The sequence below is a fragment of the uncultured Nocardioides sp. genome (genome assembly GCF_947489365.1).
GTDB lineage: Bacteria > Actinomycetota > Actinomycetes > Propionibacteriales > Nocardioidaceae > Nocardioides.
Window position 1 is genome coordinate 230,687 of sequence record NZ_CANLDB010000005.1, and the last position, 115,343, is coordinate 346,029.

Sequence of the window (115,343 nt, forward strand, 5' to 3'; positions counted from 1 at the left end):
AGGGGCATCGGGATCGTCACCCGGGAGCCGTCCATCCGCAGCTCGTGGAACCGGGTCACCCGGTGGCGGGTGACCAGCGCGACGCCGTACGCCGCCCCGTCGGCGCCGAGGTCCGCGGACGTGGCGGGCGCGAACGTGTCGCGGGAGCCCGGCGTCCCGAGGACGGCGGCGGCGAAGCGGTGGGTCCAGGTCTCGCCCGGTCGTTGGCAGGCGCCGGCGAGCACCGCCGCCTGGTCCTCGACCCCGCTGCGGGGCAGCCGGTGGTCGACCTCCTGGACGGCGTAGACGTCGGCGTCCAGCGCGGCGGCGTGGCGCGCCCAGGCGGCGAAGTCGTGCCGGCCGCGGTCACGACCCGAGGCGGCGTTGGCACTCACGAGACGGACCACGCCCCCTGTGTACCCGCTCCTCACCCCACCGACCGCGACACGCCGCGACACCCGCGGGGCCCGGGCTGGGCGCGTGTGGTTCCTTGGCCCCGTGAGCGACTCCCCCGCCGGCCCCCCGGTGTACCCCAGCTGGCCCAACCCCGGCCGCCGCAACCTGCCGATCCGGATCAGCACGCCGACGAACGACGCCGGTGCGCGGGCGGCCGCGCACCTGTCCGGGTTCCCGGGGTCGAAGGCGTCGCAGCATGACCCGATCCAGCCGGTCCGACCCCCCGAGGGTGCGCCGAACGTGGTGGTGGTGCTCGTCGACGACATGGGCTTCGGTGCCTCCACCCCGTACGGCGGCCCGTGCGAGATGCCGACCGCGGAACGGCTCGCGGACGGCGGCCTGCGCTACAGCCGCTTCCACGTCACGGCCCTCTGCTCGCCGACCCGCCAGGCCCTGATGACCGGCCGCAACCACCACTCGGTCGGCATGGGCGTGACGTCGGAGATGTCGACGCTGGAGCCCGGCTACACCGGCTTCCGGCCGCCGTCGGCGGCGACGATGGCGCAGATCCTGTCCGGCAACGGCTACGCCACGGCCGCCTTCGGCAAGTGGCACCAGACCCCGCCGGTGGAGGTCAACCCGACCGGGCCGTTCAACCGCTGGCCCACCGGGGAGGGGTTCGGCACCTTCTACGGCTTCATGGGCGCGGAGATGAACCACTGGTACCCCCAGCTCTACTCGGGGACCACCCCGGTCGAGCCCGATCGCCTGCCCGAGGACGGCTACCACCTCACCGAGGACCTCGTCGACCACACCATCGACTGGATCCGCGACCAGCACGCCATCACCCCCGACCAGCCGTTCTTCGCCTACCTGGCGCTGGGGGCGACCCACGGACCGTTCCACGTGCAGAAGGAGTGGCGCGAGAAGTACGCCGGCCGCTTCGACGAGGGCTGGGACGAGATGCGCAAGCAGACCCTCGCCCGCCAGAAGGAGCTCGGCCTCGTTCCCCAGGACACGGTGCTGGCGCCGTGGCCCGACGGCCTGCCCCAGTGGTGGGAGCTCTCCGAGATGGAGCGTGAGGTCGCGGCCCGCTTCATGGAGACCTACGCCGGGTTCGCCGAGCACGCCGACGTCCAGGTCGGGCGGATCACCGACGAGCTCGAGCGGCTCGGGCTCCTCGACGACACGATCTTCGTCTACATGCTCGGCGACAACGGCGCCTCCGGCGAGGGAGGGCCCGAGGGCACGCTGCGCGAGCACCTCGTCGGCCACGGCATCGCAGACGACACCGCCGACATGCACGCGCGGCTCGACTCCTTCGGCGACCCCACGACGTACGCGATCTACCCGGCGGGCTGGGCCTCGGCGATGAACACGCCGTACGCCTGGACCAAGCAGATCGCCTCCCACCTCGGCGGCACCCGCGACGGCCTGATCGTGCACTGGCCGAACGGCATCGCCGCCCGCGGCGAGATCCGCCACCAGTGGCACCACGTCATCGACGTCCTGCCGACGATCCTCGAGGTGGCAGGGCTGCCGCACCCGACGACCGTGTACGGCGTCACGCAGCAGGTCATCGAGGGCGTCTCGATGGCGTACTCGTTCGCCGACGCCGACGCCGCGGACCGGCGGGTGACGCAGTACTTCGAGATGGTCGGCAACCGCGGGATCTACCACAACGGGTGGATGGCGGTCACCCGTCACGGCACGCCGTGGCTGATGGTCGACGGCGGTGACCGGCCGTTCGAGGAGGACGTCTGGGAGCTGTACCACACCGACAACGACTGGTCACAGGCCTTCGACCTGGCGAACGAGGGCCCCGACCAGCTGCGCGCGCTGCGCGACATCTTCCTCATCGAGGCCAGTCGCCATCAGGTCTTCCCGCTCGACGACCGGGTCACCGAGCGCGAGAACCCCGCCATCGCCGGCCGGCTCGACCTGCACCACGGGCGGGACTCGATCGAGCTCGGACCCCGCACCGGCCGCCTCACCGAGGAGGCGGCGCCGAATGTCAAGAACCGCTCCCACGTCATCACGGTCCCGCTCACCGCGGGCAGCGACGCCGACTCCGGGGTGCTGGTCGCGCAGGGCGGGCGCTTCGGCGGCTGGTCGCTGTACGTCGTCGACGGCCGCCCGACGTACGCCTACAACTGCTACGGCCGCGAGCTCACCACGGTGCGGTCGGAGGAGGCCCTCCCGGCCGGGGACCACGAGGTGACGATGCGGTTCACGTACGCCGGCGGCCCGCCCGGCGACGCCGCCGACGTCGCCCTGGAGATCGACGGGCGCGAGGTCGCGACCGGTCGCGTCCCGCAGACGACGGCGTACTACTTCGCGTTCGACGAGACCCTCAACGTCGGCGTCGACCGCGGCGCCCCGGTGACCGACGACTACGCCCCGGTCCACAACCGCTTCACCGGGACGGTCCACGGCGTCCGCTTCGACCTGGACACCCAGATCGAGCTCGGCGAGCAGGTGAAGCGGCAGCTCACGCGCCTCGCGAACGACTGAGCCGTACGAGGTCTCGACGACGCGGACTCGCTGCGCTCGTCGGCTGCTCGACCACCTGGACCGGACGCGGACTCGCTGCGCTCGTCGGCTGCTCGACCACCTGGGTGGAGGTCTCAGGCCTCCTCGAGGTCCGCGCCGCCGACCTGCGGGGCGACGGTCGGGACGTCGGGGACGGCGGCGGGGAGGTCGAAGGCGAAGACGGTGCCGCCGCCGGGGGCGGGCCGGCACTCGATGTGGCCGCCGTGCCGGACGACGACGGTCTTGCAGATCGCGAGACCGAGACCGGTGCCGTCGTAGCGGGCGTCCGTGGCGTGCGCGCGGTGGAGGCGCTCGAAGACGAGGCTGCGCTCGTCCTCGGGGATGCCGATGCCGTTGTCGCGGACCTCGACGGCAACGCGGTCGCCGACCCGGCGGGCGCTGACGACCACCTCGGGTCGGACCCCGGGCTCGACGTACTTCACGGCGTTGCCGAGCAGGTTGGTGAGGAGCTGACGGAGCATCTCGGGGTGCACGGAGACCACGGGCAACTCGTCGGCGTGGGTGACGACCGCGACGTCCGTCAGGTACTGGACGACGTCGTCGACCGCGAGGTCGAGCGGGACGGCCTCCAGGTCGGCGGCGCTCAGCAGGCCGCCCTCGGCCGACGCCTGGTGGAGCAGGTCGGTGATGAGCTCCTGCATCCGCAGGGCGGCCACCCGGGCGCGGTCGAGACCCGCCAGGGCGACCGGGTCGTCGGTCTCGGCGGCCATCTCGATCCAGCCCCGCAGCGCGGTCAGCGGGTTGCGCAGGTCGTGCGCGGCGGTGGCGGCGAACTCGGCGAGCTGGTCGGCCTGGCGGCGCTCGTCGGTGACGTCGCGGTAGACGACGACCGAGCCCGCCGCGGCGCCGTCCTCGGTGGCCAGCCGGTCGGCGGTCACGGACAGGGTGCGGCGGGTGCCGTCCTCGAGCTGCAGCACGATGTCCTCGGGACCGACCCGTCCCTCGGAGATGGCCCGAACCGACGGGTGCTCGGAGGGGTCCAGCACCCGGCCGTCGGGGGCGGTGACCACGTAGTCGGCGGCCTGCACGCCGTCGCGCGTGCCGGCGGGCGTGAGGTCGAGGATCTCGCGGGCGGCGGAGTTCGTGCGGACCACGCGGGCGTCGGCGTCGAGGACGACCATGCCCTCGGCCATCACGTCGTTCACGGTCTCCAGGAACTGCGCGCGTCGTCCCTCCTCGCGACGGGCGGTCTCGAGCTCGGCCAGGACGGCGTCCCGCTGGTCGCGGCTGCTGCCGATCGCGAGGGAGATCGTGAGGAGGGTGACGAGGAACGCCTGCATCGTCAGGGCGTCGAGGTCGCTCGGGGGACCGTCGAGCGGTCCGCGGCCGAGGGCGACCAGCCCGAAGGCCAGCACCCCGGTGAGCAGCACCTGGGCTGCGGCCACCACGGTCGGGAACCGCAGCGCACACCAGACGCTGGTGCCGATGAGCAGGAACGCGAGGGGCTGACCGCCGTCGAGGTCGATCATCCCGAAGGCCGCCACCGCGGCGAGGACGACGAGGCCCAGCTCGGGGAGGCGCCGCCGCGGCGGCAGCACCCGCCTCCCGGTCAGCACCGCGTGGAGCAGGAGGTGCCCGGCCGTGGCCACCAGCAGCATCCCCGCGAGGTTGCGGCCCCACCAGACGGCCACGAACACCGCCGTCGGCGTCTCCCCGGCGACGGTCAGGGCCGCCGCCGCGGCCAGCGCCCCCGCGAGGGTGGAGCCCGCCACCACGACGACGACGCGGGCGAGCACGGCCGGGTCGGCGATGGTCCGGTCGCCACCGGCGCCGAGCAGCGACGGGCACCAGCGACGCAGGGCCGCCACCGCGACGACGGGCTGGGCGAGGGCGGCCGTCGTCCCCGCCGCGGCCATCCCGGGCGAGGCACCCGTCAGCAGGTGCAGCACCGCGCTGCTCAGCCCGATCCCCGCCATCGCCGCCGTTGCCCACCCCGCGCCCGGCCGAACCAGCAGCCACAGGGCCCCGACGCCCGCCGCCGGCCACACCAGGGCCGGGCCGCGGTCGGCCACCGCGGTGGATCGACCCACGACGACCAGGACGACGTACGCCGCCGCGAAGCACCAGAAGGTCCAGGCGGGGACCACCGGCGCTGAGGGCCGCAGCGCTCGCTCGTCGTGCACCTGCACCTCCGGTCCAGACCACGCACCAGGGCCCGAGAGGTGCGACACCGTCAGAGTAAAGCCAGCCGGGGCGACCACGTCAGCGTTTTCGGGGCCACCGGTGCCGGCGCCTCCGGGAGGTCCTCAGCCCTCCGCGCGCATGAGGGCGAGCCGGTCGAGGAGCGTCTCGAGGGTCTCCTCGAACTCGGCGGCCATGTGGTCCTCGCTCAACGGGTCGGCGAGGGCGGCCACGGTCGGGAACTCGGCGAGGCTGCCCGCCGGGACGGAGCCGTCGTCCACGACGTCGAGCGGGCCGACGTCGGCCCCGCGGCCGGCGACCTCCAGCAGCAGGGTGCCGAGCAGGAAGCCGGTGAACGCCCGGTACGCCTGGACGGCGGCCGGTCGCGTGAAGCCCTCGGCGATCAGCGACGACAGGAAGATCTCGACCCACCGCAGGTCGCGCAGCGGCGGGCGCAGCCAGGGAGCCTCCGGAGGCCGGGACGCGACGAGCGGGAAGCACATGGGGAACTGCAGGGCCACCCGTCGTACGCCGTGGGCGAGGCGCTGCAGGAAGTCCTGCCACCCGTCCTCCGGGGAGGACCGGACCTCGGGGTCGACGGCCATCGTCCCCATGATCTTCTCGACCACGGAGTCGAGGACGTCCTCCTTGCCGGGCACGTAGCGGTACAGCGACATCGCCTCCACGCCGAGCTCGCGACCGAGCCGCCGCATGGACAGCCCGGCCAGGCCGTTCGCCTCGATGAACGTGACGGCGGCCTCGATGATGCGGTCCCGGTCCAGCGGCACCCGCGCGGACGGCAGACCCGCGCCCGCGAGGAGCGAGACGTCCGGGTCGGGGGTGCTGTCGGCACCGGACTCGCGCTCGGAACCCATGACGACCCCCTCTCGACCTGTCCACCGTATCGGGAGCCCGGGGCGGGTGGGCAAGGATGGAGCGATGACCGAGTCCCCCGACGAGCGTGCGTGGCGACGGGACCGGCGGGCCGCCGTACGCCGCCACCACCCGGACGTGGGGGGCGACCCGGTGGCCCTGCAAGCCGCCCTGGCCGACGTCGACCGGCGGCACGGGCGCGGGCCCGCGACACCGACGGCACCGCGCCGGGTCATCGTCGTACGACGCTCGCCGCTGCGGCGGCTCGTGACCGGGGTGCGCCGGCGGATCCCCACCGGCTGGCCCGGGCACAGGACCGGCCGCGACCTCGACTGAGATCGCGGCCAGCCTGCCTGGCGCCGTGGGGGTCAGAGCGGGGGTCCGGTCACGGCGTCGGGTTCTCCTGGTTCGGCGGGAACCGCAGCGGCGGCAGCCCGGACAGCCCGGGCAGCACCGGCAGGTTGCCCACCTCGGGCGGGATCGGCAGACCCTCGGGCGGGCCCTCCCGCAGCGGCGCGAGCAGGTCGGGACGGGTCCCGTCGTCGGGCTCGCCGGCCGGCTCCTGGGTGGCCGGCAGGTTGCGGGTCTCGTCGCAGCCGAGCAGCGTCACCTCGAGCGGGGTGTCCGTGCGGGCCGTGACGTCCACGTCGCAGGTCACCCCGGCGCGCTCGACGTCCACGGTGATCGCGCGGATGTTCGCCGCGGTGATCTCCAGCTCGTCGCGCACCGGCGTCGGGACGGTGGTGGTGTCCCGCTGCTCCAGCAGGTAGGGGTTCACCGGGGAGAAGGTCCCGGACTGCACGTCCGCCGAGGCGGCCGCCGGGGCGGTCGGGGCGTCGTCCACCCCGAGCCCGCGGCTCTCCACGTCGACCTGGCCCAGCGCCCGCTGGTCGGTCTCGATGTCGGAGACCCAGTAGGCGCGGTCACCGACGAGCCCGGCCTCCGGGTCGTCCATCATCGGGTTGCGGACGTACGACACGTGGTGCGGGTCCACCGCGCGGGGCTCGTCGTCGAGGAACTCGGTCGCGAGGTCCCACATGCCGTTCTTGCACATCACCAGGTGCTCGGCGGCGGCGCCGACCCAGCTGACGAAGCGGTAGTCGTAGTGGCCCTGCGCGTAGAGGTCGGCGCGCTTGCGGGTGATGTTGTAGGGGATGAAGTCGTCGTTGACCCCGGCCCACTCCATCACCGGCTGGTTGCGCCGGCTCGGCAGCAGCGCGCTGATCTGCGAGCCCGGTTCGTGCTTGGTCAGCGTGTCGGCGGGCAGGCCGTCGGCGACGCCGTTGGCGCCGGGGAACGACGCCGCCAGGTCGAGGCCGTCGCAGATGAAGGCCTTGCTGAACACGTCGGGGAACTGCAGCGACAGCTTGTTGGCGCCGTACGCGCCGGAGGAGAAGCCACCGGCCGCGGTGCGCTCGACGTCCAGGTCGTAGTGACGCCGGGCGTCGGCCAGCGCCTCGAAGACGGTGGAGCCCGACTCGCCGTAGAACCACTGGTCGTTCCCGCGGGCGTCGACGTCGATGACCATCGTCGGGTCGCCGGCCTCGTCGGCGAAGGAGCGGTACAGGTCGCGCGGTCCGGCGACGTCGTCCTCGGGCCGCAGGGCGTAGCCGTTGGTCCACACCAGCGACGGGTAGCCGGTCGCAGGCGCCTCCTGCTCGGGGACGTAGACCATGTAGCGCTGCATCCGGCCCGGCAGGTCCGGGACGCAGTCGTCGCGGCAGACCCAGCCGAACTGGAGGCTGGCGCCCTCGCTGCCCTCGCCGGTGCCGGTCTGCAGGCCGCCCTGCTGGGTGCCGGACCCGGCCGGCGGGCCGCCGGGGTCGCTGGGGAGTCGCCGGCCCTGGGCCTTCTCGGACTTCGTGGCGAAGACCCGGGTCATGTAGCCCGAGGTGGGGACGCCGCTCTCGTCGTCCTCGCCGGCGGCGAGCTTCGCGAAGTCGACCTCGGCGACGAAGTCGGTGAGGTCGCCACGGTTGATCGCGCGGCGCTGCAGGCCGTTGCGGTACGGCGCCTCGAAGGGCTCGTCGAAGCGGAAGGCCGAGTCGAAGAACACCGAGGGCGTGTCGTCGCCGACCTCGGCACCGCCGGGCTGGGTCTCGGTCGCGGTGGTGGTGGGCTCCAGGTAGCGGTCGGCCTCGGCGTCCCACAACCCGGCGGCGAGCCGGACGGGGACGTCGGTGCGCTCGCCCGGGTCGAAGGCGGAGTCGGGGACGACGATCTGGACCTGGCGGCGCTCGAGGTCCACGGTCACGTCGGCGGAGCCGAGGTCCTCGCGGGTCGCGGCGTCCGTGATGACCGAGCTCTCACCGTTGACCGTCACGTACGTCTCGGCGGGCATGACCGTGTTCGAGCCGAACGGCGCCTCGGAGCGCTCCTCGGCGTCGCCGAGCGCGAGGGTGAGGCCGGTGAGGTCGGGGTCGACCATCGTGTTCATCGTGACGCGGACGGCGGTGCCGCCGTCGACGGGCTGGATCCGGGCCTCGAGGATGTCCGCGGCGTTGCGCCGGTAGTCGGCGGCCTCGGGGTAGGTGTACCCGCGCAGCAGCGTGTCGTTGGGCCAGCGGTACTGCGGCCCGCCGCCCTCGTCGTCGTACACGCAGCCCTGGTGGACGTACTCGCCCGCCCGGTAGGCGCTGGTCATGCAGATCCCGATCGGGTCCGCGTCCCAGATGCCCGTGTTCTGCAGCTGGGGCGCGTCGACGGGCCCGGCGCGGAGGACGTCGGGCCCCGCGGGGCCGACCTCCTCGGGGGTGGGGGCGTCCTGGGCGAGAGCGCCGACGGGGGCGGCGGTGGCCGGCCCACCCGGGGCGGTCCCGAGGAGCCCGGCGGCCAGCACGGCGGCCAGCGCTCCGGTTCCGGGGCGACGGTGTCTCATGAGGTCCTCCGCGCACGACGGCTCCGGTCGCCCGCGCCCCGATGCGCGGGTCCTGAGAGGCCGGAGCCCCGTCGTGACGGATGCCACGCTAGATCCGACATGACACTTTGACAATCGTGCACCGAAAAGTTGTTACACGTCGGGACTTTCGATCGACCGGCCGACGACGGCCGCGACGTGCTCGCGGGCGGGCGGGCCCAGGCGCCGGTGGACGTCGGCGAACAGGCGGTGCGCCTCCTCACCGGGCCAGCCGTCCGGGCGGACCTGCTCCGGCAGGCGGGGATCCAGGAACGGGAAGTGTCGGAAGGTCGCGATGAGGTCGGTGCGGGCGACGAGGGCGTCGGCCCCGGTCAGGTCACCGGCGCGCCCCTCGAGGTCACGGTGCTGGGCCACGAAGGCGTCGTACTGGGTGGCGAGGTCGTCGAGGTCCCAGCACCGGCGGGCGAGGTCGCGGTCGTGCTCGAGCCCCCGCGAGCGGCAGCGCAGGACGTCGACCCGGTCGGTCCGCCGTACGGCGTCGAGGGCGTCGACCTCGGCGGTCCGCTCGCCCGGCGCGAGCCAGGTGGACGTGCTGAGGCTGCCGAACCCCAGCCACGCCAGGCGTTTGCGGAGCTCGTCGCGCTCGGCCCGCTCCGCCTCGGAGAGCTGGTAGATCACCATCGTCCACCCGCCGTCCCACGCGACGGCGGGTGGCGCGAAGATCCGCCGGCGGCCCTCGTCGAGGACGCCGAGCATCTCGTCGCTGAGCGTGTAGACGGTCTCCCGGCCCTCCCGGCGCGACGTGAACCACCCCTCGCGCCGCAGCCGCGACAGCGTCACCCGCACCGTCGCCGGCGCCACCCCGAAGTCACCGAGCAGGCTCGTGAGGTGCCCCAGGCGCACCTCGGCGTCGGTGTAGCGCAGGTAGTCCCCGAACAGGTCCAGGATCAGCGAGCGGGGCGTGGCCATCCCCCCATCCAAGCCGAGTCGGCCCGAACTCACGCCGCACAGCCGCCGAGTCGGCCCGAACGCACGCCGTACCAGCGCCGAGTCGGCCCGAACGCACGCCGCACGAGCGCCGAGTCGGCCCGAACGCACGCAGTACGAGCACCGGCAACCGGTGGTCGAGCAGCCGACGAGCGCCGGCGAGTCCGCGTCGTCGAGACCCGTTCGGGCCGACTCGGCACCCCCAGGGCACACGTTCGGGCCGACTCGGCACCCCCAGGACACACGTTCGGGCCGACTCGGCGTCCCTGAGAGGTGCGTTCGGGCCGACTCGGCCTCCTACAGCCAGCGGGGGGCGGGGTCCTCGCCGGGGAGGGTGCCGCGGCCGGTGGCCCAGGCGACGGCGTCGGGCAGGGACGCCTTCACCACGCGCTGGGCGGACGACGGGTCGCCGACCTGGACGTCGTCCGCGACGACGGCGACCTCGATCGCGTCGCGGCGCGACCACATCCCGACGACGTCGCGGAGCAGCCGCTCGAGGACCGGCGCGGGAACGTCGCGCACGCGGGCGCCGGAGTCGAGGTCCACGGCGTGGAGCCACACCTCCCGCATCCGCATCCACACCGTCTCCGAGGCGGGGACCTCCCGGCCCTGGGCGGTGCGGACGGTCCACGACCACCGTTCGTCCGGCAGGTCCCGCCACCGGACGTCGAGGTCGATCGCGGCGTGCTCGGCGAGGTTGCGCAGGGCGATCGGGCGCAGCGAGGCGCCGTAGGCGATCTCCTCGTTTCGCACCTCGGGCGAGGCGTACATCGGGTTCTCGACCCCGGTCGCCGCCCACTCCACCAGGCGGGCGAGTGCCCGGGCGTTGTAGCCGACGTGCGCGACCAGCGCCGCCCGGCTCCAGCCGTCCAGCAGGCTGGGGCCGGCGAGGTCGTCGTCCGCTACGTGGAGCAGCGCCCGCCGGAAGTACGCCGTACCCAGACGCACCGCCGCGAGGTCCGCGAGGACCCCGGGGTCGGTGGCCAGGTCGGAGCGCGCCGGCATCAGGCGGTGGTGTCGGCCGGGTCGGCGACGCAGCGGTTCCGCAGCTCGCCGAGCCCCTCGATCGCCGTCGTGACCTCGTTGCCGGGCACGAGGTAGCGCTGCGGGTCCCGCGCGTGCCCGACGCCGCCGGGGGTGCCGGTGAGGATCAGGTCCCCGGGGCGCAGCGTGATGATCGTCGAGGCGTACGCGACGAGCGCCTCGGGCCCGAAGACCAGGTCCGAGGTGGCGTGCTTCTGCATCGTCTCGCCGTCGACGGCGCAGGAGACGTCGGGTCCGGGCGACCAGGAGTCGGCGGTGACCAGGGCGGGCCCGACGGGCGTGGAGCGGTCCCACATCTTGCCCTGCAGCCACTCCTTGGTCCGGAACTGCCACGACCGCATGGAGACGTCGTTCGCGACCGTGTAGCCGGCGATCACGTCGGCGGCGTCGGCCTCCGACACGCGACGGCACGTCTTCCCGATGACCACGACGAGCTCGGCCTCCCAGTCCAGGGCCTCCTCGTCGCCGACCGGCAGCGGCAGGTCGTCGTACGGGCCGGCCAGCGTGTCGGCGTACTTCGCGAAGAGCGTGGGGTGCTCGGGCAGGTCCCGGCCCATCTCGGTGATGTGGGAGGCGTAGTTCAGCCCCACGCACAGCACCTTGCTCGGGTTGGTGACGACCGGCGCGAGGTCGAGGGACCCCGCGTCGTGACGGGGCCCGTCGGCGGCCTCGGCGCGCTCGCGCCACTCCGGCACCGCCAGCAGGGCGCCGACGTCCGGGACGTCGAGGATCTCGCGGGCCGAGCCGTCGTCGTCCTGGCGGGCGGCGACGGTGCCGGCACCGGTACGGAGCGTGACGAGCCGCATCAGACCTCCTCGACGTGGGTGCGGTCGAGCGACAGCCGCTCGACGATGGGGCCGTCGCCGAACCCGAACAGGTCGACGCCGTCCTCGCTGGTCATGCCGAACGGCACCCAGGACGGCACGCAGAACATGTCGCCCCGCTCGACGTGCTGGCGCTCATCCCCGAGGAGCACCTCGGCGGCGCCGTCGAAGACCTGGAACACCTGCGACCCCGACGTACGACGGGTGCGCGTCGTGGTGCCCGCGCGCAGGCGGTGGAACTCGGCGCGGATCGTCGGCATGACGTCACCGCCGGTGGTCGGGTTCACGTACCGGATCGCGGCGTGGCCCTGCTCGACGGTGGCCGGGAAGCCGGCCTCCTCGAGCTCGAGCTGCTCGGCGAGCGCAGCGTCCGTGTGCTCCCACCGGTAGGCGCCGATCGGCGAGGCGGCGGTGTCCTCGAGCTGCGACAGCGGCCGCAGGCCGGGGTGGCCCCACAGCTTCTCCGAGCGGGAGCGGTCCGGGGTGGACTCGTCGGTGACCCGGTCGGAGCCGAACTCGAAGAACCCGGTGTCGGTGTAGTGCACGAACGGGATGTCGAGACCGTCGATCCACGCCATCGGCTGGTCGGTCTCGTTGTGGTGGCCGTGGAAGTACCAGCCCGGGGTGAGCAGGAAGTCGCCGCGGCGCATCGCGACCGGGTCGCCGTTCACGACCGTCCACACGCCCTCGCCCTCGACCACGAACCGGAAGGCGTTCTGGGTGTGCCGGTGCTCGGGCGCGACCTCGTGACCGCCGAGGTACTGGATCGCCGCCCACAGCGTCGGCGTGATGTACGGGCGACCACCGAGGCCGGGGTTGGCCAGCGCGATCGCGCGGCGCTCGCCGCCGCGACCGACGGGGATGAGGTCCCCGGCGCGCTCGGCGAGCGGCAGCAGGGTGTCCCAGCGCCACACGTGCGGCACGGCCCGCGGCTCGGGGCTCATCGGCATCAGGCCCTCGCGCTCGGTCCAGAGCGGGACGAGGTTCTCCGCGTCGAAGTCCTTGTAGAGGACCTCGATCTGCGCGGCCTCCTCCTCGGTGGGCGGCGGGGCGGTCATGTTGTTGCCGGTCATCTCAGCTCCCTGCGGTGGTGAGGGTCAGGCGCTCGCGGAGCGCCTTCTTGTCGATCTTGCCGACCTTGGTCATGGGCAGTGCGGTGACGAGCTCGAGCCGCTCGGGCCACTTGTACGCCGCGACGCCCGAGGCGCCGAAGTGGTCGCGGATCGCCTCCAGGGTGACCTCGCGGCCCGCCTTCGGGACGACGTACACGCACAGTCGCTCGCCGAGCCGCTCGTCGGGCATCGAGACGGCGGCGACCATGTCGGCGGCCTCCATCGTGTAGACGAGCGTCTCGACCTCCTCGGCGGAGATCTTCTCCCCGCCGCGGTTGATCATGTCCTTGTCGCGGCCCTGGACGACGAGGTTGCCGTCGGGGCGGCGGACGACGACGTCGCCGGAGGCGTACCAGCCGTCGTCGACGAACGCCCGCGCGTTGTGGTCCGGGGCGCGGTAGTAACCACGCGGTGTGTACGGCCCGCGGGTGACGATCGAGCCGGGCTGCCCGTCCGGGAGGTCGTTGCCGAGCGGGTCGAGGATCCGGACCTCGTCGGCCTCGTGGACCGGCCGGCCCTGCGTCGAGCAGATGGCCTCGTCGGGATCTTCGAGGCGGGTGGTGTTGATCAGGCCCTCGGCCATGCCGAACACCTGCTGCAGCGTGCAGCCGAGCACGGGCCCGATCCGCGCGGCGTACGCGTCGGGCAGGCGGGAGCCCCCGACCTGGAGCACCCGCAGCGTCGACAGGTCGTGGACGCCGGGGTTCGCCTGGCGGTGCTCGACCCACGCCTGGGCGACGGCGGGGACGGCGGCCGACACGGTGACGCCCTCGGCCTCGATCGTGGCGAGGCTGCGCTCGGGCGCCGGGCTGGGCAGCATGACGACCCGCCCACCGACCAGCAGCGCGCCCAGCACGCCGGGGCAGGCCAGCGGGAAGTTGTGGGACGCCGGCAGCGTGCCGAGGTAGACGTCGTCCGACCCGAGGTCGCAGGTCGCGGCGGTGGCGCGGACGTTGCACGCGTAGTCGTCGTGCGTGCGGGTGATCAGCTTCGGCAGGCCGGTGGTGCCGCCGGAGATGAGGAAGCACGCCGGGGAACCGGGGTCGGGGTCGAGGGCGTCGACCGCCTCCCGCGTCGTACGGCGGTCCGCGTCGTCGGCGGGTGCCTCGAGCAGGGCCGCCAGGTCGACCGCGCCGCCGGTCGGCTCGCCGAGCACGAGGACGTGCTCCAGGTCGGGCAGGTCGGCGGCGAGCTCGTGGGCCAGGGCCTGGTGGTCGAAGTCGCGCAGGACCCCGGGGACGGCGACCGCCCGCGCCTCCGACAGCGCGGCGAGGTGCTCGAGCTCGTGGCGGCGGTGGGCGGGCAGCGCCATCACCGGGATCACCCCGGAGCGGAAGCAGGCGAGGGTGAGGACGACGAACTCCCAGCCGTTCGGCAGCTGCACGAGCAGCCGGTCGTCGGGCTCGAGACCGAGGTCGAGCAGCCGCAGCGCCGCCGCGTCGGCCCGGGCGACCATCTCGCCGTAGGTCATCCGGGTCGCGGGCTCGACGGCGGAGTCCACGAGGGCGACCTCGTCGGCGCGGGCGTCGGCGACCTCCCAGAGCAGGTCGCCGAGGGTGCGACCGAGCCAGTAGCCGGCCTCGCGGTAGCCGGCGGCCACCTCGGTCGGCCACGGCACGACGCCGTCGCGGGTGTGGTGCGGCACGTCTACTCCTTCACACTGTCGGGGTCTCGTGGCTCGTCGCTGGCGCTCCTCGCACCTCGACCTCCGACGGGCGGGCGGCGTGGGGTGGGGCGGGGACGACGAGCGCGTCGAGCGCGACCCAGCCGTCAGGGCCGACGCCGGGGGTGACCCGCAGGGGGTTGATCTCGACCTCGTCGAGGTCGGGGTGGTCGAGCAGCAGCCGGCCGAGGTCGGCCAGCAGGTCGGCGAGCGCGCCGGGGTCGACGACGGGTCCACCACGGTGGCCCTCGAGCAGCGCCCGCGCGCGCAACCGGCCGGGCAGCGCCTCGAGCTGGGCGCGGGTGGCGGGGACGGCGGCGAGCGCGACGTCGGCGTACACCTCGGTGGCGACGCCACCGACCCCGACGAGCACGACGGGGCCGAAGACGGGGTCGCGGCGGGCGCCGACGACGAGGTCGAGCCCGGAGCCCGCCATCTCCTCCAGGACCAGCCGCGGCGCGCCGAGTCCGCGGACCTGCGCCAGGGCGGCGTCGAGGGTGTCGTCGGTGACACCGACCACGACGCCCCCGACCTCGGTCTTGTGGGCGACGGCGGGGTCGCAGACCTTGAGGACGACGGGCCCGTCGAGCTCGGCCAGCGCGGCGCGGGCGCCGTCCTCGGTGACGACACGGCGGGCGGGCGTGGGGACGCCGAGGGCGTCGAGGAGGTCCTTGGCGCGGGCCTCGTCCCAGGGTCCGTCCACCGCGCCGGACCACGACCGGCCGGGGACGGCGTCCCCGGTGGCGCGGTGGCGGGTGCGGGCGTCGGCGACGAGGCCGACCAGTCCGGACACGAGCCCCCGCGCCCCGACCTGGCAGGCCAGCCCGCGCTTGGCGGCGTCGCGGCGACCGAGGGCGACCTCGTCGGCGGAGCCGTCGAGGCCGACGACGACGGAGGCGTCGCCCAGGTCGGCGGCGGCGACGGAGGCGGGGAGGTCGACGACCGGCTCCGCGAGGGCGTAGACGGCGACGAGGTCGACGCCGGGGTCGTCCGCGACGGCGGTGAGGACCTCGCCGTGGCGCGGGCCGGGGCGGCCGGTGTCGACGGGGTTGCCGAGGTGGGTCATCGGCGGCAGCAGGTCGGCGAGCCGCTCGCGCGCGGGGGCCCCGAGCTCCGGCAGCCGCACGCCGGCACCGAGCAGCGCGTCGGTGACGAGCAGGCCGGGCCCGGCCTGGGCGGTGACGAGGCCGACGCCCGGGTCGGCGTGCGGCGCGAGCCGCGTGGCGGCGAGCGTCGAGGCGACGGCGACCAGCTGCTCCTCGTCGTCCACGACCACGGCACCGGCCTGCTCCAGCAGGGCGCGGGTGGTGCGCCAGGAGGTGGCGAGGGCGCCGGTGTGGGACGTCGCGAAGTCCCCCAGGTCGTGCTCGCCGACGACGAGCGCGGCGACCGGGGTGGTCCGGGTCGTGGTGCGGACGGCGTCCAGCAGCGCCTCGCCGTCCGGCACGGTCTCGAGGTGCAGCGCGACGGCCCGGGTGCGGGGGTCGGCGGCGGCGTGGCGCAGCAGGTCGACGGCCCCGACCGACGTGCCGGCGCCGAGTCCGACGGCGAGGCTGACGCCCTGCCCGGCGCGCTCGAGGGCGAACATCAGCGCGTGGTTCAGCCCGCCGCTGGCGGCGACGACGGCCACGGACCCGGCCTCGACGCGGGCGACCCCGGGCACGAAGCTCGCCCGGAGGTCGGCCGCGGGGACCACGAAGCCGGAGGTGTTGGGTCCGAGGACGGCCAGCCGGTGGCGGGCGGCGACGTCGGCGAGCCGCTCCTGCAGGGCGACACCCTCGCCGCCCACCTCGGCGAACCCGCCCGCGCAGACCAGGGCGGCGCGGACGCCGACGCGCGCGCACTCCTCGAGCACGTCGGGGCACACGGCCGCGGGCACGCACAGGATCGCGAGGTCCGGGACGACGCCCAGGCTGGCGGCCGCGGCGGCGACATCGGTGTGCATCCCGTCGCCGCCGCGGGAGTTCACGAGCGCGACCGGCCGGTCGAACGACGCCAGCGAGGAGGCCATCGCCCCGCCGAGCTTGTCGTGGTCCGTCGAGGCGCCGACGAGCAGGATCGCGGCGGGGTCGAGCAGCGGCTGCAGGGTGCTCGTCGTGTCGGTCATCGGCTCGGTCATCGGGTCGCCACCGCGTCGGTCCGGGCGGAGAGGAGCAGCGTCTCGAGCGCCGCCTCGTCGGGCGCCTCGTCGTCGGGGGTCACGAGCACCGCGCCGAGGCCGCGCCACAGCCGCGCCTCCTCGGCGAGCACGCCGCGCGTGTACGACGTCCCGCCGGTGACGGCCACGACGCCGGAGCCCGGCAGCCCGTCGACGGCGCCGCCGAGGTCGGCCGCGTCGTCGGGGGCGACGACCTCGGTGACCGGCACGCGGCGGCCGGTGGCCGGGTCCTCGATCGCGCCGTCGGCGAGCACGAGCCGGCGTCCGAGGTCGACGCCGTCGACCGTCCACGGCGTGGCCGGGGCGGGGGTGCCGTGCTCGGCGAGCCAGGCCTCGCGGACGTCGCGGGCCAGGTCCGGGTCGCGCTGGGCGATCTTGTCGATCCCGATGCTGCGGGAGAAGAAGTGGAAGGCGAAGGTCAGCGGGTCGAGCGCGTCGCGGTAGCGGCCGAACCGCTCCCACCAGCCGAGGCTCGGCACGGAGGCGTCCTGGATCCGTCCGACCGAGCGCTGCCGCCGCTCGCCGTACGCCGTGAGCGCGGCCGGGAGGTCGGCGAGGCCGTCGTCCGCGAGGACCTCGCTCAGGACGACGGCGTCCTCCATCGCCATCTTCGTGCCGGAGCCGACGGAGAAGTGCGCGGTGTGGACGGCGTCGCCGAGCAGGACGACGTTGGCCCCGGCGGAGGCGGAGTGCCACGTCCGCGTGCGGCGGGTGCGGAAGCGGCCCCACCGCGAGTTGTTGGCGACCAGGCCGTGCCCGTCGATGTCGTCGGCGAAGAGCTTCTCGAGGTAGTGCTGCGTCTCGAGGTCCGAGGGGCCGGGCGGCTGGGTGACGTCGAACCGGTCCATCCCGGCGCGCTCCCAGGTGTCCGGGTCGGTCTCGACGATGAAGGTGCCGAGCTCGTCGCTGATCGGGTAGCCGTGGACGGCGAAGTGGCCGTGCTCGGAGGCCCGGTGCAGGAAGGTCAGTCCGTCGAAGCGGTACGTCGTCCCGAACCAGATGAAGTGGGCGGTCGCCTCCTCCACGGTGTGGCCGAGGTCGACGTGGTCCGCGAGCCAGCCCCGGACGGCCGAGTTCGCCCCGTCGGCGCCGACCACGAGGTTGTGCGTCGCGGCGAGGACGTCGACCTCGGGGGCCTCGGTGTCGAAGCGCAGCTCGGCGCCGGCCCGCTCGGCGTTGTCCTGGAGCAGTCGCAGCAGGGTGCGGCGGTGGATGGCGGCCATGCCGTTGCCGGAGAAGCCGTGGGTCGCCACCCCGGCCTCGGAGGCGAGACGGACCTCGATGCGGTCCCAGTGCTCGCCGTGGTCGCGCAGCCCGTCGCGCAGCACCGGGTCGGCCTCGTCGATCGCCCGCAGCGTGGCGTCGGAGAAGACGACGCCGAAGCCGAACGCGTCGTCGCGTCCGTTGCGCTCGAAGACGGTCACCTCGAGGTCGGGACGGCGGGTGCGGAGGAGAGCGGCGAGGAACAGGCCCCCGGGTCCTCCCCCGACGATCGCGATGCGGCTGGCCATGTCCTCACCGTAGGCCAGATCCGACCCATGTGCAACAGACAGACGGTGGACGTGCGAAATGTGTTGCGTTATGGTCTGCGCCACACCGACCCCGTCCCCCGGGAGCACCGCATGACCTCCAGCCCCGCCCTCTCCGACGCGACCGACGCGACGCCCGCGACCGACGGCGGGCGTCGACGCAGCCCCGGCGTCGTCATCGCCCTCTGCTTCGTCGCGATCGTCTTCGACGGCTACGACCTCGTCGTGTACGGCGCGATCGTCCCCGACCTGCTCGCCTACACCGAGTGGGGCATGACGCCCGTCGACACCGGCCGCGTGGGCAGCCTCGCGCTGCTCGGCATGCTGTTCGGGGCCCTCTCGATCGGCTACCTCACCGACGTCGTCGGACGCCGGAAGGTCATGCTCGCCTCGGTCGCCGTCTTCTCGGTCCTGATGCTGGCCAGCGCGCTCGCGCCGTCCCCCTTCTGGTTCGGCACCTTCCGCTTCCTCGCCGGCCTCGGCCTCGGCGGCGTCATCCCCACCGCGATCGCCCTGACGGTCGAGTACTCCCGCCCCGAGCGCCGCAACACCAACAACGCCCTGATGTTCTCCGGGTACGCCGTCGGCGGCATCGCCTCCGCGCTCGCCGCGCTCGCGCTGCTCGACACGGTCGGCTTCCGCGGGATGCTCGCGCTCGGCGCCCTGCCGCTGGTGACCGTCGTCCCGCTGCTGTTCTGGCTGCTGCCGGAGTCGCCTTCGTACCTCGCGGCGCAGGGGCGCCACGCGGAGGCCGCGGAGCTGCGGCGCACCTACGGGCTGCCGGACCCCGCGGTCGCGAAGGACGGTCCCGCCCCCGCCGGCGACCGGCTCGCCACGCTCGTGCGGGGCCGCTGGCTCGTCGCGACCGTCCTGTTCTGCCTCGCCGGGATCGCGGGCCAGACCCTCATCTACGGCCTGTCGACCTGGCTGCCGCAGCTGATGGTCGTCGCGGGCTACTCGGTCGACTCCTCGCTCGCGTTCCTGCTCACCGTCAACGTCGGCGCGGTCGTCGGCGTGGTCGTGTCGTCGTACGCCGCGGACCGATTCGGGCCCCGCCCGGTCACGGTCGTCTCGTTCACCGCGGCCGGCGTCGCGCTCGTCCTCATGGGCACCGGCCTGGCGAGCCTGCCGGTGATGTTCGCCCTCGTCGCCGTGGTCGGGTTCGGCTCCATCGGGGCGCAGATCCTCGTCAACGGCTTCGTCGCCACCTACTACCCGGACACCTCCCGCGCGAGCGCGCTCGGGATCACGCTCGGTCTCGGTCGTCTCGGGGCGATCCTGGCCATCTACGGCGGCGGCGTGCTCGTCGCCGCCGAGCTCGGCGACCTCGTCAACTTCGCCGTGTGGGCCCTCGCGGCCGCGCTCGGCGTGGCGGCGCTGCTCGCCGTGCCCCGTCGCTCCACCCTGTCCTGACCCGGCCCCACCCCCACCCGAGAAGAGAGACCCGCATGTCGCACACCTTCGTCCTGATGCACGGCGCCTGGCACGGCGGCTGGGGCTGGAACCCCATCGCCGCGCACCTCCGCGCCGCCGGCCACACGGTCGCGCTGCAGCCCACCGCCCCGGGCCTCGGGGACGACGACCCGCGCGGCGTCGGGCTGTCCGACGTCGTCGACCACCTGGTCGGGGTCGTCGAGCGCGCCGACCTGCGCGACGTCGTCCTCGTCGGTCACTCCTGGGGCGGCATGGTGCTCACCGAGGCGGCCCCGCGGCTGCGCGACCGCCTGGCCCGGCTCGTCTACTTCTCGGCGTTCGTGCCCGAGGCCGGCGAGTCGCTCTACGACCTCGTGCCCGGCGACTACCAGGGCCTCTTCGGCCAGCTCTCCGCCGCCTCCGACGACAACACGGTCTCCATGCCGCTCGAGGTGTGGCAGGGCGCGTTCATGCAGGACGCCTCCGCCGAGGAGCAGGTCCTCGCCCACTCCCTGATGAAGCCGCACCCCTACGCGACGTTCACCGACGCCGTCACCACCGGTCCCGGCGACCTCGGCGTGCCCACGTCGTACGTCATCTCACCGGACGACGTCGCCCTCCCGCCGGGCGAGTTCGCGTGGGCCCCGCGGTTCCCGAACCGCCTCCCCGACACCCGCCTGGTGGAGACGGTCGGCAGCCACGAGTCCCTCTTCACCGCCCCCGCCGCCATCGCGGAGGCGCTGGTCAGGGCCGCCGACTGAGCCCACGCTGGTCGAGGTGCGAGCGTCGCGCAGCGACCGAGCCTCGAGACCCCGCGAGACGCACGACCACACCTCACCGGGTTTCGAGGCTCGTCGCCGGCGCTCCTCGCACCTCAACCAGCGGTGGTCGAGGTGCGAGCGAAGCGAGCCTCGAAACCCCGTCAGCGTGACGGCTCAGACGTGGTCGGCGGCGAGGTTCTGCAGGCGGACGCTGCCGCGGGAGACCACGCGGTCGCCCTGGCTCGTCGTGACGTCCCAGACCTGCTGCAGCCGGCCGCGGTGGACGGGCGTGGCGACCGAGGTCAGGGGGCCGTCCTTCGTGGCGCGCAGGAAGTCGGTGGTGTTGGACACGCCGACGACCTGGCCGTCCTCGCCGAGCCACAGCGCGGCGCCGATGCTCGCGAGCGTCTCCACGACGCTGCAGTGCACGCCGCCGTGGACGATCCCGTACGGCTGGTGGAGCGCCTCGCGGGCCTCCCAGGTGGCGACGACGCGGTCGGCGCCGGCCTCCGTCAGGTCGAGGCCCAGCCACTCCGCGAAGGGGCCCAGCATGCCGTTCAGCTCGCTCATGTGACCCATCCTCACCGACCCGCGGCCCCGGCGGTCCGACAGGTCACGACACGACCGTTATCTGTGACAGATCACTTGACGAACGCACAACTTGTGTAGAACCTTTCGGCCACCAGCCCCGCATGACCCACGTCACACTTCGCAGACCTCGACGCCCCAGGAGCCACCCGTGCCCGCACTGCCCTCCCGCCGTCTCGCCCCGGCCGCCGTCCTGTCCACCGCCGCCCTCGTCCTCGCCGGCTGCGGCGGGGGCTCGCTGTCCGAGGACTCCGGGGACGGCGGCGACGACACCGTGACCGTCGGCCTCGTGCTCCCGGCGTCCGGCGTCTACGAGCCGCTCGGCGTCGACATGACCCGCGGGTGGGAGCTCTACCTCGAGCAGAACGACGGCATGCTCGGCGACCGCGAGATCGAGGTCGTCACGGCCGACGAGGGCGAGGGCCCGGACGTCGGCGTCCCCGCCACCACCCGCGTCATCACGCAGGACCAGGCCGACGTCGTCGTGGGCATCGTCAACTCCGCAACGGCGCTCGGCGTCAAGGAGGGGCTGGCCTCCTCCGAGGTCCCGCTGATCGTCGCCAACGCCGGCGCGGACGACCTCGCCGACGGCTCCGAGTGGGTGTGGCGGACGTCGTTCACCAACGGCGGCATCGCCGCCTCCCTGGGCGAGCAGGTCGCCGAGGACGTCGGCGACGAGCCGGTCTACCTGATGGCCGCCGACTACGCCGCGGGCGAGGAGTCCATGGCCGGGTTCCGCGAGGCGTTCGAGGCCGCGGGCGGCACGGTGGCCGGGGAGTCGCTGACGCCGTTCGGGACGACGTCGGACTACCAGCCGTTCCTGACCCGCGCGCAGAACTCCGACGCGGGCGCGATCTACGCCTTCTACGCCGGCGCGGAGGCCGTCAGCTTCGTGACCCAGTACCGCGAGTTCGGCGCCGCCGAGGACCTCCCCCTCTACGGCCCCGGCTTCCTCACCGAGGGCGGCGTCCTCGAGGCGCAGGGCGACGCCGCGGTCGGCGTCCAGACCGCGATGCACTACTCGAACCTCCTGGACACCCCGGAGAACACCGAGTTCGTCGACGCCTACGTCGAGGCGTACGACGCCCAGCCCACGACGTACGCCGTCCAGGCCTACGACGCGGCCGCGGCGCTCGACGCGGCGCTGGCCACCTCCGACGGCACCAGCGGCGCGGACATCGCGGCCGCGCTCGGCGAGGTCGGCGAGTTCTCCGACAGCCCCCGCGGCCCGTGGAGCTTCGACGACGACCACAACCCGGAGCAGACCTACTTCCTGCGCGAGGTCGAGGACGTCGACGGCGCCCCCGGCAACGTCGTGCAGGGCGAGCTGAACTGACCGCTCGCCCCCGGCGGGTCGAGACCCCGAGCAGAGAAGAGACCCACCCATGGGCTGGCTCGACGCCAACCTGATCAGCGTCCTCAACGGGTTCGCCCTGGCGGCACTGCTGTTCCTCATCGCCGTGGGGCTGTCGCTGGTGTTCGGCACGATGGACGTGCTGAACCTGGCCCACGGCAGCCTCTCCCTGATCGGGGCCTACCTCGGGGTCGCGCTGGTCGGGGACGGAGCCTCGATCGGGGCCTTCGTGCTCGCGGCGCTGCTGGCCGCCGTGGTCGGCGCGCTGCTCGGGGCCGCGCTGGCCGCGATGACCAGCGCGATCACCGACCACCTGCGGCAGGCGCTGCTCACCCTGGGGGTGGCCCTGATCGCGGCGGACGTCCTGCGGGAGCTGTTCGGCTCCGACCCCGAGCGGGTCTCGGCCCCGGCGGCGCTGGCGGGCTCGGTCGACGTCCTCGGGCGGCCCTACCCCGTCTACCGCCTGTCGGTCGTCGCCGTCGCGGTGGTGATCGGGCTCGCGCTCTACTACGTGCTCGAGCGCACCCAGGCGGGTGCGATCGTCCGCGCCACGGTCGCCGACCGCGGCATGGTCGAGGCGATCGGCATCCGCTCCCAGGTCGTGCTGCTCGGCGTGTTCGGCGTCGGCGCGGCCCTGGCCACGCTCGGTGGCCTGCTCGCCGGGCCCGTCCTCGGCGCCCGGCCCGGCCTGGACTCGACGGTGCTGCTGCTCGCGCTCGTCGTCGTCGTGGTCGGCGGCCTCGGCTCGGTCCGCGGGGCGCTGCTCGGCGCGCTGCTCGTCGGGCAGGTCCAGACCCTCGGGGTCAGCCTCCTGCCCGGGCAGGCGTCGTTCCTGCTCTTCGGGGCGATGGCCCTGGTGCTGCTGCTGCGTCCCCGGGGCCTGCTGCCCTCGCCGTACGCCCACGCCGGGGGCCACGCATGAGGCGCGCGCTCGTCCCGGGCGTCGTCGTCGCGGTGGTGCTGGTGCTCGTCGCGCTGCCGCTGTTCCTGACGCCGTACCCCATCTCGCTGGTCACGCGGATCCTCGCCTTCGGGCTGCTCGTCGTGTCCGTCGACCTGCTGACCGGCGTCACCGGGCTGCCGTCGCTGGGCCAGATCGCGTACTTCGGGGTCGGCGCCTACACCGCCGGGATGGTCGGGGTGCACGTCACCGACAACCTCCCCGTCCAGCTCCTCGCCGGGGTCGCGCTGGCCGCCGTGGCCGCCCTGGTCACCGGCGCCTTCGTGGTCCGGACCTCGGGGATCGTCTTCCTCATGGTCACCCTCGCCGTCGGCGAGCTGACCCACCGCCTCGCGGACGGCCTCGACGCCGTCGGCGGCAGCAACGGCCTGGCGGGCATCCCCCCGGGCACGGTGCTGCCGGGCGGGGAGCCGCTGCTGATCGCCGGGTTCGTCTACTGGTGGGTGCTCGCCGTCTTCCTGCTCGGGATGGCCGTCGCCCTCGTCGTCTCGCGCTCGCCGCTGGGCCGGGCGATGCGCGGCGTCCGGGAGGCCGAGGGCCGCCTGCCCGCCCTGGGCCAGCGGACCTACGCGATCAAGCTCGCCGCGTTCGTCGTCGCGGGCGCCGTCGCCGGTGCGGCCGGCACGGCGTGGACGGCGCAGAACCGGTTCGTCTCCCCCGGCGACCTCGCGTTCTCGGTCTCGGCGATCGCTCTCCTGAGCGTCGTCCTCGGCGGCGCCGGCACCCTGTGGGGCCCGCTGCTGGGCGCCGCGGTCGTCATCGTCGTCCGCGACGAGCTGGCGGCGTACGTCGCCGGGTACGGCGAGCTGCTGCTCGGCGTCCTGTTCGTCGTGGCCGTCTACGCCCTGCCCCGCGGCATCGCGGGCTCGAGACTGAGGCGGGTCCCGTCGGTGAAGCCCGCATGACCGCCCTGCTCGAGGTCCAGGGCCTCACGCTCCGGTACGGCGCGGTCACCGCCGTCGACGACGTCACCCTCACCGTCGCCGAGGGGTCGCGACACGCCCTGATCGGCCCGAACGGCGCCGGCAAGTCGAGTCTCTTCTCGGTGCTCGGCGGGGCCACGCGGGCCACCTCCGGCACGGTGCGCTTCGGCGGCACCGACATCACCTCGGCCGACGAGGTCGCCCGCGCCCGCGCCGGGCTGGTGCGGACCTACCAGCACTCCAGCCTGTTCCTGCGGCTGTCGGTGCTCGACAACGTCAAGCTCGCGGTCGAGCGGCAGAGCGGTCGGCCCCTGCGGCCCTGGCCCTCCCCGCGCGCCGACCGTCGCGTCGCCGCGGCGGCGCTGGAGCGGCTCGAGCAGGTGGGCCTCGCCGAGCGACGCCGCGAGCCGGTGTCGTCGCTGTCCCACGGCGAGCGCCGCCAGCTCGAGGTCGCCCTCGTGCTCGCCTGCGAGCCACGGCTCGTGCTGTTCGACGAGCCCACCGCGGGCATGTCCGCGGCGGAGACCACCCGCTTCCTCGAGCTCGTCGAGGGCCTGCCGCGCGAGATCACCACCGTCGTCGTCGAGCACGACCTCGACGTCGTGTTCCGCCTCGCCGACCGCATCAGCGTCCTCGCCGCCGGGAGGCTGATCGCCGACGGCACCCCCGAGGAGGTCCGCTCCGACGCGGGGGTCAACGCGGCCTACCTCGGCGCCGCCGACGGCCGCGAGGCGCTCTTCACCGACGCCCCCGACCCCACCACCGAAGGGGGCCGCGCATGACCACGCCTGTTCCTGCCGCGCCCGTCATGACCGTGCGCGGTCTCGTCTCCGGGTACGACGGCAGCCGGGTCGTCGACGAGGTCGACCTCACCGTGGCCGCCGGCGAGACCGTCGCCCTGCTCGGTCGCAACGGCGTCGGCAAGACCACCCTCGTCGAGACGGTGATGGGCCTGGTCCGGCCGGTCGCCGGGCAGGTGCTCGTCGGCGCCGACCAGGTCGACGTCGCCGGCCGCAAGCCCCACGTCGTCGCCCGCGCCGGCGTCGCGATCGTCCCCCAGGGACGCCGGGTCTTCGCCCCGCTGACGGTGGAGGAGAACCTGCGGGTGGCTGCCCGCAAGCGGAAGGGCCGGACCGGCCAGACCTGGACCGTCGACGGCGTCTACGCCCTCATGCCCCGCCTGGCCGAGCGTCGTACCAACCTGGGCTCGCAGCTCTCGGGCGGCGAGCAGCAGATGCTCGCCATCGGCCGCGCCCTGCTCGGCTCGCCGGACCTGCTCCTGCTCGACGAGCCCTCCGACGGCCTCGCCCCCGCGGTCGTCGAGACCGTCGGGGAGGTTCTCCGCGACCTCGCCGGCTCCGGCATGGCGCTGCTGGTCGTCGAGCAGGACCTGCGGCTCGCGTTCTCGGTGGCCGACCGGGTCGTGGTCATGAACAAGGGCCGGATCGTCCACGAGTCCACGACCGCGGAGTTCCGCTCCGACGGCGCCCGCGCCCGCTCGCTGCTCGGGATCGGCTGAGTCGGCGCGGCCTCGGAGATCGAGGTGCGAGCGTCGCGCAGCGACCGAGCCACGAGATCCGGTGAGGTGCCCTGGGTCTGTCGCGGGGTCTCGTGGCTCGGCCGTGACCGGCCTCGCACCTCGACCTCCGATGGTCCCCCGGAGATCGAGGTGCGAGCGTCGCGCAGCGACTGAGCCACGAGATCCGGTGAGGTGACCTGGGTTCGTCGCGGGGTCTCGTGGCTCGGCCGTGGCCGGCCTCGCACCTCGACCTCCGATGGCTCAGCGGCCGGTGATGCCGGCCTTGCGGTTGAGCTTGTCCGCCATGTCGGCGGGGCTCAGGCGGCCGTCGGCGAGCTGCTGGGTCGGCCAGGCGGAGACGTCGATCCCGGACAGCTCGACGAAGCGCGGCAGGTCGGGCGCGAGCTCCTCGACGAGGACCTCGATGTCGGCGGCGACCAGCGGCTCGGCCTCGACCGAGGTGCTGGAGACGTTGCGGGGGGCGTCGAGCTCCTGCGGCTCGTACGGCGCCAGCCCAAGGTGGTCGACGATGCGGTTGCAGGTGCCGGCGAGGTCGGCCACGGTCTCGCGGAACTCCAGCAGCAGCCACTGCTCGCGGGGGAAGGACTCGAAGGCCTTCTCGAGCTGCAGCCCGTACAGCCCGCGGACGACGGTGCTGCGGCGGCGCAGGGCGGGGAACCTCCAGTCCTCCCAGGGCGGCAGCTTCTCGCGGCGTCCCATCCGGACGGCCTGGCCGAACTGCTTCATGCCCTGGCGGCGGACGTAGTCCATGTTCCAGTGCGAGAACGCCCGCTCCACCGGGTCACGGAAGCACGCGACGAGCGGCATCGCCGGGTCGTACCGGCTCATCCGGGGCAGCGCCTGAGGCCAGAAGAGGTACGACGGGGTGGCGTCGCAGGCGAGGTGCTCGCCCTCGGCGCGGGGTCGGACCCGGTAGGAGGAGTAGTCCTCGTTCTCCCAGTCGCGCCGGTTGTCGTCGAAGAAGTGGCGCTCCTTCTTGGGCGCCGCGACGATCTCCGGGTGCTGGATGAGCAGGTCGTAGAGCGTGCTCGTCGCGGCCTTCTGCACGCCGACGATCGAGAAGCCGAAACCGACGGGCTCCTGGGCCACCGGACACCCTCCTTGCGCGAGCGGACGAGACCGCCGCGGGGGACGACGGTGGGTCCCGAGCGTACGGCGTGACGCGGCCCGGGCCTCAGTCGGCCGTGATGCCCAGGGCGCGCAGCTTCGCGTACAGCGTCGTCCGCGAGATCCCCAGCGCCCGCGCGGCGCGCAGCTTGTTGCCGCCGTGCTCGCGCAGCGCCGCCGCGATGGCGTCGCGCTCCGCCCGGGCCAGCGGCGTGAGCGGCCGGGACGGTCCCCTGGCCCGGTAGGCCTCGGGGAGGTCGTCCACCGTCGCGCCGCCCGCGTGACGGCGGTCGGCGACGTGGGCCACGACCGCCCGCAGCTCGGCCAGGTTGCCCGGCCACGGGTGCGCCGCCAGCACCCGCAGGGCGCTCGGGACGAGGTGCAGGGAGGGGTCCGCGCCGAGGTCGCGCAGCATGGCGGCGACGATCGTGCCGAGCTCACCGGCGCGCTGCGCCAGCGGGAGGACGACGACCGGGTCGAGGCAGGTCGCGGCCAGCGCGGCCGCCCGGCCGGTGAGCTCGTCGCGGGGCGCCGACACGAGCACGACGTACGGCGGCCGCCGCGACGCGGCGTGCGCGCCCACGAGCGCCAGCAGGGGGTCGTCGAGCTGCTCCAGGCCGTCGACCACGACCGCCCCGGCCCCCGCGCGGACGAGGGACTCGTGGTGGCGCGCCCACGCCGCCGCCCCGTCGAGCAGCGCGCTCGTCGCGGTCAGCACGGTGACCGCCTCGCCGGGGCCGCACCGCTCCGCGGCGAGTCGCAGGGCCTCCGTGGTCCGTCCCGAGCCGGGGGGTCCGCAGACCAGCTGCGGGACGACCGGCGCGGCCGTGGTGCGCGGGGCGGCCGGGCGCGGACCGGTGACCCGGCGCGTGGAGGCGGCGGGCTCGACGTCCAGCAGCGCACTGTCGGAGTCGACGGGGGTGGCGCGGACGTGGACCCGCAGCCCCGAGGTCAGCTCGACCTCGTGGCAGCCGCCGGCGCAGTGGGTGGAGCCGGGGTCGCGGGCCACCGCCTGCAGCAGCGCGAGGTCGGCGGACTCGAGCAGGTCCAGCGCCGCCTGGTTCGACATGGTCACGTCACGCCCCACGGCGACGACGGCCCCCCGCCGTACGGACGCACCGCGGAACGCCGCGAGCAGCCGCGCCTGGGAGGCGCTGCCGGCGGCCAGCAGCCGCTCCTCGATGTCGGCGACGGCCCGCTCGACGAGCGGGGGCAGCAGCGGGTTGGCCTCGTCGACGCGGGCGGTGAGGTCGAGCGCGCCGAGGATCCGTCGCGTCGTGGGGTGGAAGATCGGGTGGGCGTAGCAGGAGTAGCCGCGCAGCTGCCGCGCGAAGTGCTCGTCGCCGCGGACGACGATGCTGCTGCGGGTCTCCACGACGGTCCCCGGCGCGTTGGTGCCGACCCGCTCCTCCTGCAGCGACGCCCCGATGCCGATGCCGAGGTCGTCGAGGGCCTTCAGGACCGCCCGCTGCCCGCTGGCGCGGTGCACCACCCGCCCGTCCCGGTCGACGAGGACGGTGGCGTACCCGGTGTGCGCCAGCCGCTCGGTGAGGTCGTCCAGCACCGGCGTCGCCGCCGACAGCAGCGACCCGGTCAGCTCGACGTCGTCGTAGTCGATGCCCTCCAGGGCCGAGTCGGGCTCGAGGCCGGCGATCTGCGCGCGGTGCCAGGACGCCGCGATCGGCGGCCGCAGCTCGGGCGTCGTCGTCACGCCTCCCCCTCCCGCCGGCGGACCGGTGTGTCCTCGGTCACGCTACTCGCGCACGCCGCCGCTCCGGGAGGGTCGATCGCACGATGTGGACCACCCGCGGTGGTCGAGCAGCACGCGGGCGCAGCGTCGTCGAGACCCGTCCGGGCGACGTCCGCGGTGATCTGGCCACTCCAGTCGGCACCGGCGGGCTCCGCCTCACCGGGTCTCGACAGGCTCGACCACCGGTGGTCGAGATGTCGCGAACCCTGGCGAGCGGCCACGAGACCCCGCGAGGGTCTCGACACGCTCGACCACCGGTGGTCGAGCAGCACGCGAGCGCAGCGAGCGCGCGTCGTCGAGACCCCGTCCTCGCGACCTCCGCGGTGATCTCGCCACTCCAGTCGGCACCAGCGGGCTCCCGAGCGCCGTAGGACCGCGCTAGATCCGCGTGACCGCAGTAGATCCGTCGACCGGGCGGCCCCCGCCTCCCCGGGTCACGACAAGCTCGACCACCGGTGGTGACGGACCGACGTCTCCCTCACCGGGTCTCGTGGCTCCTCGCTGGCGCTCGTCGCACCTCGACCACCGGAGGTCGAGGTGTCGCGAGCCCTGGCGAGCGGCCACGAGACCCCGCGAGGGTCTCGACAAGCTCGACCACCGCTGGTGACGGACCGACGTCTCCCTCACCGGGTCTCGTGGCTCCTCGCTGGCGCTCGTCGCACCTCGACCACCGGAGGCCCTGGCGCTCGTCGCACCTCGACCACCGGGAGAGGGCGGCTCAGTGCGCGAGCAGACCCTCCAGGACGCCGGGGAGGCCGTCGATGGTGTCGAGGGAGGCGACGCGGGCGCCGGCGGCGCGGGCGAAGGCGATCGCCTCCTCGTCGTCCGAGGCGGGGGCGACGACGAGGAGCTCGGTGTGCGCGCGGGCGGCCGGGAGGGGGTCGACGTCGTCGGTGACCCGGCAGTCCGAGAGCAGCAGCGTGATCCGGCGGTTCGCCCGGGCGCCGGCCAGCTGGGCCTCGGCAGCGCGCAGGGCGGCGTCGAGCGACGTCGTCCCGAAGCCCCGCAGGCCGAGCACCCGGTCGACCACGACGTCCGCGCGGCAGGGTGCGGCGAGGTCGAGCAGCACCTGGGTGCGGGAGTCGAAGGCGATCACCGACAGCTCGGTGCGGGAGTGCTCGGCGCGCAGCGCGCAGGACGCCGCCGCCATCGCCGCCGTCGCGAGCCGGGTGCCCTCCATCGACCCGGAGCGGTCGATGAGCAGGCAGATCGCCGTCCGCGGCTTCTGCCAGTCGTACGCCGTCAGCTCGTCCACCGCCGGCGGGCGGCGGAAGGCGCGGGCGTCCGCGATGGCCTCCAGGGAGGAGTCGATGTCGAGGTCCCCACCGCGGTCGGCCCGCACGCGGCGCAGCTGGGAGGCGCCGATGCGGTGGCGGGCGCCGTACCGGGCCCGGTCGATGATCAGGCGCGGCACCAGACCCGCCACGCGGCGCCGCAGCTCCTCGTCGGTCGCCCGGCTCATCGCCATGAGCAGGGTGAGGGTCTCGTCGAGGTCCTCGGCGGCCGCGTCGCGCACGGCGTCCTCGTCGAGCTCCCCCACCTCCGGGGAGAGCTCGACGAAGCGGGGGTTCTGCGCGAGCTCGGACCGCGGGGCGGTCCGGTCACGCCGACCCCGTCGTCCGGGCTTCTGGTCGCCCGCCCCCGGTGGGGGCGGGCTCAGGCTTCCCCCGGGCCTCCCGGCTGGGGCGGGGCGCCGCCGTCACTCGGGTCCTGCTCGTCACGATCGGCGTCGTCGTCGCTGGGCTCGGGCCCGAAGGCCGTGACGTACAGCTCCTCGACGACCTCCTCGGCGGTGCGCGGCGACGACTCCTCGACCCGCACCCGGCCCGACAGCGCCACGCGGGCGGCGTCGCGACCGGCGTACCAGTCCTCCGCCTTCACCCCGCGCCGCGCCGTGAGCTGGTGGAGGATCCCGGCCAGGTCGATGGCACCCCGCACCGAGGCGCCGACCCGCAGGTCGGGGTGGTCCCGGCTGGCGCGGATCATCGACACCGCACGGCGGGTCCAGTCCGGCGACGGCACCGGGGCGCGGGAGGCCGTGATGGCCTCCTCCGCCTCGGCGGTCTGGTAGCCCATGACGATGCGGCAGGTCCGGTCGTAGATCGCCCCGGAGACCCGCGCGGTGCCGACGGCGTCGTACGGGTTCATCGCGGCCACGACCGAGAAGCCCGGCGCCGCGGAGACGACCCCGAGCCGCGGCACGCGGATCTCCCGCTCGCTCATCACCGCGAGCAGCGTGTTGAGGGTCTCCTCGGGGACGCGGTTGAGCTCCTCGACGTAGAACAGGCCGCCCTCGCGCATGGCGGTGAGCAGGGGTCCGTCGACGAAGACCTCCGGGTCGTAGCCGACCGTGAGGACCTGCGCCGGGTCGAACTGCCCGACGATCCGGGCAGGGGTGAGCTCGGCGTTGCCCTCGACCAGGACGAAGGTCGTCGATCGGTGCTGGGCGACCTCACGCAGCAGCGTGGACTTGCCCGTGCCGGGAGGCCCCTCGAGGACGACGTTGGCACCACTGGCCAACGCCGCCTCGAGGAGCTCGGTCTCCAGGCCCCGGTCGACGACCCCCTCGCCGCCGCCAGCAGGGACGGCGGCGGCGGGGGATGGGTTCACGAGTGCTCGTGGATGACCACGCCGCGGACGTTCTCACCATTGAGGAGGGCGTCGTACCCCTCGTTGACCTCGTCGAGCGTGTAGGTCTTGGTGATGATCTCGTCGAGCTTGATGTCACCGGACTGGTAGAGCCCGAGGATCTTCGGGATGTCCGTGGTGGGGTTGCAGTCGCCGAACAGGCTGCCGCGGAGCTGCTTGCGGTACAGGGTCATGATCGTGCCGGGCAGCTTGATCGTCTCCTCCATCACCTTGTTCAGGCCGGTGAGGACGACGACGCCGCCCTTGCCGACGGCGTGGAAGCCGCCCGCGACGATCTCGGAGGTCATCAGGCCCGGGGTGAGGATGGCGGAGTCCGCCATCTGGCCGCGGGTGAGGTTGGTGAGGGTCTCCATCGCCTCGTCGGTGCTGGCGAACGCGTGCGTCGCGCCGAGCTCCATGGCCTTCTCGCGCTTGTTGGGCAGCGGGTCGATCGCGATGACGTTCTTCGCGCCGGCCATCGCCGCACCCTGGACGGCATTGATGCCGATGCCGCCGACGCCGACGACCATGACGGTCTGGCCGGCCTTGACCTCGGCGGTGTTGACGGCGGCGCCCCAGCCGGTGGGCACGCCGCAGCCGACGAGCACGGCTTTGTCGAGCGGCAGGTCGTCGTCCACCTTCACGGCGGAGTTCTGGTGGATCACGCCGTACTGGCTGAACGTGCCGAGCATGCACATGGCGCCGTAATGGCCGCGGGGGCCGGTGATCGGGAAGCGCTCGCCGGGCAGGTAGCCCTCGAGGATCGTGGCGCCCATGTCGCAGATGGACTGCTGGCCGTTGGCGCAGTAGCGGCAGTTGCCGCAGTTGGGGATGAAGGAGCAGACGACGTGGTCGCCGACCTTCACCCGCGTGACGCCGGGGCCGACCTCCTCGATGATCCCCGCGCCCTCGTGGCCGAGCACCATGGGCAGGCGGGCCTCGAGGTCGCCGTGGGCGACGTGGACGTCGGAGTGGCACAGGCCCGCGTGGGTGTAGCGGATGAGGACCTCGCCCTCGCGGGGCTTGTCGAGCTCGAGCTCCTCGATCTCGATCCGTGCTCCGGGCTCGTAGACCACTGCGGCCTTCGTCTTCATCGCGCATCCCTCCTGAAGGGCTCATGTGCTGTGACAGGGCCCACACTGCCCCGCGCGCCCGTCCCGCGGTGTTCGGGAACTGGACAGTCCCTCCCACCGCTCCTCTGTGCGCCGCGGGCCATCGGGTACCCGGGGGTGACCGCACCGACGACAGAGACGAGGATCCCGTGCCCGACGTGGAGCGCACCGTGACCGTGGACAAGCCGATCGACCGGGTCTGGGACTACGTCACCGACTTCCGGTCCAGCGAGGAGTGGGACCCGCCGACGGTCCGCACCGACCGCACGAGCGGGGACGGCGGCGTGGGGACGACGTACCACAACGTCTCGAAGTTCCTCGGCAGCGAGCAGGAGGTCACCTACGAGGTCGTCGAGCACACCCGCCCGACCGCGGGCTCGCCCGGGCGCTTCGTGATGCACGGCGACGCCGGCTCGATCAAGCTCGTCGACACCATCACCTTCACCGAGGAGGCCGCCGGACGGACGTCGGTGACCTACCACGCCGAGTTCATCCCCGACGGCACCGCGGCGAAGCTCGCGGCCCCGGTGATGCCGGCGGCGCTGAAGGTGCTGGGCGACAAGGTGGCGGCGTCGCTCGAGGAGCGGCTGCAGCAGCTCTGAGCGCGGCTGGACCACCGCGGTGGTTGAGGTGTGACGAGCGCCAGCGAGGAGCCTCGAAACCCGGTGACGTCGTGGTCGGTCGTCCCACTGGGTTTCGAGGCTCACGTCGTTCGCATCTCAACCGGCGTCGGCGCTGATTCGGGCGACGGCGGTGGTCCTTGGGACCATGGAGCACGTGACCACGCACTCCACGGACCTGCCCTCCCCCGCCGACGTCCGCCTCGTGGTGACCGACATGGACGGCACGCTGCTGGGCGCCGACGGCGCCGTCCCGGCCGCGTTCTGGCCGCTGGTCGACGAGATGCGCGAGCGGGGCGTCGTGTTCGCCCCGGCGAGCGGGCGGCAGTACGCGACCCTGCACCGCACCTTCTCCTCCGTCGCGGACGGCATGGTCGTCATCGCCGAGAACGGCGCGTACGTCGTCCGCGACGGCGACGAGCTCAGCTCCGTCACGCTCGACCCGGCGCTGGCCGCCGACGTCGTCCGGCACCTGCGGGAGCTGGCCGACGGGCCCGACGGGCTCGACCTGGGCGTCGTGTGGTGCGGCCGGACCACGGCGTACGTCGAGCGCACCGACCGCGCGTTCCTCGACCACGTCGATCCCTACTACGCGTCGCTGACGCCCGTCGACGACCTGCTCGCGACCGGTGAGGTCCCGGTCAAGATCGCCGTCTTCACCCCCGACGACCCGCGGACGACGACCGCCCCCGCCCTGGCGCCGTACGACGCCTCGCAGGGCGGGTCCCTCCAGGTGGTGGTCTCCGGGGCCCGCTGGGTCGACGTCATGCCGACCGGCGTCGACAAGGGCGTCGCCGTGCGCCGGCTCCAGGAGTCGCTGGGCATCGGACCCGAGCACACCGTGGTCTTCGGCGACAACTTCAACGACGTCGAGATGCTGGACGCCGCGGAGCTGTCCTTCGCGATGGAGGGCTCGCCCGACGGCGTGCTGGAGCGCGCGCGCTACCGCGCGCCCTCGCACACCGACGAGGGCGTGGTCACCGTCCTGCGGCACCTGCTGGACGGGCTCGACGAGCTCGACGGCACTCAGCCCCGGGCCGTGTAGAGGCTCGAGACCTGCGCGGGCGTCAGCGCCCCGTCGAAGACGGCGCCGTACGCGAGCCACCCCGCGAAGTGGTTGCTGGGCGGCGCACCGGGCCACCCCGCGAGGGTGTCCCAGCCGAGGCGCCAGTGCCCGGAGTAGGGCTGCGCCCCGAGCGCGATCGTGGCGGAGACGACGAGGGCGCCGTCGACGTACACGCGCATCCCCGGGTTCGCGTCGAGCAGCGGGGCGAGGGTGACGACGACGTGGTGCCAGGCGCCGTCGTTGTAGGCGCCGGGGGTGGTCACGGTCGTCCTGACCAGCTCGGGCGTCACGCCGAACGTCAGCCTCCCGGCGGCCGTCATGTAAACGTGGCGGTCCGACCTGGTCGACGGCGTCGTGCCGGTGCCGTCGCCGAAGCCGAGGAGCCGGCCGCCGCGGGCGTAGCCCGGTGCGGTGCGGAACCACACCTGCGCCGAGAACACCTGCGGGTTGGCCTGGGTCGCGGGGACGTCCACGAACCCACTGCTGCCGTCGAGCCGCACCGCGCGGCCGTTGCCCGCCGGGCACGGGCCCGGCTGGTCGAGGGTCACCCCGCCGACGTACGTCCCGGGTCGGGCGTGGCCGGACACGTCGAGCGCCGTCGAGCCGGAGCCGTCGTCCAGCGGCAGGACGAAGAAGGCGGTGCCGAGCGCGTTCGCGGCACTGGTGCAGCGGGCGTAGATCCCGTTCGCCGCGCTGTTCGTCGTGTTGGTGACCCGGCCGACGTAGGCCCCCTGCGTGGCCGGCACGGTCTGCAGGACGGCGCAGACCGCCACCACCAGCCCTGTCACGAGGGCTCCCCGCAGGTTCCTCATCCGTGCGCCGGCTCGTCCTCGGGGACCGGGGTGCCGAGCGCCACCGACACCACCAGCGGGCCGAGGCAGGCGAGGCCGAGCAGCGTCCACCCCCACCAGGGCAGGTCGAGGACGGCGTCCACGCCGTACGCGCCGCGCTCGGCGCCGGCGGTCAGGTGGAGCTCGCCGACCTGGCCGTCGAGCAGGTGGGCGCGGGCGTCGCCACCCGTCTCGCGCACCTCGATGGGCAGCAGGCCCGTCGAGACCACCTGCAGCAGGACTCCCTCCTCGCCGTCCGCGACGGCCGCCTCGCCGAGGCGGGCCATCCCCACCCACGGGCTGAGCCACCAGCCGACACCCGCGACGACGACCGAGGCTCCGAGGACCCGCCAGGACCGGCGTCGCGCCGGGTCACGCGTCGCGCGGGTCAGCAGACACACGAGCGCCAGGCACGCGACCAGCGGCGGAACGGCGCGGACCAGCCACCCCAGCACCGGGACGCTCCAGGCCACCCCGCCCACCAGGTCGTCGTCCGTCAGCCGCCAGGAGTCGCGAGCACCGTTGACGTCGCCCCGGGTCCGCAGGCCGTGGGCACCGACCCTGACCACCCTGTGGGTGAAGACGGCGCCGGAGCCGGGGCTGCGGAAGGTGACCACGTCACCGACCTCCGTGTCGGCGACCGTCGTGGGCCGGGTGAGGAGGAGGGTGCCGACCGGCATCGCGGTGCCCATCGACGGGGTGGAGGTGACGAACCAGCGCCCGCCCCCGGCGTACCAGGACGCCCCCAGGGCACCGAGCACGAGCACGCCGAGGACGACGGCGCCGGCGAGCGCCGTCGTCCACCGGGGGGTCGACCTCACGTCGGCCTCGTCCGGGCCGTCCCCTGCTACTGGTCGAACTTCCAGGCGATGGTCTGGGAGACCTGCTGGCCTTGCACCGCGGTGGTGGCGCCGGAGGGGAACCTCACCACGAAGGTGTAGTCCTGGCTGCCGCTGACGGCGAGGGTGCCGAGGGTGGTCGCGGTCGCGGTCTGGAACGCCGCGGGCGACCCGGTGAAGATCGGGGTGCCGGTCGCCGTGGACGCCTTGTAGACGCTGAGCTCGAGGACGGAGCAGAGGTTGCCCGGGTCGGTGTTGGTGGCCGACGGGGTCGTCGCCCCCGTGACGCCCGCGCGGGTGGTCGCCGTGCAGATGCCGCCCTTCATGGTGGACGCGCCGACGGCGACGCTGCCCGTGTTCGTGAAGGTCACCGTCGTCGTGGACGAGCCACCGGGGACGAGGGGCGTCGTCGTGCCGCCGTACTTGTTGATGGTGGAGCAGGTGGCGGTGGAGTCGTAGCTGGCGCAGGTCGAGCCGCCGCCCGTCTCCTCGATCGCGAGGGCCGCGGTCGCGGTCGTGTTCTCGCTGTTGGTGATGGTGGCGGTGAATCCCGAGAGCGAGGCGCCCATCGAGAGGGCCAGGGCGAGGGAGCCGGCCAGGCCGGCGCCGACGGCGGCGCGGGTCAGGTGACGGCGACGGGACGGGGGGTGGAGGGAGGCGTGTCGCACGGGGCGCTCTCGATTCGTGAGGGGTGAGGAGGGCCCGAGATGTGCACCCAGGACACCGGGTCCGGTCGGCGGCCCGCAGCCGCTTGCGGACTTCTTCGGTTTTCACCTGTGCGGCCCACAGGACCTCCACAGTGACTGGGGACGGGCGCCATGGGCACCTCATCCGACGATGGACGACCTGACCGACCGCATCCACGCCCTCGCCCACGACGACTTCGGGCACGACCGGCTCCTCACGGGCCAGGAGGAGACCATCGCCGCCCTGGCGCAGGGCAGGGACGTGGTGCTCGTCGCCCCCACGGGCGCCGGCAAGTCGCTGACCTACCTGGTCGCGGGACGCCTGCTCGACGGACCCGTCGTGGTCGTCTCGCCCCTGCTGGCGCTGGAGCAGGACCAGGTGGACGCCGTCACGGCGGCACCGACCCCCGTGGCCGCGGCGCGCCTCAGCTCCGCGGAGACCGCCGCGGAGCGCCAGGAGGCGCTGGAGCGCGCGGCCGCCGGGGAGGTGGGCTACCTGTTCTGCTCACCCGAGCTCCTCGCCGACGACGACGTACGGCGGGCGCTCGCCGACCTGCGTCCGGTCCTCCTCGCGGTCGACGAGGCCCACTGCGTCTCGTCGTGGGGCCACGACTTCCGGCCCGACTACCAGCGGCTGGGCGCGGTCCTCGACGACCTCGGTCGGCCCCCGGTGCTCGCCGCGACCGCCACCGCCGCGGGCCCGGTGCGCGAGGAGATCGCCGAGCGGCTGCGCATGCGGGAGCCGCGCACCGTCGTCACCGGCTTCGCGAGGCCCGAGATCGAGCTCGAGGTGCGCCGCTGCCGGGACGCCGAGGAGCAGACCGAGGCGACCGTGACCCTCGTGGTCGAGCGGGCGGCCCGTGGTGAGGCCGGGCTGGTCTACGCCCGCACCCGCCGGGCGGTCGAGGAGCTCGCCGAGCGCCTCGCCGGCGAGCTCGACGTCGCGGTGGAGGGCTACCACGGGGGCCTGTCGCAGAAGCGCCGCACCACGGTGCAGGAGGCCTTCATGGACGGTCGGACGCCGGTGGTCGTGGCGACCTCGGCGTTCGGCATGGGGGTCGACAAGCCCGACGTCCGCTTCGTCGTCCACGCGCAGGTGCCCGGGTCGCCCGACACCTACTGGCAGGAGGCGGGCCGCGCCGGACGCGACGGCCGGCCCGCGACGGCCACGCTGATGTACCGCCCCGAGGACCTCGGCCTCGGCCGCTACTTCTCCGGCGGCGTCCCCTCCGCCGCCGACCTGCGCCGGGTCATGGCCGCCTGCGACACCCCGCCCGAGCAGGCCGACGCGGCGGCGCTCGCCGAGGAGCTGCCCTTCGGGCGCCGCAAGACCGGCAAGCTGCTGAACCTCCTCGAGCTCGGCGTGGCGCGGCTGGAGGGCTCCCCCACCCCGCGGGACGTCGTCCGCTCCGCCCGCGAGGTCGCGGAGGCCCAGCGCACCCTCGAGCTCACCCGGGTCGAGATGATCCGCAGCTACGCGGAGACCGGGCGGTGCCGGGCGGAGTACCTGCTGGCCTACTTCGGGGAGGTCGGCGACGTCTGCGGGCACTGCGACTCCTGCCGCAGCGGCACCGCCGCCGAGCACGCCCACGACGGCGACGGGTCGCCGTACTCGGTGGACGAGGCGGTCAGCCACCCGACGTTCGGATCGGGCACGGTCACGGACGTGACGGACGGCGAGGTGACCGTGCTGTTCGACGACGCGGGCTACCGCACCATCGACGCGGAGCTCGCCGTCGAGAAGGACCTCCTGACGGGCTGACCGACCGGCGCGACGTCAGGGGATCTCCAGGCTCGGTCGCCGGCCCCGTCGGTGGTGCTGGTCTTTGCGGGCGGTTCTCCGCTCCACGAGCGGAGAACCGCCCGCAAAGCCGGAGTGCCGCGACCTGAGGTGCCGCGGGCTAGCGGCGGCGCCAGCGGGCGCGGCGGCCGGGGGCGGTGCGGAGCCGGCCGTCGGGTGTCCAGCCGCCTCGCTCGGACTCGCCGTCCGGGCGGGGGGTGAAGACGTTGCCGGGGTGGTCGGGCACGCCCGGGCCACGGAGCGCGATCCGTCCCACCAGCGGCCCGGCGAGCCGGTCGTAGAGGCCGGGCGCGAGCCGGAAACCGGTACGGGTCAGCAGCGTCCCCGGCCCGACGTGGACCGCGCGGCGCGGTCGGTCGAGGAGACGGACGCACGCCTGCGCGACGTGCTGCGGGGGGACGATCGGGGGCGGGGCCGAGCCCGCGCTGCCGGCGTACGAGCCGGCGAGGTGGTAGACGGGCGTGTCCACCGCGCCGGGCAGCACGAGGGAGACGTGGACGCCGCGCTCGCGGCGGGTCTCGACCTGCAACGCCCGCACCAGCGCCATCTGGCCCCACTTGGCGGCGCAGTAGGCGCCCATCCCCGGCACGGAGATCTCGCCGAGCAGCGACCCGACGACGACCAGGGAGCCGCCGCCCTGCTCGCGGAAGACGGGGAGCGCCGACCGGGCGAGGTTGCCGGTCCCGCCGACCCCGACCTCGACGACCTTCGCGAGGACGTCGTGCGGCACCTGCTCGACGCTGCCGTAGGCCATCGCCTGCGCGGTCGACACCACCGCGTCGAGGCGCCCGTGGTCCTGTAGGCAGCCGTCGACGGCGGCCTGGACGGCGTCGGGCTCGGACACGTCGGCGACGGCCCAGGTCGTCCGGTCCCCGAGCTCGCCCGCGACCCGGCGCAGCCGTGCCTCCGAGCGGGCCACCAGCACGACCCGGTCGCCGTGCTCCACCAGCAGGCGGGCGGTCGCCAGACCGATGCCGGACGTGCCCCCCACCACCATCACGATCCGTCGGTCGGCCACGCCCCCACGTTAGACAGGCCCCCGTTCGTGGGCACCGGGACTCGTGACCGACCCACGCATCTGCCTCGTCACCGGGGCGTCCAGCGGCATCGGCCGTGCCGTCGCCCACGAGCTCGCCGGCCGCGGTGCCGCGCTCGTCCTGATGGCCCGCCGCGCCGACGTCCTCGAGGACGTCGCCACCGAGTGCCGCATCCGGGGTGCCGCGTCCGTGACGGTCGCGCCGGTCGACGTCACCGATGACGAGGCCGTCGCCGCCACCGTGGCCGCCACGGTGGCCGAGCACGGACGGCTGGACGTCGTGGTGAACTCCGCGGGCCTCGTCACGTACGGCGACCACCTCGAGACCAGCGCGGCCGACTTCCGCACCGTCATCGAGGTCAACCTCCTCGGCGCCGCGACCGTCGCCCGCCACACCCTGCCCGTGCTGCGCGAGCAGCGCGAGGGCACGCTCGTGCTCGTCGGGTCACTCCTGGGGCACGTCGCGATCCCCGGGATGACGGCGTACGTCGTCAGCAAGTGGGGCGTCCGGGCCCTCGCCCGCCAGCTCAAGATCGAGTGCGCCGACCTCCCCGGCGTCCGGGTCGCGTACGTCGCCCCCGGCAGCGTCGAGACCCCGATCTACGAGCGGGCCCTCGGCGACGCCTCGGCCAACGGACACCGTCCCCCGCCGCCCACCATGAGCCCGGAGCGCGCCGCGCAGGCCGTCGTACGGCACGTGGACGGACGGCGGCACGAGATGCAGACCGCCTTCTCGAACCACGCCGTCATCGCGGCGTTCGACGTGGTGCCTGCCGTGTACGACCGGGTCGTCGGCCCGGCGTTCCGGCTGCTGTCGCGGCGCGGCTAGACGCCGGGCGGGTCCGAGGGCAGGGCCGCCGGCGCCCAGTAGCGCCGGTCGTGGTGCACGAGCGGCGTGCCCGGGGTCCCGAGATCGATCTCGTCGACCTCGAGGAGCGCCAGCCACGACGCACCGGCCGGGACGACGACCGAGAGGCGTCCGGTGAACCGGGCGGGTGCGTCCTCCAGCACGGGCAGCTCGGAGTCCTCCCGGGTCCGCCAGCCCTGCTCGGGGGTGAACCGCTCGGAGCCCCGGACGGCGAAGGCGTGCGCCAGGTCCGCCTGGTCCGCGCGGAGGAGGTAGACCGTCACCGACCCGGCGGCCAGGACCGCGGCGCCGGTGACGCTCGTCCGGGCCATGGAGAAGGACAGCAGCGGCGGGTCGGCGCTCACCGAGGCGACGCTCGACAGCGTGGCGCCCACGGGTCCCTCGGGTCCCGTGGCGCACACCAGCGCGACCCCGGCGGCGTGCTGGCGGAACCCCTCCTTGAACAGGGCAGCAGCGTCGTCGTCCTCGGGTCCGCGCACCGCGGTGTGGCTCATCGCCGTCCTCTCACCATCGACTCGTCACCTCATGACGCTAGGAGCTCGACCGCACTCGAGGTCAAGTCGGCGTGAACCGGATCGGGAAGCGCAGCGCGCCCGTGTTGCCGGAGACCGGCAGCCACTCGCCGGGGCCGTCCGGCGCCGCCGCGGGCATCCGACGCGCCAGCAGCGGCAGCGCGACCGCCATGTCGGTGCGGGCGACGAAGTGCCCCAGGCAGTGGTGCCACCCTCCCCCGAACCCGAGGTGCGGCGGCCTCTCGGCGGCACGCTCGACGTCGAAGGCCGGGCTCGGCACCGCCGTCGGGTCGGTCCCGGCCGCGTGGGACAGGACCTGGACGATGCTCCCGGCTGGCAGGTGCAGCCCGTGGAGGTCGACGTCCTCGATGGCCTCGCGCGTGACCCACGTGACGGTCGGGTTCACCCGCATCACCTCCTCGACCGCGGCGGGACCGAGGTCGGGCCGCGCCGCGAGCAGCGCCCACTGGTCGGGGTGGTGCAGCAGCGTCTGCACCGCGAGCCCGATCTGGTTGCGTGTGGTCTCCATCCCGGCGAAGGCGAGGAAGACCAGCGCGACCACGAGCTCGTCGCGGGTGAGACGACCGTCGCCCTCCTGCGCCTGCAGCAGGGTGGTGACCAGGTCGTCCCGGGGCTCGGCGAGGCGGTCGTCGATGACGGTCCGGACGTAGCCCGTCAGGCCCTCGAGGGCCGCCTCGATCCGGGGCAGGTCCTCCTTGACGCGGATGCCGAACGACTTGCCGAGGTCGTCCGCCCAGCGCGCCACCACGTGCCACTCGTCGTCCGGGAGACCGAGCAGCAGGCAGAGGATGCGCGAGGAGTACGGCTCCGCGAACTCCTCGATCAGCTCGACCTCGCCGCGGTGGGCGAAGCCCTCGACGAGCTCCTCGGCGATCCGGGTGAAGTCCGGCTGCAGCGCCTGGATCGACCGTCGGCGGAACGCCGGGGTCAGCAGGCGGCGCAGCCGGGAGTGGTCGGCGCCCTCCAGGCTGAGCAGCACCTCCTGCCACCACGCGAGGAAGGGGCCGTCGTGGATCCCGTTCTGCTCGGGCCACCGGGCGTTGCCCTGGCGGAACCGGCGGTCGGTCAGCAGCGCGCTCGCCTCGGCGTACCGCAGCACCGCGTGTCCGTACGGCGTCTCGGCGTACCAGGAGTCGTCCCGGGCGGCGTGGACCTCGGCGGAGGCGACGTCGAGCGCGGGGCTCGCGAGGTCGAGGTACGGGACCGCCGGGGGCGAGGGCACGCCGCTCATGCGGCGGAGTGTGCCACGCGGCCCGGGCCCGGACCGGGCGTCCTACTCCCCGAACGCCTCGATGGGCGGCTGCCAGTAGGCGATGACGGAGGTCCCCCGCGGGCCGGCGACCGGCACGTCGACCAGGGGCGAGGCGACGCCCACGACCAGCACGGGAGACCGGTCGCACTCGCCGATGCCGGCGCTGCGGTACCTCCCACCGAGGCGACGGGCCATCCAGGCGTTGTCGGCGCGTGCGGTCGCGTCGGACACCCGGACGACGTCGCCCGACTCCGTCAGGGCTCGGCACCCCTCCTCGACCGTGGTGTGGAAGGTCGCCGAGGGCGAGGGCGAGACCGGGGGCGAGGGTGTGGGCGTCGGTGACGGCGTGGAGGTCGTCTCGGGCGCGCCGCCTCGGGCGTCGACCCGGCCGGCGCCGTCCCCACCGAGGAGGAAGGTGTCGAGCGCCAGCCAGACGACGCCCAGGACCACGACGAGCGCGATGGCCCCGAGCACCGCCTGCTCCTGCTCCTCCGAGGTCCGCTCGCCCATGGCTCCCCCTGTCCCTTCCGACACCAGGAAGCGTCGGCAACGACGGCGGCGGCGTCAAGCCGGTCGCGGCCCGGCCGCGACCGGTTGAGGGCGCCGCCACCGCGGGCCGGTCAGGCGGCCGCGACGCCGCCGTCCGCCTCCCTGTCCGCCGCGGTGGCCGGCTCCAGCGCACCCGCCAGCACCTCGGCGACGTCGGCGACGGGACGCACGTCGAGCGCCTCGAGCACCTCGGCGGGCACGTCGTCCAGGTCGGGCTCGTTGCGGGCGGGGATGAACACCGTGGTGGTGCCGGCGCGCTGCGCGGCCAGCAGCTTCTGCTTGACCCCGCCGATGGGCAGCACCCGACCGTTGAGGGTGACCTCGCCCGTCATCGCGACGTCGGAGCGCACCGGTCGTCCGGTCGCCAGCGACGCCAGGGCGGTGACCATGGTGACGCCGGCGGACGGCCCGTCCTTGGGCACCGCACCCGCGGGCACGTGGAGGTGCAGGGCGCGGTCGAGCGGCGTCGCGTCGACGCCGTGCTCGGCACCGTGGGCGCGCAGGTAGGACAGCGCGATCTGCGCCGACTCCTTCATGACGTCGCCCAGCTGCCCGGTCAGGTGCAGCGAGCGCTCCCCCTCGGTGGCCGAGGCCTCGATGAACAGCACGTCACCGCCGGTGCCGGTGACCGCCAGCCCGGTCGCGACGCCCGGCACAGCCGTGCGTTCCGCCGACTCGGGGGTGAACCGCGGTCGTCCCAGCAGCCCGCGCAGGCCCTCGGTCGTGACCGACACCTGCTGCTCGCCGGTGGCGAGCCGGGTCGCGACCTTGCGCAGCACCTTGGCCAGCGCCCGCTCGAGCTGCCGTACGCCGGCCTCCCGGGTGTACTGCGTGGCGACCAGCCGCAGCGCCTCGTCGTCCACCGTGACCTCGTCGGCCGTCAGCGCGGCCCGCTCGAGCTGCCGCGGCAGCAGGTGGGTGCGGGCGATGGCGACCTTGTCGTCCTCGGTGTAGCCGTCGAGCCGGACGACCTCCAGCCGGTCGAGCAGCGCCTCCGGGATCTGCTCGGCGACGTTCGCGGTCGCGAGGAACACCACGTCGGACAGGTCGAGGTCGACCTCGAGGTAGTGGTCGCGGAAGGTGTGGTTCTGCGCCGGGTCGAGCACCTCGAGGAGGGCCGCCGCCGGGTCGCCCCGGTAGTCGGAGCCGACCTTGTCGATCTCGTCGAGCAGCACCACGGGGTTCATCGACCCCGCCTCGGCGACCGCCCGGACGATCCGGCCCGGGAGCGCCCCGACGTACGTGCGGCGGTGGCCGCGGATCTCGGCCTCGTCGCGCACGCCACCGAGGGCCACGCGCACGAAGCGGCGTCCCAGCGCCCGCGCGACCGACTCGCCCAGCGAGGTCTTGCCCACACCGGGCGGGCCCACCAGGGCCAGCACGGCGCCCGACCCGCGGCCACCCACCACCTGCAGCCCGCGCTCGGCGCGGCGGGCACGGACGGCGAGGTGCTCCACGATCCGGTCCTTGACGTCGTCGAGGCCGTGGTGGTCGGCGTCGAGCACCTCGCGCGCGGCGACCACGTCCGTGCGGTCCTCGGTGCGCTCCGACCACGGCAGCTCGAGCACGGTGTCGAGCCAGGTGCGGATCCAGCCCGACTCCGGGCTCTGGTCGCTCGCGCGCTCCAGCTTGCCGACCTCGCGCAGCGCGGCCTCGCGCACGGGCTCCGGCAGCTCGGCCGCCTCCACCCGTCCGCGGTAGTCCTCGGTGCCCTCCGGCTCGCCCTCGCCCAGCTCCTTGCGGATCGCCGCCAGCTGCTCGCGCAGGAGGAACTCGCGCTGCCGCTTGTCCATCCCCTCGCGGACGTCCTCGCTGATCTTCTCGCTGACCTCGAGCTCCGCGACGTGCTCGCGCGCCCACGTGACGACCAGCGCGAGGCGCGCGTCGACGTCCGGGGTCTCGAGCAGCTCGCGCTTCTGCTGGTCGTCGAGGTACGACGCGTAGCCGGCCAGGTCGGCGAGGGCGCCGGGGTCGGTCACCTGCTGCACCTGGTCGACGACCTGCCAGGCGTTGCGCCGCTGGAGGATCGCGACGGTGGTCCGCTTGAAGTCCTCCGCCTGCGCCCGGGTGGCGTCGGTGACGGTGCCGACCTCGACCGGCTCGACCTCCACCCACAGCGCGGCGCCGGGTCCGGGCACGCCGTGCCCGATGCGGAACCGCTCCCCGGCCCGCAGGACGACGACGGGCGCGCCCCCGGGCGCGCGGCCGACCTGGTCGACGGTGGCGACGACGCCGTGGGTCGCCCAGCGGTCGGGTAGACGCGGGGCGAGGAGCAGCCGCCCCTCGGCGGACGCCTGCGCGGCCTCGACGACGGAGCGCGCGTCACCGTCGTACTCGAGGGCCACGACCATGCCGGGCAGCACGACGGTGTCGGGCGCCGAGAGCAGGGGCAGGCTGACGGGGGTGTCGTCAGAGCGGTCGACGGGCTGGTCGACGCGGTTCTCGGTCATGGCGGATCTCCTCGGGGAGTTGAGTGTCATCGAGTCAACACGGACCCCGAGGAGGCCGTTCCCGCTCGACGTCCGCCCAGGGTGAACGCCGCCCGGACGACCGGACGCGTCACGTCCCCCGGGGGCCGGCGACGTCACGGAGCGTCCACCCCTCGTGCACCGGTGGCCCGTACGGTGCTGTCCACGGGGCGGATTGGCCGACGTCGCGTGACATGGTCTACACCCGTATCGCGTGAATCCGAGCGCTCCCCCTGGTTCCGTGGTTGACATGTCACTCTCGCGTGTCGTCCTGGTCGCCCCGGTGCTCGGCGCCGCTCTCGCCGTGACCGCTGCGGGTGTCGCCGAGGCCGACGAGCAGTCACAGCTCGTCGGGCTCCAGCAGCAGGACGACTCGGGCAGCCAGCAGGTCGGGGTGCTGTCGACCTCGCGGTCCGGCGAACGCCGCCAGTCGCAGCTGCTCGGCGCCCAGCAGAGCTCGGCGAGGGGTCAGCAGCAGGCGGGCGTCGGGTCTCAGCAGTCCGACGGCCGAGGCCGCGGGCAGAGGCAGCTGCTCGGAGCCCAGCAGCAGGACGCCTCCGGCGACCAGCAGCAGGCGGGGGTGGGCCAGCAGCAGCAGGGCGGGCACAGCCAGCAGCAGGTCGGCGTGCTGCAGCAAGAGTCCAGGTCCCGCGACCACGAGAGCTCCCCCGGCCTGCGTCTGGACGTCGCCGGCCTGACGGTCCGGGCGGGCCGATGAGCGCCCCGACGCAGCCCGGCACCCGGCTCGAGCTCACCTCCGCGCAGCGGGGCCTCTGGTACGCCCAGCAGCTGGACCCCGACAACGTCGTCCTGAACATCGCCCACTACCTGGACGTGCCGGGCGAGATCGACACCGAGGCCTACCGCACCGCGTGGGCCACGACGATCGACGAGGTGGACGCTCTTCACGCCACCTTCGGCGAGGATGACGACGGTCCCTTTCAGCTGGTCCCGGACAGCGTGGACTGGGAGCTGCAGCAGGTCGACCTGCGCGACGACGCCGACCCGGAGGACGCGGCCCGCGCCTGGATGGAGCACGACCTCCGGTCACCGGTCGACCTGGCCGCGCCGCCTCTGTTCGCCATCGCGCTGCTGCGGGTGGCCGACGACCGCACGTTCTGCTACCAGCGGATCCACCACCTCGCGCTCGACGGGTACGGCGCCACGCTCGCGATGCTGCGCGTCAACGTCGTCTACAACGCCCTCGTCACCGGCCAGGAGCCGGACGAGCCGTTCACCGGCCCGCTGGTCGACCTGGTGGCCGACGACCAGGAGTACCGCGCCTCGGACCGCACCGAGGACCGCGACTTCTGGACCGAGCAGCTCGGCGACCACCCGTCCCCCACGCTGTTGTCGGACCCCCCGCAGGGGCTGCCCGACCGTCTCTCCCGCTGCACCCGCGACGTGCCGTCCGAATCCGCCGAGGCCCTCGCCGCCGCCGCCAAGGCCATGAAGGTGTCACGGTCGTCGCTCCTGATCGCGGCGTTCGCGGCCTACCTCCACCGTTACACAGGGGAGCGCGACGTCGTGCTCGGCCTGCCCGTCACCGCCCGGCGGGGCAAGGTCTCCAAGGGGGTGCCGGGGATGGTGTCGAACATCGTCCCGCTGCGACTCGACGTGCGCCCCGAGATGGCGATCACCGACCTGGCCTCCCAGGTGTCCGGCCGGGTGCGACGCCTGCTCAAGCACCAGCGCTACCGCCCGGAGGACATCCGCGCCGACCTCGGTCTGGGCCGCGACTCCCGTCTGGCCGGTCCGACGATCAACATCCTGCCCATCGAGGGCACTCTCGACTTCGGAGGCCACGCAGGCACCCTGCACAACCTGTCGGTCGGCCCCGTCGACGACATGTCGGTCGTGGTCTCCCGCGCACCCGACGGGGAGGGTCTGCGGATCGACGTCGACGTCAACCCCGACCTGTACGACGCCGCGGCCCTCGAGGGCCACCTCACGCGGTTCCTGGTGACCCTGGAAGCCGTCGCCCGCGACCACGACTCCACCGTCGGGGCCATCCGGATCGCCTCCGACGCCGATCGGGACGTCATCGACGGAGCCACCCACGGCACGGCGGTCGACGTGGTCCACCGCACCGTGCTCGACTTCTTCGAGTCCCAGGTCCGCCGCACCCCCGACGCGACGGCGTTGGTGGCCGCCGACTCCCGCGCGACCTTCAACGAGCTGGACCGCCGGGCGAACCGGCTCGCCCGGGTCCTCATGGCCCATGGCGCCGGGCCGGGCGCCGCCGTCGCGGTTGCGCTGCCGAGGCGCTCGCAGTTCGCGATCAGCCTGGCCGCAACCCACAAGTCGGGGGCCGTCGTGGTGCCGGTGGACCCGGACTACCCTCCCGAGCGCGTCCGCCACATGCTCGACGACGTCGAGCCCCGCGTCGTCGTCACCGACCTCTCGGTCGCCGACCGGCTGCCCGAGCTGCCCGAGGGCGCCACCCTGCTCGTCCTCGACGACCCCGACGTGGTGGCCGACGTCCTGGGACGGTCGAACGCTCCGGTGACCGATGCCGAGCGCGGCGGCCGGGTCGGCGCCGACGACCCGGCCTACGTGGTCTACACCTCGGGCTCCACCGGCCGCCCCAAGGGCATCGTGGTCCAGCACCGGTCGCTCGTGAACCTCTTCGCCTCCCACAGCGCCGACATGTTCGCCCCCGCCCGGGCCGCCGTCGGCGGCCGCCCACTGCGGGTCGCGCACGTCACTCCCGTCTCCTTCGACGCCGGGTGGGACCCGATCCTGTGGCTGATCGGCGGTCACGAGCTGCACCTGGTCGACGAACGGACCATGACCGACCCCGAGGCGCTGGTCGCCTTCCTGGTCGCCCGCGAGATCGACTTCGTCGAGACCACCCCGACCTACATGGAGCAGCTCGTCGCCTCGGGCCTGCTGGGCGGTGCCGGTGACTCCATCCGCGTCGTCGCGCTCGGCGGCGAGGCCGTCGGCCGGGAGCTGTGGGACCTGCTGTCCGCCCGCGAGGACCTCCTCGCCTACAACCTGTTCGGCCCGGCCGAGTCGACCGTCGACGTGGTGACCGCCCGCATCGGCCAGTCCGACGACCCGGTCATCGGACGCCCCGTCGCCAACACCCGCGCCTACGTGCTCGACCCCGGTCTGCAGATGAAGCCGGTGGGTGCGGCGGGAGAGCTCTACCTCGCGGGCGCGGGTCTCGCCCGCTCCTACCTCGACCAGCCAGGCCGGACGGCCGAGCGCTTCGTCGCCGACCCGTACGGCGGCCCCGGCGACCGCATGTACCGCACCGGCGACGTCGCCCGCTGGCGCGCCGACGGCACGCTGGAGTTCGTCGAGCGCGTCGACGACCAGGTCAAGGTCCGCGGCTTCCGAGTCGAGCTCGGCGAGATCGAGGCCCGGCTCGGGGAGCGCGACGACGTGAGCGCCGCCGCGGTGGTCGTCCGCGACGCCGACGGCGTCCAGCAGCTCGTGGCGTACGTCGCCGGCGACGCCGCGACGCTCACCCCCGCCGACCTGCGGGAGACCGTGGCCGCGGCCGTGCCGTCGTACATGGTGCCGGCGCTGTACGTCGTCCTTCCTGAGATGCCGCTGACCCCCAACGGCAAGCTCGACCGCGACGCCTTGCCCGCCCCCACCGGCGAGGAGACCGCGGCCGGCGCGGGCCGCGAGCCGCAGACCCCCCAGGAGCAGCTGCTCGCCGGGCTGTTCGCCGAGACCCTCGGCCTGCCGCGGGTCGGCGTGGACGATGACTTCTTCGACCTCGGCGGACACTCCCTGCTCGCGACCCGCCTGGTGAGCCGCATCCGCAGCGCCGCGGGGGCGGAGCTGCCCATCCGGGCGCTCTTCGACCACCCGACCGTCGCCGGGCTGGCCGTGGAGCTCGCGGGCGCGGCCGAGAGCCGCGCCGAGCTGCGGCCGATGCCGCGACCCGAGGAGCTGCCGCTGTCGTTCGCCCAGCGCCGGCTGTGGTTCCTCAACCGGCTCGAGCCCGGGAGCGGCGCCTACAACATCCCGGCCGTCCTCCGTCTGACCGGGGAGCTGGACCCGTGGGCCCTGCAGTGCGCCGTCCACGACGTCGTCGCGCGCCACGAGACCCTGCGGACCACCTTCCCCGAGATCGACGGGGAGCCCCGGCAGCTCATCGCGGCCCCCGACGACGACCATCTCGAGGTCCTCACCGACGACCTCTCCGACGCGCCCGCCGACGGGCCCGGCTCGCTGGACGACGTCCTGCGGCGCGAGACCGCCCGTGGCTTCGACCTCACCCGCGAGCTACCGCTCCGCGTGCGGCTGCTGAGGCTCGGCGAGCGCGAGCACGTGCTCTCGATGGTGGTCCACCACGCCGCGGGCGACGGGTGGTCGCTGGGCCCCCTCGCCGCGGACCTGGCCGTCGCGTACGGCACTCGGGTCGTCGACGGCGTCCCGCCGGACTGGTCGCCACTGCCCGTCCAGTACGCCGACTACACGCTCTGGCAGCGCGAGCTGCTCGGCGACGAGGACGAGGACGACAGCGAGATCTCGCGCCAGCTCGACCACTGGACCCGCCGGCTCGCCGGCCTGCCCACCGAGATCGACCTGCCCCGCGACCGCGCCCGGCCCCGGGAGCCCGTGGCGCCGGACGCCACCGCCGGGGCCGGTGGGCCGCGCGTCGAGGTCGACCTCGACCCCGACCTCCGCGACGCTCTGGCGGCGATCGCCCGCGCCCACGACGTCAGCCTGTTCATGATCGTCGAGGCCGCGCTGGCCGCGCTGCTCGGACGTCTCGGCGCCGGCACCGACGTCGCGGTCGGCGTCCCCGTCGCCGGGCGTACGGACGAGGCCCTCGACAGCCTGGTCGGCTTCTTCGTCAACACGCTCGTGATGCGCAACGACCTGTCCGGCGACCCCACGTTCGACGAGCTCGTCGAGCGGGTGAAGACCACCGCCCTCGACGCCTACGCCCACCAGGACGTCCCCTTCGAGCGCGTGGTCGAGGAGGTCTCCCCCGAGCGCTCCCTGACCCGGCACCCGCTGTTCCAGGTCATGCTCGCCTTCCAGAACAACGCCCCGGTCGACCTCGCGCTGCCCGGCCTCGACGTCACGGTCGACGCCGCGGCCGAGGCCGCCGGCGCGAAGTTCGACCTCTCCGTCGATCTCGGCGAGGTGGAACGATCCGACGGGCGGACGTCGATCGCCGGGGCCGTCGAGTACGACCCCGCACAGTTCGACGCCGACACGGTGCGCGACCTCGTGGTGCGTCTCGAGCGGCTGGTGACCGCCGTCGCCACCGACCCCGGCGCCCGGATCGGCGACGCCGTCCTCCTCGACGAGGTCGAGCGCACGGCCGCGCTCGACGCCACGGACCACCGCGACCGCGCCCACCACGGCACCGTGGTGGAGGCCTTCGCAGCCACCGTCGCGGCCCGGCCCGACGAGGTGGCGCTGAGGACCGCGGGCGAGCAGCTGACCTTCGCCGATCTCGACGCCCGGTCTGCCCGCACGGCCGCCGTGCTGCGCGATTCCGGGTACGCCGGCCGGCGGGTCGGCGTGGCCCTCCCCCGCGGCGCCGACCTGGTGGTGGCGCTGCTCGGGGTGCTGCGCGCCGGCGCCGTCTACCTGCCGATCGACCTGGAGTACCCCCGCGCCCGCATCCAGCACATCGTCACGGACGCCGACCCGAGCACGGTCCTCACCGACCGGGCCTCCGTCGACCGGCTGCCCGACGGCACCCCGGCGGTGCTGCTCGACGACGACACGACCCGTCGCCTGCTCGACGAGGCCGACGTCGACGCGGCGCTCCCGACCGTCGCGCCGGAGCACCCGGCCTACCTGACCTACACCTCGGGCTCCACCGGGCGCCCGAAGGGCGTGCTGGTCGACCACGCAGCCCTCGGCAACCTGCACGCCCACCAGCGCCGGACCCTCCACGAGCCCACCGCCGAGCGGCTCGGTCGCCGGGTCCGCATGGCGCACACCACCGCGGTGTCGTTCGACGCCGCTTGGGACCCCGTGCTGTGGATGGTCTCGGGCCACGAGCTGCACCTGGTCGACGACGACACCCGCCGCGACCCCGAGGCGCTGGTCGCCCTCGTGCGCGAGGCCGGCATCGACGCGGTGGAGACCACCCCGTCGTACGTGCAGGCGCTGTTGGCCGAGGGCCTCGGTGACACCGGGCTCAGCCTGGCGCTGCTCGGTGGCGAGGCCGTCGGCGCCGCCCTGTGGCGTGAGCTGCGGGCGCACCCCACCCTCCGGGGGGTCAACCTCTACGGACCCACCGAGGCCTGCGTCGACACCGTCGTCGCCGACCTCGCCGACCACGAGACGCCGGTGCTGGGTCTGCCCGTCGACGGGGTCGCCGCCCACGTGCTCGACGCGGCCCTGCAGCCCGTCCCTGCCGGGGTCCCCGGTGAGCTCTACCTCTCCGGGGTCGCCCTCGCCCGCGGGTACGCCGGCCGGCCGGCCCAGACCGCGGAACGCTTCGTCGCCGACCCGTACGGCGCCCCGGGCTCCCGGATGTACCGCACCGGCGACCTGGCCCGGCGTACCCGGGACGGGGTGCTCGAGTTCGTGGGCCGCGTCGACGACCAGGTCAAGGTCCGTGGGTTCCGCGTCGAGCTCGGCGAGATCGAGTCCGTGCTGGCCGAGCAGGCCGGCGTCGCCGCGGCCGCCGTGGCCGTGCACACCGACCCCGCCGGCGCCGGTCGCCTCGCGGCCTGGCTGGTACCGACCGCCGGCGGCGAGGTCGACGTCGACGCCGTCCGCACCGGTGCCGCACAGGCCCTCCCCGACTACATGGTCCCCGCCGCCTGGGCGACGATCGAGGCGCTGCCGCTGACCCCGAACGGCAAGCTCGACCGCGACGCGCTGCCCACCGCCGACGTCGCCGCCGCGTCCGGCCGCGTGGCGAGCACCGACGCCGAGCGCACCCTCGCCCGGCTGTACGCCGAGGTGCTCGGCCTGCCCGAGCCCGCACCGGTCGACGCCGGGTTCTTCGACCTGGGCGGCCACTCGCTGCTCGCCACGCGACTCGTCAGCCGGGTCCGCGCCGAGCTGGACGTCGAGCTCGGCGTGCGCGCCCTGTTCGAGGCGCCCAGCGTCGAGCAGCTCGCCGCCCGCCTGCCGGACGCAGGCGCCGCCCGTCGCGCGGTGACGGCGACCGAGCGGCCCGCGCTCGTCCCGCTGTCCTGGGCCCAGCACCGGCTCTGGTTCCTGAACCGGCTCGAGGACACCAGCGCGGCGTACCACATCCCGCTCGCCGTACGGCTGAGCGGCGACCTCGACGCCGACGCCCTCGAGGCCGCACTCCGCGACCTCGTCGCCCGTCACGAGGTCCTGCGCACGACGCTGCCCGAGACCGACGACGAGCCGCACCAGCGCGTGCACGACGACGTCGACCTCGCCCTCGAGCGGCTCACGGTCGCCGAGGCCGACCTCGAGGACGCCCTGCGCAGCCGGGCCGAGGCGCCGTTCGACCTCGCCGTCGACCGTCCCCTGCGTGCCTGGCTGCTGACCGTCTCCCCCGGCGAGAACGTGCTGCTGCTCGTCGTCCACCACGTCGCTGCCGACGGCTGGTCCCTCGGTCCGCTGGGCCGCGACCTCGCCGAGGCGTACGCAGCCCGCAAGGCCGGTCGCGCCCCCGAGCGCGCTCCGCTCGCGGTGCAGTACGCCGACCACGCCCTGTGGCAGCGCGAGGTGCTGGGCGAGGCCGACGACCCCGACAGCGAGCTCGCCACCCAGCTGTCCTGGTGGTCCGAGCAGCTTGCCGACCTGCCCGCCGAGCTCGACCTGCCCACCGACCGGCCACGGCCGGCCCGGGGCAGCAACGAGGGCGGCGAGGTCCGGTTCACGCTCGACGCCGACCTGCACGGTCGCGTCGTCGACTTCGCGCGCCGCCACGACGCCAGCCCGTTCATGCTGCTCCACGCGACCCTCGCGGCACTCCTGACCCGGCAGGGCGGCGGGGACGACGTCCCGCTCGGCACCCCCGTCGCCGGCCGCGGCGACGAGGCGCTCGACGAGCTCGTCGGGTTCTTCGTCAACACCCTGGTGCTGCGCACCGACACCGCGGGCGACCCGACCCTGCCCGACCTGCTGGACCGGGTGCGGCGTACCGACGTCGACGCGTTCGCCCACGCCGACCTGCCGTTCGAGCGGCTCGTCGAGGCGCTCGCACCGGAGCGCTCGCTCTCGCGCCACCCGCTGTTCCAGGTGATGCTCACCGCCGACGCGGAGACCCCGGGCGACCTCGGCCTCGACGGACTGACCTCCGAGGTGCTGCCCGTGGCCGCGGGCTCCGCGAAGTTCGACCTGTCGTTCTCCGTCGCCGAGCACCACGACCACGGCACGCCCGCGGGGATCAGCGGCGTGCTCGAGCACGCCCGCGACCTGTACGACGAGGACACGGCCCAGGCGCTCGCCGACCGGTGGGTCCGGCTGATCGGGCGCTGGCTGGACGCCCCGTCGACCCCGCTGACCGCCCTACCGTTGCTGACCGAGGACGAGCGGGCCGCCGTGCTGCCCGCGAGATCCGAGGACGTGGCGGGACCGACAGCTTCGACCGTGCTCGACACGTGGGCGCGGACCGTCGAGGCCCACCCTGACGAGGCGGCCCTGGTCGCCCCCGGCACCGACCCGGCGGACGGCCCGGAGACCCTCACGTACGCCGAGGTCGCCGAGCTGGCCGACCGCCTCGCCGGCCTTCTCGCCCGCCGCGGCATCGGCCGCGGCGACGTCGTCGGGCTCGCGGTGCCGCGCTCCGTGAGCAGCGTGGTCGGCCTCCTGGGCATCCTGCGCTCGGGGGCGACGTACCTCCCGATCGACCCGGCGCAGCCCGCGGGTCGCGTCGAGGCCATCACCCGGGCCGCGGCGCCGGCGCTCGTGCTGGACGCCGACGACCTCGACGCGCTGCTGACGGGCACCGACGCGGTGCCCGAGATGCCGCAGACCTCGGCCCTGCCGGCCGGTCCGCGGCCCGACGACGCGGCGTACGTCCTGTTCACCTCGGGCTCCACCGGCGAGCCCAAGGGCGTGGTCGTCGAGCACCGCTCGCTGGCGGCGCTGCTGGCTCAGCACGAAGAGACCCTGTTCTCCCCCGCCGCGGACGCCGCGGGTCGACGGCTGCGGGTGGCCCACACGACGGCGGTCACGTTCGACGCCTCGTGGGACCCGGTGCTGTGGATGCTGGCCGGGCACGAGCTGCACCTCGTCGACGACGAGACCCGGGTCGACCCCGAGGCCCTGGTGGCGCTCGTCGCGGACCGCGGGATCGACGTCCTCGAGACCACCCCGTCGTACGTCGCCGAGCTGCTGCGACTCGGCCTGCCCGAGCTCGCGGTCACCGCGCTGGGCGGGGAGGCCGTGGGCGACGACCTGTGGCGCGACCTCGCGGCCCGGCCGGGGCGTGCGGTCAACCTGTACGGCCCGACCGAGTCGACCGTCGACGCCGTGGTGGCCGACCTGGAGGCGACGTCCCACCCGGTCATCGGGACGCCGGTGGCCGGCACCCGGGCCCTCGTGCTCGACGACCGGCTGGCCCCCGTCGCCCCCGGAGTGCACGGCGAGCTCTACCTCGCCGGCGCCGGGGTGGCCCGGGCCTACCTGGGCCGCGCCGACCTGACGGCCGAGCGGTTCGTCGCCGACCCGTACGGCCCGCCCGGCTCGCGGATGTACCGGACGGGCGACCGCGCCCGCTGGACCGCCCGGGGCGACCTCGCCTTCGCCGGGCGGGTCGACGAACAGGTCAAGGTGCGCGGGTTCCGCGTCGAGCCGGGTGAGGTCGACGCGGTGCTGACCGCCCTCGAGGGGGTCGCCCGAGCCGCCACCGTCGCGGTCACCGACGGCTCCGGAGCCGCGGCGCTCGCGTCGTACCTGGTGCCGGAGCCTGGCGCCGACCTCGACGTGGACGTCGTACGGACGGCGGCCGCGGAGCGGCTGCCGGACTACATGCTGCCCACGGCGATGGCGGTGCTCGACGAGCTGCCGCTCACCGCCCACGGCAAGCTGGACCGGCGCGCCCTCCCGGAGGCCGCGACCGTCGGCGCCGGCGGAGGGACACCGCCGCGGACCCCGCGTGAGCGGGTGCTCGCGGCGCTCTTCGCCGAAGTCCTCGGGGTGGGCGAGGTCGGTGTCGACGACAGCTTCTTCGCCCTCGGCGGCCACTCGTTGCTCGCGACACGGCTGGTCTCCCGGATCCGCACCGCAACCGGCGAGGAGATGGCCGTGCGCGCGCTCTTCGAGACGCCGACCGTCGCCGGGCTCGCTGCCCGACTCGACGGTGACGCCCCCGCGGACTCCGGCCTGGACCGCCTGCTGACCCTGGGTGCCGACGGGCACCGGGCGCCCCTGGTCGCGATCCACCCGATCTCCGGCCTCGCCTGGCCGTACGCCGGACTGGTGCCGCACCTGGTCGACCGACCCCTCCTGGGGCTGCAGGCCCCCGGGCTGGTCGCCGGGGACCCGCTGCCGCGGGACCTCGACGAGCTGGTGGACGGCTACGTCGCCAGCCTGCGCCGCGCCCGCCCCCACGGCCCGTACGCCCTGCTGGGTTGGTCCCTCGGCGGCGTGCTGGCCCACCGGGTCGCGGCCCGGCTGCTGGCCGACGGCGAGGAGGTCGAGCACCTGATCCTGCTGGACTCCTACCCCCACGCGGTGCCGCTCGAGGTGGACCCGGACGACCCCACCGGTGCGGTGGCGGCGTACCGCGAGGCACAGGGCGACTCCGCTGACGCGCTGCTGGAGCTGCTCGGCGCCGAGGCCGCCGACAGGCTCGCGCGAGGCGTCGGCGCCGTCGGGGACGCCCTGCGGGCGGCCGGCGAGCCGCCACGGATCGACGTGCCGACCACGCTGGTGGCCGCCGAGCCTGGACCCGACGGGCCCCCGCTGGCCGAGCAGTGGGCGCCGTACGTCGGGTCCCGGCCCGTCGAGCACCCCGTGGCCCACGCCCACTTCGACCTGATGGACGCCGACGCGCTCGTCGACGTCGGCCCTGTGGTCGGCGCCACGCTCGGAGGGCCCGCCCGATGACCCTCCGGCCCCGAACCACGGGTGAGGCGCGGCGACCCCGTCGCCCCACCCGGTCGCACCACCGCACACCCCACCCCCGAGGAGGAGCGAGATGACCAACCCGTTCGAGGACACCGACGCCCGCTACCACGTGCTGCTCAACGACGAGGGCCAGTACTCCCTGTGGCCCGTCTTCGTCGCCGTGCCCGAGGGCTGGCGCGCCGTGCTGGAGGACGCGACGCGTGCCGACGCGGTCTCGTGGATCGAGGAGAACTGGGACGACCCCACCACGCTGGGGGTCGCGGTCGGTGGCTGAGCCCCTGACCGCCCCGGCCCGACCCGCCCTTCGCGCGACCGGCCTCCGGAAACGCTTCGGGGACCACCAGGTCCTCGACGGCGTCGACCTCGAGGTCGCCCCCGGGTCGGTGCATGCCCTGCTGGGGCCCAACGGTGCGGGCAAGACCACGACCGTCCGCATCGTGTGCGGGCTGCTGCGCGCCGACGAGGGCCGTGCCGAGATCGCCGGGCACGACGTCGTCGCCCACAGCCGGGCCGCACGTGGGGCGCTGGGACTCTCCGGGCAGTACGCCGCCGTCGACGAGCACCTGACCGGGTTCGAGAACCTGCACCTGCTCGGTCGGCTCTACGGCATGTCCCGCAAGCGCGCTGCTGCGCGGGCCGACGAGCTGCTCGAGCGGTTCCGACTCGACGACGTGGCCGGACGCCGCTCCGGGCTGTACTCCGGGGGCATGCGCCGCCGCCTCGACCTGGCCGGGGCACTCGTGGCCCGCCCGCAGGTCGTCGTGCTCGACGAGCCGACCACCGGCCTGGACCCTCGCAGCCGCCTGGACATGTGGGCCGTCATCGAGGACCTCCTCGTCGACGGCGTCGCGGTGCTGCTCACGACGCAGTACCTCGAGGAGGCCGACCGCCTCGCCGACCTGATCACCGTGATCGACCGGGGTGTCGTCATCGCCCGCGGGAGCGCGGAGGAGCTCAAGGAGCGGGTGCAGGGCGCGACGCTCGCCCTCCAGGTCCGCGACGGCTCCGGCCTCGACCCCGCCGCCCGAGCACTCGAGGCCGTCGGCGTCGGTACGCCGTCCGTCGACCACCGCACGGGGCGCGCCAGCGTGTCCACCGACCGCGGGCCCGAGGTGATGGCCGACCTGCTCGCCCACCTGTCCCGCGACGAGGTCGAGCTCGTCGACCTCGGCCTGCACCGCAGCTCCCTCGACGACGTCTTCCTGGCCCTGACCGGCCACGGCGCCGAGGCACCGAAGGACGAGGAGGAGACCGGATGAGCGCCCCCACCGAGACCCGCTCCGGCGTGCGGTCCGAGGCCACGTTCCTCGCCGCCGGCGCCGAGACCCTGCGCAACGGCTACGTGCTCACCGGCCGCAACATGCGTCACGTGGCGCGTATCCCGGGCCGGATCACCACCGGCCTGGTGCAGCCGATCATGTTCGTGGTGCTGTTCGCGTTCGTGTTCGGCGGCAGCCTGGGCGGCGAGGACTACCGCCGGTTCCTGATGGCCGGCATCTTCGCCCAGAGCATGGTCTTCAACGCGTCCTTCACGACCGTCGGGCTCGCCAACGACCTGCAGAAGGGCATCGTGGAGCGGTTCCGATCCCTGCCGATGTCACCGCTCGCGGTGATCCTGGGGCGCACCACCTCGGACATGGTCGTCGGAGTCGCCACCCTGGTGGTGACCGCGCTGTGCGGCCTGCTGGTCGGCTGGCGGGTCGAGGGCTCCCTCGGGGACGCCGTCCTCGCCTTCGGGGTGCTGGTGCTGTTCGGGTTCGCGATGTCCTGGGTCGGCGCGACGGTCGGGGTGTTCGCCCGCACCGTCGAGGTCGCCCAGAGCGCCGGGCTGATCTGGCTGTTCCCCCTGTCGCTGATCTCGACGGCCTTCGTGTCGGCCGAGAACATGCCGACCCCGCTGCGCGAGTTCGCCGCCTGGAACCCTGTCTCGGCCGTCGCCACCTCCGTGCGGGACCTGCTCGGCAACCCCACCCCGGCGAGCCTGCCGCAGCCCGACACCTGGTCGCTGCAGCACCCCACCCTGTACGCCGTGCTGTCCTCGCTGGCCGTGCTGGCGGTGTTCATGCCGCTGGTCCTGGCCCGGTACCGGAGGCTGACCCGCGGGTGAGCACGGGCTCCCCCTTCACCGCCGCGCCCGACGTCGTCGTCGCCCCCGGCGTCGTCGTCCGCCTGGCGCCGGCGGGCACGTCGCCGTACGCCCTGCTGCATGAGCTGGGTGCCGGGCGGGTGGCCCGGCGTCCCGGTCGCGCTCCTGTCGCCGAGCACGGACACGTCAGCGTCTCCCGCACCGACGGCCTCGTCGCGGTCGCGCTCTCCGACCGCCCGGTGGGCGTCGACGTCGAGCGCGTGCGGCCGCTGCCCGACCTGCCTCAGCTCGTCGCGGACCACCTCGGGCCCGCGGACGCGGCCGCGGTCAGGGGGTCGGACGACCCGACGTACGCGTTCCACGCGGTGTGGACGCGCCTCGAGGCGATACTCAAGGCCGAGGGCATCGGCATCGTGGACGGCCTCGACCCCGCTCCCGCGGTCCGGGCGCGGTGGCACCTCACGACGTTGGACGCCGGACCCGGTCACTGCGCCGCGCTGGCTGTCCCCGTGTCCACCGGCCACCGCGTGTAGGGGACTGCTGCAGCGGAGGCACCGACCACGACCAGGACCCAGACAGGCATCGACACGTCCGCGTCGATGACCAGGACGGCCGAGATCGTCACCGCCGCGGCGGACGAGCCCGGCAGCACTGCCTTCACCGGCGACACGTCGAGCACCTCTCCAGGTGGGTCACGACTCGTGGCACGAGTGCGCTCCGAACGGGTGGGGCGTCGTGAGAGGCACGCAGAGATCCTGACCTCACCGCCGAGCGGGGCTGGGTGTCGAGGCGAACCGCTGCGCCGACGTGCGGCCCGGACCCCTCGACGCCGCGTGCGCCGCGGACGTCGTGCGGTAGGCGCTTGGCGCGGGCGAGGCGCTGGGTGACCAGCCACTGCTCGGGCTCGTCAGCGTGGTCTCGAACGTCGTTCTCCACGGGTCTCTCGGGATCGCCGCGGCGTCGGCCCGAGAACGCTTCGGCGGACGGCGGGCCCGGACCACCACGGGTCAGCTCGCAGGCTTCGTCCACCTGGCGCCGGCGGCGATCACCGCCGTCGAGGTCACGACCGGCTGACCGATCGACGCTGGAGGCCCGGCGCGACCCTCGATCAGCGCCATCCGATGCACGACGAAGCCCCAGGTCGGCGACGCCGACCTGGGGCTTCCGTCTGCTGCGCGCCTGTAGGGATTCGAACCCCAAACCTTCTGATCCGTAGTCAGAGCGGAAGCTCCCTCGCAGCGGGCCAAACGTGCGGCGTTGGCCCAATCCGGTGGCAGATCGGTTCAGATCGGTGCCGATCGGGGCACGCAACTGTGCCCGCAGTGTGCCCGACGCGGCAAGTGGAGGCCGTGCGGAGTCTGGGTGGCCCACCGGCCTTCAAGTTGCGGTTGCAGACCAGGGTCAGCACGAGGGCGAGTCGTCGCGGTTCAGTCCCGTCTTCTGTCCCGGAGCGCAGCGGATGGGCCCCTCGAAAGGACGGCACCAGACCTCGGGGCCTACGGCATAGGGCCTTGCATGACCGTTCGCGACTCCGCCGCCCCTTCCGCGCCCGACGTGACCGCGCCCCCACCGACCAGGCGCCCCTGTCGACTTCTCAAGGGGTCTGGCTGCAACCGTCCGATTCGACTGTTGCAGATGATTGCCGACTATTGCGCGATTGCAATTGTTGCGGCCCACCGGGCCGCTCGGGGCGAAGCGCGGCTGCGGTGGTGCGCATGAGCGGTGACGACGACACCCGCTCGGCCAGCGCCTCGCGAGAGGGCGGGGAAGGAGCGCGCCGACGCAAATTGGAGACCAGTCGTGACACGCATCCAGGGTTCGTCGATGAGCCCCTGATCGACATCCGGGGGCTCGCGGCATGGTTCGCCGTCAGCGAGTCGGTCGTGCGCAAGTGGTCGGCGAAGGGCCCTGACAGTGGTTTGGTCCCCCGGTTCATTCGCATCAACGGTCAAATCCGCTTCCGGCCCGCCGATGTTCGGGACTTCCTCGAGCAGAGGGAGGTCCGATGACCAAGTGGGGGGTCTACAACCTGCAGGGACGCAGCGGTGACGGACGCACCGTCGCTGCTAGCGATCGCGCCGCGACGAGGTGGTTCGTGCGATGGCGCGTCGACACAGTCCTTCACAAGAGGACCCTTCGCCAGAAGGGCCACGCCAAGACGTTCCACGACAACCTGCTTCGCGCGAAGCTCAACGACTGGCAGGCCGACGACCGAGGTTGGCCGATCAACCCAGCCATTCCTCCGGCTCAGATCGGCGAAGCAGACGTGGACATCCGCAATGTTTCCAAACTCCGCGCGCTGCCCACCGAGAACGATCGCGGGCCGTCCTTCGCCGCCTATTGCGAGCTGGTCTGGTGGCCCTTGATCGCCGAGACGCTCAACGACAAGAACATGCTCGGACACCGCCGCAACATGCGCCTTGCCATGGACCTGCTCGTCTATCCCGACGGCGACAACCGGTGCACCGCGGCGAAACCTCCCGGCGCCCCGATCCTTCTGCGTGACCTGACCGCTGACGATCTGCGCCGTGCGGTTTCGGCACGCAGGAAGGTCAACGCGCGGACCGCCGCGGTGAATGAGCGCCGGCTGGAGTCAGCCTTCGCTCAAGGCCAGACCGACCTAGCGCTCGACGCCGAAGTGGCGTCGCCTGCAACGGTGCGCGCCTTCTACATCACCGTGTCGATGATCGTCTCCGCCGCGCGTCGAAGCGGTTACACCACAGGCGACCCGCTGCAAGGCGTGGGGCGCTACGCACCACCACCCCGTCCACAGCGTGTGAGCGATCGAGTCTTGCCCTCTCTCCCTGAGATCCGAGACCTCGCCGAGGCGATCGCCACTTTGGGTCCCACCATCGATGGGCATCCCGCCGGGGCTCGGTTCCGCGCTCTGGTCCTAGCCGCCGGAACGCTGGGGGCAAGACCGGGTGAACTCGTGGCTCACCGCCCCGAACTCATCGCTTTCGGAAGCGCCGATCGACCAACTCTGGTCACCTTCGAACAGACCGAAGCAGCGGTCTACGACACCGAGACCAACCTGCAGGGTCGACGCCTACGGTCACTGAAGCACCGACTGCCCGGTGAGCGGCGAGTAATCCCAGCATTCCCAGAAACCGCGGAAGCGCTCAGGGCTCACCTTGAGTCGGGATTTGCCCTTGAAAGTCGTACGTTCTCCAGCGCGTCTGGTCGCGCGCGTCTCGACTGGGGCAACATCAGAAGCGCCTTCTGGCGGCCGGCGTGCGAGAAAGTCTTCGCAGGGGGACCGAAGGCAGCCCTCGTCAACATGCCCCCGAAGACACTACGCAAGGCCGCCATCACGATCTGGTTAGACGCGGGCGTCAAGATTCACGATGCGGCCGACTGGGCGGGCCACAGCACCAAGATTGCTGAACTGCACTACGTCGGCAGGACGAGCCACGGATTCGAGCATGACTACGCGCTCCTGACCTCCTACGAGCGGGGGAATGCCTGAGCCGACGCCCTCACTTATGACCGCGCAAGCGCCGCTTGGGACTACCTGTACGTGGCGTCCGGCCCCGGGCGTGCGCACCTCGCCGAGGACTCGGGCGACGGGGGGGGGGCTACTCGATGCTGGCCCGTGGCTTCGATGAACTCTCAGCCGAGTGCTCGGCGAGACCAGGCCTCCGAACAGGGTCGTTCCAAGTGGTGTGCGGTCAGGCCAGCTACCAGCGGTGGAGTCGTCCGGTGATTCACATCATCGACAATGAAGCCAACTTGCTCATCGACTTGCTGATCGCCGTCAGACGGCTCGCTGGGAGGCCCCGGACAACCGGTCAAATGGACATGCGAATTGACCAGTCGATAGCGTGACCACATGGGGGATCTAATCCACGCGAGTTCAAAGGAGTGACATGGCTCAGAAGGTGAGCATCACGCATGTGTCGGACTTGTCCGGCGACGAGATCAAGGACAACGATGCGCCCTCGTTGACTTTCGGGTGGGACGGCACCGAGTACAGCATCGACCTAACGGCCAAGGAGGCGGAGAAGTTCTACAAGGCCGTCGAGCCCTACCTGGGCGTCGCGACGAAGGTCGGCAAGGTGAAGCGGTCCGGGTCTAAGAAGTCCACCTCGAACGGCCCCGCGGCCGCCGAGGTGCGAGCCTGGGCGAAGGACAACGGTTACGACGTCCCCGATCGTGGTCGGATCCCGTCCGAGGTCCGCGAGGCTTTCGACAGCGCCTCCTGACCTGGCTTGACATCATGTGAGCCGCCGACAGATCGACGCCGGCGGCTCGCGTGTCCTTATAACCGCGATGGGCTTGCACGGGCATTCGGTCACAGATGCCACCCGTGAGTGTCGCGGCCCCGGCTCCATCAATCGGGTTCGCGCAACCTCAGTCAGTTGGGTACTCGCGCCTACACCTCGGCAACCGCCCGGGCCCGTTAGCGCGTTACGGCACCCTTGCGTGCATGGATGACCGTTTCGGCTCGCGACGCGCTGGTCCTCATCGCCAATCGAGAACTCCGACGGCGGCGCCATGCAGGCCGACACCATTCGAGGCGTGGCCGGCGCCGGCGTCAGGTGTGAACCGCCCCTGGCTGGCGGGCCCGTTCAGCCTGGCGACTTTGCGTTGATGATCGGTGCGCTCGCGAAGCCGACGACGAGCGCCATCAAGCAGACGGCCGGCAGGATGACCCGCCCGATGAGTGGTGCAGGCTGGCCCGAGTCGCTAAGCCAAGGAAGACCACAAGAGGGCCCTCCGGTTCGCCCCGTTCTACCCGCCTACGGTTGCGGCGCCGATTGTTGAGGCCAGCGCAGGCGCCAAGCCCTGTTGCGATGAGGCCGATCAGCAAACAGATTGCCAGCGACACGTCCAAGATGCCCATGCCTCGCCAGATCAGCAGCGCGAGCAGGGTGATGGGCCCTAAGACCATGCCGTCCAGCACAGGGTGGCGCTGGCTCCACTGATGCATCGCCCGCAGGGGACCAGCTCGACGAGGCTGCATCGGCTCAGGCCCATTGCTCCAGCCCGGGCCGTAGGGCGCTGCCCGTGGCGACTCGTCGGTCATGCGCTGCCCTCCGGCCGTCCGTGAACCACGGCGTGCGCGAAGTTCGAGTAGGCCACGTAGATCGACGCCACGACGGTGCCCAACAAGAACGCCTGCGCCAACAGCCGGTCCTCCGTGACAAGCAGCCAGATGAAGATCCCACCGGACATGCACGGGATCAGCCCCAGCAACACCGCGTCACCCCGACCAAGTTGCTCACCGCTTCTCCTGTGCAGCCGCGGAGCCCACCAGGTTGTTTGCCGCTCGCTCTGGTTCCACCCTCCGGCTCCTCAGCCCGTGGACCATCGGCCGCCCTCCGACGCCGAACCCGCTGAAGCACCAGGACCGCCAAGATGAACAGCCCAACAGCAACCACAAAGGTTACCGCGATCGACTGGTTCGAACGGCCAGCCAGGAGGACGACCACGTTTCCGACCACGAAGTACGCGATGATCCAGCCCGCGAGCTTGACCCGCGAGCTCACGCCACGTCCTGCGGAGACACACTGCTCGATCTGCGATACCTCTTGCCGTCGAGTCCCGTGGTGACGTCCGGCGGCACCACCACATCCCCAACGCGATGGGCGACGAGCCGACGCTGGCCGGCGACATCCTCGGAGGTCAGAACCAAGCGGCCGGCTTCCTCCAGCTTGTAGGCAGCACGCCGAAGCGCCACCTGCTCGCTATGACTGGAGTCTCGATGCGTTACCGCGAACCCACCTTCGGAGCCGTCAAGTGCGTCCAGAAGGGCTCGCTGCCAGCGTCCGGGACCTCGAGACACGCAACCCCTAAGTGTCATGCTGTCCCACTCCGCTCACCACAACACTTAGCTTCGCCACATGGCCGGCGTGCGCATCACCTACCGCGAGGCCGCCCGTCGTCTCAGCGTCGGTGAGGCCACCGTCCGCGCTCCGCTGCGCCACGTCGTCCTTGAACAGACTCCCCCGCCGGCCGACGGGTCGCGCCGGGTGAAAGCCCACGCCTCGATCTACGTCGAGTCGCTTGACCCAGTTCGAGCATGGCTGTTGGAACGCGAGGCCGAAAGTGCCGAGCGCGAGCGACGTCGCCAGCAGCACGGCAACCCGCCGGACCTCGCCCACGTCTGGCTCGACACCACCACCGTCGCTGCGATGGCCGGGCTGACCGTGAAATGGGCGCAATGGATGATCCGTGAGGAACAGATGCCGGGGACGTTTCACGGTGGGCGCTACTGGGTCAGGCGGGAGCACGCTGAGGTGATCGTGGCGGCCCGGGCGTTCACGCAGCGTGCTGACGAGAGGCAGGACGACCACTAATCTCGGCGCATAGGTCTCGCTGGGGAGCGGGACTGCTTACGCAAAGATGAGAAGCGTTGACGTCGCTGGTCCTCATTTTCGCAGCACCCCCGCCCACCAGTGGTGGAACCCGCCTGTTCCCGCTGTGGATCAGCATCCCGATCTTCCTGCTGATTCTCGGCTTTGTGCTATACCGAAAGTTCAGCGGCCGTCAGAAGCGAGACGGTGAGTGAGATCGAAGCCGCCGAACCAGTCGACGACATGCTGAGTTGTCGGTTCCGACCCGGCATTGCTGCCGCCATACTGTTCATCGTGGCCCTGTCCGCGTTCGGGACCGGAGAGCTCGACTGGCGCACGGCGGTGGTCGTTCTCGGACCTCTCGTACTGACATCCCTCTACGCCGGGCGATACGTTCGCGCACGCCGGGACCTGGTCAGAATGGGCTTGCGGCCGAATGACTGATCAGGACAAGCGACCCCCTGACGGTCCATACGGCCCAGGTTGGAACGGCGCAGAAGACGCCCACTGGGAAAACTGGGGCGCATCCGCAGATCGCAGGATGCAACCGCAGCCGAAGAAACTTCGGAATACAGCCATAGTTCTGGGCCTCCTAGCCACGCCGATCCTGGCGATGACTTTCTCGGGCTGGCTCGACGGCGACTTCAAGTGGTCCCAGTTGCTTTTGGGTCTCTCGCAGCTTGGACTAAGCGCCTCGTTCTATTTTCAATACCGCAAGGCCCGGCGGACGGAGATGACCCAATGAAGGAAGCCGAGGTTCAGGCCGCATTCGAGACCTACCTGCTCGAGCGCGGCTGGGACGTGCAGACCGACGCTTCCGACTACGCAGACGTGCGCGCCAAGCGTGGTGCAGAACTCCTGATCGGCGAGGTGAAGGGCACGACGAGCAGCCCGGGGCTCGACGTCGACACTGGCTACGGCCAAATTCTGCGGTGCAACGTCTCGTTTCCCCGACGCCACCCAGTACGTGCTCGTCGGGCCCGAGCGGCTGCGCGGCCCTATTATGCGGGTGAGCGCCGAGGTGAGGCGCCGATTGCGGCTGGATCTTTTCGGCGTCGACGACCTCGGCGGGGTGCACCTCATTGAGGACTGACGATGCGGACCATGCAGAGTTCGCCGAGGTCAGCGGCAAGTTCCAGCAGGTAGACGGGTGGATCACCTCGAACGTCCGCAGCCCCTCCTTCAAGTGCGCCGCAGACGAGCGCGGGACCTACATGGCCACTTACGGAGACCGGGGTCGGAGCTCACCTTGTGAGCAACTCGGTCCGGGAGGCCACCGCCGAGACGGCGCCCCCGTCCTGCCGCTTAGGCCGCCAGGATGAGGACTGAGGAGACCAACAGGGCAAGACCGAGCAGCGTGAAAGCGCCGACTGCCACGTATGGGAGGACGGACTGACCCCCACCTCGGGACCGTTGACCGCATGACGCAATTAACGCGGCCAACGGTTGTCAACCTTTCCAGCACCGCGTCCAGTCGGCCGATCGCCCAACAGACGTAGCCCGCCAGGCATCATCAGGCACCCGCATCCCGACCTCACCCATAAGCCACGTCCGTCCCAGGTAAGCCGTCTCCTTCGACGACTGCAGCCTAGCTGAGCGCATCCGTAGAGACAGGGCCGAGCGATCGTGCCCACCGAGGATCGCACCTCGCGCCTTCCTAGAACCCAGCAGTCGATGTTTGGACGTGCGCCGACCAGGCTCTACGTCGATCTCAATGATGAGAAGGGACCCGGCCCTACCTGCCTCTAACCCTCGCCCTCCAGAACGCAGTAAGACTAACGGCGGCGAGCGCCAACATCGTTAAGGCCTCAGTTCCGATGCCGTTGAAGTAAATCAAGCTCAAGACGAGAAGCCCGAAGATTGCGACGCCGCCTCTGAAAATGATCAGATCCCGCCTTGCTGAAGCAGAGGCCAGCCGAGACCGCTTGTTATCTTCGTCCATCTTTCTCGGCGCCACCTTTACTCGGTCTCCTGTCCCAGGATGGTCAATCGTAGTAGTACGGACTGTCTCCGGTGGCACCGCCAGCAGGATAATAGTCGGTGTACGGGTAGTAACTGTCCTCAGCCGCCTCGTCAAAGCTGAATCCGTAACAGGTCGAAGCGACCCCATACGCCGAAAAGACACCTGTTGTTCCTAGGGCCCACGCGCTTGACAAACTAAAGTACACGGCAATCACCACGCCGACCACCGTGAACGCACAGTCAATACTCCTGCCTGAGGTGTCGGTGTTGTTACAGGGATTCGACGCTGCGTAGTTGTAGGCGTTCAGAGTTAGAGGCTGGGCCATGGACCCATTCTTCGGGTCACGCTGAGTCCAGGTCCCGATAGACGGCATGTAGTACCGCGTGCCGAACTTGATCAGTCCAGTGGCTCGATCGTGGTACCCCGAAACGTAAGTGAACGGGTTCATGTTCGACGACGGCGCTTGCAGAGCACCGTTCTCCGAGCCGTCCTGGTTTGATGTGCCGGCGCCAGGGTGAGTCCAAGTGCGGATGATTTGACCGAAGGGCTCGTACAGGTAGCGGATCATTCCGTTGCCGTCGTCCTCGTTGGCAGCGATGCGCCCGCGACCGTCGTAGGTCCCAATCACTGATTGCTGCTCGTCGGTCAGGTAGTAGTCGGTGTCTCGGATTTGTCCAGCGTTGTTCGGATCCCGCGTGAGCATGGCCAGCAAATTGCCGCTGGTGTCTCGGACGAACAACTGCGCTGGCTGATCCGTGGTCTTCTGTGCGGAGATGTCGCCGGCGTACCCGTAGGAGAAGTTCGTGTTGCCGGCACTGGTTCGTCGATCCTGTTCCACACCGTCGTAGGCCTGGGTGCCACCGGTGTGCGACGTGTTTGGCCCCATTCCAGGCGGGGTAATGCTGGTGGTCTGCCGCGGGAGGTTGTAGTCCAGTTGCAGACCGTTCAGCGATTGTGACCCACCGCCTGACGCACTGAGCAGGTCGCCGTCGGCGTTGTGGCTGTACGTGGTCTGGTCCGGGACCGTCGTAGCGGGGTCACAGTCGAGGTTCGGCGCGTCAGTCAACTGGCGGACCGAGGTGCAAATCTGGTCCCCGTTGTCGTACCTCATCTGTAGGCGGCCGGTCTCGAGGCTGGGAGTCGTGCCACCCGTGAGTTCGTTCGTCAGATTCGAGCGCTCGGAGTACTCGTATTCGAACTCGCGTAGGATGGGGTCGTTATTGGCCCCTCCGTTGCGAGTTACCGCCTTCTTCAGGCGCTTGATCGGGTCGTACTGGTACTTGGTCTGCTTGTTTCCGAGTTCGATCATGCCGTATTTGGTCGACGTCCGCGTCTCGTCCTTATCGGTCGACGGAATGTCCTCAAGATCGGGGTTGCTGTAGTCGTACTCGCGGTAGGTGATGAGGTTGCCGTTGCCACGGACGGCGTCGCAATTGATCTCGTTAGACAGACTGTTTCCCCGGATGGAGAACTCACATCGCACCTGGGAGTCGTTGTCGTAGATGCGGCGCTGGACGAGTGGGTTGCTAGTCACCTGTCCACTGGAGTTCAGGATCGGGAAGGTGGTGCGGGTGCGGTTGTCCTGGTTGTCGTAGCCGAAGGTGATGGTGGCGTTGCCCGGCCGCTGGTCGTCGAGGCTCTCGAGCCGGTTCAGCCGGTCGTAGGTGTAGAGGGTCGCCTCGAGTCCGTCGCTAGTCTCGCTGTCAACGGCGGTGCGGATGACATTGCCGGCGAGGTCATAGTTGTAGTCGGTGCGGTTGGATGGGTTTTGCGGTCGCTCGCTCGTCAACCGGTTGAGGTCGTCGTACTCGAAGATCTTGTTCGGTGTGGTGAGGTTGCCCAACTCGACGAGGTTGCCAGCGAGGTCATAGTCCCACCGCACTGTCTGCACACCCGAGGGTGGGTTCTGACCGCAGTTGACGTTCGCGTCGTTGACATTAGCCGGGTCGTAGTGATCGGCTCGGACGACACGGTCGAGGGCGTCATAGCAGTAGCGGGTGCGGGTGCCGTTGCCGTCTGTGACGGTCCGGATCCGGGACAGGTTGTCGTAGGTGAACGTTTGGTCGCCGCCTGAGGGGCGGTTAACGGACAGCAGCTCGTTCTTGGCGTTGTAGGAGAACACCGTGTCGTCACCCTGCGGGCCATTGGCGGCCTGGGTGCAGGTCTCGTTGCCGTTGAACCCGGTCCCAGGCAAGATGCGCCGGATCTGTCCCTCTTCGGTCCAGCAGTAGTTGTACGTGATGTTCAGGTCGTCATTGCCCGCACGGGCCTCGGTGACCCGATCCTTATCGTCGTACTCATACTCCCAGGAGTTGAGCTCACCGCCGGAGTCATCACCTTGAACGGCTTCCGGATTGTGCTCGCTGCCGCTGCCGTAGGTAGCGCCGCTGGTCGACCCTTCCGGCGATTCGGCCTTCGTGGCGTTCTCGTCATCACCCTGGTAGGAGTAGTTGTACATGGCGGTGCCGGAGCCGGTGCCGGGCATGGCCGCCATGTCGACGTTCGAGTTGACGGTCCACGAACTAGAACGCTTGTTGTTGTTGGCGTCGGTAGTGCGGAGCACCCGGGCGTGATTGTCGATGCAGTACTTCGTCACGTCCTCGATGCCGGTGCGCTCGCCATTGACGTTGGTGCGGAACTTGGCGTCGTTGTCCTTCTCGCTCTCACAGGTGGCGCCGTCGGCGCCAGCGCCCTGGAAGTACGTGAAGTTGACCGTCGACGAGGCGCCACCCTGCTTGACCCGCTCGATCTGGTTCACGCGGTTTGTCGGGTTGTCGTACGTAAACTTGGTGACGCCACCCGCGCCAGTGGCGGTCTCTCGGGCGTCGCGAATCTCGATCAGTCGACCGTTGTCGGTGTAGTCGTACTCGGTGATGGCGCCGATGCTGCCTCCATCGGAGACGTTGTTGTCCGCGGCGGTGGTGTCACTGGAGGAGTTCCCGATGGCGTTGCCGTTGTAGACGGTGAGGCGCGAGGTGCGGAGCTGTGCCAGCTCACCCCCGGGCTGGCTGTAGGTGTACTGGTAGCGGAGCATCTCGGCGCCGGGGGTGGAGTCCGAGCCGTCGGGGCGACGGAGGCTGACCTGGTTGATCAGGCCCGCGGTGTTGTAGCTGAACACCGCAACTCGGCCTCGTGTGTCGGTGACCGATCCGAGCTTGTTGTCGGTTCGATAGCCGAACGCCAGAGCGTTCTGGTTGGTGTCGCGAATGGACTGCAGTTGACCCTGGAGGTCGAAGCGGTACTTCGACTCGTCGAAGAACGTCAGGATGTATGCGTTTTGGCTGGGGTCGCGCTCGAGGTCGGCGTCAATGCCGGGTTCTTCACGCTTGTACTGATTGCTACTAGACCCGCCGGTTTGGTTGAAGATGACGCGGTAACCCGATGGCCCCCAGAAGTTGAGCTTGGAGCGGTCGTTCGCGCCGTTGGGGAACTCCAGACGGATGGATCCGCCGAAGCTGTGTGACCAGCCGGCGCCCATGTTGGAGTTGGCGGACGCCTGAGCCTGGGCGGAGTTGTAGTAGCGGGTGAACCCCATGTCCCAGCCGGCGACGCCGGCGACGGAGAAGTCCTTGGCGTCAACGTGCAGGTTGCCGTTGCCGATGTTGGCCTTAGCGGTGATGCGGTCGGTGAGCTCGCGCTCCTCGAACTGCCAGTAGTCCCGCACGCCCCCTTGAGGACCGACCGCCGGGGTGTAGGTGATGTTCAGGTTGGGTCGACGGTTGGCCGGGTTGTTCACCGACGAGGAGAAGAAGGACAGCTTGTTGGTGACGTTCTCGCTCTGCTGCTTCACCACGAGGCCGTCGTTGGGCATGGTGCCGGTGTGCCAGCCCTCGACGATGGAGGTGATGTTGAAGTAGCGCCAGCCGTTGTTGGCCGCCAGGCCGTTCAGCAGGTTCGCGCCTTCGTTCGGTCCTGTTGGGTCGCCACCCGTCCAGGCTCCGTTGCTGCCCGAGGTGTTCCATGCGGCGCCGGTGTTGAACGGCTTGCCCGTCCGGCGAACCACGTAGTTGGTGTTGATGTTCGGGCCGGTCTGGGTGGTCTGGCTGGTGTCGAGCCACAGCTCGAGGTTCGCCTCGTCGATGCGGGCGGCGGGGTCGATCCCGGAGCTGTCGAACTTCAGAACGGCGCGGCGGTTCTTGCCGCCCGACATCTGCCCCACCTGAAGGTAGGTCTGCGAGTCGCCGCAGCGGTTGGAGTTGGGCTCGTCTTCGAACAGGGTGCAGTCGCGGGTCGGGCCGCGGGTGATGGTGGGGTCGATGGAGACGGGGTACTCGCGCGCGGGGTCGGTCAACCAGTCAAGATCGGGCACGACGCGGAGCGTCCACGAACCGCCGTTGCTGCCTGTCTGGGTGAGCTCGTAGTCGATGCTGTTCGTGTAGGCGGGGCCGGGCGTCTCGATGCCACCGATCTGCGTGGTCTCGGCGGAGTCATACATGTTGCCCAGCGGGATGGAGAAGACGGGGGCCTGGTTCGGCGCTGCGTCACGAATGAAGTCGATGGATCCGTCGGTCTGGAGCACCGGCGTGATCCCGTCAGCCACCTCGAGGTCGTAGTCGAAACCGAATGCCTGCGAGCCCGCAGTCGCCTCTCCGACTCCCGGGGAGGGAGTAGCCTGCCCGGTCTGTTCGCCGCCTGCTGCTCCTCCCTCCGGGGCAGCCTCGGCGTTGCCGCCGGACCCGGGTTGAGTATCGCCCTCACCATCGTCGGCACCGTCCGAGCTCTCATCCCCGGGACCCTCATCGCCAGGACCCTCATCGCCGTCGATGACAGACCCCTTGGGTCCCTCAGTCGGGGGCGAGTCCAGGACGATCGTCTCCTTGAGTCCCTCCCCCGTCGTTTGGAGCTGCACCGCGCTGGCCCCATCGAACCCGGCGGCGAAGTCCTCACCGAATTGGGTGAAGCTGGCGGTGTCGCCATCGAGCGCGGGGGCACCCTGGAGACCTGCAAGCTTCAGGGTGACCCAGGCCTCGCCACCGGGAAGACCGGATGCCTCGACCGCGAAACGGGCGGCCGTGTCCTCGGCGTCTGCCGGGATAGAAGCGGTGTAGCTCGCCGCGGCGTTCTCGGCGGCGTAGTCCTCGGCCGGGGCCTGGGGAGAGTCGGAGTCCTCGGTCGGCTCGACCAGCTCGGTGTCGATGGGGAGCCAGGTGCCGTCGTCGTCGAGGTAGTTGATCGGCACCTGTGAGATGTCGATCTCGTGCTCGCCGGACGGGAGCATGCGGGTGGTCGAGGTCTCCGTGGACAGTTCCGGCAGCGGGATGGTCTCGAAGGACCCATCCTCTGGCTCTTCCATGGGCAGTGTCGCCGCCGGCATCACGGTCGCGCTCAACGCCCAGGACGACGGCACATCGGCCCCCGCCGCCGGCGGCGCGATTGCAGCGGCACCAGACGCCACCACCGCAAGCCCCGTCCCAATCGCGCCGACGCGAAGGCTCCGGCTGCGACCGCCGTTACGGCCGTAACGGGAAACAAACAGGGTCGACAAAGTGCCGAGAATGCGACGCCCCATGGCGAGCCTCCGAGTAAAGAAACGGCGAGCCCCCGTGGACGCCGCAACACCCCGGAGCCTGAGAAAGTGAACTGGGTCACGCCTCCGGAGGCGCATAGATGACCACAGGTTCCACAGGTTGCACAAGACTTCCGAAGAACTTGACGGTGAACACCGCAACAACGCCCACGAGAGCCGCCGGTTCACGCCCGTCCCGGACCCCGGGAACGTCGAGCCGACCACGCAGGCCACGACCGGCGACGTCCGACCGCTGCAGAGACAGGCTGACTAGCACCGGGTGCGTCGGCGGCAGCGGCCAGCCGGTTTGGCGCCCAGCCGGCGGGGCCTGTGATAGGAATTGCCGCCTACCAAACTCGGGCGACCCCTCGGGCGTCGACACGCCGAGTCGTCGCGGCCAAATTTATGGGGGCTCTTCGCCGTGTCTGTTTGCTCAGGCGTGCGTCTGCACCGGCAGCGGTTCGTCCGCGCGCTGGCTGCGTGGTCGGCCACTACTAGCCTTGTAGCTGCGTCCATTGCAGCAACGGGAGCCGGACTCGCTGCGGAGGCTGTCCCCCAAGGCAAGGGAAACGCCTCGCGCGCCTCCTCAAAGGACCTCCGAGGGGGCGGTTCACTAGGCGCGCGGACATCACAGGTGTTGGCGTCAGCTTGCGTGCGCACTGCCGTGGATCCGACCGGTGACTACCGCTTCTTATCTGCCCCGGACTTCCTCAACGCCGACATCGGCGACTTGCGGAAGACTCCCCGCTGGCGACCGGGCATGCCCAACAGCGTCAGCCCAGGTTGGCGGTCGAGCCTCGCCACAGTCATGCGCACCTGGGTCGACGAAGCTCCCGACGACGTCCTCGTCGCCGGCGACACCGTCAACGGCCACTGGGGACGCGACGACAGCAAGACCGGACTCTTCGGGCCCGTCAATAACGATGCGCAGCGCCGTGACGCCATACGCCGCGCTGCACGGCCCTACTACCGACAATGGGTCGAACGGTTCAGCAGCCGCGGGCTGCCCGTGCATGTCGCGGTCGGCGATCACGAGCTCGGCGACAACCCATGGAACGGCAAGCCGACGGCAGACTTCAAACGTCGCAGCCTCGACCTGTTCAAGCGCGAGTTCGCACGCTATGCGCTGCGACCCAACCGATACACGATGAGGCCGCCCGGACCGGCGCACAACACGGCCTACGCCAAGTACTTGCACGACAACCTCCTTCTCGTCACCGTCGACGTCTTCAAGCGAACGGGTACAAACGTCATCCCCGAGCTGGACTCACAGCAGCTCGCATGGCTGAATCGCCTGCTAGGCCGGGCGAAATCCAAGGTCGACTGGATCGTGGTCCAGGGCCACACTCCGGTGGCCCAACCGGTGCGCAAAGACAGCACCAGCGGGCTGACGTACCGAGGTGGCACAAGCTCAGCGTTCTGGCAGACCATGGCCCGCCATGGCGTGGACGTCTACCTCAACGGCGAGGTGCACGACATCACGGTCCTACGCCGCAACGGCATCACGCAGATCAGCCACGGCGGCCGTCTCGCCGACCAGAGCGGACGAGGCGTCGGCAACCAGAGCTTCCTGGTCGCAGACCTCGAGGGCGACCAGATGACAATGCGGATGCGGCGATTCCGGCCCCGAACGACCAGCGGAGCACGCAAGCTCTGGCAGACGATAGTCCCGCAGCGTCCGGTCTACAGCACAACAATCGCGCCCGATCCAGCCTGCGTGGGCACGTTGGCACTCAGCGATGACAACCGGCTACTTCAAAGCTCGGGCCTCCTCCGCCCTCGATGAGCTTCGCGTCGGTCTAGGTCGATGAGGCAGCCCGCGTATTCGCCGGAACCGGGATGGATGATCTCGTGCCGCTCGCGGCGACACCCCGAGTGCCGGCCGCTGAGCCTGAATGACGAGCCGGGGATGAGACCGGAAAGGTTCATCACCCCGGCACCGTCGAGTGGCGGGCCCTCTAGGAGGCGGCTCGCTGCTCGCAAAGGGGTTCGATGAATTCCAGAACCTGCGAGGGAGACGGCGACATTCCTTCGTCACCGAGGTCAGCGCCCCCCGCCCGCTGACCCACCGCCGGATAGGCGCCAGGCCGTAAGACCCGAGCTCCATCGGCCTCCAGCGTCGCGAGGTTGCGCCTGACGGCCGCCTTCTCGTACATGGACCGACGCATCGCTGGTGCAACCACGACGGGGCAGGAGGCCGCCAGCACCACGGCCGCGCCGAGGTCGCAGGAGAACCCGTTGGCGAGCTTGGCCAGTGTGTTCGCAGTGGCTGGTAGCACCAGTACTAGGTCGGCCCACTCCGCGAGCTCGACGTGACGAGGAATGCCCAAGGGCCCCACATCATCTATCGGCCCGTGTACGGGCCGGGCGGTGAGCGTACACAGAGCCTCGCCGGAGACGAAACGGTGTGCCGCGGTTGATAGGACGATCGAGATGTCCACCTCGAGGCGACGGTGCAGCACCTGTATGTAGGCGGGCAACAGGCTGACGTGGACGGACCCGGAGCCATAGATCACGATGTTCACGAGCGCACCGGTCGCTGGCTGCCCCTCATGCCCTTGACGGCGGAGTAGGGGAAACCCGCCGGGATGAAGTCTGCGGGTCGACTGCTGTCGCCGCTCGCAGGGTGCCCTGCGGACAGTGAGAATGTGGGGATCTCCCGCGGCGTCTCCAGCCCGAGAAGCCGCGAGACCCCACTGTCGTCCGCACGCGCGCTGATACCGATACGGGCCTCCATGTTGAACTTGCCGCTAGGACAGGCGGCGTTTAGGGTCACAGGCTCGATCAACCCGGCACGTCGGAGGGTCGCGACGACCGGCTCGGGAGCCTTGTTCAGCGGCTCGACATCGAGAGCCAGCCGAGTAATGAACCGGCGGACCGATGTAGCTCGCGCAGTCGGCGCCGGCGTACCTGCAGCACCGGTCCCTCTCCGTGCAGCACGAGCACGTGACGGCCAGGAAACCGGCCGCACGACTGGCTGGTTGTCGGGCTACATGCCGAAGACGACCGTAGGTTCGCTCTGGGCGGGCTCGACCTCCACTTGCATCTAAATGTGTGGAGCCCAGATAGTTTGGCGCCCAGTGCCGTCCGTGATGGCTAGTGCGCCGCCGAGGACCTCGAAAACGTCGTTGTCTTTGTACTCCACCGTGCCGTTCTTCTTGCCGCTGAAAGTGACCACCACCTGGACCGCAAGCACCGAACTCGATACACCCCCACGCACCGCCCGGGCCGGATGCCCTCTAGGGCCGCCGGACCGGGTAACCACCGGTCCATAACGACAGACTCGGAGGTGAAGCCGTCAAGCGGGCGATAGACTCACCACCCAACAGCGTCGACACGCGGTCTTCCCCGGAACCCGCGGGCTCATTTCGGCGGGCACAACTGGCACCGGAACGAGGTATGAAGATGGGTCGACGCATCGAATATCCCTGGGACGTGTTGCAGCGTGCGGGGGTCGGCCGCGCTCGGGAACTGGACGACGACGTTGTGGTGCGTGGCGACGACGCGACGCAGCCCGGGATTCCCGACGACTACTCGAACCGGTTGATGAAGTTCGTCCCGGCCGAGGCCGTTGCATTGTTCGTGGCCGCTGCGCCCCACGCATCCACGACGGCCATGTGGTGGGCAGCACTGTTCGTAGGGGCGCTGGTGGTCGTCCTGACGATGCCGGACCTCAGGAAAATGACGTGGTGGACTCTCCCACTGAGTCTCGGCGCCTTTGCTGCCTGGACCTTCGGCACCACCCAGGTCGATGAGGTCCTCTTCGGTCTCACGGCGACGTGGTCAGCGCTCATTCTGACCTTCGGGACGTTCCTCATCCCGCTGATCGACCTGCGCCTGACCGCGCTGTTCGGCCGCCGCTAACGCCCGAGACTTCTGCGCGTCCACCAGCGCGAGCACGTCGTGCGCGAAATCAGCCCAAGCGTTCACCGCTGATCCTACAGGCATAGGGAGCGGTCCCGACTGCTCCCGACCCCCGTCGCGCCCCGGCGCCAGGATGTTAAACAGCGTGGCCGACGGCGCGGAGAGTTCAATGATCCAGTTGGCCACTGTGGCGGCGTCGTAGTCCTCGAAACACGGTGTCTCACCGTTGGCGACTAGTTCGACCAGCGCCACGAACTCGTCGGCCGGGCCTCCGGAAACCCTCTGTCCACGGATCGTGTCGACGACCTCGCGTAGCTCCTGCACAGCCTCATCTGGGTCGAGGTGCCTGTTCGCGGCCAACTGCACCCCTCGATCCGCACCCTGAAGGATTCGCGCCTGCTGACGAGGAGTTAATGGGGGCGTCTGGGCCAGGATGAAGTCGACCTCGGCAAGCACGTCACCGATCACCGCCGACTCCTCCGTGACTAATATGAGGACATCCTGCAGCGGCAAACTTCCGTCAGGATCGTCTTCTGCTCCGGTCGACGCGATCTGAATGTCAAGAATTTCTCGCCGCAGGAGGTCCACGAGAAAGTCGCTAGCCATTGTTTGGCTGGTCGTGTCTTCCAAAGGTTCGTTCATCGTTGCTCCTATGAGGAGTATGGGTCCGTGGTGGTCTGACCTGGGCCGGGTTCTGGCCACGTCACTTCTTGCGCTGGTCCGTCGCCGAGTTCCCGCCGCAACGTTTCGATGGCTCGCTTGTGACGCTGTCGGCAAGCAACGACTGACACATTCAGCTCCTCGGCGATCGCTTGGTATGGCAGCCCGTTTATGTCGCGGAGACTGATGATCAACTGATCGGTTGCCGGGAGGCGGCGCAACGCCGCCGACACCGCGCTCAACAATTTGTCGCTGTCATCACTGGGCCCTGAGGTCAATTGCGATACCCGCGACCAGTGGAGTTCATCGGGGTCGTTGATCTCGATCATTCCAAGTCTGCCTCGATAATGCTCCAGCAATTTGAGGCGAACGAATCCGCGAACCCAGGTGTCGAAACTCGAGATCTCTTCGTCATAGCGGTCGATGTTCGCTAGTGCCGCTTCGATCGTGCGTTCCGCGAGGAGCTCACAGTCGACTTCACTGAGCGTTGGGGTTATCGAACGGACGTAATGCATCAACCGCCGGCCGTATATCGACACGACGAGCGCACCCGCTGTGGGGTCTCCCTGGCGTACGGCGTTGATGAGGCGGTCAAGTTCGTTCACCACGTCCTACCTTTCGGACGCATTGGCAACATTCTTGAAGCGGGGTCAACGTTCACGGGGACGGTCCGACCGTCCTCCCATGGTTCATGAATTCGGAACTGGTCGGCGAGACGCCATGCGAGCACGTCGCCGCCCCGGTGATGATTCGTTGCGTCCCACAGCACCTCGCCCACGACGGCCTCGTGGTCAGCTGCGGCGCTGTCGATCAGTTCGACCAGCCATATCCAACGCGGCATTGACATTCGCTGGTAGTGGACGGCCACAGCAGCGCTGGCTCCACGGGTTTGCAGGGTGGATTTGAATTCGTTGGACTCGACGCAGACCGTGCGCCAATGGAACTGGCGGGCCGCAATCGCCGAGTTCAGGTGCCTGCCGGCTCCCGTAGTCGCAAGCTGCAGGCTGGCTGCCTGTTTCGCACGCATCTCTGCGGCATCTGCTCGGATCCATACCTTTGGAGGAAGCGGGACGACCATCGCCTCCCACGCGCCGTACCTGATGCCGGCGTCACCGATCTGCAGGTACGGGCCCCGTTCGTCGTCGTGCACCAATAGTTCGATCCTGGGCACCAGACCGGTGGTACGCCGGTAACCGATGGCGGTGACGACGTGACCGCCGTGGGCCAAGATGATCGGAATACCACTATCCAGATAGCGCACCGCTATCTCGTGGGGACGGTGCCTGCCTCGGTCCGACTTGAAGTTGTAGGTGGTCGGCAAGAACCCGACGGAGTAAAGCATCTCGCGCATCTCGGGGAGGTGAACCCCCGCTTCCACAATGGGACGTGCCCGTTGTTGATGGCTGCCCACCGCTAGCTGAGCCGGAGTCACACGCGGTGCGTCTCTGTGCCGGAGATAGCTGTAGTAGCCAACCATCCACACGTCAGCGTGGGCACACACTCCGAAGTGCGCGTCTTGGGCAATGAAGGGAAAACCTGAGACCTCGAAGTCCCTGCCAAACAGGTTAATCGTCTCTCGAGCGATACAGGTCAAGGCGCGCTGGTGGGTCTCAGGCACAGCTAGCATGGACCGGCCGACCGGGGCCGCTCGGATAGGCCGAATGACGACGTAACCGAGGTACGTGAGATCGAGACTGTCTAAGGTAGCCGGCTCGACGCCGTCCGCGACTTGACTGGGAATTGGTTCGGAGAAGAAGTGCAGCCTCGTCGCAACTGAGGGCGTCTGTCGGAAGGCGGCACTGTAGAAGGCGCTGTACTCGCTTCGATAGTCACGGTCTATGTAGTTGCGCTCACGGATGGCCGACCTTGCACCTAACCGCAGGGCCTGAGACAGCACACCCTCGAGCACCCGAGCACCGCGAGGGTCGGCATAGGTGCCGACCAGCGCGCCAATCCAGCCGTCCGTCTGTAGATCGAGCCAGCCCGATACTCGAGCGGCAACGTCGGGGTGGCTGTTCGGGTTGGCGTCTCCGGGCTCAGGCACGCGGGGCTAGCGACGCTGGCCGGGACTGGAAAGCGAGTCTAGGCGAAGTCACGCAGCCGCTCCGACTCGCGGTGGAACTGCTCCAGTTGGTCCAGTGACTTGGCGTACTGGTCGTCGGGGCCGGGGACGATCAGAGGAACGGAGTCGGCGAAGTTCAGCTTCCCGACGAGGGGAACCTCCTTGATGTGCGACGTTCCCGTCGAGTTCACGGTTCGCTTCTTCCAGGCCACAACCCCTCCTCGTGCTACGGGCCCTGCCGGGCCGCTACACCTAGTTTGACGGGGCGTGACAAGCCTGTGGATAACCACCGGTATCTGTGGATAACGCGCTTCACGTGATACGAGTTTTGCACAGGTCAGACCACCTCGTCATGCGAACAGGTTGCGCGATCCGGCCGACTGTTGCACGGCAGTGCACCCGAGGCCGTCTACCCGGGGCCGACCAGGGATCAGCCGGCAGGGCGTGCCGCCCAACTCCGCACCTACCTCCCTCAGACGGTGCCCGGACCGAGTCCCTCCTGGACGCGGCCCAAAGACGCTCGTCTAATGGCGTTTCGAGTCGCCCCGAGTCGCAGGACCCTTCAAGACTGGCCGCCCAGGCCCCGACGCTCTCCGACCACCCCGCGGCAGACGGGTCGGGACACGTCGAGTCCGTCGAAACACCGGTTGGACGGGTGGCGTCGCCAGCGGTCGGGTGACGGCATAGGGACGGTCATGAAGATTGCTGAGGAACACGCCGAATCCGCCCAGAGCGCTACGTCGGGGGACGTGGCCTCTGACTCTTGTGAACTGGGACCGACATCGGCGAGAGGAGGCAGTCGGCCACCCGTGCTGAGGGTGAGCCGCGACCGGGACGGCACCGTCCACGTCTCCCTGGACGCCCCGCGCTAGACCTGCGGCTCGGCGCGCCGACAGTCGGCCCGCCGGGGGTCAAGAGACCGCAGCCGTCCCCGACGATTACGCCTGCGCCGGCGGCGGCTGCCGGTGTGCAGCGTCGTCGAACCGCTGACCGGTTACGGACTGGATCGGGACACGGGGCCTCCGGGGCCTGGGACCAGATGGCCGACACCACGCGGGGAACACTGAGGACCAGCGTCTATCTCCTCGATCGCCGGCTGGGCAGGCGGTCCGGTCGCCGCGAAGGGCCGAGCATCCGAGGCATGAGCAGACAAGGTGGGCAATGACGGACCGCACCGCTTCAAGCGCGGCGCCACCCTGCTTCGGCGGGACGCGAGCGCCGCGTTGATGTCCATCCGCCCCCCTCTTTGGGAGCGCGGTATGAGGCGTCGCGGGACTCGCCGCAGCGACTTCTGGTCGTCCGCTGGCAGCGCCCCCGTGGCATAGGACCTTCGGACGCTCGGAGACACCGGGCCGAAGGAAGGAAGAACAGATGCCGACGTCACCGGAGAGGCTCGCGCTGCTCCCAGTCCACCGACTGTGGGACATGCGATCCCTGAGGGCTCATGCGGCAGCAGAGACCCGCGCTCACGCCTACCATGAGGCGGGCCACGTCTGGGCCGCGTCGCGCGAGGACGCCGTGCTCACGACGGCGTCCGCCGTCCACGACGGCACCCCCCTCGTCGCATCCACAGTCGAGGCAACGGCGTGGATCTCTGCCGCGGGCTTCTTCGCGCAGGGCCTGCTGATCGAGGCCGACGACTGGCGGGTGTACGAGGATCTGCCAGCGGACGAGACGGTGGTGCTGGTCGACCTGCTTTACGACGTCGACCCCGACTTCGTGGTCGACTCCATCAAGTCGATGAGGGGCTTCTGCTGCTGCCGGCGCGGCGGCGACGAGCAGGCCATCGCCCGGCTCGAGGACGCGCAGTGGGTCGCGTCGATGATGCCCAGCATGTTCGCGGGCTGGCCGGACATCGACGCCCTGGCGTACGGGCTCCTGACGAACGAGCGGCTGGACGTGCCGCAGGTCAGGGACCACCTGCGCATGCCCGCGGCGTGACGTCGCTCGCCCGGTGACGCCCCGTCGCGTGACGACATCACGCGCTGGGCACGTGGTCGCTGCCCCGGGGCGGCGACATTCGGACCGTGGGCCGTTTCGCTCCACGGAACCGTCGGGCAGACCAGTCGGAGGGGAAGTCAAAGTCGGTGCAGGACGCAGTGGCTCGGATCGTGAAGATGCTCGATGAGGACGACGGTTCGCTGCCCAGCGACGAGGTGGCTCGACGGTTGGCCGCCGAAGGGGTGGACTCGACCGCGAAGTCGACCGCGGTTGCCTACGCCGTCCAGCGAGGCGACGTAGACGTCGACTGATCTTTCCGAGTCCGCAGGCGGACCGCTCAGCCCGCCTAGCGGTGTCGGGGCACCGTGCCGACCGGCGTCACAAGCCGGTGGCTGAAGACAACAGGATCAGTTCCAACGAGACCGCTACCGCATCATCTACACGTCCGCCTACCGACGCCTGGCCGGGGTCACTCAGGTGGTCTCGGCCCTCGAGGGGCATGTCTTCCACAACAGGCTGACGCACACCATCAAGGTCGCCCAAGTTGCTCGCAGACTGGCGGAGAAGCTGCTGGCGAGCGTTGAGGCGCAGAGGCGCGACGACGACTCGCTGCCGGCTGCGCCGCTCAACCCGGACGCCACAGAAGCGGCAGCCCATGCCCACGACATCGGGCACCCGCCGTTCGGCCACGTGGCGGAGGTCGAGCTGCAGCGGCTGATGGAGCACAACGGGTACGACACCTTCGAAGGGAACGCTCAGTCCTTCAGGATCGTGACCAAGGTGGCCCCCGCGAACCTCGACTACGGAGGCCTCGACCTCACCCGAGCGACCCTGAACGGCATCCTGAAGTACCCGTGGCTCCAGACGGCCCTACCGGCGGTTGCGAAGTCGAAGTGGGCCGCATACGACACCGAGGTGGATGACTTCAACTTCGCCCGCGGGGGGTCTGATCCTTGCGCGGTGGGGACCGAGAAGAGTCTTGAAGCCGAGGTCATGGGCTGGGCCGACGACATCACCTACGCCGTCCACGACCTCGAGGACCTCTTCAGAGCCGGTCTCATCCCGGCAGAGCGTCTGCACCGCGACCAAGCCGTGCGCGACGACTTCGCCGACTGGGTCCAGCGACGATGGGTCGCGCAGCAGCGCGACGCCGACCCGGCCGAGATCGGGGCAGCTCTCCGCGCGTTCCCGACCTTCTTCGGCATCGCCGACCCCTACGACGGAGGGCGCGAACAGCGCATCCGTCTTCGCCTCTTCACCAGCACCCTCATCTCGCGATACGTCAAAGCCACGACGATGAAGTATGAGGAGGGGGCGTGGCGTGTCCGGATCGAGCCAGGTGCCCGACTCGAGGTCGACGTGCTCAAGCTCCTGACTTGGCGCTACGTCATCGAGCGCCCCGCTCTAGCCGGGCAGCAGCACGGACAGAAGCGCGTCATCCGCGACCTCTTCGAGATCTTCGGCAACGCTGCCGACTCCGCCGACAAGAGCGCCGACGCTACGATCCTGCCCACTCGCACCCGAGCCGATCTGCAGGCGCTCAAGGATAGCGGCACGTCCGCCCCCGCCCTGCGCGCCAGGATCGTGGTAGACGGACTGTGCTCCATGACGGAGACGAGGTGCTGCGGCTGCACAGCCGCCTACGAGGCGCCGCCCTGGGCTCGGTGCTTGACACCATCGTGTGACCGGGCGGGCCCGGCGCGGCCGCATCGATGCGCCAGCCTGGGTCGATGCCCTCCGCTGCTCCGGGTCCGCTACTCCTGGTCCGCGGCTCCGGGTCCGCTGCTCCGGCGGCGTGGCCCGACTCCCGCCCGGCGACAGATCGTGTAGACCGTCCCCACACTGATGCCGTGACGGCGAGCGATCTCCATGACCGGTTCTTCGCCGGACGCGTAAGCCGCGACCACGCTGGCCTCGAAGTCGGCCGACGGCGCCCCGCCGCCCCCGGACCCATGTCCCCAGGCCTCGCCGGGTCGCGTCTTGGGCGGAGAGCCAGGTGTGCTGACCACACGGTATCGACGGGGCACGATCGGCGAGGTCAGGTCCGAGACCATCTCGCGGGCGGCGCCGGTGAAGCCGTCTGGGACGTCGAGAGTCACACCCGCTGCGGTGTACAGGCTGGGGTGGGAGACGTAGCGGTCGAAGCGGGACGGCCACTGCACCCCGCCACGGTCGCGGCGGCACTCAAGGCAGAGATAACCGTCGACCTCGCGAATCCGCATCCGCGCAGCCAGCCGCGAGCCACAGTGAGGGCAGGGCGAGAGAGTGGGACGGTGGCCACGCCGCAGCTCCCACCGGTCCTCGAGGCACCGTCCGCGCACTATCCGCCCGAAGTTCTCATACTTGTTTCCCGACCGCTGCGGTGAAGGGTCACGCCAGCAGTCCAAGATGGCGGCGACCTCGGAGCGTCCGGCTCCCTGCAGTAGCCACCGCTGCTCGCTCACCCCGTCATAGCCACGTCGGATGCTTTCGGCCAACGCCCGGACGTCCCCGAAGTCGGCGACGAGGTCCGGGTCCTCGGCAAGGTCGTCCAGATGTGGCACGTCCCCATCCGGCTCCCCGCGCCCCGGCCTCGGAAACAGCGCGGCCATGCCGACCTTCAGCAGGGGCCCGTCGTCGCAGTTCGAGATCGCGAACTGCGCGGGAGCGAGGTCGAACAGGTCCGCAGCAGCCTGCGTGGCCGCCATCAACCGGCCCCGCTGGACACCACGACGGGGCTCGCCACGGCGTAGTCGCGCAAGCGCGAGGAGTGCCCTGGCCTCACGCTCGAAGACCGCGCCGACGCGGTAGTCGTCACCGAACGGCACCGACCACGACTCGTCGTCGTAGCGGACGACGAGGTCGCCGTCGAACCGCACCGCCATGCCCTTGAGGCCCCGATCGCCGACCTCGACCCGGGTCGTGACTCGCAGGTTCCGGATCGAGGCGTGGACCAGGTCGCGCACCTCGCTGGCCCGGGGATCGCGCAGGCCGTTGACCATGGCCGTCAGTTGGGCCGCCGAGACACCCGGCGCGGCAGCCGTCTGGCTGAGGGCGACCATGTCGGCCCGTCGCTGCACATCGAGACTGAGATGCTGGATTCGAAGGGCGCGCGACTCGAACTGAGCGGTGGCGTGAGCGTGGAGGGCGGCCGCGAGCACAGGCTGGTCGTTCACGTCCCGAGCAATCAGCAGATCTCCCTGCTGGGCTTGCACTCGTTCCAAGTCGGCTAACTCGGCCCGCATCGTCTGCAAAGAGGCCTCGTCGGGACTGACGCCGTCCCCATCGCCGTCGCTCCTGGTCGATTCGACGAACGCTCGCAGCGGTTGACCGTCGGAGTCGACGAGCGCCCGGATCATCGACGCGACCAGGAGCCGGTCGGGGATGGGCGGAACCTGACGCCAGACCACTCCGTCAGCCCGCAGCCGGGTGTAGTTCCCGGTGCCGCGTCGCGACCCGGATTGCGCATCAAGATCGGCATCGACACTCGCAGCGACATCCGTGTCGACGTCGATCGAGTTGAAGCCCCAGTTCACCTCGGGAGCATGGCCGCTGCCGGCGCGGATACCTGTCTCCGATTGACCATCGGAGGTTGCACCTGCGGTGGCGGCGGACGATCGGACCGGGAAGGCGTGCGCGCCGCGCGGTTCGCGCCTGACCCGTGGAGCCACACGCGCGGCAAGTGAGTGCGGGACTCCGTCCAGTTCGACCGCTAGCCCGGAGAACGACCACCGGCTCCGACGGTTCGCACGCTCCCGACGGGCGTTCTCGAAGTTGTGGATCCTCTGGAAGTCCTCGGCGGTCGCCCACGCACCACCGGGTGGGAACACGTTCGCGATGGCGATCGCCTTGCCGCCGACGGTCCGTCGCAGCACCCCCGTCTCGTACAGCTCGAGGTTGTCGGCGAACGTCGACAGCATCGCCAGAGCCTCGTGCCGATTGGCCAGCTGTGCGGACCGGGCGTCGTGGTCACCCTTGTTCGCGGGGCCGCTCATGAGGTCGCTGAAGGATCCGTCCGGCGACCCGTAGAAGGCGCCGGGGTTGTGTCGATGCTGACGCAACGCCTCCGTGCTGTATCGACGCGAGATCAGTTCACGAGCGAGTCTCGTGTGCGTCCATCCGGGCCGACCCCACTGCGACAGGAGCCACTGAACGGTCGCCACTTGGTCCACCAAGTCCCCCTGGTCGTCCCGCACATTGGGCAGGTCCGAGGCGTCGTTCACGGCGGGGTAGAAGGCAGGGGAGTCCAGCGACAGGTAGGAGATGCCTTCGTTCCGCATCCGGTAGCGCATCAGCCCGGGCGGGAGGCCGGACGCCAACGGATAGCGGACGCGCCCCCCTTCCATGACGTCACCGGTCAGCTCGACCAGGCGGTCCGAGCGCTTGCGTTGGATGTTCTCGGCTTCGACCAGTGCCGCGTTGCCACGCATCGCGTACAGCAGGTCGACGGTCTTGTCGATCGACCACTCTCCGCCGTCGCCGTCGGCCGCCCAGTAGGAGCCGTACCTGGCGTTGAGGGTCCGCAGCGAGTTGAGCAGCTTGCCCGTCTCCCACATCGAGCGCACCAGCCGGTCGAAGCGTTTCGCGAAGAACCCAGCGAACGGCACCCCGCTTGTGAGCCCGTTGCGCAGGTGCACGGCATGGGGCTGGTCGAAGCCCTCGTCCACCTTGCGGGCCGATCCCGCCGAGAGGGAGACGACCAGGGGGATCTCCGGTCGGAAGTCGAGGACGAGGAACTGGTTCAGGAAACGGTCACCCTCGCTGGTGGTCGACCAGACCCGGTACGGCGAGGTGAAGAGGAGCTCCACCATCCGCTCCGGGTCGGGCAGACACGGCCGTACGTCCAAGCCGTATCGAGAGTTCAGGTCCCTGGCGGCACCCTGCAGATCGAGGACCGCCTTGCGGCAACCCAGGCGTGACGACGAGCTGCTGTAGCGCCCGACCAGGAGGAGCGGCCGTTCCGCCTTCCATGACGTTATGAGCCCGTCGTTCGCTGACGGGCTGATGGCCGGGGGCAGGACGGGAATGGTCATGACCGTGTTGGACCAGAAGTCGAACCGATCTCTCGTGTGCATCGCGGGCGTTCTCCTACTGGCCTCTTGTGGGCACCGGACCTGGTCTTCTCTGCCGGCGCGCGTCGGGGTGGTCGCCTCGACGTCAGAGTGAAGGTGTGCGGCCTGCTGATGGAACGTCTTCACCGACAGTCTGCGAATCAGATTCGGGGTGACTGTGGGTGATGACGACGCGCTCCTGGCCGGCTGGCTCACCTCGTCTCAACCTGGCGTTAACCGGAGGCGTCCGAGCCGGTCTGGCACCCCCCGTCGTAAGAAGGCCCAGCCAAAAATTGCCGGTCCGGCGGTCGGCGGCCCGCGCGGCCCCGCGCACGCTGAGGACCAGGGCGCGGCACCGCCGCGGTGGGCTAGGCAACGTGCCAGCCACGACTGGCCTCATAGGCGCCGAGGACCCGCCCCAAAGGATCGAGTCGAGTTCGGCTCGGGTGGCATAGGCCCGAACTGCGCCTCGCCGTCATCGGCTGTCGTCGCTGGCAGCGGTCACGGTGGGGCCTAGATGGTGCATGCCGCGAGCGCGGCGCGGGAGCGGACTGTGCGCTGAAACTCGGATGTCGACGACGCTGATCGACGGGCCTGAGGTCCTTCTGACCTCCGGAAGCGCGGACCTCGCGCGCCCTGCTGCATCGTCAGTAGGCGATACGGTGCAGGAATACGATAGCCGCCTCGACCCGTTGGCGGCCGCCCGCGGAGCATGAAGATTCTCGAGGACGGTCGGCACCTTCTTGAAGTGCCCGCTCTGGGTTCAGCTTCGACCGAGCTGCAGCCCGGACGTCACCTGCTCGTTGCCCGCATGGACTGGGTGACCAGCCCACCCCTTGAACTTGAGGTGGAGAACGGCCGCGAGTACCACCGGGAGACAAGGCTTCACGACCATCTAGGCACTCCCCGGACACCAGCGTCGTGAGGATCAACAGGTGGCGAGACCTCGACCGGATCGATCGCAGCGGCGTGCTTGCCGCCTTGGGCGTCGTGGCACTGGCTGTCACGGCAGGGATCATTGACCGGGACGGTTTCAATGTCATCGCGCTTGTGACCGGCTGCTTCCTGCTGTTCTACGCGCGTTGGGCTGCGCATCGGAAGTCCATGCGGCAGTTGCGCTAACCGCGGTCGGGCCCTCGCCGACTCTCCGAGCAGTAGCGCACCGTAAACTAGGCTGTCGTCTCGACTTCATGGGGGATGCAATGGGACGCACGGTCGGGACACTGTTCGCGCTGCTGATCGTCGCGGGTTGCACGAGCAACAGCGACAACCCGGCCGGCTCAGATCAGGCCGCCGCAGGCAGCCCGTCGCCCACGCAACCGAGCGAGCCAAGCGAGAGCGCCAATGAAGAAGTGGCGCGGGGAGAGTCCCAGTTCTCCTCGGTCGAGGAACTGCGCGATGCAGCCGTAGACGCTGGCTACACCTGCAAGCGTTGGCGCCAGACTGACGACGTCCAACTCGCGAGCGAGTCAGGATCCTGCTCGGGCAAGGACGTCTTCGCCGTCTTCGCCGACGAAGCCGACAAGGACGAGCAGATCCGCCTCATGCAGGACTTCATGCGCGACTACGGCTTCAAGCCGGATCCGATCGTCTCGGGCGGGAACTGGACGATCAATGCGCCCGAGGCGCGATACCTGAGCATCGCGCTGGCTGCAGATCTGGAATGACGGGCCCCATCACCTACCGAGAGGCCGCCCGGCGCCTCGGCGTAGGCGAGGCCACCGTCCGCACCCTCCTGCGTCACGGCGTGCTCGAGCAGACTCCTCCGCCGGATGACGGGTCACGCCGGGTGAAGGCCCACGCCTCGATCCACCTCGACTCGCTCGACCGAGCTCGCGCCTGGCTCGTCGAGCGCGCAGCCGAGCGCGCCGAGCGGGAGCGGCGTCGCGAGCAGCACGGCAACCCGCCCGACTACGACCACGTCTGGCTCGACACCGCCACCGTCGCAGCGATGGCCGGGCTCACCGTTAAGTGGGTGCAGTGGCAGATCCGGGAGGAGCGGATGCCGGCGATGTTCCACGGCGGCCAGTACTGGATCAGGCGGGAACACGCCGAGGTGGTCGTAGCGGCGCGGGCGTTCGTCGAGCGGGCAGCCAGCATGACCGGAGGCAGCTAGCCTCACTCCTTTCAGATCACGCTGGGGGCGAGACCACGGAAGCAAAGGTGGACTTTCGTGGCAGTCACCAACAGCGGCCAGTCTTGTTGCTGAAGTTTCGCCTAACTGGTCCGTGATGCAGAACTTGCCGAAGGACGGGTTGCCGTACTGAGGGGTGCAGAATCTGCGGAGGCTGGGCGGACTATCTCGGTTGATGAGAAATCGACGCATGGCGGACCAACCGTTCACAGAGAGCCCGACGCGCTTCCTCGTCGTCACCCTAACGCCCGAGGGACTTGCGGAGTTGGCAACGCAATACCCCTAATCGCTCGCAGATGGATCATGCAGCCCATTAACCGCCCCCGCATTTGCCGCGAGCAATCTGTACGAGTCCGAGGACCATGAAGATTGTCGCGCCACCGACGAATCATCTACTTCATCATGAAATTCGTTGAAAGTCAGTTCAGTGACTGCGGCCACGGCGGGGGTTCGATCCCGGTGTGCCTTCCTCTGCGTCGGGCCACGCCACCGACAGGTGGCGGGTGGCGGGCGGGTGGCTCCGGGCTTCTCTGGACAACAGTGGGGGTCGGAGGACAATGCGACGGGTGCCGGCGACGCGGATTGGCCCATGGCAGCCGAACCGCCGTGGCGGTGCGAGCCTGGCTGCCCCTACCGAGTGCGGGTCCACTCTGATGGCGCCGACCCGCAAGGCCGCCTCAGACTCCGCGCACCTCCACCGCAATTTGGCTGCACTCGTCATCAGATTCGAGCTGCTGGCGACTCTGCCATGCCGCGTCATGTACGACCCGCATGTCCGTAACCTCCCAAGTCCTAATGAGCTCAGTTGGGAACCAGGCTGGCCTTCCTGATCTGCCCACATAGGCGTCCGCAGCAAGCTTGACCGAGCAGTCCTGAATCGATGTTGATGGATGCCGCCAGATCCCGGGATGGCCGGAAAAAGCGAGAGCAGCATCGACCTTCACAATCAATGCCTCCTCCGAGAGCGAAGCGACCTCCACGGACTTGGCTGGTTGCCAAACGCCATCGGCCTTGAAACTTTGAGTGCATTGGGCATTCAGATCCACCGCCGACAACTCGAGAGCGAATTGGTAGCGCGCACCCAGCGAGAGCCCTGCGACCTGACCACTCTCGATCATCCATGGATCGACATTCACCCAAACAGGCAAGACTGGCACCTGGTCACTTCCGCCCACGCGACAATTAGATGGCCCGGATCCACTTCGGGCACTTGCCACTGTATCCCTTGCAGTACATCGTGACGAGCTCTCCCTTGTCAGGGCCATGTCCCGCCCATTCCACGACCGCAATCACATTCACCTGGACACCAGCGTCATGACACCGGGGGTCGCATTCCATTCTACGGATAGGCATCCTATAGCCCCGGCGGGTGGCGGTGCTGACATGAATGCTGTTGTCGAAAACAGCTTCTTCGATGACGTAGCGCACAGCCGTTCTGCTCAGCCCGTGCTTGTCCCTGACGTAGTCGAAGACTTCGTCGAAGACAATGACCTTGTTGCCGTACTTATTGGTGTACGTCCGGTCACAATCGCCGCCAATGCCGATGACGCAGACTTTGGCCTCATAATCTGGCGGCACATCCTCGGCGTAGCCCGGCGTGGACGTTTCGTTCCCCCCTCCTTCGGAGCCGGGCGTCGCCGGCTCTCCCACGGGGCCGCCAGGCTCGGGCGTAGGGGCCTCCCCCGCGTTCTCCAAGTTATAGACCACGTCTAGGTACGGTCGAACTGATGCAGAGTTCAGAGTCGAAGAGCTGTAGAACCCAAGTTTTTGGTTCTGGTCTTCAGTCGTTTGCTTAAAGACAAACCCGCGGTTGGTGGAGGACCCGTCGACCCAATCCTGAACGGCCGGCCCCGCGTTACTGAAACGCTTGTATCCCGAGTTCAAGCCCCCCATAGTGAGTGCGTCACTGAGAGCAGCGCTTGGGCTGCCCCCAGTCCAAGTCGATCCTGCGCGCGCCTTGTTCCACGAGGCCGAGGTGTCGAACCGAGTCATGGGATTGAAGAGGCCATAGCTTGCCGAAGTGCTTGTGCCCGCGGTTTGGCTACTGTCGAGGTAGAGCGCTACCGAAGCTGATTCGATTGTTGCGTTGTATGGAATGGAGTTGACGTCGAACCGCGTCACACTGCGCGTGGTGGCTCCGGCGGAGGTGGTTCCCACTCGCATGTAGCGGGTGGCGTTTCCACAGGACACCAGATCAGGGTCGACCTTGTGCAGCGTGCAGTCCAAGATTGTCGCTGCCTCCAACGACGGGTCGATCTTGACCGGGAATTGCCGCGCTGGATCCTGCAACCACTGGTTGTCGGGCCTGGCGGTCACTAGCCATCCAGTGTCCGCAGCGGTCAAGTCGACGTCGACAGCTGAGGAGTCGAGACCGGAGGCATCAGTCGAGACGCCGATGGGCATCCGGAAAAGCACGTCGCCACTGTCACGCTCGAAGAACTCCACACCGGCTGCAGACTGCCGCGCGTCTAGGTCAGGGCTTGCGTCGATCTCGTACGTGAACTCGAGTGGGTCGTCGGGGGCGGGCGCGTCGTTCAGGACGATGTCCTCTTTGACGCCCGTCGAATGTGACGTGAGAAGCATCTTGTCGGCGTCTTGCACGTTGGCAAAAGACGCCCTACTTCCGCTTATCGTGGGCGCGCCTCGCAGGCCGTTCATCTTTGACGAAACCCACGCCCCCGTGGCTTTGTCCTCAAGAACGACTGGCGTCAACGAGGGATCTTGCGGGACCTCCAGAACGAAAGAGTTCGCCGCGTTCTGGGCAGCAACGTCTGACTGCGAGCTGGTCACTAGCCGCGAGTCGATCTGAGCGGGTGCGCCAGCCGGGTCCTCGAACATTATCGGTGAAGCATAAATTCGGACCTGTTGTGAATCACTGGTGGCGCTTGGGCCGCTCGACGCTATCGCGAGGTTGGCGGGGGATACCGCGCCAACGAGGCTTGCTCCGAGAAACAGCACTGACAGGGCGACGGGCATTACAGCAGTACCGCGCGACATGGGATTCCCGAAGTGAGAAGAATGGCCGAACCGCGGTTAGGCCAGCGCACCTGCGGCACGGCAGGGCTGAATGTGTCACCCGGCGGCCGCCGTGTCGACGAGGTGGTTGGCTTCTTGCGGAAAGGTTGAGTAATGCCAAACCGGGCTGGACTCCAACTGTCGTGCTGGGACGGGTCGCAGACGAAGTGGAGACCGGTCGCAGAACCCGCCTCCTCAGCGTCACCATGGACTGCGAGAAGGCGCGACCCGTTGCATGGGACCTCGCCGGCATCCTGGTCTCGGCGATCGGTCGATTCGCTATGTTGCCTTGACGGTGACACCACACGAAGCGTCCTGTGGGGGCCGGTTCGGCCCCAGCCTGGGCGACAACCCCGTGCTGCTGCTCGTGGCTTGACCGACACGCTCAGTGTGCGCACTCGGCGTCAGGCCCCGCTTAGGGGTCGGCGCCCGTCGGGCACATCCCCTGTCCCCCTGCCGGTCACCCGCAGCCGGCTCACCCGCGCTAAGACGCGGGCTTCTCGGACCCGGGGCCCGCCGCCGCGGTCAGTCCCTGATGCGGTGCGTGGTCTTGCCGTATTCTGATTGGCCAGCCGGTGGCCATCGCGGACCCGGTGAGTGGTCCGACCAGTCGTTGCGTCGACGATACGGCCGTCGTCGCGGATGCGGTGGGTCGTCTCCCCGGTCTGCTCGTCGGTCAGCCTCCTACCCATGCGATCCATGATGGCAGTTGCGGCTCCCGTGACGCCCTGATCGCCGTGCCGGGAACCTGGCACGGCGTGCCCGCGGCTAGCCGAACCGGCGTCCGCCGACGCTCCCGCGACACCGGGCACAGCGGTGTCGATGGTGGTCGGCATCTCACCGTCTCGTCGAATGCCTAGGGCGTCCCCACTGAGCCGCGCTTGTCGCCGACAAGATCTCGTGGCCGAGTTCACTAGGCGTTGGACGCGGCGGTTTGGTGTCGCTACCGAGCTTTGGCAACTGGGGGCTCAATCCGAGGACCCTCGGACGCCATTACCGCAGGTCAGGGGGCTACCTTGCAGCCCCGACCAGCAGTTCTGACCACGGTCGCAGGCCACCCGTAACCACCTCTGTGCACCCCTTGCTACGCCGGTCGATCACCCCAATACAACCGCGGGGTCCTGTCCGAAGACCTCTTACCGCCCACCCGCAACCGGTTTCACAGCGCCGGATGAATTCAGTTCGGACCCGCGAGTGTCCCCCCGCAAGCGTTCCCCCGCGGGTTCGGACGGGACACCGGACTCACCGCAACAGCGTCCGGCACTCGCAGATTGAGGCGGTGTGAGAATGACGCCAGACACCCGATCAACCTCGACCAGGGTCTTGCCGGACCCGAGCGGCATCGCTGGTCGAGTTCGCCGCCGCAAGCCGGATAACACCGAGGAGACCGAGTTCGTGTTCGTTCCTCCGCCGGTCACTCTGCTCGAGACGTCGTTCCCGTTCGCGATGGTGTCTCGACTGGTGGCGGCCGATCGTCGTGCACCGGACCCGGCCTACCAAGCGCACAGGTGGTGGGCCCGCAGACCTCCGGCGCTGCTGCGAGCCCTCCTCCTCGCAGCTTCTCTGCCCTCGGACGTCTCACTCAGCGAGTTCTGGGCGGCCTACCGTTCCGAGGCGCCGCACTTGGCCGGTGTCACCGTGCGCGACCCGTTCCTTGGCGGCGGGACGACGCTGCTTGAGGCGTCCAGGTTGGGCGCAACCGCAGTCGGCAACGATGTCGATCCGTTGGCTGTCGTGCTGTCCGAGCATCAACTGAATCCACCTGCGAGCGCCGAAGTTCTCGAGGCGGGCCGCCGTCTCACCCGACACTTACGTGAACAGCTTGGAACGCTGTGGCCCTCAGTCCCGGACCGGTCTGACGACTCGGAGTTGGGGCCGGAACCGGATGGTTGCGGGGAAGCGGCCGCTGGCGGTGATCCCCCCGCGGCCTACAGCCCGTTGCACTACTTCTTCCTCGCCCGGGTTCGCTGTCCGCACTGCGGGGTCACGGACCTGCTACATCGATCACTGGTCATAGCACGCAGCATCGGTAAGGCGGGCTCCGTCTTCCGGGACGTCGAGATGACGTGCTATTGCCCCAACTGTCTCGATGTCCACCATCTGGACCACGACGCCAACACCTTCGCGTGCTGCGGCACCGAGCACGACGTGACTCATAACAACTTCGCCGCGGGGCGCTACCGCTGCAGCGGATGTGGTGCCCGGAGCGACCACGAGGACCTGCAGACGGGTAGCGCCGAGCGTGTGCTTATCGCGGTCGAGGACGAGCCCGCTCCCGTGAGCGGGCCAGGCAAGGGAAGCCCTCGCCGGGGGACAGGTCGCGGGCCAAGCAAAGCCGCGCGAACGATCTACCGCCGCCGTATCCGGCGCGCTTACGACGAGGACCTCGAGGCCCTGGAACGGGCGCGGCTTTACCGTGTCGACCTCGACGGGCAAGGCAACGCCGGGTCCCATTCCGGGTCCGGTGTGGCTTCCCAGCCGATCGTCCCAGCCGGCAACGACCCGCGCCCGCTGAGCTATGGCGTGCGCACTATCGGTGGCTTGCACACTGATCGGCAGATACTTTACCTCGGCGCTGCCTTCGCGTGGATCTCGCGCGCGGACCTGCCGGTCCCGGTGGCGCGGGCACTGTCCTTGGCAGTGTCATCCACGATCACGTCGAACAACCGTCTGTGCGGTTACGCTACTGACTACGGCCGGCTTGCGCCGCTGTTCAGCGTCCGTGCGTTCGCACTGCCATCGTTGACCGTCGAGTTGGCTCCGTTGGCAGCTGGCGGACGGGGATCTCTCACGAACGCCATCGCTAGGGTCGCCCGTTCCGGTGACGACTTCGTTCGCCGCAGTGTCATCACCGACTGCGGCGAAGTTGCATCGGCTGGGTTGCGTCTCACCCGCAACCGTCGAGATGGCCAGGTGGTCTGCGGCGATTCGACGGACCCGGGGGCTCTGCGCACCGGCCATCTTGCCGACCTGTGTGTGACGGACCCGCCCTACTACGACTTCATCTCCTACGACACTCTCAGTCAAGTCTTTCGGGCCTGGCTCGATGTGCCGGCCCTTTCCGGCTCACCCCTGCACCCACCCGCTGATGATGCGGTCACCGTCTTCGGGACCGCCCTCGGAGCCGCCCTCACCTCCGCAATGTCCGCTACCAAAGCCGAGAGTCTGGTGACGTTCACTTACAAGGGCGGCCCCGAGGCCTGGCGGGCTGTCGGCTTGGCTCTCGATGTCGCCAAGTTGCGAGTCACCGCCCTATGGCCTGTCCTGGCGGACCCGCACATGGGCCACCATGCGAGCGCCGGCAACTGCGAGTACGACACCCTGGTCGTCGCGCGACCGGCGTCTACCTCCGAGCCCGCTGACCCCCCTGCCACAAGCAGCGACATCCTCACCGAGATGCGGCTAGTCCGCAGGGTCTCGGAGGCAGACGAGAAGAACTTCGACCTGGCCGCGGAGATGGCGAGGTCGCGTTGGGGTGTCGGTGCCACCCGTACTGGCTAGCGGCCTATGGGTCGGGGCGACGCAACCGCACCGGCCCACGTTGTTGTACGAGCGCGGCGGTTTGATCCCCACGGCAGGCCACCGTCAACGAGACCAATAACGCTCAGAGCATGTCCACAGTCTCGTTCAGACGACCCCGCACCAGCCCACTAGCCCGGGTGTTCGGCGCCTCGCATCGCCGCTTACAGGAGGTGCACCGATCTGTCGCGGAGCCCAGACGGATGATTGGTTGGATTACACCCAGACTGACGGACCCTCACTCCGAATCGGCGTGAGAGGACACGGTCGGATCGTCCCCCTGCTGATCCTGACTGGGCGTCTTGACGCCACCGAAGACCTCAGCGAACGACTTCCAGCCCTCGCCGAACTCTTCATCTGCCGCCGGCGCAGGCGGAATGTTTCCCTCTTCATCGTATTCGGCGACATAGACACGGGTCTCCAACTCGCGAGGTTCATCCGGCACAACTACTGCCTCGTCGAAGACGTCCCCTAGATCAGGCAATACCCCGCGAGCCCTCAACTGTTCCGTCAGCGTGAGCGTCACCATGGCGACAGTCATGAGCCTCACGATGACAGGAATAGCTGCCCGGAAGCGCTCCTCGACGCCGAAGGCCTGTCCTTCCTCACGCCGTGCGGGGTCTGCGTGAACGACGTCGCCGTAGATCCAGGAGAACGCGAGAGCGTTGTCGCTGATCCGCGTCTCGGCCTGTCCCTGCTGCTGCACCCGCACCTCGTAGTAACCGAGGCTCTTCCCTCTCGGATTGATCTTTGCCCATTCCTTCTTCCACTCTCGAAGAGTGCTCATGTCCGTCTCTGGCAGGCTGGCCTTCTGTCCGAAGTACAGCAGGGCGTTCATCACCTTGGCGTGGTAGGTGTCCTCATCGTTGAGGATCAACGGGCGTACGCGGGCCGCCGCACTCTCAACCTGCTCCTCGGGAGGGAGGTCCAGCAGGACCTTTGTTTCCCCCGTCGCCGGGTCGAGTAGAACCCGGAACTGCGGATTGCGGAGTTTCACGAGAAGCCCCGGATCTCTCGCGAGTGAATGAGCCCGGATGCGGCGGGCACGCAGAACGAACGACCTCAGAGCAGTCAGGTGCCGTTCGTCGAGATCAGCCATGCTTAGAGGGTATGTCTGGACCGCAGGCTCGTCCGACGCGGCAGCCTGCTGCCCTGCGTTGTTGGGTGGACCGCTCGGCGAAGCCCTTGTCCTCACGTTCTCTGGGCGTGCAGCAGACAGGCCTTAGACCCTCAGCAGTCGAACGTGAGCTCGGGTGGCGCCATGTCGGCAAACCCTCCAGTCACGTCCGCCGCGACGTCTAGCATCAACGCGTGCTGCCCGTTCAGATTCTGCGCCCAATGCTGCGGCACTTCGACGCCGTCGACGAGGAGGTCGCCGACCGCCTCCTGAGGGTCAAACCGTTCGACGAGCCTGCCCTGACCAGCCTGCTCTGCGACCTCATGGACCAGGAGCAGCAGCGCCGCTACCGTCTCGCCTTCGACGTCGACCGGCTCCGGCGTAAGATCAGGCGGGTCGCTCCCCTCCTGGACGTCGAAATCTCCATCGAGACCCACGAGTACCCCTCGTCGGTGGAGAACCTTGTGACGCAGTCCGATCTAGGCATCGTGTTCGAGTATCGCGATATGTGGGTCCCGAGCCGCAGTTGGACTGATGCTTATCTGCTGCAGGCCAAGAGGCTGTTCCGCTCCCGCGGCACTTACGCTCTCAACTCGGGGTTCACGTCGCAGAACCCCGCCCAGCATCGGCGTATGACAGCCCTCGACGAACTGTTCGGTTCGAATTTCGTCAAGTACCTGCTTTATGTACCCCGACCGGACAGGGTTGCCGCCGACACCGCCGCAGTTCTTCGCCACCTGCGCGACGTCAATATCCAGGACAATATTTTCGATTTCGCCCTCGGTCTCGAGTTGCAGCGAGAGGCTGTTCGAGGAGGCTCGACCCTCGACCCGGGCCTGCTCATTACTCCGGCGAGGTTGGAGCCTCGGTCGTACTCCTCCGCCTACGGCAACCTTTTCAACACCAGCCTGCCGTGGAGCTGGTTCATGACCGCCTCGCTGCTGGGCGGTCGCCCGGGGACCGCTGTTCCGTTCCTGCTGGCTGAGCCGGGGCGCGACGGAGCGGCGCGGCGAGTGGCGTTTGCTCGTGGGGACACCGAGACGGTCACTGGCGTCGTCGACGTCCTCGCCAGTGACCGCGGCCGCGGTGCCTCGAGGGACGACATCAGGATCGCTGACCGGCGAGTGCCGCCTTTCCTCCCCGCCAGGAGTATCACCGTTCTGGCCGTGGTCAACGGTCAAGAAGAGGATCCGGACGAGATCGAACTGCGATAGCGCCCTTCCGAGCAGTACGGCCTGCAGATCACCGGGGTCATCTCCTTATCCACACCTGGCAACTGGCAACTGGCAACTGGCAACCAACTCGATGTTGCGTTCGCGCCCCGCGTTTTTGGCCGTTATTGTGAGGGTCGCTGTTGGTCACCGGAGCCTCTCAGAATCTGGTGGTGCGCGCACTGACTGTTTTTACTCGACGGATTCCATTTTCGTCGACGAATGGCAGGTCGAGTGCCCGACGGTATCGACACCGGGTATTGGCGAAAGACTTCAGCATGCGGCTGCCCCAAAGCACGTCGGGGTCCCGAGGGAGATGGAGTAGCACCTGCTCGCTGATCAGGACGATCAACTGCGCCTTCGCCCGGGAAGCCATGACGTTGAACCGGTTCAGTGAGAGAAGGAAATCGTCTTCGTCGTTGATCACGTCCGGATCGCCGACCGCGTACGACGCGATGATGACGTCACGTTCCTGGCCCTGGAATCTCTCGACGGTGTCGACGGCGTCCCGGAGCTCAGCGGCGCCGAGGTGCGGGAGTGCCATGCGGACGCACGCGATGACTTCGCTCTGCTGGGCGCGGTGAGGCGTGACCACACCCAACCCTTGGGCGAGTAGGCCTTGGCGATCGTAGGGGTCCGCGCCTTCATGACCCTCCTCGTTGCCCCCGCCGCCCGGGTCGCCCGAGTTGTCGGCCAGCCGGCTGTCGAGGATCCAGGTGAGACCTGCGACGATCTGCGCCTCGAACGCGTTCGACTGGCCCGAGAGCCCGTCCGGGTAGACGACGCAGGTGACGGGCTGGTCTGGGTTGAGGAGCTCGGCGAGCGCAGGACTCCACGCTAGACCGGCCGGCCAGCCCGGGGGTTCGCCGGCGTCCCCGGGGAGGGGTTGTACGAACCGTGTCCGCAGCCGGGGCAAGTGCGCCGAGAGTTCAGCCGGATAGTCGGCGTCGTGGGCCAACTCGACGATCTCGGCGTTTGAGCGGTAGTTGATCAGCAGGTTCTGCGACGCCACCCCACGCTTGAACAGGTAGGTGTAGATGCTGCCGACAGTGGCCTCGGCTCCGATCGGCGCTACGACTTGATGAATCGGCGGCAGCTGGAGGGGATCGCCGGCGACGATCACCGTCCCACCCGGTGCCAACGTGGACAGCGGCAAGATCGCGTTAGCGGTGTCCATCTGTCCTGCTTCGTCGATGACGATCAGATCGAAGATTGGGGCTACGGGCGAGCCGGCAGCTGCGGACGCGAAGTTGTAGACCTGTTGGGCGGTCGTGCCGAGGATCGTGATGCCAGCGTTGCTCGATAGTTCACGCTGTACCTGCTGCTGCTCTTCGCCCGGATCCCTCTTGCTCACCGCCACGTCGATCACCGGAGGGTCCAGGAAGTCGCTGCGCGTGTGGCTCCGACCGCGAAAGACACGAGCCCTCGGCGCGATGCGTTCGCAAACCGCGGCGATCGGAGCCAGAACGTTGTCGACGGCGGTGTAGGTGTTCGCACAGACAAGGATCCGCAGAGGTCGCTGGCGCTGTTCCGCGTCCCAGGCCGCGGCCGCGACCACGTTGACGACCGTCCGGCTCTTGCCGGTACCAGGCGGCCCCCAGATGAGCGAGAGGCGATGAGTGAGAGCGTGAGTGAAGGCCGACCATTGACTCGGATCCAGCTCGCGGCCGTCCACTCTCAGTACGTGTTGCGCGCCCGCGGTGTCCCGCTCGACTCGTTGGCCGGCCATTTCCGGCGCGTCCCACAACACGTCTTCGATGGGAACTGCTGCCCTGCGGGTGGGACGCGGCGCCCCGCCCAGCGCCCTCACACTCGACCTGGAGTCCGTCGACTTCGGAGTTCGGCCGATCGCGCTCAGCGCGTCTTTCAACTTGGCGGTGAAGTAGTCCTTCGAGACCCGTTCGATCGAGACGTTGCGGTCGAGGTCGAGACCGCTTGCGATCAACTCGCCGCGGATCGTCGGGCGGTCCCAAAGATTATTGAACTGCACGACGACACGGCAGCGGTCGCGATCGAACTTCACGACCTCCACGCCGAGTACGTCGGACATCGCTGTGCGGTAGTTGCCGTAGCCGTCCTCGCCCTGGGTGGCACCGCGCGAGCGAACAAACCCGTGCACAGACTGGTCGAGTATCGCTGTCTCGGCCTCTGGAACAAGCGCGCACGTGTAGTCACCATCTTTGAATTTTGCCTGTGCGGACTCCGGGCGCACCTCGTAGACGACCAGATCGGCCTGCGGGGCGAGGTCCATGTCGATCAACGCCTGGCGAGTCTCGGCGGGGTTCAGCCTGCGTCTGAGCCGCATGGCGCTGAACTTGGCCTCGCGCTCGTGGGCCGGCATGGCCCGGCTCCTCGCTACTTCTTGCGCCTGCACCGCAGCGTCTAGGCGCGCGAAGCAGTAGAGCAGCAACTGGTCGGCCGTCATGTTGTCTTGACGTCCTGGCGCACCGAGGTGGCGGATGCGGGCGGCCTCGCGTCTGAGTTCAGGGCGGAGGTCACTGCGCAGTCGACGAGTGACCTGATCAAGGGCGTCGAGTTTGACGCTGACGGCGCGCTGCAAGTTGCTCATGACGGCCGCGAAGGTCGGACCGCGGTTCCAGACGTCATGGGCGCGTTCCGCTGGGATCTGGTCAGAGAACGGCACTTCGAAGTGGCGCGGCATTCGAAAGTCCGCGTACTGCGCGTTCATCGTTTCCGGGTGGTAGTGGCGAGCCGTATCCAGCAGCGAGTAGTGGTGAGGTACTGGCAGCGTGATCAGTGACCGGATGGCGTCCCCCACGATTGAGACCACTGGCTGCGCAACTAGCCGCTCGTTGGCGACCAACTCCTCGGCGGGGAACAGCCAGGCCATCGACCGGACACCGTTCTGAGTGCCGAGGATCGCTGCCAGGTGTCGGCTGACCACCCGGCACAGGTGCTTGTACGTCAGCTCGTCCCACAGATATACCTGCACCTGCGAGGAGTTGCGTGCCGTTGCGTTTCGGGCCGTATCCCTCGCTCGGGCGTATTCGACCATCTCGTCAATCTGGGCGAGGAACTGCAGCACCACCGCCTCTTCCCGCGCCCGCGAGCGGTGGTCCACGACGAACACCTTGTTCTGCGTCCACGCCTTGCGGTCGCTGCGGTCTTGGGGGTTGGAGTAGAACCCGGTGACGCCCAGTGCGAGTGTGATGGCTGAGGATGAGTCGAAGTCAGCGGTGACGTAGATGTTCAAGTCCGACCACTTCGGCAGCATGCCGCTCGTGCCGGCTCTGTGGACGAGGCCTCCCGGGATGTCCGCACCCGGCGACACAGATGCGGCCCGAGCGCTGATGACCGTGCGTTGTGCCCGCAACGAGTGATGGCCGGCGAAGATGTCGCTGTGCACCGGGGCACTGGCCACCTGGCTCACCGTCGTCGACCCGGTCTGGTTGAGCAACTCACGAGCCCCGCGACCGAGGAACGGGATGCGCGACAGGTGTTCGGTGCGATCGGACTCCTGCAAGCAGTAGAGGTCGTTGTTCGCGACAAGAGCGGGGTCGGTGTGCGGGTTGTCGCCGAGGAAGTCACATCCGCGGCACTTCTGCGATACGTGGTAGGGCAGCGACCGCCAAGGCGTCGCGAGGACCCTTGGCAGCGTCTCGGCGAAGAAGTGCTGCAGCGAGCTGACGAAGACCGCTGCCGGGGCCTGGACCAGGTCCGCTCGCACGGCAGCCAAGGCGTCCGCCGCCGACAGGGCCAGGTCGTTGTCGATCGCCTCGTCGGCGGCCACCCTCAACGAGCTTGCTTCGTGGCTGCCCGGCCAGATCGCGGGGTCCGCGGTCACCACGAACTCACCGTCCAGCTGGCGGTCGACGAGCCAGCCCGCCAGCGCGACGCTGTAGTAGACGACCTCGGCGAAGTATCCTGGGCCCGGTTGTGACGTCAGCTTGATGTCGATGATCCGCAGTTGGGTGCGGCCGTCCGTCGTTGACTCGTGAACGTCTCCCCGGGCGTCAAGCGTTCTCGTCTCGCTGCCTGGCGCGCGCACCTCGATCAGGTCGGGTCGCAACGGCTTCAGTACAAGGTTGCTCTGCCCGGTGGCCGCAGCAGCGGCTGCAGCCTTAGGTAGATCGAAGGACGACTGGAACGACGGCCCCACCTCGAACTGGAACTCGGCGAGGAAGCAACCCACTGATGCTGCGCGCAGGGCGGCCGGCGTCAGCTCCGACGCAGCGAACTCGATACCGGACAGACGAGACGAGGATCTCCGAGCCCCGATCAGCGCTGTCGGACCCACGAAGGTATCGAGCTCGGCGAGCCGTGAGGCCGCCCATTCGTCGCCCGCTTCGGTGATGTTTTGCAGGCCGGGCAGCGGATTCTGCTTCAACGGCATGTCGTTCACCACCCGTTCTGACCGTGGGCCGTCCGATTGCGGCGACAACGACAACTTCAACTGCCTTTCGCAGTCACTGCCCAAGAACCGCGTCAGCGTGTGCTTGCCGAGCTCCGGCATGGATCCCCCTGTCTAGTGCGTTGACCGCACGTCTTCGACTTGCCTGCAGTCCGGCCGCCGCCGATGACGCCTATCGAGGCTCGGCGGTTCGGTTGGTTCGCCGACGGTGAAGGGGTCATTCAGTGCTGGTCCGTCTCGTGTGGTCGAACACTACAAACCGCGACCGACAGCGTCGGCCCTTGTATTCCTGCACATCTGATCGCGAACTACTCAGGTCAACCAAGTCGATCAAGTAGTCCGTTCAGCCTCCCCGACTCGTACCTACCCACTGTGGGCAACAACGGGGACCCAGGCCATCGTCTACGTCTAGCAACGAGCGCGACATGCCGAGGAAGCCGCAGACTCGACCCATGGTGATGGAGACGTTCCCCGAAACGGCACCGACCTCGGTGGGCAACTTTTGGTTGGCGGCGGGCCTTGCGCCCGACCCAGCTGACGATCCGGAGGCGGATGTTCCGGACGCCTCATGGCCCCCGGAATCGAGAGTCGGTGGGCTGTGTCGGGTCGAGGACGGGCTGATCGAAGTCGACGTCCCGGGCGAGCTGACGCCGGGGACTCGCGTCACCGTCCACGACGGCGAATCGCGGATCCGCCCTCGCACCGAGGTCCAGGACTTCACGGTCCACGGCAATCTGCCGGTGAAGCCGTGGGCGGTGTCGCTTCTGGACTGTCACACCATCAGACGTCAAGGCAACGCCCTCTCGCCCCTCGCGGGCGGCGACCATACCCACCAGGTCGTCCGAGCGCTATGGGCGGTCACCGGCGCCTACGTGACGTCGGCGACCAGGTACACAGGCGTGAGCGTGAGCGTCGAGGGACTAGAGGAGTGGGCAATCTCAGACGCCCTGGAACAAACGCTCGCCACTGGCCCCGCTGACACCACCACAATCTCGTGGACGTCGCCCGAGACCCGAGAAGTCCCATTCACCGCGTTCCATCAGACCGCGACTCTCGCGTGCGAGTCGCGGGCACAGTTCGGGGGCGCCGACGTCCACGGCGGCTGGATTCGCGCCACTGAGCGGCTGGCTCTCACCGGCCTGACGGGCTGGACCCTCGACGAGGCGGTCTCGAACTACGTCATCCCGATCCAGAGCCTGATGACCCAGCTTCTAGGCCGTGTCGCTCACGTGTCGCGCCTGGCAGTCGAGGCGGACGGCCGATGGCTCCAGGTCTACGGGCCACACGTCGACCACAAGCCGGCGGAGGAGGCCGCCACCGGGTCGACTGCCTCCCTTCTGCTTGACAGTCGCGGACTCTCGTTGGAGCACGTGGCCAGGTGGTGCAGCCTGACAGCGGACCTCAGCCCCGTGGTCCAGGTGGTCGCGGCCGCAGTCTCGAGGGAATTTGTGACCATGGAGACAGAGGCCCTGACGATGGTGACAACGGCGGAGGCGTTGGACCGGCGACTGAATCGTGGCGAGCGGCTCTTCGAGTCCGAGACCTTGGACGAGGCGAGAGAGTCACTCGAAGCCGCTTCGATCGAGCCCGCATTACGCGAACGTCTGATCAGCTCTCTTGGCTACATGCACGAGGCGTCGATGCCGCAGCGAGTGCTGCGCCTGGCCGACTCGGTGGCGCGCGCTGCCCCCGACTGCGTGGGCAGGGCGAATCGCTGGAAGAGGGCGGTGGTGAGCATCCGGAACGGGGGTGCTCACGGGCTTGAAGCAAGCGGGGCGGATGATCTGCGGGCAGGACTGCCCGACGCGTACTACGTGACGAGATCGTTGCGCTGGGCTCTGCGGGTGAGGCTGCTCCAATTGTGCGGCGTCGATGACGCGACCATCAACGAGGCCCTGGCCGACAGCAACGAGTACCGACGCGACCGGGTCATGTGGACCGCTAACGTGCCCACGGTGTTCGGCCCCTCCTGACGGCCGTGCGCTCAGCCCGGCAGATCACAACCGGGACAGCGGCGTACGGCAGCAGAGGCTGGCAGTCCGGGAGGCCGCCACTTCGGGGTCGGCGAAACCAAAGGTCGGGCTGCTCGCGATGTGCTGAGTGCCGGTCGCGAAATCCTTGCGCTCTCAGGGCAGTCTCCGCCGAGCCCGCCTCGGGAGTTTGCGCGACCGGCGGAGATTGTCTGTCGAATCTCGGACTCATCCAGTCATTGATGACCCCAGAACGCGCTCCGGCGTGGACGCCGCCGCCGGCGCACTGATCAAGTCCTGTTAGCCCCGGTTGCATTCTGTCGAAGGGACGAGGAAATACGGCGGTCCACGGGTCGCATTCGAAGAAACCCATGCCCAAACCACCGGCAGGACCGTCATCAGGCACGAAACAGGCTACCTAGACGGAGCCGCACCGCTCGACAGTTGGATCGGCGACGCCCGTCTTGTGCCGAGGCGCGACCACTCCCCAAACCTTCCCAGGGCGGCGCAAGAAGGGTCGATGCTGCGCTAGCGTCACGCTGTCAGCATCTTTGTAACTACACTCCGGAGGTTCACGAACTCGTGGCACAGAAGGTCAACATTCTACTCCTTGACGACATCGACCAAAGTGAAGCCAGTCAGACCGTCTTCTTTGGGCTCGACGGGACTGCCTACGAGATCGACCTCAACGAGGAGCACGCCGAACAGTTACGTGAGGCGCTGGCGAGCTTCATCGGACATGCGCGCAAGGCTGACAGCCGAACCGGACGCAGCAAGGTCAGGTCTAGCCGACAGTGGACCGCCTCCGACCCGAGTGCCAAAGTCGTGCGGGAGTGGGCTCGAGAGAACGGCTACGACGTGCCGGACCGCGGCCGCGTCCCGGCGGAGGTGAGAGACGCCTACTCAGCCGCGAACTGATGTGCAACGAGAGGGCGCACACAGGGTTGAGCAACGGGTCTAGCCGCGTGGAGCACAGTGAGGTGGACGCTTCCCTCGGCCGCGCTGGCGCGGCGTCGGACGGCTCGGTCGCCTGAACGTGATGTCGGCCGCGTTGATCCGCCCGAGTCCCCCTGTCCTCTCTTGGCGGCGGCTGTAGTGCACGCAGTCCACGTGCTCAGTCCAGGCCGTGCACCAGCCTCGCGGCCGCGTGGACTCTCGTCGCGGCGTGACGCAGCGCTCTGTAGTGCGTCCATGCCTCAGGGCTTGCGTCGGACAGCACGAGCGTTGAGTGGCCGATGAGCCTTGAACTCCCCAAGCAGGCGACATCCAGGGCCAAACCCAGCATCTCGGCGCTCAGGCGGTTTGCACTCCAGTGCCCCGCGGAGCAGCGGAGCGTGTGTAGGGAGCCGAGTGTGGTGCTGTGAACGACCTGACTGAGCATTGAGTACGCGACGGCGAGCCAGCCGGGCTCCGGAGAGGTGGCTCCCATCTGCAGTAGCAGCTTGCTGATTGACGGTATCGGGGTTCTCCCGGGTGCGATGTCGTCGTGCTGAGCCTTCACGACGACATTGTCCGGGAGGCTCAGCAGGCCTTCAGCAACGGCGCGAGGCACGCCGCCTCCGGTCAGGGCGCCAAGGGTCTCGCGCCGCCGTGCCCTAAATTCGTCGAAGAACTGTCGTGCCCTACTTTTGAAGGTGTCCTCGTCCGGGTCAGCGAAACGCCATGTCAGGCGCGCACTTTCTTCCAACAGCATCCTTGCCGCAAAGGCGCTCATCACCTCGGCGCCCGGTTGGTCATAAGTAACCATCACGGTCTCGAGGTTGGAGTGCGCCCCTCCGTATGCGAGCACCTCATGCAGCGTCGGGCTGCACTTAGCCCATGGATCGACGGGCATACTTCGCGCGAGGACGTAATAGTCTTCGGCGGCTGCAACGACTTGCGCGAGCAGACGGTCACCCACCTGCTCCGGCAGCAGCGCCTCTGCCGAGATGAAGGCCGCCGGCTCCGGCCCTGGCTCGCTTCGTCCCCGACCGCTGTTGCCCCTCCTGCCCCTGCTGTCGGCGACCTGCGGTCGCGGCGCGTGAATTCCGTGGACGGCGACTGCGGCCTCGGCAAGGTCCTCGGTCAGGTGTGAGGCGTGGTCAACGAAGCCCCGTTGGTCGACCTCGTCTGGCCAGACGTTTGCCGCTGGCCCCGTAGCTGAACCCAGGAGGGTCGCCGTCACGCCAACCGCGGCGGCGTGCAGAAACAGGGCCTCGTGATCAGAGCGCAGGTCCATGCCCACAGCTCCGTCCACCGTCAGGCTGCTCTGCAGTCCGAGGTAGTTCCCGTGTCCGGCGAAAGCGAGGATTCTGGCCACACCCCGCAGACCGGGGATGTCGAGCAGCCTCGATGCAAGCCGGTCTCTACCCCCGGTCGCGTCGTCACCCCCGGTCGCGTCGTCGACGGTATGACTTGCAGCTCTGGTCGGCCGACTCAACAGGTCGTCCAACAACTCTTTCTCAGACGGGAGGCCTGGGGCCTCGAGCACGGATCGCGAAAGGTCAGCCAGTCCTGCAACTGCTGGGACAGGCATCAACCATCGCAGCAGATTCGCGCACTCGGACTCGGTCGTCTTCAAGGAAACGACCAGGCGGTTGCGCTCTGACACCAGATCGCGTGACAGCGATCGGCGTCGTGAGTCCGGGTCCTCGCTGATCCAGCGCCAACGCAGACCGTCCATCAGAAGACTTCGGGCCAAAGAGCCCATGACGGTGCCCCCGAACCCGCTCCCGATCAGGGAGGTCGCGCAGGCGTAGCGCTGTCGGGCAGACATGAAGGCGAGACCAGCGAGAAAGTCGTCAGGAGGTCCATCGACGTCGTACGTGATGGGGAGGGCATCGAGGTGGAGGCGCAAAGCCATTGCCGCGTCGCGCATGCGGGTGACGGCCGGGCTCTGCTCACGACCGTCGGGGCGTACGTGGTCCTGACCTGTCACGCGGCAAGGATGCCGGATCGTCCAGCCCGCGTGGTCGAGGTCTCCAGGCCCGTGGGCGAGCACTCGTCGTCAGCTCACTCATGCTGGCTCACTCCTGCTGGCTCACCTGTGCCGGCTCGCCCGTCGTCAGTCGCAGGTCCGGCGACCATCGGCGGGCGCCCGCCACAGTGACGGTCATGTCTCCCCCCTCGCGGCGCAGCGAGGCGCAATGACGAACCACTCCCTGCCCTACGCTGACCCCGTGACCGCACCTGTCGAGCGGGCCGCCCTCGTCGCCCTTCTCCGATCTCTCCCTCGCGGCGGCCGATGGAGCGATGTCACCGAGTCATTGCTCAAGCACGGAAGCGCTGAGATCGCGTGGGAGACCGGCCTCAAGGGCTCCGACGGTGACGACGGTGACGACGGGGCGCTTTTCGGAGCCGAGCAGCTTCCTGAGGCCCGTGACGACCTCAACGCGCTCTACCGCGAGGCCCTGCGCGACGTCTCCGCCTGGGACGCTGCCGGTCTTCGCATGGTCACCATCCTCGATCATGAGTATCCGGCACGGCTGCGCGAGATCCACCAGGCGCCGCCCTTCCTGTTCGCCATAGGAACGATCCGGGCTGAGGACCCCGCGATCGCCGTGGTCGGATCCCGCAAGGCGAGTCCGACCGGGGTCCGGGCAGCCACCTCGATTGCGACCGAGCTCATCCAGGCCGGTGTCACTGTGCTGTCTGGACTCGCCGATGGCATCGACGCCGCTGCGCACCAAGCTGCGTTAGCTGCCGGTGGCCGTACGGTGGCTCTAATCGGGACCGGCATAACGAGGTACTACCCCGCTAAGAACCGTGCCCTGCAAGACACGATCGCCGACCGCGGTCTCATCCTTAGCCAGTTCTGGCCCGACGGGCCCCCACAACGTCACAACTTCCTGATGCGCAACGCTGTGATGTCCGGATACGGCCACGCAACGGTCGTTGTCGAGGCCGGCGAAAACAGCGGTGCCCGCGCCCAGGCCCGCATGGCCGTCGAGCACGGTCGTCCGGTCGTCCTAACGAAGGATGTCGTCGACAAGAACGAGTGGGCTCAACGACTGGTTGATCGGCCCGGTGTGTACCGAGCATCGAACACGGCGGAAGTGATGGGCCATGTCCATCGCTTCCTGCGCCGCGACGACTCGGTCGAGGACGTCTTGGCTGGCTTGCGGGGCGGCGGTTTGTGACCCGCGCCGAACGCATTGCGCGAGCGAAGCAGGCGCTGGTCAGCACCGCAGGAGGCTTCCTTCGAAATCCGGGGCAGCCCAGTATGGGCACCTGCGATCGCTGTCTCACCCCAACGCGTCGCACCCCGATGTGTGCCGACTGCGTGAGCGACTCAGCGGTCTTCGGTGCCCAGGACCTCACCGGCTTCATGACGTACGCCGGGTATCTCGACCCGATACACCAGGCGGGTCACGTGATGCGCGGGTACAAGCACTCGCGGCCAGCGCCCTCACACCGGCAGACCGTCGAGCTCCTTGCAGGACTTGCCCTACGGGCCCATATCGGATGCCCCGGCAGCTTGCTTGGCGTGCACGTGACGCGGTGGGCAACAGTGCCGTCACTTCCCCCGAAGCCCCATCGTGCCGTGCACCCACTCAATGACATCGTGCGTCGACTTGCACGTTTCAACGACAACGAGGTGCCGCTGACCGCTGCGGCGGGGGTCATCAACCCACGCGCCATCAGCCCTGCCCACTACGAAGCCGACCCGACACGAGCCCACGGCCACCACGTGCTGATCATCGACGACACCTGGACCGGTGGTGGACACGTCACCTCGGCGGCGATGGCGGTGCGTGCCGCCGGAGCCACCCACGTCTCCGTGCTCGCGCTAGCGCGCTGGCTCAGTAATGGCTGGGAGGCCACAACGCCGAAGTGGGCATCCGACCATCTCAAAGCACCTGACTTTGACCCCGACATATGCCCATGGACGCGAGGCGTCTGCCCCTGAAGACGCTCGGGACGCCCGGCCGCCGGCCACCGCCACACGGACACGGATTCCCCGTTGGCGATCGCCAGTCACGAGTTGATCCGTCCCTCCCGTCAGCTGGGGAGACTGGCATGCCCGCGAGGACGTACCGAGACTGCTCCACCAAGGCACGACCGGAGGATGCCGCGCCGGGACGAATGCGGCCGCGGGCGCAGTGGCGCTGGCTCCTGGCCATATGAGCAGCTGGTCAACGGAACTCTGGGCGCGGGGTCCGGTTGGGTTTCCCGCCCTTTCGTTCCGGCGATGACACCGTCACACGTCTGGATCGCGCATCCGGACCGCGCGGCCGGTTTGGCTCCCGGCTGGACCAGCGGCGCGGACGCTGTCGGCGGACGGCCCTACCGTCGAAGAGACACGGGAGGAGGTGAACAATGGCCAAGAACACCGGCAAGGGCTCGCGACGCGGCGCCGTCAAGAACCGGAGCGAGTTCCGGCACCCGAATGGGACGCACGTGAAGCGAGACACCACCACGGGCAGGATCCTGAACGTCAGCGACAAGCCGCACAAGGGCGTTCGCGACGAGAAGTAGCCGAGCGGCAGCTCGCCGCCTGTTCGGCGAGCTGCCAGCCCGCGGTGAGGTGCTGCGCGACGTCTCGACTCCCGGCAGAGTGGCGAGGGGCCGACAGCCACGGGTCGTGTCCCCCCATGGGGTCGCGACCGTCTACCGGATTGACGACGGGTTCCGCCCAGCGCGCGCGATCAGTCGGCTGGGTCGGCTGGGTCGGCTGGGTCGCTGGGTCGGGACCGTTGCGGGCTGCCTCACCGCTCACCCACTCGATGGGGCAATCAGAGTGCCTGGTCGCACCTCCTTCCTAGTGTGAACTCCCGGACGAGTCCGATGACGGGGTTAATGCTGGGGTTAACCACGAGGTTGATGATGAGGTTGCGAGGCTTCTGCGCGGCGAGTTCCGCAACCAGACGGTCTTCGACGGCCCCGCCGGGAGACAGGTCGCTGACCGTGCCGTCGACGCCGGGTGCTTAGCCCTGAGACGTCGCCGTCTGTGGTGGGCTGTTGCGTTGTCACTAGTGGCACTGCTAGCGCTCGTGGTCGGCGCGCTCGCGACGTGAGACACGAGGCTTCGCTGGCCCGGTGTCGAGTCCGCCGTTAACCGACAGTCCTGGCGGTCCCCCGACTAGAAGACGAGCCCATCCGGAGGTGACTCCTCACCACGTCCACTGGCTCCCGATCAGGGTCGTACGGGACAGTCGACACGTGCCGGTCATCGCCAACGATGACGAACGGGTGGTGGCGCCACTCGTTGGCGTGCATACGAATCGAGTTGCTGGCGGGGATGAAGATCCAGGCGTTGGCGTGGCGTTCCGACCGATAGGAGTGCGCTACAGGGTCTGCTTGCGCGCCGTTGTTCCACCATCCTTCGAGCGGAATCCCCACCCACCTCTGGGCGACCTCGCCGCGGGCCAGCTCGAGCGCCTCGGTTGCGGACATCTCATCCCGGCCTGCCGCTGCAAGCAGATCATCGCGGGTGGTGTTGGTCGTCATGCTCATCCCCTTCTCGCGGTCCTCGGGCGGGACACCGGCCCGTAGAGTCCGCGGCGTGAGCGGCTAGCGTCAACGGGTCGTCCGTCGGGCGCCGAAGGTCGACGCGCCAGGCCGGGTTGTCGCGTCGTCAGGTCCCTGGACCCGCAAGCGACCAGCTTCTTCTTCGGGCACAACTCGGTCTGACCCCATGTCGGGTTGCTCTCGGGCTCATCGCCGAGCACGACGGGCTCAGGGCTCACCAGGGCTCGCCAGGGCTCGCCAGCCGCCTGGGCAGGCTCACGCGCACAAGACGCAGTCGGCGAGGTCCCACCAGTCTCGGGAAGCCTCGTCGAAGATGTCAGCTGTACTGCCGTAGGCGGTGCGCAGGTTGAGCTGACGGCCGAGGGTCAGGACCGTGACGTGTTGTGCGCCGGCCCTCTTGAGTGCCATCGAGGCGCTGGCAGCTGACGACCCGGAAGTCCAAGTGTCGTCGACGAGCAACACTGAGGATCCCTCGACTGCGAACGGTTCGACGAGGTAGGCCGCCGGCTTCAGCTCGCGGCGGGCGGGCCTTGAGCACTCGGCGTTACGACGAAGACATTGGAAGCCCCACGTCCAGACGTCCAGGACCTCGTCGCCTTCAACCACCCCGGTGAGCAGGTTCGAAAGAGGGTCGAATGTGCGCGCGGTGTTAGCGGGCATTGTCACGGCCACGTCGATCCGCCCCTGCGGGGTCTGCGCGTCGATACAGGGCCCATGAGCGCTGATGAACTCGTACAAGAGCGCGCCGAGGGGCCATCGCAGCCAGCGGTAGCCAGGAAAGTCTTTGTAGCGATGCAGCAGGGACTCCAGGCCAGCGTCGATGCTGTACGTGATAGGCACCACGGCATCGACCGCACCGCCGTATTGGCGACAGTTGAGACAGCGGGGCCAGGTGCGGGGTCCTCCATCGACGTAACCCGAGGAGCCCAAACAGTCGACGCAGGCACGGTCCGAACGTGGCGCGACGGGCAGGAGCAGACCTTCCTGACTCTCCATCCATCTCAGCCAGTCACCCGTCGTGTGCACCCCGCGGAAGAACTCTGGCCGCGCGAACTCGCGGTAGCCCATGACACCCCTCCCGCGTCTGCAAGCTTGATGAGGTCCACGAGATCACAGATAGACGACATCTACCGCGACCTGCGGGCCGACCCTCGTCACCGTCGGTTGGCGCCGCTACCCGACCCAGCTGCGGCGTACCCCTCCTGCCAACACACCGGTTGTTTGTCCGACTGAGCGGGTCGGCGTCCCTGCCGTGGAGAAATTGAGCCCCACTGAGGTCTCTGGCTGCGGATCCAGGGCCGCAGAAAGACGCGGCTGTTCGTCGCCTGGGTGCGTCAGGCAACGCCTCCCCGTCGAGGACAGTATCGTCGTACCGACAGGTGTCCAGACCCAAGGCGGCCCCCCAGCAACCGGAGGAGTAGCCGCACGCACGCGTTGTCGTATCCAGGATCAGCGGAAACGGCGGTGGTCCTGGTGACACCGACGAGACGGGCTCGCATCTTTGATCGTGGCCCCTCGAGTCAAGCGAGACCGACGGCCTCACGCAGAGGCAGAAGCGTGACCTCCGACCGCGCGTCCGAGTCCAGGCCCGGGACGTGTCCGGCATGCCGGTGCGCGTGATCGATGGGCAGTCCCCGACCCGCTGAGTCGGCAGGATTACCAGGATCCCTGGATGGGTGGAGCGCTCTATCAGCACCCGTCTTGCAACCCTCCTGGCAACACAAGCCCGTACAGCTTCTGCTCGACCGCGTTCGGAGTCCCCATGCCCAGAGGGGGCGGGCGCTTGCTGAGTGCAGAACACTGCGACGACAACGGCAACACTGCGTGGAATGACGGCGCGGGCGATCCGCTCACGAGCGGTGGTGACAATGTCGACCGCAAGCCCACGAACGACACGCTACTGATCGACCCCTCGGCGACACTCGATAGCACCTGGACCTCTTCGAGGTGCGTCCTGACGGGCGGAGCCGTGAGGGTCGTCGGTGCCTGGCGCAACTGGTTCACCCGTTTGGTCTGGGCGCTGACATCCTCGATCGTGCCTTCGCTGAGCCCAACGATGATCACCCCGCCCTCGGCATTCGCGAAGGCAGTAGCGGCCTAAGCGAAGCGGCGCGGGGTGACCTTGATGGATTTGCGTTCGAACCACTGATCCTCCCGAAAATTGGAGGGCCGGAGGGCGCTCGGAGGTCGGACGGTTCAGACAGTTGTCGACCAGGTTCGACGTGAAGCTACTCGAACATTTTTAGTGTTCGAGAGAGCGAGGGTGAGTCGGCGGCGCGCTCCCTGGACTCGGCCAGAGGCATGAACCCGGTCGCGGGGCTCGGGATCGAACGAGTCGGACCACCGGAAGTCGCGATCTGCCTCAGGCCGGCTCCGGGTGGTAGATCACTGCGGTCACCGCCAGCAACCGTTCCCACAGCTCTTGATGAGCTCGAGCGAACGGTCGAGGTCCGCGCCCGGTGACCTGAGCCGGTTCCGACAGCAGGCCACCGGAGAGCAGTCGCATCATGACGGGCCTGACGACCGAGTCTGATCGCCCGGTCGCAGCTGCCACCTGCCGAGTGGTCACCGTATGAGGCGTCACGCTCAGGATGCGGTCTGCGGAAACCAGTACTTCCGCAAGGGCGGCATTGTTGAACAGGGCGAGGGACACGACTTCCGGGTCGAGATGGTGTCCGCGCATCCAGCTAGTATTGCGTAACGCGAATCGCGTCACGCAATACAGAGATGAAGGATCGCCATGAGCCCATCCCCCGCAGGTTCCTCGCTGAACGAGGGAACGCTGGCAGCCGGAGTGCTGCGCGCACAGGCAGCCATCCGCGACACTCGCACTGCCGACGGGCTCGCTCGTGCTTCGCGATCGGTCTGCGACGCCGCCGCGGCGGTGGGCTGCCCCAATGTCTTCGCGGCCTCTCACGAGGCGCGCGGCGTGGTGGCTGTGGCCGTCGCCTTGGGGGACGGCGACCTGCGTGAGGTGACGGTGGAGGACATTCGCGCGGGAGTGACCGACAAGGTGATGGTCGTGGAGTCGGTCGCCGTCACTGGCCAGCACGTCCGCTCGGCCGCGACGCGACTACGAGCCGCGGGGGCATCGTGGGTCGGTGGAGTTGTTGTCGCTGCCGTCGGGGACCCTCTCGATCAAACGAGACTTGGCCTGGACGAGCTGGCGAGCTGAGGTCCAGGTGCCGCCGAAGGTCACTTCGGCACCCGGATCACAGCGTGCAGGCCACCAGTGCGGCAGTAGCGGCCTCGGCCCACTCACCCGGTTGGAGGTCTACCCCAGCTTGCTTGAACTCAGTGGCAGTCATGGACAGCCTGGCCTGCAGCTTGTTGATGTCGCCAACGAGAACAAGCGGCGTCGAGGCCCTCATGACGTGGAGTGCGACGCCCTCGGCTCGTAGGCGGTGCTTCAGAGCAGCGTCCAGACCACGTTTCGCGAAAAAGCTGGCCTCTCTCACCACAGCGGCGCGTACGGGCTGAGCCTTCATCTGCGCAGCAACGGCCTGCGCGAGATCGTTCAGTTGCTCCTCCGGCTCAGCGCCTACCGTCGAGGCGTGCTCGAAGAGCCTGACTACGGTCCTCTTTCCCTCCACGTCGGCTCCCTCCGACACCCCCTCGTCCAGGACGACCCCACGCAGATGGGGACCTCCCTGATTGATACGGAGTGCAGTTCCGACGACCAGAGCCATGACTGAGACCGTAGTGTTGTCAAGTGGTTGATGTGGGGACCTCGTGGACGAAGGGCGAGCTGTTCGCCGGCCGCTACGAGCTGGGCGACGAGCCGCTGGGGCGCGGCGAGTTCGGAGAGGTGTGGCCCGCCTACGACCGCAAGCGCCGCCACCACGTCGCACTGAAGTTGCTTCGCACGGATGACGAGGTGGCACAGCGCCTGTCCAGGAACCACGAACTCGCCGACAGTTACGACCCGGTCGCGGACTCGGCGTGGCAGGAGGCATCGCTGCTGACGTCGCTCGAGAGCCCCAACATCCTGCGCGTGAACAACGCTGATATGGCCGTCGACGTCCCGTTCATTGACTCGGTCCTCGCCGCCGGCGGAACCGCTCGAGACGAGATGCGGCCCCACGGAGTGACGCCGAGCAGGGCGGTCCACCTGCTGCGTGGGACCCTACGGGCACTGCAGCTGTGCCACGACCATGGGCTGCTCCACCGAGATGTCAAGCCGTCGAATGTTTTCATCACCAGCACCGGCGACGCGCAGCTCGGTGACTTCGGCTGCGCCGGCAGAATGAACGAAGACGGTACGGCGAAGCCCATCGGTGACCCGTCGGTGCGTCCGCCCGACGTGCTGAAAGGTGCACGCGCATCAGTTGCGGCCGATGTCTATGGCGCCGGGGTGACCCTGTACGCGTTGCTCGCAGGCGAGGAGCCGTTCCCGCGACGCTCGGACGAGGACTTCAAGGCGCTGCGAGCCCGCGTCGCGGCTGGAATGCCGGACATCCGCGACGTCGCGCCGCACGTCAGTCTGGCTCTAGCGAAAGTGGTCCGGCGAGCGACAGCCCCCAAGGCCGCCGACCGGTACGCCACGGCCGCTGACTTCGACGCCGCTCTGGCCGGGCTGGCACGACCGAAAGCGGACATGAGCCGACTCTCCGCCGACGACTCCGGGCCAATGCACGCCGCCCATCAGCGGTGCTGGCGGGTGGTACGACGCAGCGATCTGGCGACCGGCTACGTGTGTCAGCGGCCGTCGGGCAGGAAGTTCGACATCGACGTGACCCGGTACAAGGGGCAGGCACACAGGGAACTGACCCGCACGTCGTTGCCCGCCGGCGCGGTCGTCGTGCATCTGCGACGTGTCTTCGACCGTCTTCGGTAACTCGCCGTGACGAGCTCGCCGCGACCACTCACCGACCTGGACTGGCTGACCGAGCTCGTCAGTCCGGTCCGCGGCTCATCTCTTCCCTTGCTTAGGGCCCAACGTTGGCTCATGCCCACCCGCCAGCCGCAGGTCGAACGCGCTGGAACGGCCCGGCTCGTCCTTCGTGACCCCCGGGACGCCGCTGCGGAGTTCCCACAGTGCTGGGACGACGCTCACTCATGTAGCCGGCCGGCCCCAGGTTGGCTGACACGGCTGATTCGCCGCCGTTTGGCGCGGGAGCCGCCCGCATGAAGCGGTTGGCGCAATGAGTCCCCTGGTCCGCCGGAGCGCCGCACGTCGTCGCCCCGGCCCGAGGTCCCGATGACTGCGACTGGGCCAAACCCCTGGAGGATGACCCGGTCGGTGAGCCGTTCGGCAACCCGGGGCCGGGCCCCACTGGCGGCGCCTTGTCGCCGCGGCGCACCCCGCGGCCAGCTACGCGTCGGGTGGGAGCGGACCGGGGTGCTGATGTCGTTCGAGGCCTGGCCGGCGCCGGTGTGACACCCGCCAGTCGCTTCTCCGAACCCCTCTCGCACCGCCCGAGATGAAATAGCACGGCCCTTGACCGCCTTGACCAGCTCAGTAGCGTGGAGATATATGTCTTGACCGCTTAGCTGTCGTCAAGGATCCGTTGGGGAGGTGCTGATGGTGGCGTCTCGAGACAAGCCGGTGGCGTTCAAGCTCACTGGCGCGGCATCCACCAGACGTCCAAGCTCAGGTAGGTACGTCTCCACGAGGCGATCAAGAAGCAAAGTGGTCGGAAAGTCGGGTCAATCCAGCCAGACGACGGCGCGCCCCTCAGGTGGTCGGCGACGGATCGCCGGGACCAGCCAGCAGGACCGCGACAAGGAGCCGGGGTCGCCGTCAGAGCCGTCGGGCGGGTCCCCGCGGGAGGTCGGGCCCCGTGTCGGGTCGTCACTGGAACAGGTCTCGGAGTGGACCGATCTGGTGTCGCGCAATCTGTCTGACGAGTTCGTACGCCAGTTCCAGCTGCAGCTCCCGCGTCAGCTCACAGCCCAGCTTCGCGACGTCATGCCTGACTTGGTCCGCAGCGCCGCGCTCAGACGGGTCGCGGAGTCGTTGACCGTGAAGATGACCGCGGCGCTATCGGATGCGTCCGACTTGCGGCGTTTCATCGCTGCAGCGGCTGGCAGCCAGGCGTCGCTGCTCGTATCTCGTGCTGTCCACGATCTGGACCTGCTCCCCACGTTGGCGCACCCAGTGGCTTCAGGGGGGCACGACCTCGCGGACTCCAGGGAGCGCGAAGAAGAGCATTCCGGAGGTATTGAGGGTGCCGAACGTCTCGAAGATGTCGTGATTGCTCTGCCGGAGGTGTACGCGGAGTGGGTCCTCTCCGACCTGCGCGCAACCCTCATAACCCGTTTTAGCGATTTGTCCAGCGCAGGGGTCACACTGCCGGCACCAACCGAGATGGCAGACCTGCTCAGCGCCGCGCTCCCGGTTCCGACGGCCGAGCTCGACCCGC

82 protein-coding genes and 2 pseudogenes (2 of these 84 running past the window's edge) are annotated in these 115,343 nt (G+C 70.0%); 41 read left to right on the top strand and 43 right to left on the bottom strand.

The window, feature by feature from the left end:
* Positions 1 to 386 carry the 5' end (the start) of an endonuclease/exonuclease/phosphatase family protein gene (locus Q0858_RS15515; RefSeq protein WP_299056236.1) on the bottom strand. Its footprint begins 412 nt before the window's first position, so only the first 386 of its 798 coding nucleotides appear in the window; its start codon is at positions 384 to 386; its stop codon lies off the left edge, out of view.
* Positions 387 to 477: 91 nt separating this feature from the next.
* Between Q0858_RS15515 and Q0858_RS15520 the strand changes: the two genes are divergently transcribed.
* Positions 478 to 2,889 (top strand): arylsulfatase, encoded by a 2,412-nt coding sequence (locus Q0858_RS15520; RefSeq protein ID WP_299056238.1) that lies wholly within the window; start codon positions 478 to 480, stop codon positions 2,887 to 2,889.
* Between the two features lie 113 nt (positions 2,890 to 3,002).
* On the opposite strand, the gene Q0858_RS15525 is transcribed toward Q0858_RS15520, so the two are convergent.
* Together Q0858_RS15525 and Q0858_RS15530 are read right to left on the bottom strand one after the other, a co-directional pair.
* A complete protein-coding gene (locus Q0858_RS15525; RefSeq protein WP_299056240.1) occupies positions 3,003 to 5,051 on the bottom strand; it encodes an ATP-binding protein in 2,049 nt (682 codons plus the stop codon).
* Between the two features lie 123 nt (positions 5,052 to 5,174).
* Positions 5,175 to 5,924 carry a TetR/AcrR family transcriptional regulator C-terminal domain-containing protein gene (locus Q0858_RS15530; RefSeq protein ID WP_299056242.1) on the bottom strand — a complete coding sequence of 250 codons (750 nt, stop codon included), beginning with the start codon at positions 5,922 to 5,924 and terminating at the stop codon, positions 5,175 to 5,177.
* Between the two features lie 64 nt (positions 5,925 to 5,988).
* Here Q0858_RS15530 and Q0858_RS15535 point away from each other — a divergent pair, with 64 nt between their 5' ends.
* On the top strand, positions 5,989 to 6,258 hold the full coding sequence (locus Q0858_RS15535; protein ID WP_299056244.1) for a hypothetical protein: 270 nt from the start codon (positions 5,989 to 5,991) through the stop codon (positions 6,256 to 6,258).
* Positions 6,259 to 6,307: 49 nt separating this feature from the next.
* Here the strand turns inward: Q0858_RS15535 and Q0858_RS15540 are convergent, their stop codons facing one another.
* The 8 genes from Q0858_RS15540 to Q0858_RS15575 all read right to left on the bottom strand — a co-directional run bounded on the left by Q0858_RS15540 (position 6,308) and on the right by Q0858_RS15575 (position 18,078).
* Positions 6,308 to 8,800, bottom strand: coding sequence for a hypothetical protein (locus Q0858_RS15540; protein ID WP_299056246.1), 2,493 nt, complete (start codon positions 8,798 to 8,800; stop codon positions 6,308 to 6,310).
* A 132-nt stretch (positions 8,801 to 8,932) separates the two neighbouring features.
* Complete coding sequence (locus tag Q0858_RS15545) at positions 8,933 to 9,748, bottom strand: PaaX family transcriptional regulator C-terminal domain-containing protein (protein WP_299056248.1); 816 nt, start codon at positions 9,746 to 9,748, stop codon at positions 8,933 to 8,935.
* 315 nt (positions 9,749 to 10,063) lie between these two features.
* Complete coding sequence (locus Q0858_RS15550; RefSeq protein WP_299056250.1) at positions 10,064 to 10,771, bottom strand: maleylpyruvate isomerase family mycothiol-dependent enzyme; 708 nt, start codon at positions 10,769 to 10,771, stop codon at positions 10,064 to 10,066.
* On the bottom strand, positions 10,771 to 11,616 hold the full coding sequence (locus Q0858_RS15555; RefSeq protein ID WP_299056253.1) for a fumarylacetoacetate hydrolase family protein: 846 nt from the start codon (positions 11,614 to 11,616) through the stop codon (positions 10,771 to 10,773). Before Q0858_RS15555 ends, Q0858_RS15550 begins: the two co-directional genes overlap by 1 nt.
* Positions 11,616 to 12,707 (bottom strand): cupin domain-containing protein, encoded by a 1,092-nt coding sequence (locus tag Q0858_RS15560; protein WP_299056255.1) that lies wholly within the window; start codon positions 12,705 to 12,707, stop codon positions 11,616 to 11,618. The genes Q0858_RS15555 and Q0858_RS15560 overlap by 1 nt, the downstream gene beginning before the upstream one ends.
* 1 nt (position 12,708) lies before the next feature.
* Positions 12,709 to 14,391: an AMP-binding protein gene (locus Q0858_RS15565; RefSeq protein ID WP_299056257.1), complete on the bottom strand. Its 1,683-nt coding sequence runs from the start codon at positions 14,389 to 14,391 to the stop codon at positions 12,709 to 12,711.
* A gap of 10 nt (positions 14,392 to 14,401) precedes the next feature.
* Entirely contained in the window at positions 14,402 to 16,516 is a 2,115-nt protein-coding gene (locus tag Q0858_RS15570) for an acetate--CoA ligase family protein (protein ID WP_299056260.1), read from the bottom strand.
* Between the two features lie 8 nt (positions 16,517 to 16,524).
* Positions 16,525 to 18,078: an FAD-dependent monooxygenase gene (locus Q0858_RS15575; RefSeq protein ID WP_299056261.1), complete on the bottom strand. Its 1,554-nt coding sequence runs from the start codon at positions 18,076 to 18,078 to the stop codon at positions 16,525 to 16,527.
* A 111-nt stretch (positions 18,079 to 18,189) separates the two neighbouring features.
* Here Q0858_RS15575 and Q0858_RS15580 point away from each other — a divergent pair, with 111 nt between their 5' ends.
* Complete coding sequence (locus tag Q0858_RS15580; protein ID WP_299056263.1) at positions 18,190 to 19,509, top strand: aromatic acid/H+ symport family MFS transporter; 1,320 nt, start codon at positions 18,190 to 18,192, stop codon at positions 19,507 to 19,509.
* 35 nt (positions 19,510 to 19,544) lie between these two features.
* Positions 19,545 to 20,270 (top strand): alpha/beta fold hydrolase, encoded by a 726-nt coding sequence (locus Q0858_RS15585; protein ID WP_299056266.1) that lies wholly within the window; start codon positions 19,545 to 19,547, stop codon positions 20,268 to 20,270.
* Between the two features lie 174 nt (positions 20,271 to 20,444).
* On the opposite strand, the gene Q0858_RS15590 is transcribed toward Q0858_RS15585, so the two are convergent.
* The gene (locus Q0858_RS15590; protein WP_299056269.1) at positions 20,445 to 20,840 is read right to left on the bottom strand and encodes a PaaI family thioesterase; all 396 of its coding nucleotides are present in this window, start codon (positions 20,838 to 20,840) and stop codon (positions 20,445 to 20,447) included.
* Between the two features lie 169 nt (positions 20,841 to 21,009).
* On the opposite strand from Q0858_RS15590, the gene Q0858_RS15595 reads away from it, so the two are divergent.
* From Q0858_RS15595 to Q0858_RS15615, 5 genes are read left to right on the top strand one after another with little or no spacing between them, the layout of a single operon-like run.
* The gene (locus Q0858_RS15595; RefSeq protein WP_299056272.1) at positions 21,010 to 22,194 is read left to right on the top strand and encodes an ABC transporter substrate-binding protein; all 1,185 of its coding nucleotides are present in this window, start codon (positions 21,010 to 21,012) and stop codon (positions 22,192 to 22,194) included.
* A 49-nt stretch (positions 22,195 to 22,243) separates the two neighbouring features.
* Positions 22,244 to 23,134, top strand: coding sequence for a branched-chain amino acid ABC transporter permease (locus Q0858_RS15600; RefSeq protein ID WP_299056274.1), 891 nt, complete (start codon positions 22,244 to 22,246; stop codon positions 23,132 to 23,134).
* The gene (locus tag Q0858_RS15605; RefSeq protein ID WP_299056276.1) at positions 23,131 to 24,078 is read left to right on the top strand and encodes a branched-chain amino acid ABC transporter permease; all 948 of its coding nucleotides are present in this window, start codon (positions 23,131 to 23,133) and stop codon (positions 24,076 to 24,078) included. The genes Q0858_RS15600 and Q0858_RS15605 overlap by 4 nt, the downstream gene beginning before the upstream one ends.
* A complete protein-coding gene (locus tag Q0858_RS15610) occupies positions 24,075 to 24,878 on the top strand; it encodes an ABC transporter ATP-binding protein (RefSeq protein WP_299056279.1) in 804 nt (267 codons plus the stop codon). Before Q0858_RS15605 ends, Q0858_RS15610 begins: the two co-directional genes overlap by 4 nt.
* The gene (locus Q0858_RS15615; RefSeq protein WP_299056282.1) at positions 24,875 to 25,615 is read left to right on the top strand and encodes an ABC transporter ATP-binding protein; all 741 of its coding nucleotides are present in this window, start codon (positions 24,875 to 24,877) and stop codon (positions 25,613 to 25,615) included. The genes Q0858_RS15610 and Q0858_RS15615 overlap by 4 nt, the downstream gene beginning before the upstream one ends.
* Before the next feature lie 261 nt (positions 25,616 to 25,876).
* On the opposite strand, the gene Q0858_RS15620 is transcribed toward Q0858_RS15615, so the two are convergent.
* The 5 genes from Q0858_RS15620 to Q0858_RS15640 all read right to left on the bottom strand — a co-directional run bounded on the left by Q0858_RS15620 (position 25,877) and on the right by Q0858_RS15640 (position 32,215).
* Positions 25,877 to 26,725 carry a sulfotransferase gene (locus Q0858_RS15620; RefSeq protein ID WP_299056285.1) on the bottom strand — a complete coding sequence of 283 codons (849 nt, stop codon included), beginning with the start codon at positions 26,723 to 26,725 and terminating at the stop codon, positions 25,877 to 25,879.
* Positions 26,726 to 26,810: 85 nt separating this feature from the next.
* Entirely contained in the window at positions 26,811 to 28,454 is a 1,644-nt protein-coding gene (locus tag Q0858_RS15625) for a helix-turn-helix domain-containing protein (RefSeq protein ID WP_299056288.1), read from the bottom strand.
* A 757-nt stretch (positions 28,455 to 29,211) separates the two neighbouring features.
* Positions 29,212 to 30,009 (bottom strand): vWA domain-containing protein, encoded by a 798-nt coding sequence (locus Q0858_RS15630; protein WP_299056291.1) that lies wholly within the window; start codon positions 30,007 to 30,009, stop codon positions 29,212 to 29,214.
* 140 nt (positions 30,010 to 30,149) lie between these two features.
* Positions 30,150 to 31,103 carry a MoxR family ATPase gene (locus tag Q0858_RS15635; protein WP_299056293.1) on the bottom strand — a complete coding sequence of 318 codons (954 nt, stop codon included), beginning with the start codon at positions 31,101 to 31,103 and terminating at the stop codon, positions 30,150 to 30,152.
* A complete protein-coding gene (locus Q0858_RS15640) occupies positions 31,100 to 32,215 on the bottom strand; it encodes an NDMA-dependent alcohol dehydrogenase (RefSeq protein ID WP_299056295.1) in 1,116 nt (371 codons plus the stop codon). Before Q0858_RS15640 ends, Q0858_RS15635 begins: the two co-directional genes overlap by 4 nt.
* 167 nt (positions 32,216 to 32,382) lie before the next feature.
* Here Q0858_RS15640 and Q0858_RS15645 point away from each other — a divergent pair, with 167 nt between their 5' ends.
* The gene (locus Q0858_RS15645) at positions 32,383 to 32,835 is read left to right on the top strand and encodes an SRPBCC family protein (protein WP_299056297.1); all 453 of its coding nucleotides are present in this window, start codon (positions 32,383 to 32,385) and stop codon (positions 32,833 to 32,835) included.
* Positions 32,836 to 33,010: 175 nt separating this feature from the next.
* A complete protein-coding gene (locus Q0858_RS15650; RefSeq protein WP_299056300.1) occupies positions 33,011 to 33,898 on the top strand; it encodes a Cof-type HAD-IIB family hydrolase in 888 nt (295 codons plus the stop codon).
* Here Q0858_RS15650 and Q0858_RS15655 read toward each other — a convergent pair.
* The 3 genes from Q0858_RS15655 to Q0858_RS15665 are packed head-to-tail and all read right to left on the bottom strand — an operon-like array spanning position 33,880 to position 36,256.
* Positions 33,880 to 34,731 carry a LamG domain-containing protein gene (locus Q0858_RS15655; protein ID WP_299056303.1) on the bottom strand — a complete coding sequence of 284 codons (852 nt, stop codon included), beginning with the start codon at positions 34,729 to 34,731 and terminating at the stop codon, positions 33,880 to 33,882. The genes Q0858_RS15650 and Q0858_RS15655 overlap by 19 nt on opposite strands.
* Positions 34,728 to 35,570, bottom strand: a complete 843-nt coding sequence (locus Q0858_RS15660; RefSeq protein ID WP_299056305.1) for a hypothetical protein — start codon at positions 35,568 to 35,570, stop codon at positions 34,728 to 34,730. Before Q0858_RS15660 ends, Q0858_RS15655 begins: the two co-directional genes overlap by 4 nt.
* A gap of 26 nt (positions 35,571 to 35,596) precedes the next feature.
* Positions 35,597 to 36,256 (bottom strand): hypothetical protein, encoded by a 660-nt coding sequence (locus Q0858_RS15665; RefSeq protein ID WP_299056307.1) that lies wholly within the window; start codon positions 36,254 to 36,256, stop codon positions 35,597 to 35,599.
* 169 nt (positions 36,257 to 36,425) lie between these two features.
* Between Q0858_RS15665 and Q0858_RS15670 the strand changes: the two genes are divergently transcribed.
* The gene (locus Q0858_RS15670; protein ID WP_299056310.1) at positions 36,426 to 38,036 is read left to right on the top strand and encodes an ATP-dependent DNA helicase RecQ; all 1,611 of its coding nucleotides are present in this window, start codon (positions 36,426 to 36,428) and stop codon (positions 38,034 to 38,036) included.
* Positions 38,037 to 38,175: 139 nt separating this feature from the next.
* Here Q0858_RS15670 and Q0858_RS15675 read toward each other — a convergent pair whose 3' ends face one another.
* A complete protein-coding gene (locus Q0858_RS15675; protein WP_299056313.1) occupies positions 38,176 to 39,093 on the bottom strand; it encodes an SDR family NAD(P)-dependent oxidoreductase in 918 nt (305 codons plus the stop codon).
* A 43-nt stretch (positions 39,094 to 39,136) separates the two neighbouring features.
* On the opposite strand from Q0858_RS15675, the gene Q0858_RS15680 reads away from it, so the two are divergent.
* Entirely contained in the window at positions 39,137 to 39,940 is an 804-nt protein-coding gene (locus Q0858_RS15680; protein WP_299056315.1) for an SDR family NAD(P)-dependent oxidoreductase, read from the top strand.
* On the opposite strand, the gene Q0858_RS15685 is transcribed toward Q0858_RS15680, so the two are convergent.
* The 4 genes from Q0858_RS15685 to lon form a co-directional block, all read right to left on the bottom strand.
* Positions 39,937 to 40,473, bottom strand: a complete 537-nt coding sequence (locus tag Q0858_RS15685; RefSeq protein ID WP_299056317.1) for a flavin reductase family protein — start codon at positions 40,471 to 40,473, stop codon at positions 39,937 to 39,939. The two genes, Q0858_RS15680 and Q0858_RS15685, sit on opposite strands and share 4 nt — an antisense overlap.
* Before the next feature lie 61 nt (positions 40,474 to 40,534).
* Positions 40,535 to 41,743, bottom strand: a complete 1,209-nt coding sequence (locus Q0858_RS15690; protein WP_299056320.1) for a cytochrome P450 — start codon at positions 41,741 to 41,743, stop codon at positions 40,535 to 40,537.
* A gap of 42 nt (positions 41,744 to 41,785) precedes the next feature.
* Entirely contained in the window at positions 41,786 to 42,274 is a 489-nt protein-coding gene (locus tag Q0858_RS15695) for a hypothetical protein (protein WP_299056323.1), read from the bottom strand.
* A 110-nt stretch (positions 42,275 to 42,384) separates the two neighbouring features.
* The gene (lon, locus tag Q0858_RS15700; protein ID WP_299056326.1) at positions 42,385 to 44,763 is read right to left on the bottom strand and encodes an endopeptidase La; all 2,379 of its coding nucleotides are present in this window, start codon (positions 44,761 to 44,763) and stop codon (positions 42,385 to 42,387) included.
* Between the two features lie 268 nt (positions 44,764 to 45,031).
* Between lon and Q0858_RS15705 the strand changes: the two genes are divergently transcribed.
* The 9 genes from Q0858_RS15705 (at position 45,032) to Q0858_RS15745 (ending at position 62,070) form a co-directional block, all read left to right on the top strand.
* A complete protein-coding gene (locus Q0858_RS15705; protein WP_299056329.1) occupies positions 45,032 to 45,499 on the top strand; it encodes a hypothetical protein in 468 nt (155 codons plus the stop codon).
* A complete protein-coding gene (locus Q0858_RS15710) occupies positions 45,496 to 55,758 on the top strand; it encodes a non-ribosomal peptide synthetase (protein WP_299056332.1) in 10,263 nt (3,420 codons plus the stop codon). The genes Q0858_RS15705 and Q0858_RS15710 overlap by 4 nt, the downstream gene beginning before the upstream one ends.
* Before the next feature lie 91 nt (positions 55,759 to 55,849).
* Positions 55,850 to 56,053 (top strand): MbtH family protein, encoded by a 204-nt coding sequence (locus tag Q0858_RS15715; protein ID WP_299056334.1) that lies wholly within the window; start codon positions 55,850 to 55,852, stop codon positions 56,051 to 56,053.
* A complete protein-coding gene (locus tag Q0858_RS15720; RefSeq protein WP_299056336.1) occupies positions 56,046 to 57,038 on the top strand; it encodes an ATP-binding cassette domain-containing protein in 993 nt (330 codons plus the stop codon). The genes Q0858_RS15715 and Q0858_RS15720 overlap by 8 nt, the downstream gene beginning before the upstream one ends.
* Positions 57,035 to 57,886: an ABC transporter permease gene (locus Q0858_RS15725; RefSeq protein WP_299056337.1), complete on the top strand. Its 852-nt coding sequence runs from the start codon at positions 57,035 to 57,037 to the stop codon at positions 57,884 to 57,886. Before Q0858_RS15720 ends, Q0858_RS15725 begins: the two co-directional genes overlap by 4 nt.
* Positions 57,883 to 58,398, top strand: a complete 516-nt coding sequence (locus Q0858_RS15730; protein ID WP_299056339.1) for a 4'-phosphopantetheinyl transferase superfamily protein — start codon at positions 57,883 to 57,885, stop codon at positions 58,396 to 58,398. The genes Q0858_RS15725 and Q0858_RS15730 overlap by 4 nt, the downstream gene beginning before the upstream one ends.
* A gap of 1,182 nt (positions 58,399 to 59,580) precedes the next feature.
* A complete protein-coding gene (locus tag Q0858_RS15735) occupies positions 59,581 to 59,874 on the top strand; it encodes a hypothetical protein (RefSeq protein ID WP_299056341.1) in 294 nt (97 codons plus the stop codon).
* Positions 59,871 to 61,334: a hypothetical protein gene (locus Q0858_RS15740; RefSeq protein WP_299056343.1), complete on the top strand. Its 1,464-nt coding sequence runs from the start codon at positions 59,871 to 59,873 to the stop codon at positions 61,332 to 61,334. Before Q0858_RS15735 ends, Q0858_RS15740 begins: the two co-directional genes overlap by 4 nt.
* Positions 61,335 to 61,734: 400 nt before the next feature.
* Positions 61,735 to 62,070 (top strand): Lsr2 family protein, encoded by a 336-nt coding sequence (locus tag Q0858_RS15745; protein ID WP_299056346.1) that lies wholly within the window; start codon positions 61,735 to 61,737, stop codon positions 62,068 to 62,070.
* Positions 62,071 to 62,890: 820 nt separating this feature from the next.
* Here Q0858_RS15745 and Q0858_RS15750 read toward each other — a convergent pair.
* Positions 62,891 to 63,067, bottom strand: coding sequence for a hypothetical protein (locus Q0858_RS15750; RefSeq protein WP_299056348.1), 177 nt, complete (start codon positions 63,065 to 63,067; stop codon positions 62,891 to 62,893).
* Positions 63,068 to 63,711: 644 nt separating this feature from the next.
* Here Q0858_RS15750 and Q0858_RS15755 point away from each other — a divergent pair.
* A complete protein-coding gene (locus tag Q0858_RS15755) occupies positions 63,712 to 64,167 on the top strand; it encodes a hypothetical protein (RefSeq protein ID WP_299056351.1) in 456 nt (151 codons plus the stop codon).
* A 1,982-nt stretch (positions 64,168 to 66,149) separates the two neighbouring features.
* Here Q0858_RS15755 and Q0858_RS15760 read toward each other — a convergent pair.
* Positions 66,150 to 71,636, bottom strand: a complete 5,487-nt coding sequence (locus tag Q0858_RS15760) for a DNRLRE domain-containing protein (protein ID WP_299056353.1) — start codon at positions 71,634 to 71,636, stop codon at positions 66,150 to 66,152.
* 649 nt (positions 71,637 to 72,285) lie between these two features.
* Between Q0858_RS15760 and Q0858_RS15765 the strand changes: the two genes are divergently transcribed.
* Positions 72,286 to 73,419, top strand: a complete 1,134-nt coding sequence (locus Q0858_RS15765; RefSeq protein WP_299056356.1) for a metallophosphoesterase — start codon at positions 72,286 to 72,288, stop codon at positions 73,417 to 73,419.
* 172 nt (positions 73,420 to 73,591) lie between these two features.
* On the opposite strand, the gene Q0858_RS15770 is transcribed toward Q0858_RS15765, so the two are convergent.
* Positions 73,592 to 74,158: a flavoprotein gene (locus Q0858_RS15770; RefSeq protein ID WP_299056359.1), complete on the bottom strand. Its 567-nt coding sequence runs from the start codon at positions 74,156 to 74,158 to the stop codon at positions 73,592 to 73,594.
* An 880-nt stretch (positions 74,159 to 75,038) separates the two neighbouring features.
* On the opposite strand from Q0858_RS15770, the gene Q0858_RS15775 reads away from it, so the two are divergent.
* Positions 75,039 to 75,497: a hypothetical protein gene (locus tag Q0858_RS15775; RefSeq protein ID WP_299056361.1), complete on the top strand. Its 459-nt coding sequence runs from the start codon at positions 75,039 to 75,041 to the stop codon at positions 75,495 to 75,497.
* On the opposite strand, the gene Q0858_RS15780 is transcribed toward Q0858_RS15775, so the two are convergent.
* Genes Q0858_RS15780 through Q0858_RS15795 form a run of 4 tightly spaced genes read right to left on the bottom strand, consistent with a single transcriptional unit; the run spans position 75,417 to position 78,410 of the window.
* On the bottom strand, positions 75,417 to 76,139 hold the full coding sequence (locus Q0858_RS15780; RefSeq protein ID WP_299056363.1) for a hypothetical protein: 723 nt from the start codon (positions 76,137 to 76,139) through the stop codon (positions 75,417 to 75,419). The genes Q0858_RS15775 and Q0858_RS15780 overlap by 81 nt on opposite strands.
* Positions 76,140 to 76,147: 8 nt before the next feature.
* A complete protein-coding gene (locus Q0858_RS15785; protein ID WP_299056366.1) occupies positions 76,148 to 76,762 on the bottom strand; it encodes a sigma-70 family RNA polymerase sigma factor in 615 nt (204 codons plus the stop codon).
* On the bottom strand, positions 76,759 to 78,201 hold the full coding sequence (locus tag Q0858_RS15790; protein WP_299056369.1) for a hypothetical protein: 1,443 nt from the start codon (positions 78,199 to 78,201) through the stop codon (positions 76,759 to 76,761). The genes Q0858_RS15785 and Q0858_RS15790 overlap by 4 nt, the downstream gene beginning before the upstream one ends.
* A gap of 38 nt (positions 78,202 to 78,239) precedes the next feature.
* Positions 78,240 to 78,410, bottom strand: a complete 171-nt coding sequence (locus tag Q0858_RS15795; protein WP_299056372.1) for a hypothetical protein — start codon at positions 78,408 to 78,410, stop codon at positions 78,240 to 78,242.
* Between the two features lie 1,180 nt (positions 78,411 to 79,590).
* Here Q0858_RS15795 and Q0858_RS15800 point away from each other — a divergent pair.
* The 3 genes and pseudogenes from Q0858_RS15800 to dgt form a co-directional block, all read left to right on the top strand.
* Positions 79,591 to 80,160: a hypothetical protein gene (locus Q0858_RS15800; RefSeq protein ID WP_299056375.1), complete on the top strand. Its 570-nt coding sequence runs from the start codon at positions 79,591 to 79,593 to the stop codon at positions 80,158 to 80,160.
* 170 nt (positions 80,161 to 80,330) lie between these two features.
* On the top strand, positions 80,331 to 80,471 hold the full coding sequence (locus Q0858_RS15805) for a hypothetical protein (RefSeq protein ID WP_299056378.1): 141 nt from the start codon (positions 80,331 to 80,333) through the stop codon (positions 80,469 to 80,471).
* A gap of 103 nt (positions 80,472 to 80,574) precedes the next feature.
* Positions 80,575 to 81,990: pseudogene (gene dgt / locus Q0858_RS15810) on the top strand (dGTP triphosphohydrolase); the annotation flags it as partial.
* On the opposite strand, the gene Q0858_RS15815 reads toward dgt, so the two are convergent.
* Positions 81,915 to 85,172: a helix-turn-helix domain-containing protein gene (locus tag Q0858_RS15815; protein ID WP_299056381.1), complete on the bottom strand. Its 3,258-nt coding sequence runs from the start codon at positions 85,170 to 85,172 to the stop codon at positions 81,915 to 81,917. The pseudogene dgt and the gene Q0858_RS15815 sit on opposite strands and share 76 nt — an antisense overlap.
* A 939-nt stretch (positions 85,173 to 86,111) precedes the next feature.
* Between Q0858_RS15815 and Q0858_RS15820 the strand changes: the two genes are divergently transcribed.
* The 3 genes from Q0858_RS15820 to Q0858_RS15830 all read left to right on the top strand — a co-directional run bounded on the left by Q0858_RS15820 (position 86,112) and on the right by Q0858_RS15830 (position 87,306).
* Complete coding sequence (locus Q0858_RS15820) at positions 86,112 to 86,312, top strand: hypothetical protein (protein ID WP_299056384.1); 201 nt, start codon at positions 86,112 to 86,114, stop codon at positions 86,310 to 86,312.
* An 80-nt stretch (positions 86,313 to 86,392) separates the two neighbouring features.
* Positions 86,393 to 86,857, top strand: a complete 465-nt coding sequence (locus Q0858_RS15825; RefSeq protein ID WP_299056387.1) for a hypothetical protein — start codon at positions 86,393 to 86,395, stop codon at positions 86,855 to 86,857.
* A complete protein-coding gene (locus tag Q0858_RS15830; protein ID WP_299056390.1) occupies positions 86,854 to 87,306 on the top strand; it encodes a hypothetical protein in 453 nt (150 codons plus the stop codon). The genes Q0858_RS15825 and Q0858_RS15830 overlap by 4 nt, the downstream gene beginning before the upstream one ends.
* 695 nt (positions 87,307 to 88,001) lie before the next feature.
* On the opposite strand, the gene Q0858_RS15835 is transcribed toward Q0858_RS15830, so the two are convergent.
* Both Q0858_RS15835 and Q0858_RS15840 read right to left on the bottom strand, forming a co-directional pair.
* On the bottom strand, positions 88,002 to 88,499 hold the full coding sequence (locus Q0858_RS15835; protein ID WP_299056393.1) for a hypothetical protein: 498 nt from the start codon (positions 88,497 to 88,499) through the stop codon (positions 88,002 to 88,004).
* Between the two features lie 7 nt (positions 88,500 to 88,506).
* Positions 88,507 to 90,162, bottom strand: coding sequence for a DNRLRE domain-containing protein (locus Q0858_RS15840; RefSeq protein WP_299056395.1), 1,656 nt, complete (start codon positions 90,160 to 90,162; stop codon positions 88,507 to 88,509).
* 1,464 nt (positions 90,163 to 91,626) lie between these two features.
* Here Q0858_RS15840 and Q0858_RS15845 point away from each other — a divergent pair.
* On the top strand, positions 91,627 to 93,840 hold the full coding sequence (locus Q0858_RS15845; RefSeq protein ID WP_299056398.1) for a hypothetical protein: 2,214 nt from the start codon (positions 91,627 to 91,629) through the stop codon (positions 93,838 to 93,840).
* A gap of 256 nt (positions 93,841 to 94,096) precedes the next feature.
* Here the strand turns inward: Q0858_RS15845 and Q0858_RS15850 are convergent, their stop codons facing one another.
* On the bottom strand, positions 94,097 to 94,957 hold the full coding sequence (locus Q0858_RS15850) for a hypothetical protein (RefSeq protein WP_299056400.1): 861 nt from the start codon (positions 94,955 to 94,957) through the stop codon (positions 94,097 to 94,099).
* Between the two features lie 212 nt (positions 94,958 to 95,169).
* On the opposite strand from Q0858_RS15850, the gene Q0858_RS15855 reads away from it, so the two are divergent.
* A complete protein-coding gene (locus Q0858_RS15855; protein ID WP_299056402.1) occupies positions 95,170 to 96,189 on the top strand; it encodes a hypothetical protein in 1,020 nt (339 codons plus the stop codon).
* Positions 96,190 to 96,346: 157 nt separating this feature from the next.
* Here the strand turns inward: Q0858_RS15855 and Q0858_RS15860 are convergent, their stop codons facing one another.
* On the bottom strand, positions 96,347 to 100,660 hold the full coding sequence (locus Q0858_RS15860) for an AAA domain-containing protein (RefSeq protein ID WP_299056405.1): 4,314 nt from the start codon (positions 100,658 to 100,660) through the stop codon (positions 96,347 to 96,349).
* 350 nt (positions 100,661 to 101,010) lie between these two features.
* On the opposite strand from Q0858_RS15860, the gene Q0858_RS15865 reads away from it, so the two are divergent.
* Together Q0858_RS15865 and Q0858_RS15870 are read left to right on the top strand one after the other, a co-directional pair.
* Positions 101,011 to 102,531 (top strand): HEPN domain-containing protein, encoded by a 1,521-nt coding sequence (locus Q0858_RS15865; protein WP_299056407.1) that lies wholly within the window; start codon positions 101,011 to 101,013, stop codon positions 102,529 to 102,531.
* Positions 102,532 to 103,110: 579 nt separating this feature from the next.
* On the top strand, positions 103,111 to 103,446 hold the full coding sequence (locus Q0858_RS15870) for an Lsr2 family protein (protein WP_299056409.1): 336 nt from the start codon (positions 103,111 to 103,113) through the stop codon (positions 103,444 to 103,446).
* 196 nt (positions 103,447 to 103,642) lie between these two features.
* Here Q0858_RS15870 and Q0858_RS15875 read toward each other — a convergent pair whose 3' ends face one another.
* A complete protein-coding gene (locus Q0858_RS15875; protein ID WP_299056411.1) occupies positions 103,643 to 105,445 on the bottom strand; it encodes a hypothetical protein in 1,803 nt (600 codons plus the stop codon).
* A 241-nt stretch (positions 105,446 to 105,686) separates the two neighbouring features.
* Here Q0858_RS15875 and Q0858_RS15880 point away from each other — a divergent pair, with 241 nt between their 5' ends.
* The 3 genes from Q0858_RS15880 to Q0858_RS15890 all read left to right on the top strand — a co-directional run bounded on the left by Q0858_RS15880 (position 105,687) and on the right by Q0858_RS15890 (position 107,985).
* Positions 105,687 to 106,646 (top strand): DNA-processing protein DprA, encoded by a 960-nt coding sequence (locus tag Q0858_RS15880; protein WP_299056413.1) that lies wholly within the window; start codon positions 105,687 to 105,689, stop codon positions 106,644 to 106,646.
* 404 nt (positions 106,647 to 107,050) lie between these two features.
* Positions 107,051 to 107,416, top strand: a complete 366-nt coding sequence (locus Q0858_RS15885; RefSeq protein ID WP_299056415.1) for a hypothetical protein — start codon at positions 107,051 to 107,053, stop codon at positions 107,414 to 107,416.
* Between the two features lie 410 nt (positions 107,417 to 107,826).
* Positions 107,827 to 107,985: a hypothetical protein gene (locus Q0858_RS15890; RefSeq protein WP_299056417.1), complete on the top strand. Its 159-nt coding sequence runs from the start codon at positions 107,827 to 107,829 to the stop codon at positions 107,983 to 107,985.
* Positions 107,986 to 108,561: 576 nt separating this feature from the next.
* Here the strand turns inward: Q0858_RS15890 and Q0858_RS15895 are convergent.
* The 4 genes and pseudogenes from Q0858_RS15895 to Q0858_RS15905 all read right to left on the bottom strand — a co-directional run bounded on the left by Q0858_RS15895 (position 108,562) and on the right by Q0858_RS15905 (position 111,661).
* Entirely contained in the window at positions 108,562 to 108,957 is a 396-nt protein-coding gene (locus Q0858_RS15895; protein WP_299056419.1) for a hypothetical protein, read from the bottom strand.
* A gap of 276 nt (positions 108,958 to 109,233) precedes the next feature.
* Positions 109,234 to 109,818: a hypothetical protein gene (locus tag Q0858_RS15900; protein WP_299056421.1), complete on the bottom strand. Its 585-nt coding sequence runs from the start codon at positions 109,816 to 109,818 to the stop codon at positions 109,234 to 109,236.
* An 849-nt stretch (positions 109,819 to 110,667) separates the two neighbouring features.
* Positions 110,668 to 111,060, bottom strand: a pseudogene (locus Q0858_RS21540) (hypothetical protein); the annotation flags it as partial.
* Positions 111,061 to 111,340: 280 nt separating this feature from the next.
* Positions 111,341 to 111,661, bottom strand: a complete 321-nt coding sequence (locus Q0858_RS15905) for a hypothetical protein (protein ID WP_299056423.1) — start codon at positions 111,659 to 111,661, stop codon at positions 111,341 to 111,343.
* Between the two features lie 57 nt (positions 111,662 to 111,718).
* On the opposite strand from Q0858_RS15905, the gene Q0858_RS15910 reads away from it, so the two are divergent.
* Positions 111,719 to 112,153, top strand: a complete 435-nt coding sequence (locus Q0858_RS15910) for a hypothetical protein (RefSeq protein ID WP_299056425.1) — start codon at positions 111,719 to 111,721, stop codon at positions 112,151 to 112,153.
* A 37-nt stretch (positions 112,154 to 112,190) separates the two neighbouring features.
* On the opposite strand, the gene Q0858_RS15915 is transcribed toward Q0858_RS15910, so the two are convergent.
* Positions 112,191 to 112,667, bottom strand: coding sequence for a hypothetical protein (locus Q0858_RS15915; RefSeq protein ID WP_299056428.1), 477 nt, complete (start codon positions 112,665 to 112,667; stop codon positions 112,191 to 112,193).
* A gap of 23 nt (positions 112,668 to 112,690) precedes the next feature.
* On the opposite strand from Q0858_RS15915, the gene Q0858_RS15920 reads away from it, so the two are divergent.
* Positions 112,691 to 113,815: a serine/threonine-protein kinase gene (locus Q0858_RS15920; protein WP_299056431.1), complete on the top strand. Its 1,125-nt coding sequence runs from the start codon at positions 112,691 to 112,693 to the stop codon at positions 113,813 to 113,815.
* Positions 113,816 to 114,805: 990 nt separating this feature from the next.
* Positions 114,806 to 115,343, top strand: partial view of a hypothetical protein gene (locus tag Q0858_RS15925; RefSeq protein ID WP_299056433.1) — the 5' portion only. 359 nt of this gene lie beyond the right edge of the window; only the first 538 of its 897 coding nucleotides appear in the window; the start codon lies at positions 114,806 to 114,808; its stop codon lies beyond the right edge, outside the window.

What these genes read in the sequence shown, in the direction of transcription:
- Q0858_RS15640 (WP_299056295.1), bottom strand. Translation starts at nt 32,215, where the DNA reads ATGAAGACGAAGGCCGCAGTGGTCTACGAGCCCGGAGCACGGATCGAG.
- lon (WP_299056326.1), bottom strand. Translation starts at nt 44,763, where the DNA reads ATGACCGAGAACCGCGTCGACCAGCCCGTCGACCGCTCTGACGACACC.
- Q0858_RS15705 (WP_299056329.1), top strand. Translation starts at nt 45,032, where the DNA reads ATGTCACTCTCGCGTGTCGTCCTGGTCGCCCCGGTGCTCGGCGCCGCT.
- Q0858_RS15535 (WP_299056244.1), top strand. Translation starts at nt 5,989, where the DNA reads ATGACCGAGTCCCCCGACGAGCGTGCGTGGCGACGGGACCGGCGGGCC.
- Q0858_RS15575 (WP_299056261.1), bottom strand. Translation starts at nt 18,078, where the DNA reads ATGGCCAGCCGCATCGCGATCGTCGGGGGAGGACCCGGGGGCCTGTTC.
- Q0858_RS15800 (WP_299056375.1), top strand. Translation starts at nt 79,591, where the DNA reads ATGCCGACGTCACCGGAGAGGCTCGCGCTGCTCCCAGTCCACCGACTG.
- Q0858_RS15775 (WP_299056361.1), top strand. Translation starts at nt 75,039, where the DNA reads ATGGGTCGACGCATCGAATATCCCTGGGACGTGTTGCAGCGTGCGGGG.
- Q0858_RS15830 (WP_299056390.1), top strand. Translation starts at nt 86,854, where the DNA reads ATGACGGGCCCCATCACCTACCGAGAGGCCGCCCGGCGCCTCGGCGTA.
- Q0858_RS15670 (WP_299056310.1), top strand. Translation starts at nt 36,426, where the DNA reads ATGGACGACCTGACCGACCGCATCCACGCCCTCGCCCACGACGACTTC.
- Q0858_RS15860 (WP_299056405.1), bottom strand. Translation starts at nt 100,660, where the DNA reads ATGCCGGAGCTCGGCAAGCACACGCTGACGCGGTTCTTGGGCAGTGAC.
- Q0858_RS15685 (WP_299056317.1), bottom strand. Translation starts at nt 40,473, where the DNA reads ATGAGCCACACCGCGGTGCGCGGACCCGAGGACGACGACGCTGCTGCC.
- Q0858_RS15745 (WP_299056346.1), top strand. Translation starts at nt 61,735, where the DNA reads ATGGCTCAGAAGGTGAGCATCACGCATGTGTCGGACTTGTCCGGCGAC.
- Q0858_RS15540 (WP_299056246.1), bottom strand. Translation starts at nt 8,800, where the DNA reads ATGAGACACCGTCGCCCCGGAACCGGAGCGCTGGCCGCCGTGCTGGCC.
- Q0858_RS15590 (WP_299056269.1), bottom strand. Translation starts at nt 20,840, where the DNA reads ATGAGCGAGCTGAACGGCATGCTGGGCCCCTTCGCGGAGTGGCTGGGC.
- Q0858_RS15755 (WP_299056351.1), top strand. Translation starts at nt 63,712, where the DNA reads ATGGCCGGCGTGCGCATCACCTACCGCGAGGCCGCCCGTCGTCTCAGC.
- Q0858_RS15545 (WP_299056248.1), bottom strand. Translation starts at nt 9,748, where the DNA reads ATGGCCACGCCCCGCTCGCTGATCCTGGACCTGTTCGGGGACTACCTG.
- Q0858_RS15845 (WP_299056398.1), top strand. Translation starts at nt 91,627, where the DNA reads ATGACGCCAGACACCCGATCAACCTCGACCAGGGTCTTGCCGGACCCG.
- Q0858_RS15570 (WP_299056260.1), bottom strand. Translation starts at nt 16,516, where the DNA reads ATGACCGACACGACGAGCACCCTGCAGCCGCTGCTCGACCCCGCCGCG.
- Q0858_RS15555 (WP_299056253.1), bottom strand. Translation starts at nt 11,616, where the DNA reads ATGCGGCTCGTCACGCTCCGTACCGGTGCCGGCACCGTCGCCGCCCGC.
- Q0858_RS15760 (WP_299056353.1), bottom strand. Translation starts at nt 71,636, where the DNA reads ATGGGGCGTCGCATTCTCGGCACTTTGTCGACCCTGTTTGTTTCCCGT.
- Q0858_RS15655 (WP_299056303.1), bottom strand. Translation starts at nt 34,731, where the DNA reads ATGAGGAACCTGCGGGGAGCCCTCGTGACAGGGCTGGTGGTGGCGGTC.
- Q0858_RS15560 (WP_299056255.1), bottom strand. Translation starts at nt 12,707, where the DNA reads ATGACCGGCAACAACATGACCGCCCCGCCGCCCACCGAGGAGGAGGCC.
- Q0858_RS15890 (WP_299056417.1), top strand. Translation starts at nt 107,827, where the DNA reads ATGGCCAAGAACACCGGCAAGGGCTCGCGACGCGGCGCCGTCAAGAAC.
- Q0858_RS15735 (WP_299056341.1), top strand. Translation starts at nt 59,581, where the DNA reads ATGAGCGGTGACGACGACACCCGCTCGGCCAGCGCCTCGCGAGAGGGC.
- Q0858_RS15600 (WP_299056274.1), top strand. Translation starts at nt 22,244, where the DNA reads ATGGGCTGGCTCGACGCCAACCTGATCAGCGTCCTCAACGGGTTCGCC.
- Q0858_RS15610 (WP_299056279.1), top strand. Translation starts at nt 24,075, where the DNA reads ATGACCGCCCTGCTCGAGGTCCAGGGCCTCACGCTCCGGTACGGCGCG.
- Q0858_RS15895 (WP_299056419.1), bottom strand. Translation starts at nt 108,957, where the DNA reads ATGACGACCAACACCACCCGCGATGATCTGCTTGCAGCGGCAGGCCGG.
- Q0858_RS15825 (WP_299056387.1), top strand. Translation starts at nt 86,393, where the DNA reads ATGGGACGCACGGTCGGGACACTGTTCGCGCTGCTGATCGTCGCGGGT.
- Q0858_RS15580 (WP_299056263.1), top strand. Translation starts at nt 18,190, where the DNA reads ATGACCTCCAGCCCCGCCCTCTCCGACGCGACCGACGCGACGCCCGCG.
- Q0858_RS15550 (WP_299056250.1), bottom strand. Translation starts at nt 10,771, where the DNA reads ATGCCGGCGCGCTCCGACCTGGCCACCGACCCCGGGGTCCTCGCGGAC.
- Q0858_RS15740 (WP_299056343.1), top strand. Translation starts at nt 59,871, where the DNA reads ATGACCAAGTGGGGGGTCTACAACCTGCAGGGACGCAGCGGTGACGGA.
- Q0858_RS15915 (WP_299056428.1), bottom strand. Translation starts at nt 112,667, where the DNA reads ATGGCTCTGGTCGTCGGAACTGCACTCCGTATCAATCAGGGAGGTCCC.
- Q0858_RS15615 (WP_299056282.1), top strand. Translation starts at nt 24,875, where the DNA reads ATGACCACGCCTGTTCCTGCCGCGCCCGTCATGACCGTGCGCGGTCTC.
- Q0858_RS15715 (WP_299056334.1), top strand. Translation starts at nt 55,850, where the DNA reads ATGACCAACCCGTTCGAGGACACCGACGCCCGCTACCACGTGCTGCTC.
- Q0858_RS15605 (WP_299056276.1), top strand. Translation starts at nt 23,131, where the DNA reads ATGAGGCGCGCGCTCGTCCCGGGCGTCGTCGTCGCGGTGGTGCTGGTG.
- Q0858_RS15840 (WP_299056395.1), bottom strand. Translation starts at nt 90,162, where the DNA reads ATGTTCGAGGACCCGGCTGGCGCACCCGCTCAGATCGACTCGCGGCTA.
- Q0858_RS15850 (WP_299056400.1), bottom strand. Translation starts at nt 94,957, where the DNA reads ATGGCTGATCTCGACGAACGGCACCTGACTGCTCTGAGGTCGTTCGTT.
- Q0858_RS15910 (WP_299056425.1), top strand. Translation starts at nt 111,719, where the DNA reads ATGAGCCCATCCCCCGCAGGTTCCTCGCTGAACGAGGGAACGCTGGCA.
- Q0858_RS15585 (WP_299056266.1), top strand. Translation starts at nt 19,545, where the DNA reads ATGTCGCACACCTTCGTCCTGATGCACGGCGCCTGGCACGGCGGCTGG.
- Q0858_RS15725 (WP_299056337.1), top strand. Translation starts at nt 57,035, where the DNA reads ATGAGCGCCCCCACCGAGACCCGCTCCGGCGTGCGGTCCGAGGCCACG.
- Q0858_RS15690 (WP_299056320.1), bottom strand. Translation starts at nt 41,743, where the DNA reads ATGAGCGGCGTGCCCTCGCCCCCGGCGGTCCCGTACCTCGACCTCGCG.
- Q0858_RS15695 (WP_299056323.1), bottom strand. Translation starts at nt 42,274, where the DNA reads ATGGGCGAGCGGACCTCGGAGGAGCAGGAGCAGGCGGTGCTCGGGGCC.
- Q0858_RS15780 (WP_299056363.1), bottom strand. Translation starts at nt 76,139, where the DNA reads ATGAACGAACCTTTGGAAGACACGACCAGCCAAACAATGGCTAGCGAC.
- Q0858_RS15905 (WP_299056423.1), bottom strand. Translation starts at nt 111,661, where the DNA reads ATGCGCGGACACCATCTCGACCCGGAAGTCGTGTCCCTCGCCCTGTTC.
- Q0858_RS15530 (WP_299056242.1), bottom strand. Translation starts at nt 5,924, where the DNA reads ATGGGTTCCGAGCGCGAGTCCGGTGCCGACAGCACCCCCGACCCGGAC.
- Q0858_RS15865 (WP_299056407.1), top strand. Translation starts at nt 101,011, where the DNA reads ATGGTGATGGAGACGTTCCCCGAAACGGCACCGACCTCGGTGGGCAAC.
- Q0858_RS15710 (WP_299056332.1), top strand. Translation starts at nt 45,496, where the DNA reads ATGAGCGCCCCGACGCAGCCCGGCACCCGGCTCGAGCTCACCTCCGCG.
- Q0858_RS15815 (WP_299056381.1), bottom strand. Translation starts at nt 85,172, where the DNA reads ATGACCATTCCCGTCCTGCCCCCGGCCATCAGCCCGTCAGCGAACGAC.